The sequence below is a fragment of the Variovorax sp. J22P240 genome (genome assembly GCF_030316855.1).
Lineage (GTDB): Bacteria > Pseudomonadota > Gammaproteobacteria > Burkholderiales > Burkholderiaceae_C > Variovorax.
Window position 1 is genome coordinate 1 of sequence record NZ_JASZYR010000019.1, and the last position, 101,987, is coordinate 101,987.

The window sequence follows — 101,987 nt, forward strand, 5'->3', positions numbered from 1 at the left end:
GCACCGTCGCAATCGCCGCCGTCAGCGTCGTCTTGCCATGGTCCACGTGACCAATCGTGCCCACGTTCACGTGCGGCTTCGTACGGGTGAATTTTCCTTTTGCCATTTTCTATCCTTGAAAGAGCAATGCCCGTGTGGGGTTTAACGTCTGCACCCTGTTGCTGGTTCTCTCGCCACGGGCAACGAAAGGCACGGGGTCGCAGACTGAACGGGTTTACTTCGAGCGCGACGCGACGATGGCTTCGGCCACGTTGCGCGGTGCTTCGGAGTAATGCTTGAACTCCATCGTGTAGGTGGCGCGGCCTTGCGTGGCCGAGCGCAGCGTGGTCGAGTAGCCGAACATTTCCGACAGGGGGACTTCCGCCTTGATGAGCTTGCCACCACCGATCATGTCGTCCATGCCCTGCACCATGCCGCGACGCGAAGACAGGTCGCCCATCACGTTGCCGGCGTAGTCTTCCGGGGTCTCGACTTCCACGGCCATCATCGGCTCCAGGATCACCGGCGAAGCCTTGCGGGCGCCTTCCTTGAAACCGAAGATCGCGGCCATCTTGAATGCCATTTCGTTCGAGTCCACGTCGTGGTACGAACCGAAGTGCAGCGTGACCTTGACGTCGACGACCGGGTAGCCGGCCAGCACACCTTGGGTCAGCGCTTCGATCACGCCCTTTTCGACAGCGGGGATGTACTCGCGCGGCACCACGCCGCCCTTGATCGCGTCGACGAATTCGAAGCCCTTGCCGGCTTCGTTCGGCTCGAGCTTGAGCACCACGTGGCCGTACTGGCCCTTGCCGCCCGACTGGCGAACGAACTTGCCTTCGGCATCTTCAACCGTCTTGCGGATCGTTTCGCGGTAGGCCACCTGCGGCTTGCCGACGTTGGCTTCCACGCCGAACTCGCGCTTCATGCGGTCCACGATGATTTCGAGGTGAAGCTCGCCCATGCCGGAGATGATGGTCTGGCCGGATTCCTCGTCGGAACGCACGCGGAACGACGGATCTTCGGAAGCCAGGCGTTGGAGCGCAATGCCCATCTTTTCCTGGTCGGCCTTGGTCTTCGGCTCGACGGCCTGCGAGATCACGGGCTCGGGGAACTCCATGCGCTCGAGCGTGATGATCGCGTCCGGATCGCACAGCGTTTCGCCGGTGGTCACATCCTTCAGGCCCACGCATGCGGCGATGTCGCCGGCGCGGATTTCGTCGATCTCGAGACGCTCGTTGGCGTGCATCTGCACGATACGGCCGATGCGCTCCTTCTTGCCCTTGACCGGGTTGTAGACCGTGTCACCCTTGCTCAGCACGCCCGAGTAGACGCGCACGAAGGTCAACTGGCCGACGTACGGGTCGGTCATCAGCTTGAATGCCAGTGCCGAGAATTTCTCTTCGTCGGTCGGCTTGCGGCTGGTTTCCTTTTCGTCGTCGTCGGTGCCTTCGACCGGGGGGATGTCCATCGGCGAGGGCATCAGTTCGATCACGGCGTCGAGCATGCGCTGCACGCCCTTGTTCTTGAACGCGCTGCCACACATCATCGGCTGGATCTCGCCCGCGATGGTGCGCGTGCGCAGGCCGAAAGTGATCTCGTCCTCGCTGAGGTCGCCCTCTTCGAGGTACTTGTTCATCAGCTCTTCGGAAGCCTCGGCGGCGCTCTCGACCATCTTCTCGCGCCATTCCTTGGCGGACTCGAGCAGTTCGGCCGGGATCTCGCGGTATTCGAACTTCATGCCCTGCGAGGCCTCGTCCCAGAAGATGGCCTTCATCTTGCGCAGGTCGACCACGCCCTGGAACTTGTCCTCAGCGCCAATCGGGATCACGATCGGCACGGGACTGGCCTTCAGGCGGTCAATCATCATCTGGCGCACGCGGAAGAAGTTGGCGCCGATGCGGTCCATCTTGTTGACGAACGCGAGGCGGGGCACCTTGTACTTGTTGGCCTGGCGCCAGACGGTCTCGGACTGGGGCTGCACGCCGCCGACCGAGTCGTACACCATCACGGCGCCGTCGAGCACGCGCATGGAACGCTCCACCTCGATGGTGAAGTCCACGTGACCGGGGGTGTCGATGATGTTGATGCGGTGTTCGGGCAGCGAACGGTCCATGCCCTTCCAGAAGCAGGTCACGGCAGCCGAGGTGATCGTGATGCCGCGCTCTTGCTCCTGCTCCATCCAGTCGGTCGTGGCAGCGCCGTCATGCACTTCGCCCAGCTTGTGGGTCACGCCGGTGTAGAACAGGATGCGCTCGGTGGTGGTCGTCTTGCCGGCGTCGATGTGGGCCGAGATACCGATGTTGCGGTAGCGCTCGATGGGGGTCTTGCGTGCCATGAAATTTACTCCGTTAACGGATGAAAGCCCGCCCACCGCATCGGTGGGTCGGGCTTCCAGCCTGTCTGTATTTAGGGGGACGACTCTTAGAAGCGGAAGTGGCTGAAGGCCTTGTTGGCCTCGGCCATGCGATGCACTTCATCGCGCTTCTTCATGGCGCCGCCACGGCCTTCCGTGGCTTCCATGAGCTCGTTGGCCAGACGAAGGGCCATCGACTTCTCGCCGCGCTTGCGGGCGGCTTCCTTGATCCAGCGCATCGAGAGCGCCAGACGACGGACCGGACGCACTTCGACCGGCACCTGGTAGTTCGCACCGCCCACGCGGCGCGACTTCACTTCGACCATCGGCTTGACGTTGTTGATGGCGATGGTGAAAGCTTCCAGCGGGTCCTTGCCCGGGTTCTTCTTCTCGATCTGGTCGAGCGCACCGTAGATGATGCGCTCGGCGATTGCCTTCTTGCCGCCTTCCATGATCACGTTCATGAACTTCGACAGCTCGACATTGCCGTACTTGGGATCCGGCAGGATTTCACGTTTGGGGACTTCGCGACGACGTGGCATTTTTCTAACCTCTTTGCTTCAGTTGGCGCCGTTTCCGACACCGCGAGAGCCAACAAGAACTCTCACTTACTCGACCCAAAATCGGGTCACTTCGTTCGATGCACCGGCCAAGGCACACGAACACCGCTGAATGAAATTCGGAAAGCCTTAGGCCTTCTTGGGACGCTTCGCGCCGTACTTGGAACGCGACTGCTTGCGATCTTTCACGCCTTGCAAGTCGAGCGAACCGCGCACGATGTGGTAACGAACACCGGGCAAGTCCTTGACACGACCGCCGCGAACCAGCACGACGCTGTGTTCCTGCAGGTTGTGGCCTTCGCCGCCGATGTAGGAAATGACCTCGAAGCCGTTGGTCAGGCGCACCTTGGCGACCTTACGCAGCGCCGAGTTCGGCTTTTTCGGGGTCGTGGTGTAGACCCGGGTGCAGACACCGCGACGTTGCGGCGAGTTCTGCATGGCAGGGCTCTTCGACTTGATCTTTTCGACCTCGCGACCCTGACGCACCAGTTGATTGATGGTTGGCATGAATGAATTAATCCCAAAACACTCCGGCCGGATTCCTCTTCATGACGTGACATGGCGCGAGGAGGCCGGGAGATGACGAAAACGTGAAACCCTTCGGTTTTTTCCGAAAAGCCCACGAGTATAGCACTGACCTCAGCTGAACAACAGCTACTTGATCCAGAGGCGAACGGCGTCCCACGCGCGGCCCAGCAGGCCCGCCTGCTCCACGGCATCGAGTGCAACCAATTGCACCTCGGTCACCGGCTGATCCGCCAGGGAGACCTTCAGCGTACCGACAGGCTGGTTCTTGGCGAGCGGCGCAACCAGCGGGTCCGGGCGCGCCACGTAAGTCTTGATCTTGCTGGCGGAACCCGCCGGGACCGCGACCACGATCGCCTCCGGGCGGCCGAGCTTGACGGTGTTTTCCTTGCCCTTCCACACGGGCGGCGTCGCGACGGGCTGGCCGGCATCGAACAGGCGGACCGCGTCATAGGCGGTATAGCCCCAGTTCAGGAGCTTCTGGGATTCGTTGGCACGTGCGTTTTCGCTGGCGGTGCCCAGGACGATGGATAGCAGGCGGCGGCCACCGCCGAGGTTCGGGAAGTCGCGCTTGGCCGTTACGACCATGCAATAGCCCGCAGCTTCCGTATGGCCGGTCTTCAGGCCATCGACGGTCGGATCGCGGAACAGCAGGAGATTGCGATTGGTGTCGTTGGTCGATGGCGTGCCGGGAAAGCGGTACTTCTTGATCGAGTAGTAGTGCATGTACTCCGGGAAGTCGCGCATCAGCCGCGTCGCCAGCGTGCTCAGGTCGCGCGCGGTCGTGGTGTGCCCCGGCGCGGTGAGTCCTTCCGGATTCTTGTAGACCGTGTTCTTCAGTCCGAGCACCTTGGCCTGCTCGTTCATGAGTTCGACAAAGTGCTCGACCGTCCCGCCTACGCCCTCGGCCAGGGCGATCGTGGCGTCGTTGCCCGACTGGACGATCAGCCCCTTGATCAGGTCTTCGACCGGCACCTGCATCTTCGGGTCGATGAACATCCGCGAGCCGGGCATTTTCCAGGCGCGCGTGCTGACCGGCAGCGTTTGCTGCAGGGTGATCTTCTTGGCCTTGAGCGCGTCGAAGACCAGGTAAGCCGACATCAACTTGGTGAGAGAGGCCGGCTCGACCGCGGTGTCGATGTCCTTTTGCGCCAGCAACTGGTTGGCGGTGACGTCGAGCAACAGGTAGCTGCGCGCAGCGACTTCGGGTGGCACCGGAACCTGGGCAACGGCGATCAGGCAGATGGATGCGGCAGCAGTGACTGCCAACGCGCGCAGCGTCTTGAAAAAACGATTCATGGGGATGCGTGAGACGGAAAACTAGCCCGCGCGGAGATGGCGGACCACGAGACTCTTGAGCAGCGGCAATTGTCCGTGAAAGAAATGTCCGCCTCCGGGAACGACTGTGACAGGAAGTGACTGTGGACGAGCCCAGTCCATCACGGCGGCAAGCGGCACGGTGTCGTCCTGCTCCCCGTGCACGACCAGCGCGCGTTCGTGCGAATCGGGCGGCAGCGTCGCGACGGAAAAGCGCGATGCGGCCGTGCCGACGAGGACGACGTGGCGGATGTCGCGCGAAGCCCAGAGGGTTTCGATGGCGCCGCTCGCGACGAAGGCACCGAACGAAAAGCCGGCGATCGCCAACGGACCCTCGGGCGCCAGTTGCCGGACGAGTTCGAGCATGTCTTCGCGCTCGCCCCGGCCTTCATCGTGGGCGCCTTCGCTGGCGCCAACGCCCCGGAAGTTGAAGCGCAGGGCCGTCCAGCCGCAGGCGACAAAGGCGCGGGCAAGCGTCTGCACCACCTTGTTGTCCATCGTGCCGCCGAAGAGCGGATGGGGATGGGTGATCACGGCGACGCCCAGTGCAGGCGCGCCCTCGGCAGCAGGATCGCGCAGCACCTCGATGGCGCCGGCAGCACCTTTCAGTTGGAGCTTTTCAGTACGCGAATTCATCGGCGCGGCCTTAACGCCCGATGTCGGGAGGAAGCAGCAGGCGCTCTACGACCTGCCCGTTCTTCAGGTGCGACTCGACGATTTCGTCGATGTCATCCTCGTCGACGTAGGTGTACCAGACCGCCTCGGGATAGACCACTGCTACCGGTCCGCCCGCGCAACGGTCCAGGCACCCCGCCTTGTTGACGCGGACCTTGCCGGGCCCGGCCAGGCCCGCTTCCTTGACGCGCGACTTGCAGCGATCGAAGCCCTCCTGCGCGTTGTGCTTCGAACAGGAGTCTTCGCCACTCTTGCGTTCGTTCAGGCAGAAGAAGACGTGACGGCTGTAATAACCCGCTGGCGCGGGGGTGCTTGAACTGGACATCGAACCATTCTATTGAGCGTCGCCGCGGCCTTGCGCCAGCAGGGTCGGTCGCTCTCAGGCGCCCTTCGCGCGGCTCGACAGCGCCATCAGCACGTAGCCGAGCGTCGCGAACGGCCACAGCCATCCCAGCCACTGGGCGAGCCCGTGGAATCGGATGAAACGCCCCTGCTCCCACGTCGCCAGCGTCTGCGCGAAGTAGGCGCTTTCAGGCGCCTGGTTCAGCAGGCTCAGGTGCACCACCAGCGCGACGAGCAGCAGGGCAGCGCAGAACCGACGAGGCGCCCCCAGCAGGAGGACGCCGACGAACAGCGCCGCCGCGATGCCGATCTGGACAGGCAGACTCAACCAGGCCCAGGCGTGTTCCGGACCGTAGCTGAGCGCGGCCGACAGAGCCGTCGCCGCCATGCCGCTCAGCAGCGTCAGCGGCAGGAGAATGGCGCGCCGCGCAATGGAGCGCGTGATCAGGAAGGCGAGCAGGCACGGCACCAGCGCACCCAGCATGACGCACAGCAGCTCGACGCCGGGCACGAGGGGCTCGAGTTCGAACTGGCGCACCGGCAGCCAGTCGATGAACGGCGTGTCGAGCAGCCATTCCGAGATCGCCGTCTCGACGCGCTCGAAGACTTGTCCGAGGCCGAAGGTAACAGCGGCCGGAAACAACAATGCCGGGGGCCACAACGCCAGTAGCACGAGCCCGCCGCGTGAATCGTCGACAAACCAGTTGGAGCGCGTCCGATGCCAATGGGCCACCGCGCCGAATCGCTCGAGCGCCGCCGCGAGCACGGCGCCTGCCAACGCGCCGGCGGCGTTCAAGCCGAGATCGACGTTGGAAGGAATGCGCGCCGGCAGGTAGCTTTGCAGGGTCTCCATGGCGAATGCGATCGCCGCGCCGGCCACCGTCGCGCGAAGCACGGCGCCAACGACGCCAGCCTCGGGACGTGTACGCAACACGGCAATCGCGGCCAGGAAGCCGAGCGGCATGTAGCCAACGACATTGATCCCGAAATCGAAGGCGGTCCAATACCGCGGCCAGGGCGCGGCCAGATAGGCCCAGGGCGCGATGCCCTGGTCGCGCCAATCGGCGAAGGGATAGAGGCTCGCGTAGACGACCAGCGCGGCATAGGCGAGCGCCAGCGGCAACGCGACGGACTTGTGCTGCTGCGTTGCCACAGCGTTCAGAAGGGCTTGACGACGACCAGCACCACAATGCCGAGCAACAGGAGCACTGGCAACTCGTTGAACCACCGATACCAGCGGTGGCTTCGGTTGTCGTTGCCCGCCGCAATGCGCCGCAGGAGCACGCCGCAGCCGTGGTGATAGCCGATCGCTCCCAGGACCAGCGCCAGCTTTGCATGCATCCAGCCATTGCCCGGGCCGCGCCCGATGCCGTAGCCGAGCCACAGCCACAAGCCGAACCCCAAGGCCGGCACCGCCAGGAAAGTGGTGAAACGGAACAGCTTGCGCGCCATGAGCACCAACCGCGCGCGCTCTGCGACGGACTCCGGCGCCACCATCGCCAGGTTGACGAAGATCCGCGGAAGATAGAAAAGGCCCGCGAACCAGCTGGCGATGAACACGATGTGCAGCGATTTGACCCAGAGCATGGCGGCAGTTTAGTGGGGCGCTCCCGACGCGGACCTCAGGCGGGGCACGCGCTCCGGCGCGCAAAAAAAAGCCCGGCGTCAAGCGCCGGGCTGGGAAGCCCTTTTGCTGTCACACATCAAGGCACCCGCTCAGGGAGGAAAAGCGGGGAGCGGCAAGCCGCCCAAGACAGAATTTAACAAAGGCAAAACAACCTATCAAGCGACCAGTGGCTTTTTTTGACCTTTAGGTTCACAAAAACAATACTGTCAGGTTGTTTTGAGCATGTTTCCAACGGAATGTCGGCCGGAGCCATTCAACGAAGGTGCTCCGTGCCGTTGGGGCACAATTTTCGACATGACCCTTCATGCTCCATTTCCCGCCGGCCGGCCGCGCCGGCTGCGCCGGGATGCTTTCACGCGCAATCTTGTACGTGAGCACATGCTCTCGCCACACGATCTGATTTATCCGGTATTTGTGCAGGAAGGCAAGAAGCGCCGCGATGCGGTCCCGTCCATGCCCGGCGTCGAACGGCTCAGCCTGGATCTGCTCCTGCAGGTCGCCGAGCAATGCGTGAAGTTGGGGATCCCGGTGATGGCCTTGTTTCCCGTCATCGATGCATCGCTGAAGACCCCGTCCGGCGACGAAGCCTTCAATCCTGACGGCCTGATCCCGCGCGTGGTCGCCGCGCTGAAGGCACGCTTTCCGGAACTCGGCGTGATGACCGACGTCGCCCTGGACCCCTACACCAGCCACGGCCAGGACGGCCTGCTCGACGATACCGGCTACATCCTCAACGATCCGACCGTCGAGGTGCTGGTCAAGCAGGCGCTCACGCAATCGCAGGCCGGCGTGGACATCGTGGCGCCGAGCGACATGATGGACGGCCGGATCGGCGCGGTTCGCAACGCGCTCGAATCGCGCGGCGACATCCACACGCGAATCATGGCCTACAGTGCCAAGTACGCGAGCGCCTTCTATGGTCCCTTCCGCGATGCGGTCGGCTCGGCCTCCAACCTCGGCAAGAGCAACAAGAAGGTCTACCAGATGGACCCGGGAAACAGCGACGAGGCGCTGCGCGAAGTGGCAATCGACATCGCCGAAGGCGCCGACATGGTGATGGTGAAGCCCGGCATGCCCTACCTCGACATCGTGCGGCGGGTCAAGGATGAATTCCGCGTGCCGACCTTCGCCTACCAGGTCAGCGGCGAGTACGCGATGCTCAAGGCCGCCGCCCAGAACGGCTGGCTCGACCACGATGCAGTGGTGCTCGAAAGCCTCCTGGCCTTCAAGCGCGCGGGCGCCGACGGGGTGCTCACCTATTTCGCGCTCGATGCCGCCCGATTGCTGAAACAAGCTTGAGGCACTGCACGCTCGTCGCCCTGCCGCACCAGGCCGCGGTGGCGGCCAGAAGAACAAGGACAAGGGGACAGCCCTGATGCGTATTTTCAAGATCGACGGCACACGGGTCAGCGAACACGACGCGCTCGCGCCCATGGCCGCGCCGGGGGCCTGCGAGCAAGGCTACCTGTGGCTGTCGCTGACGCGGGAAGAGTTCCGCGCCTCGCTCGCCCAGGTGCAAGACGTCCTGCAATCGCTTTGCAACACGCACCTGGTCGATTTGCATGTGAGCGATCTCCTCAACGACCAACTGCCGTCGCGCTACGACTACACCTCGCAATACGACCTTCTCGTGTTTCGGAGGTTGGCCGCCTCCAACGGCACGGGCCAGCCGAAAGCCGTTGAGGGCATGGTTCCGCGTGGGGGCCCGCCCGTGCTCCGGCGCGTGGACACGCGGCCCGTGGGCTTCGCGGTGTTCGATCGCGTCCTGCTGTCGGTGCATCCCGAGGATGGCGCCGTGCGCGATGCCTTCGCCGCCAAGCTCCTCGCCGCAGCCGCGCCGGGCGATCGCGGTCGTGCCGCGCTGCCCGCGCTGGACGTGCGCGCTGTCTCCGCACGGATCCCCTCCAGCCCGGCGGATCTCATGCTGCGCGTCATCAACCAGATCGTCGATGCCTACCTCGACCTCCGGCGCGAGCTGACCAAGCAACTGGATCACTGGCAGGCTGAGCTGATCGACCCCAAGAGCCGCTTCACGAACTGGAGCGCGCTGATGGACGCGCGGCAGTCGCTGCATCACCTGGACGAGATCTGCGAGGACCAGCGAGCCTGCATCCAGGACTGGATCGATGCCTTCGAAACCCTGCCGGCGCCGGAAGGCGCCGCCGAGCACCGCGAACGCGAACTCGTTATGGTTCGCAGCCGGGACGTGCTGGAGCACATCGAGCGCGTGGTGCACCACGTCCGACGGCTCGAACAAAACGCCGAAACGGCAGTCCAGATGCATTTCAGCGTCCAAAGCCATCGCGCCAACGACATCATGCGGGTGCTCACCGTGCTCACCGCGGTGTTCCTGCCGCTCAACCTGATCGCGGGCATCTTCGGCATGAACTTCGAGTTCATCCCGCTCGTGCACAAGGCAGACGGGTTCTGGATCGCAATGGGATCCATGGGCGCGATCGCCGTGGTGCTGGTCGTCGTGTTCTGGCGCAAGCGCTACCTGGCGCGGCCGCACTAGGAACCAGACGGGCAAAGAAAAAGCCGGGCGGCGCTTGCGCACCACCCGGCTTTTTGTCAGGCCGAAGCCTGGATTACTTGGCCGTAGCCGCGCCGTCCTTTTGCGCTTGAACGCGGGGCTCGGCCGACTTGTTCATGGTCGAGATCACGCGGCTGTTGTACTTCGAGCCGGGAACCACGTTCGAGTCCACGGCGTTCGCGGTCGCGATGGCTTGTGCGCGCACAGCAGCCGGGTCGGCCGTCGGGGTGAAGCGCTCCGCGCCACGCGAACCACGCGGAATGTTCTGGTCGGCGGCGGCAGCGGCGCTCACGGCTTCCACATTGACTTCGTCGCGGCTCTTGGCCGAAACGGACGCATGCACGCCGTCATAGGTTTCGGCCTGGGCGCCGGCGGCAGCCAGGATCGAGATTGCGGCAGCGGCGAGGATGTGCGAGGTCTTCATTTCAGGTCCTTGTTCGTCGGAGTTTGTTTTCGAAACCAGGCTCGCTGTCGCTGGCCTGTGCGGCGAGTCTCCGATGAAACACCTACGGGAAAACACCAAGAAACGAGACACCGCGTTTCCACGATCGAAACAATCGTGTGCGAAAGACTCGCGCCATGAAAAACCGAGCCGCGGGGCCCGGTCTTCATGGGGTTGCGGATCAAAGACCGGCTTGCTGCGTCACCGGGCGGGCGATCTTGTATTGCGACGGGATCACGCTGTTCACGAAGGCCTTGCGGTCCAGGTTCTGGTTGGCTTCGTGTGCGGTCGCAACGGCTTGGGCACGAATGGTCGCACGGTCGGCCGAAGCGGTCAGCGCCGGGGCAACGCGCGACGACGCGGCATCACCGTACGGGTTCTCACTGCGGGCGGCGGCGACGGCTTGCGCATTCACGTCGGCGCGGCTATTGGCCGACACCGGCGCATGCACGCCTTCGTAGGTTTCGGCTTGTGCGCCAGCGGCGGCGAGAATCGTGAGAGCGGCAGCGGCGATGATCTTCGAGGTCTTCATTTCAATGTCCTTCGTTGGCTTTGGATGATGTTGAACGGGCGACCGGCTCGGTGTCTGTTCACTCAGACCAGCCTGGGCTGCTCTGTGAAGATGGAGTTTGCGCCCAAAAAATAGGTAAAAACCCTAGCAAAATGAACCATGGTGTTCATCAAATCGAAACAATGGGAGCCGAATGGACGGTCTTGACCTGCTGAAGGCCTTTCGCGAAGTCGCCGCGCGCGGCAGCTTTTCCCGGGCGGCCACGACCCTGGGCATGTCGAAGGCGAACGTCAGCAAATATGTGGCCCAGTTGGAGGAGCGCTTCGGCGTGCGCCTGCTCAATCGTTCGACACGCTCGGTCAGCCTGACCGATGCGGGACATCTGCTGCTCGAACGCAGCAAGCCGCTGATGGAGATGGTCGAACTCACGCAGACAGAGTTGCAGGAGCACGCGGGCCACCCGCGCGGGCGGCTCCGGATCACGGCACCGCACGGCCTCGGGCAAAGCACCTTCCCCGGCATCGTCGGCGAATTCATGGCGACCTATCCGGACGTGCATGTGAGCCTGCACCTGAGCAACCGCGTGATCGACCTGGTCGAGGAAGGCGTTGACATTGCGCTGCGCCTGGGCCGCATCCGGGACGAAAACCTCATCGTGCGCCGATTGCGGTTGATGGACCTCGCGCTGTGCGCCGCTCCCGGCTACTGGGCCCAACGCGGCCTGCCCAAGAAACCGGACGACATGCGCCGCCACGACGTGCTGACCTACTCGCTCGCTGGCGGTGCGCCGCATCTTCCGTTCGAGGTCGACGGCGAGCCCTACAGCGTCCCGGTGCATAGCCGCATGGACGCCAACGACGCCGCGCCGCTGATCGGCGTGGCGCTCGCCGGGCTCGGCGCGGTGTGCGTGCCGGCGATGATGGCGCAGTCGCACATCGAGCGCGGTGCACTGGTTCCCGTGTTGAAGGAATACATGCCGCGCGATCTCTGGCTGTATGCGGCGTACTCGCAGCGCCGGCACAACAGCGCCGCCCTGCGGGCGCTGCTGGACTTTCTGGAAGCGCGCGTGCGCGACCCCGAGCCTACCGAAAAGCCTGCTGCACGCACGGCCGGCAAGCGAAACGCCAGGCAGCCGGCTGCTACCTGACGCCGAACAGCGCCGCCGCGTTCCCCCATGCGACGCGTTGCGCCACATCGGGCGGCAGGTCGCCGAGCCACGTGCGATAGCCGCGCATGATCTCGTCGTAGGCGCTCCAGCGCTGGTTGACCCAGGTGTCGGAGCCCACCATGAAGCGTTCCGGATACTTGAGGATCAGCGCACGCCATTCAGGGCACAACACGCCACCGTCGCAGGTGAGGCCCGGCCGATAGGACAGTTCTCCCATCAACAACGGATAGCGCTCCAGCAGCGCCTGCACCCGTGCGACGGACGGTCCGCCAATGCCGGTGTGTGCCCAGATCAGGCGCAGCGTCCGTCCATCGGAAGGCGCATGGGCCATCAGCAGATCGATCGCCACGTCGTCCACATGCGCCAGCACCGCAAGCTTCTTCTGCTCCGCCAGGACGATCAGCTTTTTCGCGACCGGCCCGTTGGCATTGGCGCTGTCGTAGAGATGGAACTCACCCAGCCCCTTGTAGGGTCCGCTCGCAGTGCCGCGGGCGAGTTCGGTCTGGACCATCTCGTAGATGCTGTCGTCTCGGAACCAGTTGTCGTAGTCGGCGCGGTTCCGATAGAGCCGCACGAAGGGCACCACCGACACGCCGGCCTCTCGCGTCTCGCGCGCAGCGGCGAGCGTCTGGGTTCCGGCATTGGGACGTGAATTGGCGACGATGGCCTTCACGCCATTGCGCTGCATCCGCGCCAACGCATCAGCCGGCGGGTAAGGCCCAGTGTTGCCGTCCCAGGCCTCCTGGTTGTAGTGCAGGTGCGTGTCGAAGAGTGGCCCGGTGTAGTCGGCCGCCTGGGCCACCGACGCGAGGGCCATCGCGATGGCAACCCATGCGGCGCGCATGGAACCCGACACGCCCGGCACCGGATCAGCCGATGTGCTTGGCGAAGAACGCCAGCGTGCGCTCTTTCGCCAGCTTGGCCGATTCGGCGTTGTACGAACCGCGCTGGTCGCAGTTGAATCCGTGGTCGGCCTCGTAGACATGAACCTCGACTTCCGGGTGCGCCTTCTTGAAGGCCTCGACCGTCTCGACGGGAATCCAGTGGTCCTTCTTGCCGAATTGCGCGAGCACGGGCACTTTGGGCTTGCGCGCGGTTTCTTCGGGCGTCGTCATGCCGCCGCCGTAGTAAGGCGCTGCAGCCGCAAGTCCTGACAGCTGCTCAGCCGAGCGCCACGTGAGGAGGCCGCCCCAGCAATAGCCGACGATGCCGACTTTGCCGGCCTTCGACGCATAGTCGACGGCTGCCTGGATGTCCTGCATCACGCCCGGCGCGGGCAATGCCTCGACCGCCATCTTCAGCGCGAAGCCGGCCTTCATGTCGTCCTCGGAGTAGCCCAGTTCGACGCCTTGCTTCACCCGATGGAAGGTCGCCGGCGCGACCGCCAGGTAGCCCTCGGCTGCGTAGCCATCGGCCACCGAACGGATGTGCGAGTTGATGCCGAAGATCTCCTGCACCACGACGACGGCGCCCTTGGGCTTGCCCGAAGGCTCTGCGACATAGGCGGGATAGGTGAAGCCGTCTTTGGCGGTGAGATCGATGAATTGACCCATGGTCAGACTCCTGTGGTTGGTGGTTATTGCTTTAATGCACGCTCGACGAAATCCAGGCGATCCTGCCCCCAGAAAATTTCGCCGTCGATCACGTAGCTCGGCGCGCCGAACACCTTCGCGTCGATGGCCTGCTGCGTGTATTCCTCGTAGCGCTCCTGCACGGTCTGGCTTTGCGACTGTTCGATGCGGCGACCCGAGAGCCCGCATTCGGCAGTCAACGCCTCCAGCACTTTCGGGTCGGCGATATTACGCTCCTGCACCCACACGGCGGCGAACACCGCGCCGCAAAGCTTCATCGCAGCATCAGTGCCGTCATGCAGGTCGACGGCGACGATCAGCTTGGCCGCATCGTCGCTCGGCACCGGAAAGAACTTTGGCTTCGGATTCAGCGGGATGTCGAGATGCCGCGAGAAGCGCGCCAGCTCGACCAGCCTGTACGCCTGCCGTTGCGGCGCGCGCTTGCCGAGCGGTAGGCCGCCCGACACCGGGAACACGGCGCCGAAATCGATGGGGCACACCCGAACCGCGGCGCCCGACGATTTCGCGAGGGCGGCAAAGCGCGCATGGCCCAGGTAGGTCCAGGGGCTCTGGGGCGTGAAGTAGTAGTCGATGCTGCGGCTCAAGAGCGTCTCCTCGGTGATTTAATCCGTGCGGACAGGTTTTAACTGACGCACGGCTTCCGTGCAGGAGGTGGGTTTTGAACCAGGTGCTCTTGATCACCGGAGGCAGCCGAGGCATCGGCGCCGCGACGGCTTTGCAGGCGGCGCGGCGCGGCTACGCGGTCGCGGTCAACTACGCGAGCAACTCGCTGGCCGCCGACGAGGTGGTGCGAACCATCCGCGCAAACGGCGGCACCGCGATCACCGTGCAGGCGGACGTCGGCGACGAGGCGCAGGTGATGGCGATGTTCGAGAAGGTCGACGCCAAGCTCGGACGCCTCACCGCCCTGGTCAACAACGCCGGCGTGGTCGACATGCAGGCGCGGGTCGACGAGATGAGCGTCGCGCGCCTCGAGCGCATGCTGCGCATCAACGTCATCGGCAGCTTCGTCTGCGCCCGCGAAGCAGTGCGCCGCATGAGCACGAAGCACGGCGGCAGCGGAGGCGTCATCGTCAACTTGTCGAGCGCCGCGGCCCGGCTCGGCTCGCCGGGCCAGTACGTCGATTACGCCGCAAGCAAGGGCGCCATCGAAAGCTTCACCATCGGGCTGGCCAAGGAAGTCGCGGACGAAGGCATCCGCGTCAATGCGGTGCGGCCCGGGTTGATCGATACCGAGATCCACGCCTCCGGTGGACTTCCCGACCGCGCGTCCCAGCTCGCACCGACCGTGCCGATGAAGCGCACCGGCAGTGCCGAGGAAGTCGCCAACGGCATCGTCTGGTTACTCTCGGACGAAGCGAGCTACGTCACCGGCACCTCTCTCGACGTGACGGGCGGTCGTTGATGGCCACGCCCACGATGGACCTGATCAAGCCGCTGATCACGCTGCTGGCCATTGTCAATCCGCTCGCCATCGTTCCCTTCTTCATCCACTACACGCAGGAATGCACGGAGCACCAGCGCAAGCGCACGGCCTGGGTGTCGGCCTTCAGCGCCTTCGTTGTCATTGCCGTGAGTGCTCTCCTGGGATTGCAGCTGCTGTCCTTCTTCGGCATCTCGATCGCGAGTTTCCAGGTCGGCGGCGGTATGTTGCTGCTGATCAGTTCGCTCAACATGCTCAATGCGCAGCCGGCCGAATCCAAGACCAGCAAGGACGAGATCCGCGCCACGGAGGTGAAGGCCTCGCTCGGCGCGTCGATCGCGGTGGTGCCGCTGACCATTCCGCTGCTCACCGGTCCGGCCACCATGTCGACCGTGGTCATCTTCGCCGACCGGACGCAGCACGTCTGGGAGCTGGCGATCCTCGTCGGCTACGGCGTGGTGATCGGCCTGGCGACCGGCATCACCTTCTCGCTCGCGGAGCCCATCGCGCGGGTGCTCGGAAAGACCGGCATCAACGTGATGACGCGGCTGATGGGCCTGATCCTCGCGGCGCTGGCCGTGGAAGTGATGGCGGATGGGCTCGGCACGCTGTTCCCGGTGCTGCATCGGGCGCTCTGATCGAGCGCCCTAACCCACCGGCAGTTCGACGATCCGAGGCGTGACGGCGTCGCCGTCCAGCAGGAGTTCGGCCACTGCGATAGGCAGGCGGAAGCGCTTCGGCCCGGCGCTGCCAGGATTGATGCACAGCACGTCGCCGCGCATCTGGACCAGTGGCCGGTGCGAATGCCCGGACACCACGACGCGAATACCCTCGGCGGCCGGATCGATGCGCAGATCCGCAAGGTCGTGGATGGCGTAGAGGCGCAGCCCGCCGATTTCGATCAAGGCCGTCTCCGGCACCATCTCCGCCCACGGCCCGTTGTCGTTGTTGCCACGCACCGCGGTCACCGGCGCGATGGCAGCCAGGTCATCGAGGATGCGCTGCGACCCGATGTCGCCGCCATGGACGATGTGATCGCAGCCGCGCATGAAGGCGAGGGCTTCGGGCCGAAGCAGCCCGTGCGTATCGGAAATCAGGCCGATGCGTTGCATGCGGCAATGGGTGCGGTGCGTGTCAGCGGATCTGGTCCACCCAGGCGACCAGATCGGCCGCGACCGCATCGCTGGCCGCCGCGAGCGCCTTCACACCGCCGGGCGCGTCGTTGCTCGGTGCGGGCCGTTGGGCCGTGAAGGTGCGTTGCGCCAGCACGCGGTCGCCACCGGGATTGCTCCGAATCAGCGTGGCACTGATGCGCACCAGCCCCGCGCTGCTCGTCGGCGATTCAAAGAAATGGCTGAACTCCTCCAACGAAAGACGCAGCGTGTCGGGCACACGGCCTTCGGTGCGGGCGATCGTCGCGCTCTCCTCTGGACCCAGCACCGTGTGGCCGACCGCGAGCGCCTCGCGCACGCGCTGGCGCACCAGCTGGGCCGGCGCCTGGCTCCAGCGCGACTGGCCATAGGGACGCAGTTCATTGGCGTCGGCATAGCCGAGGCGGTAGAGCATCTGCGTGCCGTCGAGCCGAGAGGTGGCATCGATCTCGGCCAGCGCGATCGGCGGCAACGCAGGCTTGGGGGCGATCGAAGCCGGCGCACTGGACGCTGCACCGGGTCCGAAGTCATACAAGGTGGCGCGCGCTGGCTTGTCCGGCAGCGCGCCGCAACCCGTCGCCAGCAGCAGCACCACCACGCCGCCCAGGCCGGAGAGCCGCGCCCACGAGGCACCGGTCGCGAAGTTTTTCAATGCGTCGTACATGGTCATTACCTTCAAGGGCGCGCGGCCGGCGAGGAGAAGCCGGGCTCGCCCGGGCCCGCGAGGGCGCCGCCGTTGCCGAACAGCAGCGATTGCGGGTTGTCGTTGATGCCGTCGGCCGCACGGCCGAGCCGGCGCACGGCGCGGGAGGTGTCGTCCGCCACGCGATTCACGCGCGGCAGCGTCGCGTTGTTGAAGGACTCCACCGCCTGCGACAGCGCCTTGGTGCCATCGCCCAGCCGGTCGATCGGGCCGTCCGCGGCGTTGAGACGGCCGACCGTGGTGTTGAGGTTGTTCGCCACACGGGAGACATCGGAGGCTGCGGCCTTGACAGTGACCAACGTGTCCTTGGTCCGATCCACAAGCGGCGGCAAGGCCTTCAGCGCCGGGTTGAGCCCCGTCTTCACCGTGTTGTCCAGCGACTGCGTGAGCTGGTTGGCGCTGGCCGCGGCCAGCGAGATGCTCTCCAGCGCGTCGGCGATGCGCTTCTGGTTGTCGTCGCCCAGCAGCGTGTTCACGCGCCGGGTCGCCTCCTCGACCTTGCCGATGATCGCCTCGCCACGATCCTGCAGTTGCGCCAGCAGCGAGGGCTTGAGCGGAATGCGCGGCGGCTCGTCGTTGTTGGGCACGAGCGCCACTTGCGATTCACCCTTGTCGTCGAGCGCGATGAAGGCCAGTCCCGTCACGCCCTGGTAGCTGAGCGTCGCAAAGGTCGAGGTCGTGAGCGGCACACGCTCGTCGACCGTGATGCGCACGCGCACATTGCCCTTCACCTTCGGGTCGAAGTCGATCGAGGCAACCTTGCCGACAGCGATGCCGCGGTAGCGCACCATCGCCTGCGGCTGCAGCCCGCTGACCGGATCGCGCGTGGAGAGTTCATAGAGGTTGCGCACGGTGTCGTCGCGCGTGAGCCAGACGACCAGCGCGACGAGCACGGCGATCAGGCCAAGCACGAAGGCGCCGGCAGCGAGGGCATGGGCCTTGTTTTCCATGGCATCTACCTTTCAGTTGATGGGGTCTGGCTGCCGGATGGCCGTCCCGCGACGGCCACGGGCGCCGACCCGTCATGCAGGGCTTCCATGGCACGCTGGCCACGGCCGCCGAGAAAGTACTCGTGGATGAACGGATGCGGGTACGCGATCACGTCGCGCGCCGTCCCGGCGACGATGACCTTCTGGTCGGCCAGCACAGCGATGCGCGTGCTCAGGTCGAAGAGGGTGTCGAGGTCGTGCGTGACCATCACCACCGTGAGACCGAGCTCGCGGTGCAGGCCGCGCAGCAGGTCGCAGAAGCCGTCGGCGCTTTCGGGGTCCAGGCCGGCGGTGGGCTCGTCGAGCAGCAGCAGCGGCGGGTCCATGATCAGCGCCCGCGCGAGCGCCACGCGCTTGATCATGCCGCCCGACAGATCCGACGGGCTCTTGGTCGCCTGCTGCGGAGACAGCCCCACCATCTGCAGCTTGACCAGTGCGGCATCGCGAATCAGGTCGTCGGGCAGCAGCTTGAGTTCCCGCAACGGGAAGGCGATGTTGTCGAGCACGCTGAAGGCGGAGAACAGCGCGCCATGCTGGAACAACATGCCGACGTTGGCAGCGCCCATTGCGCTGAGCTGCCCCGGCGGCCGGCCCAGCACGCTGACCTGGCCCTTCGTCGGATGCTCCAGCCCGAGAATCTGGCGCAGCAGCACGGTCTTGCCGGTGCCGGAGCCGCCCACGAGCGAGAGCACCTCGCCGCGCATGATCTTCAGGTCGAGATCGCGATGCACCACCTGGTCGCCGTCGGGCGACTTGAACACGGTCCAGAGCTTGCGGATCTCCACGACGCTCGTCGTGTCGCTGGTCGGGGTATCAGTCATGCGCGCAATCCCACACCCTTGAACAACACGGCAAAGAGCGCATCGACCAGGATCACGATGGTGATCGAGGTCACGACCGAGGAGGTGGTGCCGCGGCCGAGGCTCTCCGTGTTGGGCTTCACCTTCATGCCGAAATAGCAACCGATCAGCGCGATCAGGATGCCGAACACCGCCGACTTGGACATCGCGAGCCAGAGGTTCGACAGCGGCACCGCGCGCGGCAGGGCCGAGAGGAAGTACGACGGCGAGATGTCGAGCGACAGGTCGGCCGCGATCATGCCGCCGAGCAGCGCCGCCATCGAGGTCCACATGCTGATCAGCGGCATGGCGATGGCCAGCGCCAGCACCCGCGGCATCACGAGCCGGAAGCCGTGCGGAATGCCCATCACGCGCATGGCGTCGAGTTCCTCGGTTACCCGCATCACGCCGATCTGCGCCGTGATGGCCGAACCGGAGCGGCCGGCGATGAGCACCGCGGCCAGCACCGGCCCCAGCTCGCGGATCAGCGAGAGGCCGAGGATGTTGACGATGAAGGTCTCGGCGCCGTACTGCCGCAACTGCTGCGACGTGAGATAGGCCAGCACGATGCCGATGAGCAATCCCACCAGCGCCGTGATGGGCAGCGCGGTCGTGCCGAACTGGTAGAGCTGGCCCGAGAAGTCGCGCCACGGTCCGCGGTGCGGTGCGCGGATCAGCTTGCCCACGTCGAGGGTGAGCTGCCCAATGAGACGGAGGAAGTCGCGCGCGACGAACATCACGCGCGGACCGTTGTGCGCAAAGGCCTTGAAGCGGTCCGCCAGCGTCGGCCCCGTGTCGACAGGCGCCATGCAGGTGTAGAGCGCGACCTGATCGAGCACGGCCTTGTGCTGCGAATCCATTTCGAGGTGTGGCGGCCAGGCCTTCTGCCAGTGGTTCCAGAGCAGTTGGGCGCCGATGTGGTCGAGCTGTTCGATGGGCCGCAGGTCCCAGCGCCGATCGTCCTGCGCCGGGACGCATTCGAGGTCCTGCGAGACGGACTCCCAGGCGTTGGGCGACGACATCGCCAACGCGGTCCAGCGGCCGCTTGCGACGGCCCAGTGGGCGCCTTCGTGGTCGCGCTCTTCGACACGCGGCTGCACGCTGGCCGCGTCTTGCGCGTCGGCGGGCGATGGCGGGTCGATGGACATGGAGTGAAGTGACCGGAGTGAGATGGGGCGGCTAAAGACGCAGCATCGTAACCGCGTGCGTCTGCGCCAGACCTCCCGATCCACCCCCATCGGCGTAGGCGTTCGCGCAATGCGCGAGCGTTTGCCACAATGTCCGGCTGAGCCGAACTTACCCCTTTTCCGCAATCAGCCAGCCCCGCGCCGGCAGGAGAACGCCATGCAGATGAGCAAGACCCCGATCCACCACTACATCGGCGGCCGCGTCGTCGCCCCGAAATCCACCCGTGCGCAGGACGTGTTCAACCCGGCCACGGGCGCCGCGACCGGCAGCGTGGCGCTCGCCAACCGCGCCGACGTCGATGCGGCGGTCGCCGCCGCGCAGGCGGCTTTCCCCGCCTGGGCCGACACCCCGCCGATCCGCCGCGCGCGCGTGATGTTCAAGTTCCTCGAACTGCTGAACAAGCACCGCGACGAACTGGCGCACCTGATCACCGCCGAGCACGGCAAGGTCTTCACCGACGCGCAAGGCGAGGTCACCCGCGGCATCGACATCGTCGAGTTCGCCTGCGGAATTCCCCAACTGCTGAAGGGTGACTACACCGACCAGGTCTCCACCGGCATCGACAACTGGACGCTGCGCCAGCCGCTCGGCGTGGTGGCTGGCATCACGCCCTTCAACTTCCCGGTGATGGTGCCGATGTGGATGTTCCCGGTCGCGATCGCGGCGGGCAACGCCTTTGTGCTGAAGCCCAGCCCGACCGACCCGAGCCCCTCGCTGCGCATGGCCGAGTTGCTGAAGGAAGCCGGACTGCCCGACGGCGTGTTCAACGTCGTGCAGGGCGACAAGGAAGCCGTCGACGCACTGCTGGAGCATCCGGACGTCAAGGCCATCAGCTTCGTCGGCTCGACGCCGATCGCCAACTACATCTACGAAACCGGCGCCCGCCACGGCAAGCGCGTGCAGGCGCTCGGCGGCGCCAAGAACCACATGGTGGTGATGCCCGACGCCGACATCGACCAGACCGTCGACGCGCTGATCGGCTCCGGCTACGGCTCGGCCGGCGAGCGCTGCATGGCGATCAGCGTCGCGGTGCTGGTGGGCAATGCAGCCGACAAGGTGCTGCCGCTCCTGGCCCAGCGCGCGAAGACGCTCAAGATCAAGAACGGCACCGAGCTGGACGCCGAGATGGGTCCGATCGTCACGCGGGCAGCGCACGAGCGCATCACCGGCTACATCGCGCAGGGCGAGAAAGAAGGCGCCAAGCTGGTGGTGGACGGCCGCGGCTTCGAGGGCAAGAGCGCGGGCGAAGGCTGCGAAGAAGGCTTCTGGATGGGCGGCACGCTGTTTGACAACGTCACGCCCGACATGCGCATCTACAAGGAAGAGATCTTCGGTCCGGTGCTCTCCTGCGTGCGCGTGCACGACCTGAAGGAAGCGGTGGACCTCATCAACGCGCACGAGTTCGGCAACGGCGTCTCCTGCTTCACGCGCGACGGCAACGTGGCGCGCGAGTTCTCGCGCCGCATCCAGGTCGGCATGGTGGGGATCAACGTGCCGATTCCGGTGCCGATGGCCTGGCACGGCTTCGGCGGGTGGAAGAAGAGTCTCTTCGGAGACATGCACGCCTACGGCGAAGAGGGCGTGCGCTTCTATACCAAGCAGAAGTCGATCATGCAGCGCTGGCCGGAGAGCATCGGCAAGGGCGCCGAGTTCGTGATGCCCACATCGAAATGACGGCCCCCCTGCTTTTCACTCCGCTGCGCTGCGTGTAATTCGCCACCCCCCGAGGGGGAGGCGTGGCTCGCCTTGGGGCGGCCCGGCGGCGGCCGCATACTCGCGGGCGCCCGTTTCAGACAACAAGAGAGACAAGCCACGCCAATGAGCGACACCACTTTCGACTACATCGTCATCGGAGCCGGCACCGCCGGCGCGCTGATGGCCAATCGTCTGAGCGCCGACAAGCAATGCCGCGTGCTGCTGATCGAGGCGGGCCGCAGGGACGACTACCACTGGATCCACATTCCGGTCGGCTATCTCTATTGCATCGGCAATCCGCGCACCGACTGGCTCTACAACACCGAGCCGGATGCCGGGCTGAACGGCCGCACGCTGCGCTATCCGCGCGGCAAGACGCTCGGCGGCTCGTCGAGCATCAACGGGATGATCTACATGCGTGGCCAGTCGCGCGACTACGACCAATGGGCGCAGCTCACCGGCGACGACGAATGGCGGTGGAACAACGTGCTGCCCGCCTTCAAGAAGCACGAGGATTACTACCTCGGCGCCGACGATCTGCACGGTGCCGGCGGTGAGTGGCGCGTGGAGAAGCAGCGCCTGCGCTGGGACATCCTCGACGCCTTCGCCGAGGCCGCCGTGCAGGCGGGGGTGCCGCACAGCACGGACTTCAACCGCGGCAGCAACGAGGGCGTGGGCTATTTCCAGGTCAACCAGAAGAACGGCTGGCGCTGGAACACGGCCAAGGCCTTCCTCCGTCCGACCTGCTATGGCCGCCCGAACTTCGAGTTGTGGACCGGCGCCCAGGTGTCGCGCCTCATCCTCGAAACACAGGCCGACGGCAGCCGGCGCTGCACCGGCGCGCAGGTGTGGGACGGCCACGAATCAGTGATGGCGCATGCAACGCGCGAAGTGATCCTGTGCGCAGGCAGCATCGGGTCGCCGCAGATCCTGCAGCTCTCGGGCATCGGGCCGGCCGACCTTCTGCGCCAGCACGGCATCGAGGTCGCACTCGACGCGCCGGGTGTGGGTGCCAACCTGCAGGACCACCTCCAGATCCGCGCGGTCTACAAGATCAAGGACGCGCCCACGCTCAACGTGCTGGCCTCCTCGCTCTACGGCAAGGCGAAGATCGGCATGGAGTACCTGCTGAAGCGCAGCGGCCCGATGAGCATGGCGCCGTCGCAGCTCGGCGCGTTCACGCGCAGCTCGCCGGTGCACGAGTGGCCCAATCTCGAATACCACGTGCAGCCGCTCTCTCTCGATGCCTTCGGCGAGCCCCTGCACAGCTTTCCGGCCTTCACCGCCAGCGTGTGCAACCTGAATCCGACCAGCCGTGGCACGGTGCGCATCAAAAGTCCCCGCTTCGAGAATGCGCCCGCCATCGCGCCCAACTACCTGAGCACCGACGAGGACCGCAAGGTGGCCGCCGATTCGCTGCGCGTCACACGCAGGATCGCCACCCAGCCGGCCCTCGCGAAATATGGCCCCGAAGAATGGAAGCCTGGCGCGCAGTACCAGAGCGACGAGGAACTCGCGCGCCTGGCCGGCGACATTGCGACAACCATCTTCCACCCGGTGGGCACCACGAAGATGGGCCGCGAGGACGACCCGATGGCGGTGCTGGATTCCCGCCTGCGCGTTCGGGGGATCGCGGGCCTGCGCGTGGTCGACGCCGGTGCGATGCCCACCATCACCAGCGGCAACACCAACAGCCCCACCTTGATGATGGCCGAGAAGGCGGCTGCCTGGGTTCGCGAAGCGGCACGTTGATTTTTCGCGTTTCCATTTGTTGCAGTGACGGGTAATCCCCGATGCACTGGCACGGTGCGCCGAACTAAAGTCACGCCACTCGCAAACGGGCCTGCCCGCTGCGCGGGGGACCGAGGAGACATCTTTAGCAAAACCAGAACAATCGACAAAAGGCATCCGGACGAGATGCCGTTTTTTTGAACAAGGCGCCGCTGGTCGGCGCCTTTTCTTTTGGTCGATCTGACGCGCGCCTGGCTGTGCAGATGCTGAGTCCGTTGCTACGAAATCGATAGCAACCTGGGTGAGACAATCCGGCCCCATGGAAATTGTGGTGCTGACTCTCGCCTCGCTGTTCGCGGGCTTCGTCGATTCGATCGTGGGGGGAGGCGGCCTGATCCTGGTGCCGGTTCTGTTCAGCGTGCTGCCCGGCACGGCGCCCGCGACGCTCCTGGGCACCAACAAGAGCGCCTCGGTCTGGGGCACCGCGGCGGCCACGGCGCAGTTCCACCATCGCGTCGGGCTTCGCTGGCGCACCTTGCTTCCCGCAGGCGCTCTCGCCTTCGCCGGGTCGATCGCCGGGGCATGGGCCGTGACGGTCGTCCCGGGCGATTTCCTGCGCAAACTCCTGCCCGTGATCCTCGTGGTGCTGCTGCTCTATACGCTCGCACGAAAGGACATGGGCAGGCATCACGCGCCGCGCTTCAGCGGCCAGGCAGAGTTGATCGCCACCGCCGCGATCGGCTTCGCGCTCGGCGTGTACGACGGATTCTTCGGCCCCGGCACGGGCAGCTTCTTCGTGTTCCTGTTCGTGCGCTGGCTGGGCTACGACTTCCTCAATGCCGCCGCCTCAGCCAAGCTTCTCAACACCATGACCAACCTCGGCGCCTTGCTCTTGCTAGGGCTCAAGGGCCATGTGCTGTGGCACTACGGGCTGGTGATGGCGGTGGCCAACGTGGCCGGCAGCGTGATCGGCGCGCGCGTGGCCATCAAGCACGGCGCAGGCTTCGTGCGCAAGGTCTTTATCGTCGTGGTGGGCGCGTTGATCCTGAAGACGGCGTACGACGCGTTCCTTCGCTGAGGCCCGTCGTGACGGCAGGTGTGCAGCCGCCGTCAGGGTGCGGTCGTCGCGGTCGCGGCGGCCGAAGGCCATGCGACCTCGCTGGCGACCCGCGGCTTTCCGATCGGCGCTGTGGCCTTGCCGATTCGGATGGCGGCCATGTCCGCCTCGCTCGGGTACTGGTCCATCAACCAGTAGTCGAACACGCGGCGCGCGATCGGCGCCGCCGCACCCGCACCCCAGCCCGCGTTCTCGACGATGAGGGCTACGGCGATCTTCGGATCGTTGGCCGGCGCGAAGGCCATGAAGAGCGCGTGATCGCGCTGGTGCTCTTCGAGCGCCTTGGCGTTGTACTTCGTGTTCTGCGCCATGCCGACCGCTTGCGCCGTTCCGGTCTTGCCGGCCGCCTGATAGCCCGCGCCTGCGAAGACGCCGCGTGCGGTGCCTGCATTGACCACCGCCACCAGGCCCTCCCGCACCACCGCGACGTTGCCGGGGGTGATGCCCAGGCTCAGCGCGGGCGGCTGCTCGATGGGCCTTACCTGTCCGGTCACCGTGTCACGGATGGCCAGACCGAGGTGCGGCTTGTGCTTCATGCCGCTGTCGGCCACGATCGCTGTCGCCTGCGCCAACTGCAGCATCGTGAAGGTGTTGTACCCCTGCCCGATGCCAAGGGAGATGGTTTCGCCCGCGTACCACTTCTTCTGCTCGGGGCGCTTGTAGGCGTTCCGCTTCCATTCGGTGCTGGGCAACACGCCGCGCACCTCGCCGCCGAGGTCGATCCCCGTGATCTGGCCGAAGCCGAGCGGCTTCATCGCGTCGTGGATCAGGTCCACGCCCATCTCGTTGGCCAGCGAGTAGTAGTAGATGTTGCTCGACAACTGGATCGAGCGCCGCATGTCGACGCCGCCGATGTTGCCTTCGGGGCTGCCGAAGCGGTGCCCGCCGAAGTTGAAGTAACCCGGATCGTTCACCACCACGCTGGGCCCGCGCTTGCCGGTCTGCAGCGCCGCCAGCGCCATGAAGGGCTTGTAGGTCGAGCCCGGCGGATAGGTCCCCCGCAGTGCGCGATTGAGCAGCGGCTTGTCGATCGATTCGCTGAGCTCCTTCCAGCTTTCCGTGTCGATGCCTTCCACGAAGAGGTTCGGATCGAAGGTCGGCTTGCTCACGAAGGCCAGGATCTCGCCGGTCCTCGGGTCCATCGCGACGAGCGCGCCGCGCCGGTCGCCGAACATGTCCTCCACCAGCTTCTGCAGCTTGATGTCGAGCGACAGCATGACGGTGTTGCCCGGCGTCGCGGGATGCGCGGCGAGCCGCCGCACCGCCCGGCCGCCAGCGGAGGTTTCCATCTGCTCGACGCCGGTCTGGCCATGGAGCGTCTTCTCGTAGCTCTGCTCGATCCCGAGCTTGCCGATGTATTCGGTGCCCTTGTAGTTGGCGAGGTCCTCGTCCTCCCAGTCTTCCATCGCCGCCTTCTCGGCCTGGTTGATGCGGCCGATGTAGCCCAGCACATGGCTCGCCAGATCACCGTTGGGGTAGTTGCGGAACAGCCGCGCCTTGATCTCGACGCCAGGGAAGCGATAGCGCTGCGCCGCGAAACGGGCCACCTCCTCGTCGCTCAGCCGCGTGCGGATCGGCACAGAGTCGAAGCTGCGCGAATCCTCCCGCAGCCGCTTGAAACGTCGGCGGTCGCGCGGCGAGACCTCCACCACCTCGGTGAGGCTCTCGATCGTCTCTTCGAGATTGCCCGCCTTCGACGGTGTGATCTCCAGCGTATAGGCCGAATAGTTCGACGCCAGCACGATGCCGTTGCGATCCAGGATCAGCCCGCGATTCGGCACCACCGGCACGATGGCCGTGCGATTGCTCTCCGCCTGCTCCGCGAGGTCGTCATGGCGCACCACCTGCAAATAGACCAGCCGCGCGCACAGCAACCCGAAGGCCGTCAGCACGACAAGGCCGATCACGATCACCCGACGCCGGAAGCGCGAGAGGTCGGCAGCAACATTGCGGATCTCGGTCATGAAAAATCAGCTTAAACGGCCAAAACAACGGAAGCAACCAACGGGCGGCGAGGCGAAGCGAGCCCCAATTCGAGGGGCGCGCCGCGCACGGCCGCCCGAAGCGGCCGCGCCGCCCCCGGCAGGGGGTTGGCGAAGCGACACGAAGTGCGCGAAGCCTGGGGGCGAGCCCAATTAGAGGGGACGGTTGGCATCTGGTTCCGGCGTCCGACGCTGAGGCGCCAGCAACACGATGCTGACCAGTGGCCACAGGGCGGCTTCGATCACCGGTGCAATCAGCAGCGACCATCCCGGAAATACACCGCCGCCAATCATGCGGATCGCGAGTTCGATCAGATGCGACAGCGCGAACAGCGGCAATACTTGCAGCGCCTGCGAGATCACAGGGAACCACAGCAGCCGACGGTGGATCATGATCGCGAAGAAGCCCAGCGTGGTGTAGGAGAGCGCATGCTGGCCCAGCATGGCCGCCTGGTGCACGTCCATCAGCAGGCCGAAGACAAAGGCCGCGCCGATGCCGATGCGCATCGGCTGGTGCACGCTCCAGAACACGATCACCAACGCGAGCAGGTCGGGCGTCCACGCGGCACGGCCCAGCGGCACCATGTTGAACAGCAGCGCAGCGATGAGGCTGCCCCACATGAACAGCGGGCTGACGGGCAGCAGAAGCTGCTGCTGACCGGGACGCATGATCATCGCGGTGCCTTTGCCTTCTTGTCGCTCTTGGCATCGGCCTTTGCGTCAGCCTTTGCGTCGGCCTTGGCCGCCTTGGCGTCCGCACGATCGGCCTTCTTCTTGGCCGCGGGGCTCGCGGCCGCGGTCGGCGCGGGCCGGGGCACGGCTTGCGCGCCGATCGGTGCCAGCACGAGCACGTAGCGCGCCGCCGTCACATGCCCCACCGGCAGGAGGTGGATGCGCGCGAAGGCGGAGTCCGCGCGACGTTCGATGCGGTCTATCTTGGCAACCGGAAGGCCCGGCGGGTAGACGCCATCGACGCCGCTCGTGGTGAGCATGTCGCCCTCCTGCAGATCGGCATTGGCGGCCATGAAGCGCAGTTCGAGCCCGCCGCCGTGGGCGCTCGCGTCACCGAATGCGACGCTGCGGGCGCCGGTGCGCACGTTCTGCACGGGAATGGACAGGTCTCGGTCGATCACCAGGGTGATCTCGCTCGAGAACGGCAGCACCTGCGTGACCTGCCCGAGCACCCCGTGCTCGTCGATCACCGGCGAGCCAGCCACGATGCCGTTCGTCAGGCCCTGGTCGATCACCAGCTTGCGCGTATAGGGGTCGGCAGTGTCATACAGCACCTCGGCCACTCGCCCGGGGGTCTGCGTGGTTTCGCGCAGTTCGAGCATCGCGCGCAGCCGCGCGTTTTCCTGCGCGAGCGTGTCGGCCTGGCTGGCGCGCTCGGACTGCAGGGCGAGCGCTTTGCGGGCAACCGCTTCGTTGCTCTGCGCCGTCTGCAGGTCTTCGAGGTAGCGACTTCCCTCCACCGCGAGTTGCACCGGCTTCAGCGCCAGCCACTGGATGGGATAGAGCACCGCGCCGATGGCCGTGCGCAGCGGCTGCACGATGTGGAAACGCGCATCCGCCACCATCAGGAACAGCGCGAGCGCGCTGAAGAAGATCAGCTTGCTGAGCGCCGAAGGCCCCTGGTTGAACAGAGGTGGCGCGGTGCGATCGAGCGTGCCGAGCGGCATGGCGGGAAGACTGCTTTAAATTGAAAAAGCCGGCCCTGCGCAAACGCGGGCCGGCCATTTGTGCATCAGTCGCATTATTCGCTTGTGAAGATGCTTCCGAGCCTGTCCATGCGCTCGAGTGCGATACCGCAGCCTCGCACCACGCAGGTCAGTGGATCCTCGGCCACGAGCACAGGCAGGCCTGTTTCCTCGGCCAGCAGGCGATCGAGGTCGCGCAGCAGCGCGCCGCCACCGGTCAGCATCATCCCGCGCTCGGCGATGTCGGCGCCCAGTTCGGGCGGCGTCTGCTCGAGTGCGTTCTTGACGGCCGAGACGATGTTGTTGAGCGGATCGGTCAGCGCTTCCAGCACTTCGTTGCTACTGATGGTGAAGCTGCGCGGCACGCCTTCGCTGAGGTTGCGGCCCTTGACTTCCATTTCCTTGACTTCGGAGCCCGGGAATGCGGAGCCGATGCTCTTCTTGATGACTTCGGCCGTCGGCTCGCCGATCAGCATGCCGTAGTTGCGGCGGATGTAGTTGATGATGGCCTCGTCGAAGCGGTCGCCGCCGACGCGGACGCTGCCCTTGTAGACCATGCCGCCGAGCGAGATCACACCCACTTCGGTCGTGCCGCCGCCGATGTCGACGACCATCGAGCCGCTGGCCTCGGACACCGGCAGGCCGGCGCCGATGGCGGCGGCCATGGGTTCCTCGATCAGGTAGACCGAGGTGGCGCCGGCAGCTTCGGCCGCGTCCTTGATGGCGCGGCGCTCGACCTGGGTCGAACCGCAAGGCACGCAGATGATGATGCGCGGGCTGGGCGTGAGCAGCGAACGCGGGTGCACCATCTTGATGAACTGCTTGATCATCTGCTCGGTGATCACGAAATCGGCGATCACGCCGTCCTTCATGGGACGGATGGCCTCGATGTTGCCCGGCACCTTGCCGAGCATCGCCTTGGCTTCGCGACCCACGGCCTGGATCACCTTCTTGCCGTGCGGGCCGCCTTCATGACGGATTGCGACAACCGAAGGCTCGTCCAGGACGATGCCCTTGTTGCGGGCAAAAATCAGGGTGTTGGCGGTGCCGAGGTCGATCGCGAGGTCGGTAGAGAAGTACCGACGGAAAGCTCCAAACATTGTGGAATCCTCTGGAGCACGGCATGCGCGTCGGCAGGCCGTCGCCCTCTTGCTGGGTCGTTTGACGGGGTGGTTTGAATCGTTTTTGCGGCAAATGCCGCCGCGTTCGCGGGGGTTGCGGCAAAGGCGGGATAATACCCGAATCCCCTGGCACTCCAACGTTTTGGCGCCCTTTTTGCGGGTTCCGAGTGCCCATGTTTTCACGGCCGCCAGCCTCTTTTTCCGATGTCCCTCACTTCTTCCGATATCGCGCGCATCGCCTCGCTTGCCCGGCTCCAGCTAGCTCCCGACGAAAGCGAGCGCATGCTGGGCCAGATCAACGGCTTCTTTGACCTGGTCGAGCAGATGCGGGCGGTCGACACCGCGGGCGTCGAGCCGCTCGCGCATCCGGTCGCCACGGTCGACGACGTGACGCTTCGCCTCGCCGAAGACGTCGTCACCGAACCGAACAACCGCGAGGCCAACCAGCGCAGCGCGCCGGCGGTCGAAAACGGCCTGTTCCTCGTCCCGAAGGTGATCGAATGAGCGCCGAACTGCATCAGATGGGCGTGGCGGAGCTCACAAAGGCCCTGCGCGAGCGCAAGGTCTCGGCGGTCGAGGCCGCGCAGCACCATCTCACCCGCATCCGGAAGCATCAGGATCTTGGCACTTTCGTGGCGCTCGACGAAGAATTGACGCTGACCCAAGCCCGCGCGGCCGACGCGCGGATCGCTGCCGGCAATGCGCCGGCGCTGGCCGGCGTGCCGATCGCGCACAAGGACATCTTCGTCACCGCCGATCTGCCGACCACGGCCGGTTCGCGCATCCTGGCGGGCTACCGCTCACCCTTCGACGCGACCGTTGTGCGCCGCCTCGCCGAAGCCGGCGCCGTGACGCTCGGCAAGCTGAGTTGCGACGAATTCGCGATGGGTTCGGCCAACGAGAACGTCGCCGTGCCCGCCCTCGGCTTCGACAGCGCGGTGCCTGTGCGCAACCCCTGGGACCGGGCGCGCATTCCCGGCGGTTCATCGGGCGGCAGCGCGGCCGTCGTCGCGGCGCGCCTGGCGCCGGCCGCGACCGGCACCGACACCGGCGGCTCGATCCGCCAGCCGGCGTCGTTCTGCGGCGTGACCGGCATCAAGCCGACCTACGGTCGCGCCTCGCGCTACGGCATGGTGGCTTTCGCGTCGAGCCTCGACCAGGCTGGCCCCATGGCCCGGTCGGCCGAGGATTGCGCCCTGCTGCTCTCCGCGATGTGCGGGCCCGATCCGGACCGCGATTCGACTTCGCTGGACAAGCCGGCGGAAGACTTCTCGCGCCGCCTCGGCGATTCGCTGGAAGGCCTTCGCATCGGCGTGCCCAAGGAGTTCCTCGGCGACGGCGTCGCACCGGGCGTGCGCGCGGTGGTCGACACGGCGTTGGCCGAGTACGAAAAGCTCGGCGCACGCCGCGTCGAGATCACGCTGCCGCGCACCGAACTGTCGATTCCCGTCTACTACATCCTGGCCGCCGCCGAGGCATCGAGCAACCTGAGCCGATTCGACGGCGTCAAGTTCGGGCATCGCGCCAGCAACTACCGCGATCTCGCCGACATGTACGCGCAGACGCGGGAGGAAGGCTTCGGCGACGAGGTCAAGCGCCGCATCATGATCGGCACCTACGTGCTTTCCCACGGCTACTACGACGCCTACTACCTGCAAGCGCAAAAGGTGCGCCGCATGATCGCGGACGACTTCCAGCAGGCCTTCAGGCAGTGCGATGTCATCGCCGGCCCGGCCGCGCCCACGGTGGCATGGAAGCTCGGCGAGCACGGCGGCGACCCGGTCGCCGACTACCTCGCCGACATCTTCACGCTGCCCGCCTCTCTCGCCGGCCTCCCCGGCATGAGCGTGCCTGCAGGCTTCGACGGCGGCATGCCCGTCGGCGTGCAACTCATCGGCAACTACCTGGACGAAGCCCGGCTGCTCAATGCCGCGCACCGCTTCCAGCAAGCCACCGACTGGCACCAGCGTGTGCCGGCCGGCTATTGATGGCGAAGAACTGACATGAGCGAAATCAACACTTTCGAAGCCGCGCAGAGCGGACGTCCGACCGGCCCGCTGGTGCGCGGCTACGAAGTCATCATCGGCTTCGAGACCCACGCGCAGCTTTCCACCGCGTCGAAGATCTTCAGCCGCGCGTCCACCGCCTTCGGCGCCGAACCGAACACCCAGGCCTGCGCGGTCGACCTGGCATTGCCGGGCACCTTGCCGGTCATGAACAAGGGCGCCGTCGAACGCGCCATCCGCCTCGGCCTCGCGCTCGGCTCGCACATCGCGCCGCGCAGCGTGTTCGCGCGCAAGAACTACTTCTACCCCGACCTGCCCAAGGGCTACCAGATCAGCCAGTTCGAGATTCCCGTCGTCCAGGGCGGCTCGGTGAGCTTCTTCCTGGGCGACGAGAAGAAGACCGTGCGCCTGGTGCGCGCGCACTTGGAGGAAGACGCGGGCAAGTCGCTGCACGAGGACTTCATCGGCCAGTCGGGCATCGACCTGAACCGCGCCGGCACGCCCCTGCTGGAGATCGTGACCGAGCCCGACATGCGCTCCACCGCCGAGGCCGTGGCCTATGCGCGCGAATTGCACAAGATCGTGACCTGGATCGGCATCTGCGACGGCAACATGCAGGAAGGCAGCTTCCGCTGCGACGCCAACGTGTCGGTGCGCAAGCCCGGCTCGCCGCTGGGCACCCGCCGCGAGATCAAGAACCTCAACAGCTTCAAGTTCATGCAGCAGGCGATCGACTACGAGATCCGCTGGCAGATCGAGGAGATCGAGGAAGGCCGCCAGATCCAGCAGGCCACGGTGCTGTTCGACCCCGACACCGGCGAGACCCGCGCCATGCGCACCAAGGAAGACGCGGCCGACTACCGCTACTTCCCCGACCCCGACCTGCCGCCGCTGGCGATCGCCGCCGAGTGGATCGAGCGCGTGCGCGCCGAGATGCCCGAGCTGCCGCGCGCGATGGCCGAGCGCTACGTGCAGCAGCACGGCCTCTCGGAATACGACGCCACGCAGCTCACGCAGAGCCCGGCTCTCGCCAGCTATTTCGACGCCGCCGTGAGCGCGGGCGCCGCGCCCAAGCTGGCCAGCAACTGGATCACCGGCGAGATCGCCCGACGCCTCAATCAGCAGGACATCGCCATCACCGATGCGCCGGTCACCGCGGCACAGCTTGCCAAGCTGATCCAGCGCATCAGCGACGACACCATCTCGAACAACGCCGCACGCACGGTCTTCGACACCCTCTGGACTGGCGAAAGCCAGGACGTCGACGCCGTCATCGAAGCCAAGGGCCTCAAGCAGATGAGCGACAGCGGCGCCCTGGAGAAGATCATCGACGGCGTCCTGGCCACCAACCAGAAGAACATCGACGAATACCGCGCCGGCAAGGACAAGGCCTTCAACGCCCTGGTCGGCCAGGTCATGAAAGCCAGCCAAGGCAAGGCCAACCCCGCCCAAGTCAACGCCCTCCTCAAAGCCAAGCTAGGCTGAACCCTACAAGGGCCCGCAAAGCGCGGCCCTTTCGCGGAACACCGCGGATCCGGCTCAGCCGGGCCGCAGGTGTTGCCCCCGGCAGGGGGTGGGCGGCCACACGAAGTGGGCAAGCCTGGGGGCGAGCCTATTTCGCCGCCCACAGGGGCTTGAGCCGCGCCTGCTCCTCGTCGAAGCGAACGTTCACGCGCTTCTTCTCGTCTTCCTGTTCGCCGATGAAACGATTCTGGACCGCCACACTGCGCGCGTTGTCCTCGACCTTGCGGCGGATCGAATCGGGCGCCTTGCTCGGGTCCTTCTTGTAGAACTCCAGTTCATCGTCGATTCGCTTGCGCTCGTCGGCGAGCTCGCCCAGTCGCTTCTTGGCGGCCTGGATCACCGCGTCGATCTGGACCAGCGCTTCTGCGCGTTCCCGGTCGTGCGCCATGGGCGTCGGGTAGCGGATCAGCAGCGCGCGTTCGCGCCGCCGCTCCTCCAACTGGCGGGCGGCCAGCAGTTGCGCCTGGCGCTCGCGCTCCTCCCGCTCGGCCTGTTCGCGCGCCGTGTAGGTGGGCTCGAGCTTGCGCCGCGTGGTGCCGCTCGGATTCAGTTCGCGCTGCTCGCGGTCGATGCAATCAGGGATCGGCCGGTCCGCGGTGATCGTGCGGCCCTTCGCGTCGGTGCAGCTGTAGATGCTGGGACCCGACCCCGCGTCGCCGGTCGCAGGACGAGCGCCGGCCTGAGGTTGTGCGTGCACCGCACCGGCCGCAGCCAGCGAGAGCGCCAGAGATGCATACAGTGCTTGGGTTCTCGCCAATGTCAATCCTTCAGACAGGTTGCATCAGCCTGCGCCGTACCGGGCCCTGTACGCCAGCACTCCCTGGCGGTGGGCGCCCAGTTCATCATCCGCGCGGCCTGAGAGGTACTGTAACAAGTCGTCAAGCGTTGCGATGGCAATTACTTGGAGGCCGAGCTGGTCGCGGACGTATTGCACAGCGCTGTGGTCCACATCCACGCCGTTTTCGGTCGCTTTCTCCTGGCGATCCAGCGCGATGGCGACGGCATGCGGCGTGGCGCCGGCGCCACGGATGGCGGCGATCGATTCGCGCACCGCGGTGCCGGCCGACATCACGTCGTCGACGATCAGCACACGCCCCTCGAGCGGTGCGCCGACCAGCGTGCCGCCCTCGCCGTGATCCTTGGCTTCCTTGCGGTTGTACGCAAAGGGCACGTTGCGCCCCCGGCGCGCAAGTTCGGCCGCGACCGTGGCGCCCAACGGAATGCCCTTGTAGGCCGGCCCGAAGATCATGTCGAACTCCAGGCCGCTGGCAAGCAACCGGTCTGCATAGAATCCCGCGAGCCGCGCGATCTTGGCGCCATCGTCGAACAGGCCCGCGTTGAAAAAATAGGGGCTCATGCGACCGGCCTTGGTCTTGAACTGGCCGAAACGCAGCACCCCCGACTCCAGCGCGAACTGCACGAACTCCTGTGCGAGCGCGCCGCCTTCTCCAATCTCTTCAGCCATAGGGAATGTCCTTGTGTTCAAACTGACCAGCCTCAACCTCAACGGCCTTCGATCGGCTGCCACCAAAGGTGTCGCCGACTGGGTCGCCGAACTGGCGCCGGATTGTATTTGCATGCAGGAGATCCGCGTCCAGGCGAGCGACATCGAAGGCCGCTTCGAGGAGATGGCGGGGCTCAAGGGCCACTTTCATTTCGCAGAAAAAAAGGGCTACGCGGGAACCGCCATCTATTCGAAGCATGCGCCCAGCGACGTGGTCGTCGGCTGGGGAGATCGCGAGTTCGACGCCGAAGGCCGCTACCTCGAACTGCGCTTCGACACGCCGAAACGCAAGCTGTCGATCATCAGCTGCTATTTCCCGAGCGGGTCCTCCGGCGAAGAGCGGCAGGCGGCCAAGTTCCGTTTCCTGAAGGGCTTCTTCCCCCACCTGATCGCGTTGAAGCGCGAGCGCGACTTCATTCTGTGCGGCGACATCAACATCGCCCACAAGGAGATCGACCTGAAGAACTGGCGCGGCAACCAAAAGAACAGCGGCTTCCTGCCCGAGGAACGCGCCTGGATGACGAACCTGCTCGACGCCGGCGCGGCGGGCGCCGGCCTGGTCGACGTCTACCGCATGCTCAAGCCCGACACCACCGACGAGGCCTACACCTGGTGGAGCAATCGCGGCCAGGCCTACGCCAAGAACGTGGGGTGGCGGCTGGACTACCACCTGGCGACGCCGAAGCTCGGCAAGCTCGCGCGCCACGAATCGATCTTCAAGACCATCAAGTTCAGCGACCACGCACCGATCACGGTGGACTACGACTTCACGCTGTGAAGCGCGCCGCGCCCATCCTCGTTCGCTAGCGCGACAGAGCGGGCAGCGCCTTCACCAGGGTGTCGCTGAACGAGCGCATGGCCTCGCTCTCGTGCGCGCCTCGCTTGGTGATGCGATAGAAATCCAGCTCCACCTTCGGCTTGACCAGCACGTCGGTGCGCACGCGGTGCCGCCGGCAGGCCGCCAGGGCGAAGGTCGGCATCACGGCGGTGCCGAATCCCGACTCGACCATCGAGATCAGCGTGCCGAAGAAGTTGAAGGCCTGCCGTTGCGCGTCGGCCCGACCGATTGCGCCCAGGTGCACGTCGATGACCTTCTGGATCGGATTGCTCTGCGGCAGCCCGATCAGCTCGGCGGAGCGCAGCGCCGACCAGGGCGCGGTGCCCGTGACGAGCGAGGCCTGCTCCGACTCCGCCGCGGCCACCCGCATCAAGTGGAAGCGCCCGACCGGCGCTCGATCCAGTCCCGGCGCGCCCTTGAAGAAAAAGCCCAGCCCCATGTCCGCCTCACCGCTCGTGACCATCGCCTCGACGTCACGCAGGTCGGCGTCGAACAGCTTCAGGCTGACCGACGGGTGGCTTTCACGGAACCGATGGAAGACCTGCGGCAGGAGGTGGGATGACACCAGTGGCGTGGCGGCGATGCGCAGTGTCTGGCGCGCCGCGTCACCTTCGACGCCGAGCTGCGCGGTGACGTCGTCCAGATCCGTCACGACTCTTTCGACCACCGGCAGCAGCCGCCGCCCCGCCGCCGTGAGACTGACCATGCGCGTGGTGCGATCAAAGAGGCGGCAGCCCAGCTGGCGCTCCATCTCGCGCACCAGCGTGCTCAGGCCGGCCTGCGTCATGTGCGCCAGCTCGGCCGCGCGAGTGAAGTTGCCGACGCGGGCGACGTGCAGGAACGCACGCATCTGGCGGACGGATAGATTCATACGACTTCATGATAGATCCATACGATATCTAAACTTCCCAAATGATCGACGACTCTGTCTAATCCGCTTTTCCTTGAATCAGGAAAAGCGGAAACAAGACATGAGCAAGCAAACTGAAGTCATCGTGCTGGGCGCCGGCATCGGCGGACTGACCCTGGCATTGAGCCTGCATCAGGCCGGCATCGCGTGCCGGGTCTACGACGCAGTGCCCGAACTGAAGCCCCTCGGCGTGGGCATCAACCTGCTGCCGCATGCGGTGCGCGAACTGAGCGAACTGGGCCTGATGCCCGCGCTCGATTCGGTGGGCGTGCGCACCCAGGAGGCCGTGTTCTTCAATTCGCATGGCCAGTTGGTGTTTCGCGAAGCCGCCGGCATCGCCGCGGGCTACGACTGGCCCCAGTACTCCATCCATCGCGGCGACCTTCACACCGCGCTGCTCGAAGCGACGCGCGAGCGACTCGGCGCGGATGCCGTGGTCTGCGGCCATCGCTGTGCCGGCGTGGACCAGGACGACACCGGCGTCACCGCGCGCTTCACCGCGCCGGACGCCTCGCCCTTGCCCAGCGTGCGCGGTTCGGTGGCCGTAGGCTGCGACGGCATCCATTCGGTGCTGCGCAAGCAGTTCTATCCGAACGAAGGCGCGCCGCGCTACTCGGGCGTCAACATGTGGCGCGGCACAGCAAAGCACAAGCCTTTTCTCTCGGGTGCGAGCATGGTGCGCGCGGGCTGGCTCGACCAGGGCAAGATGGTGATCTACCCGATCCGCGACAACGTGGACGACGAAGGCAACCAGCTCGTCAACTGGGTCGCCGAGATCCACGCACCGCAGCCGGCACTCCAGGACTGGAGCCGCGCCGGTCGGCTCGAAGACTTTCTCCCGGCCTTCGAGGACTGGCACTTCGACTGGCTCGACGTGCCGGCGCTGATCCGCTCGTCCGACTCGATTCTCGAATACCCGATGGTCGACCAGGACCCGCTGCCGAAGTGGACCCACGGCCGGCTCACGCTGCTGGGCGACGCTGCGCATCCGATGGTGCCGCGCGGCTCGAACGGCGCCGGGCAGGCGGTCATCGACGCGCGCTATCTCGCGGGTGCGCTGCACAAGCTGGGCGTCGGCAACGCAGCGCTGGAAGACTACGACCGCGTGCGCGTGAAAGCGACCACCAACGTCGTGCTCACCAACCGCAGCAATCCACCCGACGCGATCCTGCGCGAGGTGTTCGAGCGCTCCGGCGGGCAACGCTTCGACCGGCTGGAAGATTTCGTGACGCAGCAGGAACTGCAAGCCATTTCCGACAACTACAAGCGGGTGGCGGGCTACGAGCCGGCGGCTTTGAAGTCTCGCCCTTCCTACCTTTGAGACACGACATTCAGAACGACACGGAGACCCCGATGCGCCCATTGCAGAAGATCCTCGCCACCCTCGCGATGGCCGTCAGCGCCGTGGCTGCGCATGCCTGGCCCGACCAGCCGATCACGCTGGTGGTGCCCTACACCCCCGGAACGGGCATCGACCTGATCGCGCGCCAGCTGTCCGTGCGCTTGCCCGCCGCGCTCGGCCAGCCTGTGATCGTCGACAACGTGCCCGGCGCCAGCGGCAACATCGGCAGCGAGAAGGTGGCGCGCGCCAAACCCGACGGCTACACGCTCATGGTGCAGGTCAACACGCTGGTGATGAACAAGAGCCTCTACAAGTCGCTCGCCTACGACCCCGTCGCCGACTTCACGCCTGTGTCGCTCACTTCCTGGGGCACGCTGTTGCTGGTGACCAATCCCAACGTGCAGAAGACCACTTCGGTGGCCCAGATGGTGGCGGCCGCGAAGGCGGAGCCCGGCAAGCTGACCTATGCGACGCCCGGCGTCGGAACGCCTCACCATCTTTCGATGGCCTTGCTCATGCAGAACACCGGCACCGAGATGCTGCACGTGCCTTACAAGGGCACGGCCGGCGCGGTCACGGACCTGCTGGGCGGGCGCATCGACTACATGTTCCTGCCAGTGCACGTCGCGCTGCAGCACATCCAGGCCGGCAAGCTGAGGGCGATCGCGACCGGCAGCGACAAGCGCCTGCCTCAGTTGCCCAACGTGCCGACGCTGGCCGAGGCCGGCATCCAGGGAGGCAACGTCGACATGTGGTACGGCGTGCTCGCGCCCAAGGGAACATCGCCCGCCGTGGTCGCCCGCCTCAACAGGGAGATCGGCGCGATCCTGAAGCTGCCCGAAGTCGCGACCGCTTTCGAGGCGCAAGGCATGGTGCCGTCCGCGTCGACACCCGAGGAATTCGGCGCGCTGATCCAGAAGGACGGCCGGCGTTGGTCCGACGTGGTTCAGCGCGGCGGCATCACCGCGGACTGATTCAGCGCCCGGGCGGCGGCGGGCGGCCCGCATGCCGCGCCATGTGCACCTGGTGCAGCGTGATCTTGCGCACTTCGGACTGGCTGGTCTCGATGTGCGCGCGCAGCAGCATCGCGGCCTGATCGCCCCGATTCGCGCGGATCGCCTTCAGGATCTTGGCGTGCTCGTCGTAGGTGGCGTCGATGCGCGGCTGCTTGGTGAAGTCCAACCGGCGAATGATGCGGATGCGGTCGGTCACGTCGCGGTGCACACGCGCCATCTCGGCGTTTCCTGCGGCGGCAACGAGCGCGCAGTGAAAAGCCTCGTCCCACTGCGCCACCTGCACGGTGTCCGAACTGCGCTGCGCCGCCGGCACGAGCCAGATGCCGGCCAGCGCCTCGACCAGGCTGCGATCGACGCGATGGTCACTTTCGCAAAGCCGATGCACGGCCGTGGTCTCCAGCACCATCCGCAGGTCGTAGAGCTGCTCGAACTGGTCGAAGTCGAAGGGCAGCACGCGCCAGCCGCTGCGAAACAGCACTTCGACGAACCCTTCCTGTTGCAGCCTGAACAGCGCCTGCCGCACCGGCGTGCGCGAGACACCGAGCCGTTCGCTGATTTCGTTCTCGGTAAAGCGATCGCCGGGGACGAGGCTGAATTCGGCCACGTCGCGCTTGAGCTGGGCATAGACCTGATCGGCTCGCGTACGAAACGCGGGATCTGGAGCCACGGGCTCGGCGGGAGCGGCAGGAGATCGGACAGAGGACACGTGGGGATGTTAGTGCTTGCCGAGCGCATCCAACAGCGCGGCGCTCGGTGCCGTCCAGCCGACGATGGCGCCCTGGGCGCGGATCATCTCGACGGCTGCTGCCTTGAAGGCGGGAAAGTAGCTCTCGGTGCAGTCTTCCAGCAGCAGGCAGTCGTAGCCGCGGTCATTGGCTTCGCGCATGCTGGTCTGCACGCAGACCTCGGTGGTCACGCCGCCGAACAGCAGATGGGTGATGCCGCGCCGCTTCAGCATCTCGTGCAAGCCGGTGGCGTAGAACGCGCCCTTGCCGGGCTTGTCGACGACGATCTCGCCTTCGATGGGCGCGAGGGCGTCGATGATCTGGTTGCCCGGTTCTCCCATCACGAGGATGCGCCCCATCGGACCTTCGTCACCGATGCGCAAGGTCGGGCTGCCGCGATTGCGCTTCGCCGGTGGGCAGTCCGAAAGATCTGGCTTGTGTGCCTCGCGCGTGTGCACCACCAGGCCGCCTGCTTCGCGCCAGGCTTCGAGCGTCTTCTTCGTCGCTGGCACGATGGCTTCGAGCAGCGAGACATCGTTGCCCAGGGTTTCGCCGAATCCGCCCGGTTCTATGAAATCCCTCTGCATGTCGATGAGGACCAGCGCTGTCTTGGCCAGATCGAATTCGTAGGCGAAGGGGTTGGCGTCTATTTGCATCATGAAGCCACCGCAGAGTGATCCCCACCCCCCATGTGAGCTCCCAGTACATGTCTTTCGGCCGTGGCCGCGGCGGTCTCGAACACCACGCGTCCTTCGCTCATGACGACGATTCGATCCGCCATCTCGAGCAGTTCATCGAGGTCTTCGCTGATCAGCAGGACAGCCCCGCCACGCGCCCGCACCTGCACGATGCGGCTGTGAATCTCCGCGACTGCCGCGAAGTCCAGTCCGAACACGGGATTCGCCGCGATCAGCACATTGATGTCCCCCGCCAGTTCTCGCGCCAACACTGCTCGCTGCACGTTACCCCCAGAAAGCGATCGAATCGGCGCCCCCTCCCCCTGCGTCTTGACCCCATACTCGGCAATCCACTCGCGCGCCCTGCTGCGCCACAACGGAAAGTTGAGCACCCCGGCACCGAGTGCCTTCCAGGCCAACGGCGGCTGATCGAAATCACGCAGCGCCATGTTCTCCGCCACGCTCAGATCGCCGACGCAGGCGTTGCGCAATGGCTCCTCGGGGAGGCTTCGTACCTTCAGGCGCCGGTTCTCTTCGCGGCGGGCGGCGTAGGGCTCGCCCATCACCGATACCTTCCCTGCGAGCCTGGGCCGCTGACCCACCAACGCTTCCACCAGCTCGCGCTGGCCATTGCCCGAGACACCCGCTACGCCCAGGATCTCGCCCGACCGCACGCTGAGGCTCAGGTCGTGCACCGCCAACGTCCCCCGATCGCCCTGCGCCTGCAACCCTTCGACCCGCAATGCAACGGGCGCATCCACAGCTGTGTCGCTCATCGAATGCAGCGCACGCCCGATCGGCGCTGCCGTGTCGCCTTCAGGCGGCGGCGCTTCGCCCTCGCCCATCATCGCCGCCGCGAGCCTCGCAGGATTCGTCTCGGACACCTTGCAGTGGTGCACCGCCTTGCCACGACGCAACACCGTCACGCTGTCGGCATACGACATCACCTCGCGAAACTTGTGCGTGATGATCAGCACCGTGCACAGGCCGCTTCGCGCGAACTCGCGCACATGGCCCAGCACCTCGTCGGCTTCCTGCGGTGTCAGCACCGAGGTCGGCTCGTCCAGGATCAGCAGGCGCGGCTTGAGGTAGAGCTGCTTCAGCAACTCCAGCTTCTGCTTCTCGCCCGCCGCCAACTCGGAGGGCCGCATGTCGAGGTCCAGGCTGAAGGGCGTGGTCGCGAGGAACGCCTTGAGCTCGGCACGCGTGGACTTCCAGTCGATCACGGCCGGCGTCTTGCCGCCCGCCAGCAACAGGTTCTCCGCCACCGTCATGCCCGGCGCCAACGTGAAGTGCTGATAGACCATGCCGATGCCGAGCGCGCGCGCGACGATCGGGTTTGCGATGTCCTGCTCCCGGCCGTCGATGAGGATGCTCCCCTCCTCGGCCCGCTGGAAACCCGCCACGCACTTCACCAGCGTGCTCTTGCCCGCGCCGTTCTCGCCGAGCAAGGCATGCACGGTGCCGGGCTCGACATGCATCGTCACCCGGTCCATCGCCGTGAAGCTGCCGAAGCGCTTGGTCAGCTCGTAGGTGTCCAGCGCCAGCGCGCCGGTGGTGGGGGGCAGCGGGTCGACGGGCGCGATCATGATGCGGAGGCTCTCCGTTCTAAAACGCCGACAGCGCGTCGAGCAAGGCGCCCGAAGGCGCATGCGCGCCGAACACACCGCCCTGCATGGTGATCATCTTGAGCGCCGCCAGATGGTTGCCGTGGTCGGTGGCCGCCGTGCAGTCCGACAGCAGCAGGCACTCGAAGCCGCGGTCATTGGCGTCGCGCATCGTCGTGTGCACGCACACGTCGGTCGTGATGCCGGCGAGGATCAGGTTCTCGATGCCGCGCGTGCGCAGCACGAGTTCGAGATCCGTCGCATAGAAGGAGCCCTTGCCCGGCTTGTCGATGATCACCTCGCCATCGAGCGGCGCCAGCGCCGGGATGATGTCCCACCCCGGCTCGCCGCGCACCAGGATGCGCCCGCACGGCCCCGCGTCGCCGATGCCCACGCCCTCGGCGCCGATCTGACGCGAACGCCAGCGCTTGTTGGCCGGCAGGTCGGCGAGATCGGGTCGATGCCCCTCGCGCGTGTGGATGATGTGGAATCCCAGCGGCCTCAACCGCGCCAACACGCGAGCAATCGGCTCGATCGGCGCTTGCACCAGCGAGAGGTCATAGCCCATCACGTCGACATAGCCGCCCTTGCCGCAGAAGTCCGTCTGCATGTCGATCACGATCAGCGCTGTGTTGTCGGGCCGGAGCGCGCCGTTGTAGGGCCACGGATACGGGTCCGCGGCAACGAAGAGATCGGGTGGCGTGGCGGAGGGACTCATGGGGCGACGGTTCAACGCGTGGAAGACAGCTCGCCGGGGCTTCCGACGGCCACGCTGCCCGGCTTGCAGGTCAGCACGAGGATGACCAGCGTGAGCACATAGGGCACCGTGTTGAAGAGGTGGTAACCCCAGCCGACGCCGATCGATTGCAACGCCGGTCCGATCGCGCCCGCCCCTCCGAAGAGCAGCGCCGCGCCGATGCAACGCAGCGGGCTCCAGCGCGCGAAGATCACGAGCGCCACCGCGATCAGGCCCTGCCCGCTGGAGATGCCCTCGTTCCAGCTTCCCGGATAGAACAGCGTGAGCGATGCGCCGCCCAGCCCCGCGATGAAGCCGCCCGCGGTGGTCGCCGCGATGCGCAGGCCGGCGACCGAGTAGCCGAGCGCGCGCGTCGCGTTCGCCGAATCGCCCGCCATGCGCACGAGGAGCCCTGCGCGCGTGTGCGCAAATCCCCACCACAGGAGCACCGCAAGGACGATGCCGATGGGCACCAGAGAATTCACCTGCAGCGCCGAGCGGATCACCGGGTTGTCGCTCCAGTTGCCCAGCGGAATGGACGGCAGCTGCGGCGCCTGCGGCTGGATCAGCGGCTTGCCCAGATAGAAAGCGAGCCCCGTGCCGAACAGCATCAGCGCGATGCCCGTCGCGACGTCATTGACGCGGTCGAGCGAACACAGCAGACCGTGCAGCAAGGCGAGCATCGCGCCAACCACGCCACCGATCAACACGCCGAGCCAAGCGGAATCGGTCAGCCATGCACCACCGAACGAAGCCATCGCTGACAGCACGAGCACCCCTTCGAGGCCGAGGTTGATGCGGCCCGATTTCTCGGTCAGGCACTCGCCGAGGCTCACGAAGAGGAAGGGCGCGCCGACGCGCAATGCGCCGCCGACGATGCCGGCGACGAGCGCGATCCATTGGTCGGCGGTCATTGCGCGGCCTCCTTCGCCAGAGGCGCAGTGGGCGCGATGTGCGGCGCGCGATTTTTCAACAATGCCTTCCAGTCGATCATGCGCAGGCCTTCGCTCGCCAGGATCAGCACGAAGGCCATGCCCTGGAGCACCAGCACCGACGCGTCGGGAAGGCCGAGCCGCCTTTGCAGCAGGCTGCCCGCGGCGCCGAAGCCGCCGAACAGGATCGCGACGGGAATCACGGCCACCGGGTTGTGACGCGCGATGAAGGACACCAGGATGCCCGCATAGCCATAGCCCGCGATCAGCGACGCATTGGCGTTGGTATGCACCGCCGCCACTTCCACCGCGCCGGCCACGCCAGCGCAGGCGCCGCCCAGCCCGCAGGCTGCGAGGATCAGCCGGTTGGCCGGCAAGCCCACCAACTGAGCGGTGCGGGGATTGCCGCCGACCACGCGAACGGAGAAGCCCGACGCGGTGGCCCGCAGCCAGAGCCCCGAGACCAGGCACGCGACCACGCCGATCGCCAGCCCCCAGTGCACATCGGAACCGCCGATACCGCCGATGGACAACCCATCCGCGAGCGAGCGCGTCGCAGGCTTGTTGAGGCTCGCCGGATCACGCAGCACACCTTCGACCACGTGCTTGAAGAGGCCGATCGCGACGTACGCGAGCAACAGGCTGCTGATGGTTTCGTTGATGCCGCGGTATTGGCGCAGCCAGCCCGCCAGGGCGATCCACGCGGCGCCGGCAATAGCGCCCGCAATGCAAAGCGCCACGGTGCCCACGATGTTGGCCGGGAGCGGCAGCAGGTAGGGCAGGGCCGCGCAGGCGAGTCCGCCCAGCACGACCGCGCCCTCGCCGCCGATGATCACCAGACCCGCACGCGCAGGGATCGCGACACAGAGCGCGGTGAGCATCAACGGCGCCGCCCGCTGCAGCGTGTTCTGCCACGAGAACCAGTCGCCGAAAGCTCCCTTGAACAGGATGATCCACACCTCCACCGGACTCACGCCTGCAAACCACACGAACACGCCGAACAGGAGCAGCGCCGCCGCGATGGCGAATACCGGCAGTGCGATTTCTTTCAACGCGTTGCGCATCGTCGGCTCGCAGTGCGGGGATGCTTATCCGATGGAGCCGACAACACCTTCGACGAGATAGTTCATCTTTTCCAACTCCAGGTCCGTCTGCTTGAGCGTCTTGCCGCCCGCGATGACGACCGCACCCTTGTTGTCCTTCAGCGGTCCGCTGAAGATGTCGAAGGTGCCGGCGAGCATCTTGGCCTTGATGTCGTCGGCGTTCTTCTTCGCCGCGTCGGTGACCATCGGGCCGTAGGGCGACATCTTCACGTAGCCCTCCTTCAATCCCCCGCGCAGGAAGTTGGGATGCGGCTTGCCGGTCTGCGCTGCCTCGACGACGGTCTTGTAGGCCGTGAGCCAGTTCCACTCGGCACCGGTGAGGTACGCGTTGGGCGCCAGCTTGGCTTGGCTCGCGTGGTAGCCGCACACCATCTTGCCGCGCTTGGCGGCCGTCTCGACGATCACCTTGGGGCCGTCGACGTGCATCGTGAACACGTCGCAGCCCTGGTCGGCGAGGCTGTTGGTGGCCTCGGCTTCCTTGACGGCCATCGACCAGTCGCCGGTGAAGATCACGCTGCAGGTGATGCCGGGCTTGACCGAGCGCGCGCCCATCGTGAAGGCGTTGATGTTGCGCAGCACCTGTGGAATCGGCTTGGCGGCGACGAAGGCGATCTTGTTGCTCTTCGTCATGTGGCCGGCGATCACGCCGTTGAGAAACTGGCATTCGTCGATGTAGCCGAAGAAGCTGCCGACGTTCTTGGGATGCTTGCCTTCGGTCCAGAGACCGCCGCAATGCGAGAAGCGCACGTCAGGGTTCTTCGGCGCCACGGCCAGGATGTGGGGATCGAAGTAGCCGAAGGATGTGGGGAAGAGCAGGGACGCGCCGTCCTGCGCAATCATCCCGGTCATGGTCTTCTGCACGGCCGCGGTCTCGGGCACGTTCTCTTCCTCGACCACCTTGAGGCCGGGCATCTTCTTGAGTTCGGCCGCCGCCTGCGCATGCGCCTGGTTGTAGCCGTAGTCGTCGCGCGGGCCGACGTAGATCACGCCGACCGTCAGCGGCTTCTGCGCGTTGGCGAGGGCACTCCACCCGCCCAGCGTGGTGGCGGAGGCCAGTGCTGCGAGGGACTTGAGGGAATCGCGACGATTGAACTGGCTCATGCTGATTGCTCCTGAAGATGGGGGAGGGGTCGGAGGGCCGGGTAGTCCTGTCTTGGATACAAGACGGTGTGCATAAACCGTACCAGCGCAAACAGCCGGTTTGGGCGCCGAAATCAGCCCATCAGGCTCACATGCGCCGCCACGACGCGCCAGCCTTGGGCGGTGCGCATCCATGTCTGGCTCTGGCGCCCCGTCTTTGTGCTTCCCTCGCGGCGGAATTCGACGTTGGCGGTAGCGAAGTCGTGGCCGTAGGTGGTGATGACGGTGCGCAGGATCTCGCGCGCCAAGCCCTGCGAAGGTCGCGCTGCGCGGAAGGCCTGGATCTCCGGGTAGCCGTACAGGTTCTCGGTGGCGCCGTAGCGCAGCGTGTGCGGGCTGTTCCAGAACAGTTCGTCGAGGATCTCGACCTTGTTGTGGACCAGCGCGTCTTCGTAGCGCTCGAAGGCGGCTGTCACTTCGGCCAGCACCTCGGGCAGGTTGATGGGGGTGTTCATCGTTTCCCTTGTCAGAGTGCCGCCACGGGCGCTAGCGCCACGCCGGCCGATTCGAGTGCGGCGGCAACGCGCAGCACGATGTCTTCGCGCCATGGCGCCGCGATGACCTGCACGCCAATCGGCAGGTCCGGGTGAGCGCCCCACACGGGCACGGCACAGACCGGCAGGCCGATGCACGAGATGGGTTGGGTCAGCACGCCCATGCTGGGGCGCACCGGAAGGCGCTGGCCGTTGATCTCGAACCACTCGGCGCCAATGGGTGTCGCCGCACAAGGCGTGGCGGCGGCGAGCAGCACGTCGTAGCGCTCGAACAGCCGTGCGACCTGCTCCGCGTAGAGACGCCGCACGCGTTGCGCGCGCGCGATCCAGGCGGCCGGAAGCAGCGCACCAGCGAGAAAGCGATCGCGCGACAAGGGCTCGAAGTCGTGGGCGCGAGTGCGCAGGTCGGGCAGGTGCAGCGCCGCGCCTTCGGAATTGGTGATGAGGAAGGCGGCAGCACGCCCGGCTTCCACCATCGGCAACTCGACCGTCTGGCTCGCGCCCAAGGCCTGCGCGACGGCATCGACGGCGGTCAGCGCCTCGGGTTGGGCGCGCTCGCGGAAGTAGCCGCCGAGCACGCCGATGCGCAGGCCTTGCAGGCCGCGCCCTATGGCGGGGGTCGCCGGCTCGACCGCGCGCTGCGCGCAGCCGGGATCGTGCGGGCCGGCGGTTTCCGGCCCCTGCATCAGGTCGTAGGCCAGCGCCAGATCGCGGACCGAGCGCGCGAAGGGGCCCAGGTGATCGAGGCTCGACACGAAGGGATAGCTCCCCGTGCGAGGCAGGCGGCCAAAGGTCGGCTTCAAGCCGAACACGCCGCACAGCGAGGCCGGCACGCGGATCGATCCGTTGGTGTCCGAACCCAGCGTCAACGGCACCTGCCCCGCCGCCACCGCGGCGCCCGAGCCACCCGACGAGCCGCCGGCGATGCGCGACAGATCGTGAGGGTTGTGCGCCGCGCCGACGTGGCTGTTCTCGGTGGTGAAGCCGTAGGCGTACTCGTCCATGTTGAGCGCGCCGACCAGCACCGCGCCCGCGTTCTCGAGCCGACGGACCAGCTCAGCGTCGCTGCGCGCCGGAGGGCTCTCTCGCTCGATCTTCGAGCCGGCCAGCGTCGGCAGGCCGGCGATGTCGAAGAGGTTCTTCACCGCGAAGGGCACGCCGAGCAGCGGCAACTCGCGGGTGCGCGCGCCCCTGTCCGAGAACAGCGAGGCATCGATCTGGGCCGCCCGCCGCAGCGCGCGTTCGCGAACCACGTCGGTGAAGGCATTCACGCGGGCGTTCGTCGCCTCGATGCGATCGAGGCTGGCCTGCACGAGCGCCACGGCGCTGACAGCCTTGGACTGCACGGCGGCAGCCATGGTCGACGCGTCCTTCAGGAGCAACGCATCGACGCTCATGCCTCCTTCTCCCGTGGCGTGACCGACGTGAAGTTCACCGCGGGCTCGTCATGCGGGCTGAGCGGGACCGCTTCAACGAGCGCGGCGAACTCCGCGGCCAGCCCGAAAAAACGCACGACGCCGGGACGATGGTCGGGCCGCAAGCGCAGTCCCAGCGCGGCCGATGTGGCATCGACATAGGATTCGATCTGTGCGGGCGTCATGACGGTTCCTCTATCGGCGCACTTCGCGCTGGAAGATTTCCAGGCTGAGCTTCTTCATGCTCACGAAGCTGGCCGAGCTCAGCGTCTCGAGCGTACGGGGACGCGCGTCGCCGTAGTCCAGGATCTCCGCGACCTTGGTCGGCCGCTTGGTCAGCAGCAGCACCTGGTCGGCCAGGTACACGGCCTCCTCGAGATCGTGCGAGACCAACAGCATCGTCGTGCCGGTCTGCATGAACACCTCCTGCAGTTTCTCGCGGATGAAGAGCGTCATTTCGAAATCGAGCGCCGAGAAGGGCTCGTCGAGGAAGAGCACCTCGGGGTTCGGCGCCAACGCCCGCATGATCGAAGCGGTCTGCTGCTGCCCGCCCGACAGCTCGTAGGGATACCGCTTGAGGTCGAACTTGACGTCGAACGAGGCCACCAGTTCCTGCATCCGTCGGTCCACTTCCGCCTTGGACCGGCCTTCGAGCTTCAGCGGATAGGCGATGTTGTCGATGGTGCGCATCCACGGGAACATCGCCTCGCGGTAGTTCTGGAACACGTAGCCGATCTTGGTGTCCTTGAGCGACTTGCCGTCGAACAGGATCTCACCCGAATCGATGGGGATCAGCCCGGCGATCATGTTGATCAGCGTCGACTTGCCGCAGCCGTTGGGCCCGAAGACCGAGACGATCTTCTGCTTGGGGATGTCGAGGTCGAAGTTCTCGTACAGCGGCCAGCCGGCGAAGTACTTGGTGAGCCCGCGGATGGTGATGTGCGTGCCGGCCGGGCCGGGCGTGAAGACGGGCTTGGGCACGTCGGCATAGACGGGCCCGTTGATCACGTTGTCGACGGTTCTCATCGTCCGCTCCAGTGCACGATGCGGCGCTCGGCCACCAGGAAGAGGATGTTGAGCGCATAGCCCAACGCGCCCGCGGCGAGGATCGACGCGTACATGTCCTTCACGTTCATCACCTGCTGCGAGTTGATGATGCGGTGGCCGAGGCCGCTGTCGGAGCCGATGAACATCTCGGCCACGATCACGATCACCAGCGCCATCGACACCGCCGAGCGCAGCCCGACGAAGCTCGGCTGCAGGCTTTCCCACACCAGCACGTCACGAAAGATCTGCCAGCGCGATGCGCCCATCACCTTGGCGGCCATCACGCGCTGCTTGCGCGCGTTCATCACGCCGTAGGCGCTGTTGAACACCACGATGAGCAGCGCGCCGAAGGCGGCGATGGCGACCTTGTTGACGTCCGACACGCCGAAGATCATCAGGAACAGCGGAATGAGCGCGGACGACGGCGTCGAGCGGAAGAAGTCGATCAGGAATTCGACGCTGCGATAGGCCTTCTCGTTGCTGCCGAGAAGCACGCCCAGCGGCACGCCGACGATGGCCGCGATCAGGAAGGCCTGCAGAGTGCGCCAGACGGTCACCGCGAAGTCGGTCAGCAGCGGTCCGCCCGCCAGGCCCGACAGCAGCGTGCCGATGGTGTCCGCAGGCATCGGCAGCAGGATCGCCTTGATGAAGCCCAGCCGCACGGCCAGGTCCCAGATGATGAAGAGCACCAGCGGGCCGATGAAGGGCAGCGCCTTGACCCAATGCGATTCGCGCGGCGGCGCGGCCGCCTTGGGAGTGGCCGGCGGCGCCCATGGTGCCGCGCCCGTTGGTGCAGGGGTGCTCATGTCATCACCCCTTGTAGAGCATCGAGTCGACCATCAGTCGCGACGAGAAGATGCCTTTTTCCGAGAACAGGTCGAAGAACTTCTGGAAGTACGCGACGTCGGCCGGCGTGAACTCGTTGTACATGGTGTAGGCCGCCAGCGGCACCTCGCCGGTGAGCGGACCTTCGATGGCGGTATAGCCCTTGAGGTACTGGCGCGCTTCGGTCGGCTTGTTGCGAACGAAGGCCACGCCCTGGCCGTACGCCGTGATGAATTTCTTCGCCGCATCGGGGTTCTTCTTGATGAACGCCGACGTCAGCGAAGCCGAGCCTCCGAACCACGGCGCCATCGGATCGCCCAGCACGTACTTGGCGATCACCCCCGCTTCCAGCACGCGCGTGCTGCCGTTGAGGCGGCCGATCGTTCCGGTCGGCTCCAGCGTGTAGCAGCCGTCGACCTGCCCGGCGGCGAGCGAGGCCACGTGTTGGCCGATCGGTAATTCGACGACCGTGGCGCCGGTCGCGCCGCCGCGCTCCAGCACGGTCTTGGCCAAGGTCACGTTCTGGATGCCTGGGCCGGACGCGACGCGCTTGCCCTTGAGGTCGGCCATGGTCTTCGCGGTGCTGGCCGTCGGCACCAGCATCTGGTCGAGCACGTTCTTCGCGTTGCTCGGGTTCGAGCAGAAGATCTTGAAGCTTCCGGGTGCGGCGATCTCGCCGATCGCGATGTTGGCCGAGCCCGTGCCGTTCGCGCTGCCGTCGCAGCGTTCGGACAGCATGGCTTCCATGATCTGTTGAGCACCGGCGAAGCGCTGCACCTCGACGTCGAGGCCGGCGGTCTTGAAGAAGCCTTGCTCCACAGCCGCGTAGAAAGGCAGCCCCGCAGCAATGGGCCAGTAGCCGATGCGGATCTTGGTCGCCGCCTGGGCACGCACGAGCGCCGGTGCCGCGAGCACGGCAAGGCCGGCCGCGCCCGCCTGCAGCACCTGGCGCCGTGAAGCCGGTTCGGCGATGGAAGGCAACGTGTGTTTGAAGGCCATTGAATACTCCGGAAGGTTTGTGATGTGACAGTTCTTGAACGGATTCAGGCCGCGACCGCGGCACGCGAGGCGATGTAGGCCCGCCATCCGCCAAGGTGCGTGATGTCGTCGGCACCCGCCACCGCGAGCGCTTCGCACAGGAAGCCCTGCACGCTGCTGCCGTCGGCCAGCGTGAGGCTGCCGATGCCCAGCGGCGCGGGAATGAGCGCAACGAAGCTGCCGTAGTGCGCCATCGGCATCTCCCAGATTTCCAGCGCGATGGCAGAGCCCTCGCCGGGCTGCACCCGTAGCAGGCCGGGTTTGGGCGGCACGGTGCCGGGCAAGGCGTAGAGGCGATACAACGGCGCGGTGTGCGTCGCGGCCAGGAGCCGTGCGCCGCGCTCGGTCAACTGCGAGTTGAGCGGCATGCCCGAGAGATGCGCGCCGACGACGGCGACCTTGACCGTCTGCGCGGGCGCCATGCCCGGTAGTGTTTCGGGGGCGGGCATCGGCGCATCCGTCGCGCCGAGCGGCAGCCCGGTCGCGTGGTGAAAACGCTGCCCGAGTTCGGCCAACTGGAAGTCGCTGCCGCAGCGGCCGATCAGCGTGATGCCGAAAGGCAGCCCATCCTCGCGCAGGCTGGCCGGCACCGAGATGGCGGCGTAGTCGAGCAGGTTCACGAAGTTCGTGTACTCGCCGAGATTCCGGTTGAGCGCGACCGGGTCCGCCTGCATGGACTCGATCGTGTAGTGCGTGGGCGCGGTCGGCACCAGCAGGAGGTCGATGTCGCCCCACATGGCCGCGGCGCGCTGGCCGAGCGCTTGCAGCTTGACGCGCGCGTCGACGAAGTCGGCCGCGCTGTAGTCGCGGCCCTTCGCGAGGATGCCGCGTACGGGCTCGACCACTTCGGCTTCATGCGCGTCGAAGAACTCGCGCACGGCCGCGTAGCGCTCTGCGACGAGCGCACTGTCGTAGAGCAGCGCGGCGGCCTCGGCCAGCGGCGCGTAGTCGATCGCGACCGGTGTGCCGCCAAGCGCCTTCATCTGCTCGATGGCGCGGTCGAAGGCAGCGGTCGACTGGCTGTCGCCAAAGAAGCGCAGCGCCGTCGGCACGCCGAAGCGGAAGCTCGCGGGGAAGGTCTGCGTCGCGAGCGAGAGGCTGCGCGAGTACGGGTCTTCGGCGTCGAAGCCCATTGCGGCGTGCAGCACGCGGGCGGCCACGCCCACAGTGCGCGCGAAGATCGACACGCAATCTACGCTCTGCGCGGCCGGCACCACGCCGCGCGCGCTGAGCAATCCGCGCGACGGCTTGATGCCGACGATGTTGTTGAGCCCCGCGGGCACACGGCCTGAGCCCGCCGTGTCCGTGCCCAGCGCGAAATCGACCTGTCCCGTCGCCACCGCATAGGCCGAACCCGAACTCGATCCGCCCGACACATAGCGCGCATCGAAGCTGTTCGGCACCGCGCCATAAGGTGAACGCGTGCCGTTGAGGCCGCAGGCGAACTGGTCCAGATTGGTCTTGCCCAGCAGATCCGCACCGGCATCGAGCAGCCGGTGCACCACGTGCGCATGCACGGTCGGCGTGCGCGCGAAGGCAGGGCAGGCCGCGGTGGTGGGCACACCGGCGACGTCGATGTTGTCCTTGGCGGCAAAGCGAAGACCCGCGAGCGGCCCTTCGCCGGCGCCACGCAGCGGTGAGTCCAGCCGGGCGATCCACGCCGCCGCAGCCAGCGCCTTCAACGAAGTCCCGGGCCCGTTCTCGGACACGCCCCTTTCATGCACCATCATCAAGCATCCTGTCTTGTGTACAAGATGACATGCAAAGGGTGTGCCAACGGCTTCAACCGTCGGGTCCAGCAAGTTCGTGATCGACGGCGCCCGCGCGTTCGGGCCGCCAGGACGCGTCAGCCGCGCCGGCTGGCCTGGTACAGGCCTTCCACCTTCGGCACGTTCGCCTGCAGCACCTTGATCCGGTCCGGCCCGCTCGGATGCGTCGAGAGGAAACCAAGCGCGCCCTCGCTCTTCGACGCCTTCGCCATCTTGGTCCACAGCGACACCGAAGCCCTCGGGTCGTAGCCCGCACGCGCCGCCAGTTCAAGGCCGACCAGGTCAGCGTCGGTCTCATCGCTGCGGCTGAACTTCAGCGTGATGAGCTGGGTGCCGGCCCGGGCCGCCAGGTCGCCGGCCTGGCCCAGGCCGAGCAACTGGGCGGTGATCGACAGCACCGCCCCCGTCCCCGCGTTCTTCGCAAGCCGCGCCCGCGCATGCTCGCGCAGTGCATGCGCCATCTCGTGGCCCATGACCATCGCGATTTCGTCGTCGGTGAGCTTCAACCGATCGAGGATGCCGGTGAAGAAAGCGATCTTGCCGCCCGGCATGCAGAAGGCATTGATCTGCTTGCTGCCGATCAGGTTGACTTCCCACTTCCAGGACGCGGCGCGCGGGTTCCACTGGGCGGTGAAGGGAATGATCTTCCTGGCAATGGCACGCAGGCGCTGCAATGGGGCACTGCTGTCGGGAGCGAGTGCGCCCTTGGCCCGGGCCTGCGCCAGGAGCTGGTGATATTGCTGGACACCGGCCTGCTCGATGTTCTCCGCAGGGACGATGTTGCGCGCCATCGACGCCTCGCCGACGTCGACCTGCGCCAGTGCGGGCGCGGCCACGAAGGTGCCCGCCGCCAGCAGGAATGCACGTCGACCGTGCGGGGGACCGGAATGAAACTCGCAGAGCAAACACATGGGGGAATAATAAGGAGCCCCCAACGACACTTGCTCAATGCCCGCACCATCGGCTGACGAAGCCCCACCTTCCCTGCCCTGGCGCGACGCGCTCAAGGTCTACCTCGAACCTGCGACGCTGCGCATGCTGGCGCTGGGCTTTTCCGCTGGGCTGCCGCTGCTGCTGGTGCTCGGCACGCTGAGCTTCCGGCTGCGCGAGGCGGGAGTCGATCGCACGACGATCGGCTTCCTGAGCTGGGTGGGGCTCGCCTACGGCTTCAAGTGGGTCTGGGCACCGCTGGTGGACCGGCTTCCGATTCCGCCGCTGACCACGCTGCTCGGGCGCCGGCGCGGCTGGCTGCTGCTGGCTCAACTGGGCGTCATCGCGGGACTCGCCGGCATGGCCTTCAACGACCCGCGCGACGGACTGCCGCCGCTGGTCTGGTGCGCCTTGCTGGTCGCTTTCGGGTCCGCCACGCAGGACATCGCGCTCGACGCCTTCCGCATCGAATCCGCCGCCGCGCGCAAGCAGGCCGCGTTGGCCGCCGCCTACCAGACGGGTTACCGGCTCGCGATGATCTGGGCCGGCGCCGGCGTCCTCTGGGTTGCAGCCTGGGCCGAACTGCCCGGCCTCGCTGGCTACCAGGACAACGCGTGGAAGACCGCCTACCTCGTGATGGCGGCGTCGATGGCGGTGGGCGTGCTCACGGTGCTGCTGTCGCCTGAGCCCGCGCGCGTCGCCCTGCCCCAGCCCAAGACGGTGGGCGCCTGGCTGCAGAGCGTGCTGATCGAACCCTTCGCCGACTTCATCCGCCGCTACCAGTGGCAGGCCGTGCTCATCCTGTCGTTGATTGCCGTCTACCGGATCAGCGACGTGGTGATGGGCATCATGGCCAACCCGTTCTACGTCGACATGGGCTTCACCAAGGACGAGGTCGCGACGGTCAGCAAGATCTACGGCGTGATCATGACGCTGCTCGGCGCCTTCGTCGGCGGCGTGCTGTCGATGCGGCTCGGCGTGATGCGGGTGCTGATGCTGGGCGCCGTGCTGAGCGCGGCGAGCAACCTGCTCTTCGCCGGCCTGGCGACGCGCGGCCACGACCTGACCGCACTGGTGCTGGTGGTGTCGGCCGACAACCTGGCCGGGGGCATTGCGTCCGCGGCGTTCATCGCCTACCTGTCGAGCCTGACCAACATCACCTATTCGGCCACGCAGTACGCGCTGTTCAGCTCGCTGATGCTGCTGCTGCCGAAGTTCATTGCGGGCTACTCAGGCAAGTTCGTGGACCTCTACGGGTACCACGCGTTCTTTGTCGGGACTGCGGCGCTGGGCGTGCCGGTGTTGGTGCTGGTGGCGCTAGCGTCGCGAACGACCGGCAATGGCAAGGTGACAGCTCCAGCCTCCAGCACTGCGCCTTCTGAAATGGCGCCATAATGGCTCCATTTTGGAGGCGTCATGGCCAATCTATCCGTGAAAGACGTGCCGGAGCATCTGGCTGAACGACTCCGGCAGCGCGCGGCGCGCAATCACCGGTCGTTGCAAGGTGAGTTGATGGCCATCATCGAGCAGGCGGCCTACGAAACCGGCGCGGCGGCCGCACCCGCCCTGCCTGTGGCCATCAGTGTCGAAGGTTCGGATGTCGCCCCGGGCCGCCGCCCCGTCACCCGGCGCGGCTCCAAATCGATCGAACAGATCGCCGCCGAGCATCGCGTCCGCTTTCCACAGCCCATCGGGTCCGGCCCGAACGCCGTCGACATCATCCGCGCGGACCGGGACGCGCGGTGAGCGGCGCACCGAGCCCGCTCTTCGTCGCCGAACCGCCGGCGTCGTACCGAATGCGCCCGCCACTGGTGGTGGACTGCAGCGCCCTGAGCGCCATCCTGTTTGATGAACCCACGCGCGACGAAGCCTTGGCACGGCTCGTCGGCTTCAGCCTCCATGCGCCGAACCTGCTCGATCACGAGATCGTCAGCGTGGCACTCAAGAAACGGCGACAGGATTGGCCTTCGGATTCCCTCGCGCTGGCGCTGGCCGACTATGCCGAGTACGACCTTGAATTGCATCCGGTCGATCCGGCCGCGCAGTACCAGCTGGCGGCCCGCTATGCACTGTCGGCCTACGACGCGGCCTACCTCTGGCTCGCGGCGGAGATCAAGGCGCCGCTGGCGACCTTCGACCAGAAGCTCGCGACGGCCGCCCAGGCCCATCTGAGCGCCCTGCCCTGAGCCTTCCGCAAGGGCGCATGGCCCTTGCGTCGCAGGCCCACCTCGCGACGAACCGGGACATTGGCCGACGCGGACCGGTTCGGCTGGCTGGTACGCTGTGATGTTTTGCACGCTACCGTCATTTATCCATCCGGCCTCCACCGTGTCACCTTCACGCATACCCCCCCTGCAGATCAGCGCCTTCACCGCGACCTCGTCGGTCGGTGTGGGCAAGACCGCCCTCCTCTCGGCACTCGAACAGTCGCGCAGCGGCCTGCGCGCCAATGACTTCGGCCCGACGCCGCTGCCGACGTGGATCGGGCGCGTCGACGGCCTTGAAGAACTCCGGCTGCCGGAGTCGCTGGCGAGCTGGGATTGCCGCAACAACCGGCTGGCATGGCTCGGCCTGCAGGCCGACGGCTTCATGGAAGCGGTGGCTGCCGCGCGCAAGCGCTACGGCCCGGCGCGCATTGCGCTGATCCTCGGTACCTCGACGTCGAGCATTGGCGAGACCGAGGAGGCCTACACCCGGCTCGACGACGGCGCATTCCCCGTCGACCAGAGGCGCCCCAAGGTCCACACGCCCCATTCGCTCACGATGTTCGTTCAGGAAGCGCTGGGCCTCGAAGGGCCGGCCGAGACGATCTCGACCGCCTGCTCATCGAGCGCCAAGGTGTTTGCGTCGGCGGAGCGGCTGATCCGCCTGGGCCTGGTCGATGCGGCCGTGGTCGGCGGCGTCGACACGCTGTGCGGCAGCGTGCTGTTCGGATTCAATTCGCTCGAACTGGTGTCGCCCGAACCCTGCCGGCCCTTCGACGCCGGCCGCAACGGCATCAGCCTGGGCGAGGCCGCCGGCTTCGCGCTGGTCGAGCGCGGCCCCGGCAAGCTCGAACTGCTGGGCTACGGCGAGGCGAGCGACGCGCACCACATGTCGACGCCCCACCCCGAGGGCCTGGGCGCCGAAAAGGCCATGGACGACGCGCTCGCACGCGCCGGCCTGAACACGGACGCCATCGACTACATCAACATGCACGGCACCGCCAGCACGAAGAACGACGAAGTCGAAGGCGCGCTGGTGGCGCGGCGCTTCCCCGAGACGACCCATGCCAGCTCGACCAAGGGCTTCACGGGCCACACGCTGGGTGCCGCAGGCATCGTCGAGGCGGTCATCAGCCTGCTGGCGATCGAAACCGGCCTGAAGCCGGGCACCGTCAACACCACCACGCTCGACGCCGACTGCGGGCCGCAGATCAAGCTGCAGCCCGCTCGCGGCGAGGTGCGCTATGCGCTGAGCAATTCCTTCGGCTTCGGCGGCAACAACTGCTCGCTGGTCTTCGGCAAGGGAGCCGCAGCATGAGCGCAGCACACAAGACACCGACCCTCTACATCGAAGGCCCCGCTTTTTGGGCGCCCAGCTTGCCCGGATGGGAACTCGCGAGCGCCGTGTTCCGTGGCGAAGCCGCGCCGTCCGATCCGCCGGCCAAGCGCCCATCGCCGCAAGTGCTCGCGCCCGCCGAACGGCGCCGCGCGCCCGACACGGTGGCGCTGGCGCTGGAAGTCGCAGCCGCCGCGGTCGCTGCCTCGGGCCGCAATGCTGCGGACCTGCCGTGCGTATTCGCTTCGGCGCATGGCGATCTCGGCATCAACGACTACATGTGCAGCACGCTGGCGAGCGATCCGAAGCTGCTGTCGCCGATCAAGTTCCACAACTCGGTCCACAACGCGGCCGTAGGCTACTGGACCATCGGCACCGGCTGCATGGCGGCAAGCAACTCGCTGACGGCCTTCGAGAGAACCTTCGCTTCGGGCCTGCTCGAAGCCGCGGCGCAATGCGCGGCCGATCAACGTGCCGTGCTCCTGGCCGGCTACGACATGCCCGCCGTGGGCGCGCTCGCGTCGATCACGACGAGCCGCGACCTGCTGGCCGTCGCGCTGGTGATCTCGCCGAAGCGCACCGAGCGCACGGTCGCGGCATTCGAATGGTCGCTCTCGGCAGGCGCTTCGCTACCGCCGGCTCTCCGTTCGGATGCCGCGCGCGCACTGAGGGTCAATGCGATGGCCGACGCGCTGCCCCTCTTCGAGGCGCTCGCACGCGGCAAGGCCGAATCGCTCGCGCTGCCGCTGTCGGCCGCGCTGTCATTGCAGTTGGCCCTGCAACCCGAACTGCAGCTCGAAGCGCAGAGTTGAAGCCATGACCGCGATCCTCCACCAGCACGATGTCGTGATCATGGGCGGAGGACTCGCGGGGCTCACCCTCGCGCTGCAGCTCAAGCAGCGCTTCGCCGACATCGACATCGTGGTGCTGGAGCGCCGCGCGCATCCGGTGCCGCACGCAACGCACAAGGTGGGCGAGTCGTCGGTCGAAATCGGTGCCCATTACTTCGACACGGTGCTCGGCCTCCAGCCGCACATGCATGGCGCCCAACTGCGCAAGTTCGGTTTCCGCTTCTTCTTCAGCGAAGGCCGCCGCGACATCGACCAGGTGATGGAGATCGGCGCCAGCCGCTATCTCTCGGTGCCGAGCTACCAGATCGACCGCGGCATCTTCGAGAACTACCTGGCCGAGGAGGCCGCGCGCAATGGCGTGCGCTTCGTCGACAGTGCGATGGTGCGCGTGATCGAGCTGGCCGACGACGCGCGCCAGCCGCATCGCATCGAATGGTCGCAGGACGGCGGGACGCACATCGTGCATGCCCGCTGGCTGATCGACGCCTGCGGACGCGCCGGCATGCTCAAGCGCAAGCTCGGGCTCGCGCAGCCCAATGCGCATCACTGCAACGCGGTGTGGTTCCGGGTCAGCGAGCGCATCACCATCGACGACTGGTCCGACGACCCGGCATGGCGCGCGCGCTGCGAGCCCCGGGCGCGCTGGCTCTCGACCAATCACCTGGTCGGCGCGGGCTACTGGGTCTGGCTGATTCCGCTCGCGTCGGGGTCGCATTCGGTCGGTATCGTGGCCGACCCGCGCCTGCACCCGCTCGACACGATGGACACCTTCGACAAGGCGATGCAGTGGTTCCGGACCTGGCAGCCTCGCCTCTACGATGACCTCGATGGCAAGCGCCACCTGCTGCAGGACTTTGCTTTCTTCCGCGACTTCTCGTACGGGTGCAAGCAGGTGTTCTCGGGCCAGCGCTGGGCACTGACCGGGGAGGCGGGACTTTTCCTCGATCCCTTCTACTCGCCGGGCAGCGATTTCATCGCGGTGGGGAATACCTACATCACCGACCTGATCGCGCACGACCGCGCCGGACACGCCCTGGAGGCGCGGGCGCAGCTCTACGACCAGATCTACCACTCGTTCTACGAAAGCACGCTCGCGCTCTACACCGACCAGTACCAGCTCTTCGGCGATCCGGAGGTGCTGCCGATCAAGGTGATCTGGGATTACACCTACTACTGGGGCGTGCTGTCGCAGATCTTCTTCCAGCAGCGGCTCACCGACCTGGCGGTGCTGGGCAGCCTGCGCGAGGAGCTGCAGGATTGCCAGCGCCTCAACTTCGCGGTGCAGGACTTTCTGCGCGCGTGGTCCGGCGTCAGCCGCCGGCGCAACCGGCCGGTGATGCTCGACCAGGCGGCCCTGCCCTGGTTTGCCGAACTCAATCGCAGCCTGAATGACCGGCTCGACGACGACGCCTTCAAGGCCCGCATGCGGGCTTCGGCGGAAAGGCTGCGCGCGCTGGCGGTGGAAATCCTCGAACGCGCGAGGCACGACAATCCCACGCTGGCGGCCGGCGAACTTGGCGCCGTGCTGGCCGAAAAGGCAGCCCAGCCCCATCCAGACGCCCAGCGCGAAACCATGCTTTTCGAGCCGGGATAAAAAAAAAGGCAACGGTGACGTTTACCCAACTTTACGTAGCGTTCAAGCCTGCTTGGCGCCGCGGGGAGAACCTCCATACGCTGCGCTCAACGCGAAGGACAACCCATGAGCACCCCCCAACTCCTGATGATCGAAGACGACATCCGCCTCGCGCAGATGGTCGGCGAATACCTGACGCAATCCGGCTTCGGCTTCACCCACGCGGCCGATGGCGCCAGCGGGCTGGAGCAGCTGCAACAGCGTTCGCCCGACCTCGTCATCCTCGACCTGATGCTGCCGGACACCGACGGCCTGGAGGTCTGCCGCCGTATCCGCGCGCTGCCCAATGGCCTCGCCAAGGTGTCGGTGCTGATGCTCACCGCCAAGGGCGACCCGATGGACCGCATCATCGGTCTCGAAATCGGCGCTGACGACTACCTGCCCAAGCCTTTCGAGCCGCGCGAGTTGCTCGCCCGCATTCGCGCGGTGCTGCGCCGGCGCGGCGAGACCGCGGCCGATGCGAGCGCGCCGTCCGTGCTGCGCTTCGGATCGCTGGAAATCGACCGCAACGCGCGCACGGTCACCGTCGGCGGCGAGCCGGCGGACCTGACCTCCTACCAGTTCGACCTGCTGGTCGCGATGGCCGAACGCGCCGGCCGCGTGCTCACGCGCGACCAGATCATGGAAGCCGTGCGCGGCCGCGAGCTCGAAGCCTTCGACCGCTCGATCGACGTTCACATGGGTCGCATCCGCGCCGCGATCGAGGTCGACGCCAAGAACCCCAAGCGCATCCTGACGGTGCGCGGCGTGGGCTACGTGTTCGCCAAGCAGCAAGACTGACGCGATGCTCCTCAAGCTCTACAGGCGGCACCTCTATGTCCGCATCTGGCTGGCGGTGGTCGCGGGCGTCTTCATCCTCACGTTGACGGCCAACTGGATCGTGCGCGAAGCCGCCGAGAACGAGCGGGAGCGACTGGCCCCCGTGCCGCGCGAAGTGGTCGTGCTCGACGGCAAGGACCAGCCGATCGGCCACGGCAAGGCGATGCGCGTGCCGGGCCAGGGCCTTGAATTCGACGTCACGCTGAACGATGGACGCTCCCTCTCGCTGCAGGTGGCGCCGCGCGAACGTCCGCCGGGCGGCGGCATGGCGCCCTGGCGCACGCCCTTCGGGCTGGGCTGGATGGTGGCGCTCGTGGGCGTCGCCGTCGCGCTGGGCGTCTATCCGATCGTGCGCCGGCTGACCAAGCGGCTCGAAGCCCTGCAGCGGGGCGTGCAGCGCTGGGGCGAGGGCGACCTGTCGGCGCGCGTCGCTGAAGAGGGTCAGGACGAAGTGGCAGATCTCTCCAACGGCTTCAACGCCGCGGCGGCGCGCATCGAGGAGCTGGTGCAATCGCACAAGTCGCTGCTCGCCAATGCCTCGCACGAACTGCGCTCCCCGCTCACGCGCATCCGCATGGGCCTGGAGCTGATGGGCGACCGGCCCAGCCCCGGCGCGCGCGAGGAGATCTCGCGCAACATCGGCGAGCTCGACCAACTGATCGACGAGATCCTGCTCGCGAGCCGGCTGGACGCGAAGGAAGCCGACATGGGCACGGTCGAGACTGTCGACCTCACGGGCCTGGCGGCCGAGGAGTGCGCGCGTGTCGATGCCGACCTGGAAGTCAGCGAAGGCACCCACAGCGACGCGTTGACCGTGCGCGGTGTGCCGCGCCTGCTGCGGCGCGCGATTCGCAACCTGCTGGAGAACGCGCGCCGCTACGGTGCGGGTGAAACCAGCGTGGAACTGGCGAGCCGCGGGGGCGCCGCGGAGATCCGCGTGAGCGACCGTGGGCCCGGCGTCCCCGCCGCACTGCGCGATCGCATCTTCGAGCCCTTCTATCGCCTGCCCGGCGCAAGCGAACGCAACGGCGGCGTGGGCCTCGGCCTGGCGCTGGTGAAGTCGATTACCGAACGTCACGGCGGCAGCGTGCGCTGCGAAGACCGAGCCGGCGGCGGTGCGAGCTTCGTCATCACATTGCCGCACTGACGCCCTCCCCGCGGTGTTCCACGAACGGAACACCGCGGGGCGCGCCACTAAAATTCCGGCCATGTCGAGATCGAACCTTGTCAGCCCTGCGGCTATGTTTTGGGGGCTGACGGTGTTCATGCCGGTCGGCGTCACGTACTTTGCAGCCGTGCTGATGCTGATCACGCTGGTGGCTTCCGGCGGTTGGCGCGAGCGGGCCATCCGCCTGCGCAACAACCCGATGTGGTGGCCCGTCGTGGCCTATGTAGCGTGGACGCTGGTCATCCTAGCGCTCGGCCCCTACTACCCCGAGACGGGGTCGAACCTGTTCCACGGGCTGCGGATCGCGGCGACCGTGCTGATGGCGCTGGCGCTCACGCGCGATGAGGCGATCTGGGCCGTGCGCGGTTTCTGGATCATGGGGCTCGTCAACATCGTCATGATCGCGCTGTACTACACGGTCGGCTTCCCGATGCTGGAGCCGTGGCGCGGCGTGCTGATCCTGATCGGCAACAAGTCGATCAGCAATGCGCTGCTGTTCACCATCATGGCCGCGACCGCCGCGGTGTACGGCCTCAAGGAGCTCTCCGAGCATCGCCCCGGGCGGGCCATCGCGGCCTTCGCGCTGATTCCGGTGGTGATCGCGATCATCACCTTCACGCTGCCCTCGCGCACCTCGCTGCTGGCGCTGCTGCTCGCGATCCCCGCCGCCTGTGTGCACCAATGGCGCCGGCAACTCAAGGTGCTGGCGGTGGTGCTGATGGTGGGTGGCGTGGTCGCCGCGGCCGGGCTGTGGAACTCACCCGTGGTGCAGCAGAAGTTCACGGTCGGCATCCAGGAGATCGAGGCGGCGCAGGCGGGCGAGATCTCGGAAGCCAGTTGGGTGGTGCGCTATTACATGTACCGCGACACCGCCCGGATGATCATCGACAGGCCCTTCGCGGGCTGGGGCATCGGCGGCTGGACCGAGCAGTGGCACCTGCGCGGGCCGAAGCTGCTGGACTACAAGAACATGCCGCACAACGACTTCCTGTGGATGGGCGCACAGAGCGGCGTACCCGGCGCGCTCAGCCTGCTGGCGATCATCCTCGTGAGCGTCTGGGTGGCGTGGAAGCGGGACGACATGGCCGGGCGCTACGCGTTCGTCGCGACGCTGATCGTGCTGATCGCCACCATGGTGAACTCCGCGCTGCGCGACGCACAGATCGGGCTCGCGATCCTGTGGGTGGGGATGGTCTACCTGCGGCTGGCGCAGGAGCCGGGCGACTCGTGGCGCGGCCTAGTGCCGCGCCGCGAAGTGCGCGTTCTCAGTGGTGGTGACCCACCGCCTCGCCCGCTTTGAGGCGGTACACAGTGCCGCAATACGGGCACTTGGCTTCGCCGGTGCGCGCCACGTCCAGATAGACCTTCGGGTGCGCGCTCCACAACGGCATGTCGGCCTTGAGGTTCGGACAGAAAACGCCGCCCTGGTCGTTCAGGTCCTTGGCGAGCAGTTCGATGACGGATTTAGACATGGCCTTCAGACCTTCGTGAGCCAGTGGGCGTACTTGGGATTGCGTCCGTTCACGATGTCGAAGAACGCGTTCTGGATCTTCTCGGTGACGGGGCCGCGCGATCCGATGCCGATCTCGACGCGGTCGAGTTCGCGGATCGGCGTGACTTCGGCCGCCGTGCCGGTGAAGAAGGCTTCGTCGGCGATGTAGATCTCGTCGCGCGTGATGCGCTTCTGCACGACTTCGATGCCGAGGTCCTTGCAGATGTGCAGGATGGTGTTGCGCGTGATGCCGTTGAGCGCGCCGGCCGAGAGGTCGGGCGTGTAGACCACGCCGCCCTTGACCACGAACACGTTCTCGCCCGCGCCTTCGGAGACGAAACCGCTCGAATCGAGCAGCAGGGCCTCGTCGTAGCCGTCGTCCAGCGCTTCCATGTTTGCGAGGATCGAGTTGCTGTAGTTGCTCACCGCCTTGGCCTGCGTCATCGTGATGTTGACGTGATGGCGCGTGAAACTCGATGTCTTGACGCGGATGCCGCGCTTCATGCCTTCATCGCCGAGGTAGGCGCCCCAGGACCAGGCAGCGACCATCGCGTGAATCTTGTTGCCCTTGGGGCTGACGCCGAGCTTCTCGGAGCCGATCCACACCAGCGGGCGCAGGTAGCAGCTGTCGAGCTTGTTCTCGCGCACCACCTGTTTCTGCGCCTCGTTGAGCTGCTCGGGCGAGAACGGGATCTTCATGCGCAGGATCTTGGCGCTGTTGAAGAGCCGCTCGGTGTGCTCCGCCAGCCGGAAGATCGCGGTGCCATTGACCGTGTTGTAGGCGCGGACGCCCTCGAAAACGCCGCAGCCGTAGTGCAGCGTGTGGGTCAGCACGTGGATCTTGGCTTCGCGCCAGTCCACGAGATCACCATCCATCCAGATCTTGCCGTCACGATCGTCCAGTGCGGGGGGCAGCGCGCTCATGTTCTTGGTCCTCAGGCGTTGGTATGTCGCAAAAGCTTTCGATTTTACGGCGGCGCCCGTTTCCGCCGCACCGACAATGCACAGCTTTGCCAATCAGCCATCAAAGGGTTTCAGTGTCCGTCTTCAAGAACGTCATCGTCTACCGCATCGAAGCGACGTGGTCGCAGTCGCTCGACCAGGTCGAGCAGGGCCTCGGCACGCAGCGCTTCGTCCCATGCAGCCCCTCGCAGGAAAAGTCCGCCGGCTGGGTCGAACCGCGCGGCCAGGAGCACGGCCCGCTCGCCGAATCCATCGGCGGCCAGTGGCTGCTCGAATTCATGGTCGAGACCAAGGCCCTGCCGGCCTCTGTCGTGCGCCGCAAGGTCGACGAACGCGCCGCGCAGATCGAGGCCACCACGGGCCGCAAGCCCGGCAAGAAGGAAAAGAAGGAGCTCAAGGAGGACATCACCCTCGAACTGCTGCCCTTGGCCTTCACCCGCCACGCGCGCGTCGCGGTGTGGATCGACCCGGCCGCACGCCGGCTCGTCGTCAACTCCAGCAACGCGGCACGCGCCGACGAAGTCGTCACCAACCTGGTGAAGGCGCTCGACGGCTTTGCCGTCTCGCTCGTCAATACCCAGGTCGAGCCGGCCGTCGCCATGTCGGAGTGGCTGTCGAGCCAGGAGCCGCCCGCCGGCTTCACCATCGACCGCGAATGCGAACTCAAGGCCAGCGACGAATCGAAGGCCGTGGTGCGCTACGCCAAGCACCCTCTCGACATCGAGGAGGTGCGCCAGCACATCGCCGACGGCAAGCGCCCGACCCGCCTCGCCATGACGTGGGACGACCGCGTGTCCTTCGAACTGACCGAAGGCCTGCAGATCCGCAAGATCGTGTTCCTCGAAGGCACGCTGGACGACGCGCCGGCTTCTTCTTCAGGCGGCAAGGAAGACAACTTCGACGCGGATGCCGCGATCGCGACCGGCGAACTGGGCCAGCTCGTGCCGGAACTGCTGGAAGCGCTGGGCGGCGAAATGCGCCTGGGCACGGCATCGGCCGATGCGACGCCTGCCGCTGCGGCAGCCGCGCAGCCGAAGTCCGATGCCGAAGAGGCGTTGGCCGACGAATCGGCGCCGTTCTAGACCGGAGGCCGCAACGCGTCGGTCGCACCCGGTTTGATGGCGTCGGCGCTCGACTCATCGGTCCGGGGTGCGTCGTCCTCGGGCTGCTGAGGCCGCACCAGCGTCCACTCGGTGAGCTTTCCGCCGACGAAAGTCGCATCGACCCACGAGCCGCCGGCATCGGTCCAGCGGAAGACTTCGGGTTGCGTGTTCTCGGGCGTGCGAAGCTCGCCGAGCGCGCGCGTCATGGCGACCACGTGCAGCAGATTGACCTTGGGCTTCAACTTGGCATTGAGCATCACCGCGCTCGCGACGGTGCCCATGGGCCTGTCGGCGGCACGCTTCAACACTTGCATCGCGCGGTTGAAATGCAGCAGCAGGAACATGACGATCGCGCCGCCGACAAGCGCCACGCCGGCCCAGCCGTAGCTGCGGTAGGCCACGCCGAGCAGGATCAGTCCGCCGACGGGGACGAGGATTCTTCCAAAATTCATGAGCGGATTGTCGCTCGGCGCCCGTCCGCTCACGGACGCCTGCGCAAGAACACGTGCGTCGCGCGTTCGCCGGCAACGCTCTCCCCGCATTCGTAGCCCAAGGCCGGCAGGTCGAGCCCCTGGAAGAGATGCTCCCCTGCCCCGAGCAGCACGGGCCGCACGGCCAGATGCAGTTCGTCGATCAGCCCCGCGCTCAGGTACTGACGCACCGTCGACACACCACCGCCGAGGCGCACGTCGCCGCCACCCGCCGCTGCCTTCGCCTGCTCCAGGGCTGCATGTATGCCTTCGGTGACGAAGCGGAACTCCGTCCCGCCGGCCATCGCCAGCGGCGCACGCGCATGGTGCGTGAGCACGAACACGGGGGTGTGATACGGAGGCTCGTCGCCCCACCAGCCCTTCCAGCTCTCGTCCGGCCACGGGCCACGAACCGGGCCGAACATGTTGCGCCCAAGGATCCAGGCGCCAATGCCGTCGAAGCCCTGCTCCGCCATGCGGTTGTCGACGCCCGTCTCGGCCTCGCCCTGGCCGTACATGTTGCGCCAAAGGCGGGTGTGGACGAACCAATCCATCAGCTCGATGCCGCGGACGCCGAGCGGGTTCTGGAGACCTTGATTCGGGCCGGCGCCGTAGCCGTCGAGGGAGACGCCGAAGCTTTGGACGCGAAGTTTGGACATGGTGGGCTCCTTGCGGGACCATTGTGAATCGGATCACCGGGCAAGATTCGCGGACGCATGGCCCGACTCGATTCGCCTCCCGCTTCGATCATGACCACTCCTTCAACGAACATCGAAAGAGGCCATCATGCACAGCGCTCCCTCCGCGAACCAGTACTCGAAGGTCATCGCGAATTCCAAACGCATCCGCTGGGATATCGACATCGACGTCATCCGCCACCGGCGATTCGATCTCGACAAGACCTTCCTGCCGGCCGGCCTGTCACTGGTGAACGAGTTGGATTTCCTGACGTCCGACGACCAGCGCCTGCTGAGCCAGGTGCAGGGTCGAAGCTACGCCTACATCTTCGGGCTGGTGGAGCGATTCATCGGCGCCAAGATGCTCGAGATCAGCCGGCAGCACGCGCTCGGGGACCAGGTGGCCCTGGAGGCCCTGGTCCGCATGGCCGACGAGGAGCTGAAGCACCAGGAGCTGTTCCGGCGCATGGAAGCGATGATGGCCGCCGACATGCCGGCGGGCTACATGGCAACGGCCGAACCCAACGCCGTCGCAACCGCCGTGCTGAGCAAGAGCAATTGGTCGGTCCTTGCGCTCACGCTGGACATCGAGCTTTTCACGCTGGCCCACTATCGCGCCAGCATCGAGCCGCGGGACGACCTGTGCGAGCTGTGGAAGGACGTCTTCCTGGCTCACTGGAAGGAGGAGTCGCAGCATGCGGTGCTGGACGAGCTCGAGTTCCTCCGCGAGGACGCACGCCTGAACACCGCCGAGCGCGACGCGGCCGTCGGCGACCTGATCGACCTGGTCGTGGCGGTCGACGGCATTCTCCAGGCTCAGGCGCGCGCCGATGCGACCTACTTCGAATCGATCGCGGGCAGGCGCTACGCCTATGCGGAACGCAACGCCATCGGCGAGGGCATCCTGAAGGCGTATCGCTGGCAGTACATCGTGTCGGGCGTGATGGGGCCGCGCTTCCAGAAGATCCTCTTCGGCGTTCTCGATGACACGCAGACTGCCCGGGTGACGAATGCGCTCCAGCCCCTGCTCTATGCGATGCCCGACCGCTCGCCCATGGCGACCCTCCAGTAGGGAATCGCCTTGCCCACGGTGGTGCGCACCAGGAGACCGAGATCATGCTGCCCGAGTTGATGCTGCTGGGTTTCGCCGCCTGGACCCTCGTTCTCCTGCTCACCACCGTGGGCGCCTACCGGTTGAGCCGGGTTTTCAGTGGTCGGGCGGGAATGAGTGAATTCCGGGCCGACCAGGTCGAGGGCCAGGACTGGTACCGGCGCGCGATGCGGGCACACGCAAACTGCGTCGAGAACCTGCCGGTGTTCGCTGTGCTGGTTTTTGCGTTACGCGTCTTCGGCATCGCCGATCCCGCGGTGGACGCGCTGTGCGTGGTCATCCTGGCGGCGCGGATCCCCCAGTCGCTGGTCCACGTCTGCTTCGCGCAGACGGATCGCGTCGTGTCGGTGCGCTTCGCGCTCTTCTTCGTTCAGTTCCTCAGCTTCTGTGCGCTGATTGCATTGATCGCTTTCCGTCATTGAACTCAGGCGGACTCTGGAGGCTGTGCTCGCGGCGCCAGGATGCCGGGGGCATGCCGAACTCGCGCTTGAAGGCGCGGCTGAAGGCGGTATCGGTTTCATAGCCGACTTCCAGCGCGATGTGCATCATGCTCAAGGCGCTGCGCCGCAACAGGTTCGACGCGAGCGCCATGCGCCACTTGCCGAGATACTGGATGGGCGGCTGCCCAACGTAGTGGGTGAATTTCTCGGCGAGAACCGAACGCGATGTTCCGGCCTCGCGCGCAAGGCTTTCGAGTGTCCATGGATGCGCCGGGTTCTCGTGCATGAGCGCGAGGGACTTGCCGACGACGCGATCGCGCAAGCCCGCGAGCCAACCGGTCTGGCCCTCGGACATCTGGGAGATGTACCGGCGCAATGTCTCGACCACCAGCACCTCGGACAACTTCGCCAGCACGCCTTCGCCACCGGGTTGCGTGGAAGCGGCCTCCGCCACCGCGTAGACGAACGAACGCTCCACCCAATCGGTCTTTTCGTCCCTTCGGAGGCTGACCGTCAGCACCCTGGGCAGCGTCGCCAGGACCGGCCGGCACAGGATGGGATCGCACGACAGATAGCCGCAGATGAAGCGCGTCGGCTCGCCGCCGCCGCCCAATTGCAGTTCGTCGGGCCTCTCTCGCAACAGCCCCCGAACATCGAGCAGCGGCCCGGGCTCGTCCATTCCGGACGAAGCCATCGTGTGGGCATCGCCATGCGGAAACAGGATGATGTCGCCGGCTTGCAGGTGAAGCGACGGCATGCCGTCGAGCTTCACGGTGCACGAACCATCCACGAAGAAATGGTAGAAAAGCAGGCGCTCGGATCCTGCGTTGACCTGCCTCGCCACGGTCTCCGCTTCCGGTGAAGCAAAGCACCAGGGCGCGGTGAATCTGGCATTGAAGAAGATCGCGCTGTTGAACTGCAGGACCTTCAAGACCTCGGACAAGGCATCCATATCGACTTCGCCTCCGCAGCAGCGTCGTCATTTGACCATTTGCGAGACGAATCGGCCAAGTCGGCGCACGGCTCTACCCTAATGTTGGTCGGCTCTCAAGCGACCTTGGAATCCACCGCAACGCGAACGTAGTTCAGGGCGCCATCGACAACCTTGATCACCTCCATGGCCTCCAGTTTGGCGATCACGGCAGCCACCTTGTCGGCCTCCGGCTGCTGGCCAATGCGCGACTGGATGCGTGTCTTCAAGGTTGCAAGGGTTCGCGGCCTGCTGGACCCGCGGATGTCCTTCAGGATGCCATCGCACGCGACGTCCACGGACCTCTGCTTTCCGCCCTTGGGTCCGCTCTTAGGTGAAGGTGCGACCGCTACGGGAACGACATCCAGGCTGTCCACACGCTCGACCTTGACCCCCTTCGACCGTGCATGCGCGACCGCAGGGTCATAGTCACCGTCGCCGGCGACGATCATGAATCGCGCGTTGCTCTCACGCCGACCAACGAGGTAACCGAGATAGAGCACAAGATGGAAATCGAGCGAGTTCTTGCCCGGCCTGGAAATGTCGACGATGGACACCTGCCCGCCCAGCTCCTGGTACTTCGGAAGCATGCTGATCTCCTGCTCGCCGAAGAAGATCCAGGCCTCGCCCTCCGCCCCTATCCACGACGCGACGCGATCCGGCGACGGCTTCCGGTTCTGCAGAACGATCAGCAAGTAGGTCTTGGTCAAGGCGACACCGCGTTGGCCACGATAAGCCGCGCCGTCGCCCGTGTGGCACCGACGTAGAACAAGCGCATCTCCTCCAGCGGATCGCTCCCCTCTGCGGCACTGGCCGCCCCGCCCGCCACGGCCTGCCGCGCCCCCATCACCGCGACGACCGGAAACTCCAGCCCCTTGCTCGCATGCAGGGTCATCACCTTGATGTTGTCGGCCAGGGGATCGAAGTCGTTCGTGCCCTTGCGCACCTTGTGCGGCAACCTGCGGCGGCTCAATGCCCGCGCGCATTCGTCCATCAGCGCCCAGCTTCGGCACAGCACCGCCATGTCGCCCCAGGCATAGCCTTCGTTGTGGGCGCTGGCCATCAGGTCCGCGATGCGGTCGGCTTGCTCGCGCGGGGTCGGCAGGTCGATGACGATCGGCTCTGCGCCGTCGCGGCCGCAGCTTACGGGGTGCAGCAGCGGGATGCCGTCATCGTCCTTTTCCTGCGGGCGCAGCAGTTCCGTCGCCATCGCACTGGCACTCTGCAGGATCTGCCGCGTGTTGCGGTAGTTGATCTTCAGGATGGTGGTGCGGCCCTGCGCCTGCACGCCGACGCTCTTGAAACTGAAAGGCTTGCCGCGCCGCTTGTCGTAGATGCTCTGCGCATCGTCGTACAGCAGCAGCAGGCTGTTGGTGGTCGGGTCGACCATCTGCGTGACCAGCTTGAGCCATTCGGGCGCGAAATCGTGGCCCTCGTCGACCAGCACTGCTAGGTACTGGCCCGAGGGGATCATGCGCCGCTCGACGCCGACGATCACGTTGTGCACCATCTGTTCCATCATGGCGCCCACGGGCTGGTCGTTGCGCGGCAAGGGCTGACCAAAAGCCACCAGCTGGTCGCGGCACCACTTGTGGAAGTGCCGCACATGCACGCGCTGCCCCAGTAACTTGGCCCGCATCACGGCCTGCAGCTTGACCGCCAGCGGCTCGTTGTAGCAAAGGACGAGCACCGGCTTGGCCGCGTCGGTCGCGGCCTTGGCCAGGTACTCCGCGCGGTAGCCCAGGATCATGGTCTTGCCCGAACCGGCCACGCCGTGGATCACGCGGTGGCCTTCGCCGAGGCTGCGCGCCAATTGCTCCTGCTGCAGATCCATCACGCGCAGGAAGTCGGGGATGGACGCCGCTTCATCCGCATCGTCGAAAGGAGAAGAAGAGAAGAGCAAGCCCTGCTCGGCCACGCGCACTTCGGGAAACAGGTTCCACCGCACGCGGTCGATCTGGGGCAGCGACAGCGTGCCGCGCATGAGCTGCGGGAACATGTCCCACAGCCGGCTCTGGAAGGCCTCGGGCTCGACGTCCTCCAGCATCTCGTCGGAGCAGATCACGCGGTGCGGCTCGATCGCGCTCGCGAGCCCGGCCGCTTCAAACTGCTTGCGGGTGATGCGCGTGAAGACAACGCCGTAGCTCCACGGAAAGGTGAGCATGCCTTGCCACTTGCCTTCGTGAACGATCAGTTGCGCGTCGCGCTTGAGGGCATCGACCACCTGCAGCGTCTGGTGGCGCGCCTGCTCGATGGGGTTGGGCACGCTCTTGGGCACGCCGTCGGGCGCGATCACCCAGTCGCCCCGGCTGGCCTTCTGGATGGTGTCGAGACGCCAGTCCTTGGTCTCCAGAATCAGCAGGCCACGGCGCGGGTGCAGGACGACGAAGTCGGGATGGCACTGCTTGGGGCCGATGGGTACGTCGAACCACAGCAGGTAGTCCTCGTCGAGCTTCTGCTGCAGGCGCTCGGCGAGGCGGCGCTCGCCGGAGGTCATGCGGGCGACGCAGGTGCTGAGGGCTGGGAGCAGGACGGCCATGGAGGGTTTCTGGTAGTCAGCTTTGCATCATGGCGCACTGAACTTTGCCGGGTATTCGAGACGTGATCAGCAGTGACGGAACTGTGCAATATTTCCCGCGTTCGAGTGGGGTACTTGCATGCGGAGTTCCATGGTGTCCGGAAGGCGGCGATTGCTGCCCTTCACGCTACGCGGTGAATTCACGCTGTGGTGCTGATTGCGGTCATGCAACATTGCCTTGTTGTTGGACCTACGACTTGTGGTCGCGCGCGCTGAACGCTTTCAACCTCCACTGCGCTGCGCTTCCTGCAGACGTGCTGCCCGGCGCATTTTGCGTGTTGCCTGGTTCGACTCGCCATTCCACGGCGGACACATCTCGTCGATGAGCGCGTGCTCGATGCCGACGCCCGGCCAGTAGTCCAGCCCCTGGAACGTAGCCCATGGCACGTCAATGACGCGCAGAAGAACCTCATGCCCGGCCTCTATCTCGGCGCGAATGAGCCTGTGGATCTTCCAGTTGGTGTAAGTGAGCGACTCGGCCTTGTCCTTCTCTGGCTTGGCGTAGTAGCGCGTTCGCACCTTCAAGTCGCTTTGCGTCACTCCGAGGTACATCACCTCTTCCTCGACGGTGAGCGCATAGACAGCCTTGTTGCAGTTCTCTGTCAACTGCAGCGCCATGCCGTCGCCCTGCGCGACATAGCGACCGACCGCGCGGGCAACGATGTCTCCTCGCATGCGCAAAGGCGGCGCCGAGATCGTGAGGATTGGTGGCGCTGGCTGCGCAACCGGCATTGGCAATGTACCAGTGGGCCCGTCCCGCCGCGCGCGAATAGGCGCATCCTCGCCACGTCTGCGGGCATGGAATCGCTCAGCTGCCTCGTTCTTGCAGGCATTGCACGCGCCATTGTTTACGTTGCGCCATGCGCCTTCGTGCCCGTTGCGGCAAGCTTCCACGGGCCAATAGCGCGTGAGGCCCAAGGCGCGAGCCTCGGCTGCTGTGGTGGGTCTTGTGGCCATCGGAGGTTCTTGCGTCCTTTCGAAGTCCAGATTGTGCATTCGCTCCTTGAATTGGCGAACCAGCGAGCACTTCGCGCAGCGCGCGCCGCTGGCCGGTTTCTGTGGGACTCAGTGGAGCGCCTTGCGCACTGACTGAATCGCTTCGGTCACGATCTGCATGCGCCGCACCATCTCCGCGTTGACCACCTCCATCAAGGCGCGCAACTCGTGGGCTGAATGGGGAACTCCTCTAACTCCTGGAGGTAGAGAGGCGTCAAAAAGCTTTGCACGCAGTCATACGCACGATGTGCCGCGCGTAGATTGTTGAACTCGTCTTCCACGAGTAGCACTGCGTCACTGGCGGACTTGTTTTTGGTTGACTTCATAGGCGCGGGACTTGTTGCCGGTCGGCGTCTGACGGCTTCGCGCCGTTTGGACTTGGAATCGCTGGATGCACTCGCGAGCGCGCGATCTGACTTGGCCATGTTGGCCTCCCTGAGGTTGCGGTTTGCTGAAACCGCCGCCCCCGCTTCCAAACAGTGGCGGCAGCTCGAACGGGTTGGAAGACCGGGCAACCTTTTTCAAGAAACCGGCAGGACTTGCGCCCTCCCGTTCGAGCCGCCAGTAAATGGAGCACGAACGAGGAAGCCGCAGGCCCAGTGAAGGTATCTGCGGCTTCCGCCGAAAAACATTGCTGCGGGCTTCCAAACCCGATCACGTCCTTTGTCGACGTGACTTCCGCAGTATGCCAGCGCTATTTGCAACTGGCGGCCGAAATTAACCCTTCAACCCAACTTGAAAGGCAACTCCCGCACCGCCTTCCCAGTGATCGCCGCCACCGCATTCGCAAACGCCGGCGCCAGCGGCGGAAGCCCTGGCTCACCCATGCCGGTAGGCGCATCGGCACTCGGCACGATGTGCACCGCAATCTGCGGCATGTCGGTCATGCGCGGCACGACGAAGTCACCGAAGTTGCTCTGCTGCACCACCCCATCCTTCAGCGTGATCGCCGCGCCGGGCAGGCACATCGACAGCCCCATCACCGCGCCGCCCTGCACTTGCGCCTCCACGCTCTTCGGGTTGACCACGAGATTGCAGTGCACGCCCGCCGTCACGTTGTGAAGGATGGGCGTGCCGTCCTTCACCGAGGCTTCGACGACATACGCCACCACCGAGTTGAAGGATTCGTGCACCGCCACGCCCCAGGCGCGTCCCGCTCCGAGCTTCTTCTTGCCGTAGCCGGACTTGTCCACCGCCAGTTGCAGTGCCGCCTTGTGGCGCGGGTGCTGGTCGCCGATGAGCTTCATGCGGTAGGCGACCGGATCTTGCTTCGTAGTACGGGCGATCTCGTCGAGCAGCGTTTCCATGACGAACGCGGTGTGGGTCGAGCCCACGCTGCGCCACCAGAGCACCGGCACGTTGAGCTTGGGGTGATGCACCGTGAGCCGCATCGGCACGTCGTAGGGCTCCTTCATGCCTTCGACGGCGGTGGCGTCGATGCCGTCCTTGACCATCATCGGCTCGAACATGCTGCCCATCAGCAGCGACTGGCCGACGATGACGTGGTCCCAGCCGGTGACCTTGCCCTGCGCGTCGAAGCCGAGCTTCGCGGTGTGAAGGTGCATGGGGCGGTAGTAGCCGCCCTTGATGTCGTCCTCGCGGCTCCACAGCGTGCGGATCGGCGCGGCAATGCCCGCGGCCTGCGCGGCCTTGACGACGCCGCAGGCCTCGGCCACGTAGTCGCTGGTCAGCAGGCCGCGACGGCCGAAGCCGCCGCCCGCCATCAGCACGTGGACCTTGACGTTCTCCGGCGGCACACCCAGCACCTTGGCGGCGGCCATGCCGTCGATGCCCGGCATCTGCGTGCCCGTCCACACTTCCGCCTTGCCTCCGGCCAAGCTGACGGTGCAGTTGAGCGGCTCCATCGGCGCGTGCGCGAGGTAGGGGAAGACGAACTCGGCCTCGATCTTGTGCGGGGCTCCGGCGAGCTTCGAGACGTCGGCGTCGTACTTGCGCTTGCCCGGCCGCTTCGCGAGTTCGCGGTATTGCGCGAGCTGCTTCTCGCTGTCGACCTTCTCGACGCCGCTGTTGTCCCATTCGAGCCTGAGCGCATCGCGGCCCTGTTTGGCGGCCCAGTAGCCGTCGGCGACCACGGCCACGCCTTCGGCGCCGCGGTCCAGCGGTACACGCAGCACGGCCTTGACGCCCTTGATCGCCTTCGCGGCGCTGTCGTCCACCGACTTGAGCTTGGCGCCGAACACCGGCGGATGGGACACGACGGCGGTCAGCATGCCGGGCAGGCGCATGTCGATGCCGTAGTTCTGCTGGCCGCTGGACTTGGCCTGCGCGTCGAGCCGTCCGGTGGGCTTGCCGATGAGGCGGAAGTCCTTCGGGTCCTTGAGCTTGACGGTCTCGGGCACGGGCAGCTTCATTGCCGCTTCGGCCAGTTCGCCGTAGCCGAGCTGCTTGCCGCCGGGGCCGATGACGACGCCACTGCGCGTTTGCAGCGTCGCGGCATCCACCTTCCACTGTGCCGCCGCCGCGCTGACCAGCATGGCGCGGGTGCGGGCGCCGAGTTCGCGGTATTGCGTGTACGAGTTCTTGATCGAACCCGAGCCGCCCGTGATGTGCATGCCGAAGGCAGGGTCGACATAAGCCGGGTCGTTGGTGCCGTGAACGCTTCGGACCTTGGACCAGTCGGCGTCGAGTTCTTCCGCCAGGATCATCGGCAATCCGGTCTGCACGCCCTGCCCGAAGTCGAGCCGGTTGATGGTGATGGTGGTGGTGCCGTCGCGGTCGATGCGCACGAAAGCCGCCGGCTGCTGCAGCGGCTTCAGGCCTGCCGGCTTGGCGGCCGCTGCGCTCGTGTCCTGCGCGAGCGCGCCCATCGGGAAGACGCCGAGCGCGAAGCCGCTCACCGCCGTGAGCTTGAGGAAGCTGCGACGCGGCAGGCCGCTGGGTTCAGTGGTGTCCTCGATGCGCGTCATCAGCACGCGGAGGTTGGCGGGCAGCTCGAAAGTGGCTTGATCGAAGTTCATGGTGGTCTCCTTCTTCAAGCCAGCGTCTTGGCGGCGTCGGCGACGGCGGCGCGGATGCGCGCGTAGGTGCCGCAGCGGCAGATGTTGCCCGCCATGGCCGAATCGATCTCGGCTTCGCTGGGCAGCTTGCCGGGCGCGATGGTCTTCAGGAAGGCGGTGGCCGACATGATCTGGCCGCTCTGGCAGTAGCCGCACTGCGCCACGTCATGCTTGACCCAGGCGTCGTGAACGGCCTTGCCGACCTTGTCGCCGCCATCGGTGACCGCTTCAATGGTGGTGATCTTCTGGCCCGCCGCGGCGGAGATCGGCGTCACGCACGAGCGGATCGCCTGGCCGTTGAGGTGCACGGTGCAGGCGCCGCACAGCGCCGCGCCGCAGCCGAACTTGGTGCCGGTCATGCCCAGCGTGTCGCGCAGGGCCCAGAGGATGGGGGTCGAAGGATCGGCGTCGACCTGCCGGTCCTTGCCGTTGATGTTCAGGGTGGTCATGGTGGGGCTTTCTCTTCTTCGGTGAATATCGGTTCGGCCAAACAATAGACCTGTGCCCGGCCCAGGTCAAGCGACTCAGGCCTTGATGCCGTCCCAACAGAGGCCGAAGGCCATCGACAGGTTGGCGTCGGTACGGGCCAGTGCGCCGGAGCGAATGAGGTTGGCGGTCTCGCGCACCGAGCCGCCGAAGCTGTTGATGAGCAGGACGGTGGGCACGTCCTTCAGGATCTGGTGCGCCTTGGCCGACTCGATCAGATCGACCCAGTCCTTGATGAGCCGGGCGGAGAGATTGCGGCTCTCCTCGCTGAACCAGGGCGAGTTGTAGTACTGCTCCAGGAAAACGACCTGCGCATAGTGTGTCAGGCGGTGTTCGAGCCAGTTCATCCACATGTGCCGGAAGCGGCTGCGAAACGGCGCTTTCGGGTCGTCGCCGTGCATGAGGCTGGCGGCAGTCATCGTCTTGGCCTGCTCGTAGAGCGCGACCATCAACTCTTCCTTCGACTTGAAGTAGACGTACAGCGTGCCCGTGGCCAAGCCGGCCTCGCGCGCAATGGCGGCCATGGTCAGGCCGCTCAGGCCGGTCTGCTCGACCAGCGTGAACGTGGCCTCGGCGATGGCGCGGAGCTTTTCGTCGTCCTTGGGTTTCACGGCGCGATCTTAGAGCTTTCCGGCTTTTTGATGAACAAATATTCACCAAAAGTGACAATCACCTACCGAAGCAATCCCGTTTGTTCGGTTTTTCCGGAAGCCAGAAACGACATTCGACGTCTAGCGCGAACACTTTCCGGTCCCCATACTGACTGCATCTGATCGCCTCGATCAGCAACCCAAGGATCGAACCGTGAACCGTCTCGAAGGAAAAGTAGCTCTCATCACCGGCGCCAGCGCCGGCATCGGCCATGCAACCGCCAAGCTTTTCGCGGCGGAAGGCGCCAAACTGGTCGTCGGCGCGCGCCGGGCAGCCGAACTCGAAAAACTCGTCGAAGAAATTCGCGCCGCCGGAGGCCATGCCGTCGCACTCGCCGGCGACGTGCGCTCCGAAGACTATGCGCGCGCCCTCGTCGCGTTGGCCGTTTCGACTTACGGCCGCCTCGACATCGCCTTCAACAACGCGGGCACCCTCGGCGAAGGCGGCCCCAGCACGGGGATCTCGGAAGCCGGCTGGACCGACACCCTGGCGATCAACCTGACCGGCGCCTTCCTCGGCGCCAAGCACCAGGTCGCGCAGATGCTGGAGAACGGCGGCGGCTCGGTCATCTTCACCTCCACCTTCGTCGGCCACACCTTTGCGTTCCCGGGCGTGGCTGCCTATGCGGCGAGCAAGGCCGGCCTCATCGGCCTTACCCAGGCACTTGCCGCCGAATACGGGCCGCAAAGAGTGCGCGTGAATGCGATCCTGCCGGGTGCCGTCGACACCGACATGTACCGCAGCATGAACAACACCAAGGAGTCGCAGTCCTTCGTCACGAACCTCCACGCGCTCAAGCGCGTGGCGACGCCGGAGGAACTGGCCCGCTCCGTGCTCTACCTGGCCTCGGACGACTCGTCGTTCGTCACCGGCACGGCATCGCTGGTCGATGGCGGCGCATCCATCACCCGCACCTGATCGGGCATGGTGAAGCTGGACGGCTTGGCCACCTTCGTGGCGGTCGCGGAGTCAGGCTCCATCAGCGAAGCATCGCGACGGCTGGATCTCTCCAAGTCCGTCGTGAGCGAGCGCCTCGCCGACCTTGAAAAGGAGCTGGGGGTTCGTCTTCTGCACCGCTCGACGCGCAAGCTGACGCTCACCGAAGACGGCAGCACCTTCCTGGCGCGCGCCTCCGCGATCATGCGAGATGTCGAGGAGGCCGCCGCAGAGTTGGCGCAGCGGCGCGGCACGCTGGTCGGGCCGCTGAGAATTTCCGCGCCGGTCACCTTCGGGCGCATGCACCTGGGCCCGGCGCTGTATCCGTTCATCGCGGCCCATCCCGGCATCGAGTTGGCGCTCGAACTTGATGATCGAAGAGTCGACGCCGCATCGGAAGGCTACGACGGCGTGGTCCGAAGCGGGCCGCTTGTCGATTCGCGCCTGGTGGCGTGGACGCTGGCCCGGAGCCGCCGGGCGCTCGTCGCCTCGCCGGACTACATCGAGAAGCAAGGCCGGCCCTCCAGCGTCGAGGATCTGCAGCGCCACCGGGGCGTGTTCTACACGAACCGGGGCGTTGCCGACTGGCAGTTCCGGCGCGATGGCGAGCTCGTGTCGGTGCGCGCGTCGCGGGCCCTGCGCGTGAACAACGGCGACATGATGCGGGATGCCTGCGAGACGGGGCTGGGCATCGCGCTGCTGCCCACTTTCATCGTCGGGGAGTCTTTGCGTGCCGGCAGGCTGCTTGCCATCGATATCGGGCTTCCTTCGGAGGAAGAGTTTCTGTACGTTGCGCATCCGGAAGGACGATCGCCCTCGGCGAAGCTGCGGGCGATGACCGATGCGCTCAAGGCCGCATTCGGCGACCCGCCCTACTGGGATTCGGGGCTGTGATGCTTGGCAAGCCGGCGCAAGAGCGCTTCATCGCTGACATCCTCAAGAACCGCAATGACCGGGCAGGACACGACGACTTCGCCGACCGCTCGGGAGGTCAGGCCAACGGCATCGTGCGAATCTCGTCCGCTCCAAGCCGCGTGCGGTCGATTGGCCATCCTCGCTAGCGGGCGTGCTTTGCGGCCCTTCGAAACGGGTAGGAGGCTTCCCGGTCCGCCTGTTGAATCACCGCACCCCAGGCCTTGTTGAGTGCTTGCCCGGCAGTCTTGCCACAGGTGGGCTGCAGATCTCGATACTAGGCGCCATGCCCGATGTAGCCGGCTGCCGCGAACCGAAGCCTCGATGGAGTAGCCACGGAGTGAATCGCCGACTCGCGTTCGCGTTTTGGCGCGTTGGCGAACTGCACGTGAGGTGAAGAGAACGTGCTTTGAGCTACATCAAGGCGGCGTCCAAGACGCTTGCGTAGCATTCCTTCTCACAACAGGAGACTTTCCATGCACGCAACTCCCGAGTCCTTGAAGCGCGATACGGCCCCTTCCGACTCCTTGGCGCTTGAAGTGCCTCTCGTCCAGATTCACTTGAACCAGTTGCTGGCGCTCGCACCATGGCCCGCCGCCATGTGGGTGTTTTGGCAGGGCCAGTTCTCGCGCTATTCAACGTTTCTCGCTGGCGGCGCCCCTATCGACGCCTGACAGTCCGTTTCCACTGGGCTGAAAGACCGCAACGCTGCAGAGCCAATGTTCAGGCCACGTCTGTCACGACCGCGCACAAGGACCAGACTGTCTTCGAGCTTCAGTGACGTGCCTTACTCACCGACGGGCTCGCTTCGGTCACGATCTGCATTCGCCGCACCATCTCCGCGTTGACCACCTCCATCAAGGCGCGCAACTCGGTAGGCTGAATGGGGAACTCCTCGAATTCTTGGAGATAGAGAGGCGTCAGGAAAACTTTGCACGCAGTCGTACGCAAGCAGCAGACTTGGCCATATTCGGGCCTCCCTAGAAGTTGTCGTTTGCAAAAAGCAACCGCCTCCGCTTCCAAACGAAGGCGGCAGCTCGAACGGGTTGGAAGACCGGACAACTTCTCACGAACAAACCGGCAGGACTTTCGTCGTCCCGTCCGAGCCGCCAAAAATTGGGACGCGAACGAGGAAGCCGCAGGGTGTTCGGGCTTCCAAACCCGACCAAGTCTTTGATGACGTGGCTCACGCACCAGCGCTACTGCATCTGCCGCACGATATCCAACGCCTCCTCGATCCGCTCCACCGCATGGATCGTCAGCCCCTCGATCTCTTTCGAGCCCTTGCGCGGCGCATTCGCCTTCGGCACTACCGCCACGCTGAATCCGAGCTTGGCGGCTTCGCGCAGCCGCTCCTGCCCGCGCGGCGCGGGCCGCACCTCGCCGGCCAGCCCCACTTCACCGAACGCGATGAAGCCCTTGGGCAGCGGCTTCCCGCGCAGGCTCGACGTGATCGACAGCATCACCGCCAGGTCGGCCGCAGGCTCGCTGATCCGCACCCCGCCCACCGCGTTGACGAACACGTCCTGGTCCATGCAGGCCACGCCCGCATGCCTGTGCAGCACCGCGAGCAGCATGGCGAGACGATCACGGTCCAGCCCCACCGACAGGCGCCGCGGGCTGGGCCCGCCGTTGTCGACCAGCGCCTGGATCTCGACCAGCATCGGCCGCGTGCCTTCGAGCGTGACCAGCACGACGCTGCCCGGCACCGGCTCGGCGTGCTGGCTCAGGAAGATCGCGCTCGGGTTCGTCACGCCCTTGAGCCCGCGCTCCGTCATCGCGAAGACGCCGATCTCGTTGACCGCGCCAAAGCGGTTCTTGATGGCCCGCACCAGGCGAAAACTCGAATGCGTGTCGCCCTCGAAGTACAGCACCGTGTCGACCATGTGCTCCAGCACGCGTGGGCCGGCCAGGGCGCCCTCCTTGGTGACGTGGCCAACCAGCACGATGGCGGTGCCGCTGGCCTTGGCGAAGCGAGTGAGGTGCGCTGCGCACTCGCGCACCTGGGCGACCGAGCCGGGTGCCGAAGTGAGCTGGTCGGAGTAGACGGTCTGGATGGAGTCGATGACCGCGATCACCGGGCGGTTGGCGTCGAGCGTGGCAAGGATCTTCTCCAGCTGAATCTCGGCCAGCACTTGCACCTGCGAGTGTTCCAGCCCGAGTCGACGTGAGCGCAGCGCGACCTGCGCGCCGCTTTCCTCGCCGGTGACGTAGAGCGCGTTGCGCCCGGCACGCTGCAGCGCGTCGACCGCCTGCAGCAGCAGCGTCGATTTGCCGATGCCGGGGTCGCCGCCGATGAGCGTGACGCCGCCGTCCACGATGCCGCCGCCCAGCACGCGGTCGAGTTCGTCGATGCCCGTTGGCGTGCGCGCGATGTCGGTGGCCTCGATCTCCGACAGGGTCGCCAGTTCGGCCGAGCCCGCCAGCGCCGCGAACTGCGTGCCGAAGCGATTGTTGGACGACCCTCCCGCAGCAGCGCCGACTTGCTCGATCAATGTGTTCCAGGCGCCGCAGCTCGGGCATTTGCCGAGCCACTTGAGGCTGGTGCCGCCGCATTCGCTGCAGACGTAGAGTGTTTTTTCCTTGGCCATGCGTCGAGTGTAGGGAAGCGCTCAGCGGCTCACGCCAGGACGCGCCTCAAGGCTCGAATGCGCTGCCACACCTGCGCTGGCGCATACGCCAAAGGGTTAACCCGAAGTGCGTCCTTCGATCAATCATTTAACATATTAAATAAATTGAGGCAGCATGATCACTCCCTTCTCCCACCGCAACTTGCCCCGCCTGCTGCTGCAGGCTCGCGAGGCCGTGATGGGCCACACGCGGCCCAGCCTGCGCGAGCATGCGTTGTCGGACCAGCAGTGGCGCGTGCTGCGCGTGCTCGGTGAACACGGCGCGGTCGAAACCGGCCGCGTGGCGCGCGAGGCCTTCATCCTCGGCCCGAGCCTGACCGGTGTGCTCGCGCGCATGGAGCGCGACGAACTCATCACGCGAAGCCGCGACCCCGAGGACCAGCGCCGCACCGTGGTCGAAGCCACGGCACGCGGCCGCAAGCTGGTGACGAAGCTGTCCACCAGCATCGAGGCGCACTACGGCTGGATGGAAGAGGCGATGGGCAAAGAGAAGCTGACCCAGCTCTACCAACTCCTCGACGAACTCATCGCACTGGAACAACCGCAACCATGACCTACACCCCAAAAGGCACCGTCTACGGCGTGCTGCTGAACTTCCGCGCGGAGGTCGAGGCACTGGCGCCGCAGATGAACCAGCCGCCCTACAAGGCCCCCCCGAAAGCGCCGGTGCTCTACGTCAAGACCGCTAACACCTGGAGCCCGCACGGCAGCGCGATCACGGTGCCGGCGAAGGTCGATGCGGTCGAGGTCGGCGCCACCATCGCGATGGTGATCGGCGCCGACAACGACGTCGAAGGCTTCGTGCTGATGAACGACCTGTCGATTCCGCATGCGAGCTTCTTCCGCCCGCCGGTCAAGTTCAAGTGCGTCGACGGCTTCCTGGGCATCGGCCCGGCGATGCGCGATGCGCAGGAGGTGGCCGACCCGGCGCAGTTCAAGCTCGAAGTGCGCATCAACGGCGAGTTGAAGCAGTCGGTCGATTTCTCACGGTCGGTGCGCAGCGCCTCGCAGCTGCTGGCCGATGTCGGCGACTTCATGACGCTTGCGCACGGCGAAGTGCTGATGCTCGGCTGCGACGCCGGCCGCCCGCTGGCGCGCCCAGGCGACCGCATCGAGATCAGCGCGCCAGGCTTCGAGACGCTGGTCAACACGCTGGTGAAGGAGCAGGCATGAAGCACGCGCGCATCCTGTTCGAAGGCGCGGTGCACGACGCCGTGGAGGACGACGGCCGACTGAGGCTGGCCGATGGCCGGCTGCTGGCAGCCGATGTCGTGACCTGGCTGCCGCCGCTGGCACCGGTGCCGCGTCCGCGCACCATCCTCGCGCTGGGGCTCAACTACGCCGACCATGCCAAGGAGCTGGAGTTCAAGGCGCCCGAGGAGCCGCTGGTTTTCGTCAAGGGCGAGAGCACGCTGACCGGCCACCGCCAGCTCACGCGCCGCCCTGCGGACGTGCAGTTCATACACTACGAATGCGAGCTGGTGATCGTCGTCGGCAAGACCGCACGCAAGGTGAAGCGCGACGACGCCTACGACTTCATCGGCGGCTACACGGTCGCCAACGACTACGCGATACGCGACTACCTGGAGAACTGGTACCGCCCCAACCTGCGCGTGAAGAACCGCGACACCTGCACGCCGATCGGCCCCTGGCTGGTCGACGCCAAGGACGTGGCAGATCCGATGGCGCTGGCGCTCAGCACCACCGTCAACGGCAAGCTCACGCAGTCGGGCAACACGAAGGACATGATCTTCGACGCGCCCTTCCTGATCGAGTACTTCAGCAGTTTCATGACGCTGTCGCCAGGCGACATCATCCTGACGGGCACGCCTGACGGCGTGGTCGACTGCCGCCCGGGCGACGTCATCGTGACCGAGATCGCGCAGATCGGCGCGCTGGTCAACACCATCGCCGCGGGCTGAGCGGCGCATCCATCACCAAAGACGAATCCCATGCAGATCGATCACCTCATCAACGGCAAGCCGGTCGCTGGCCGTGACTACTTCCAGACCGTCAACCCCGCCACGCAGGAAGTGCTGGCCGAAGTCGCCTCGGGCGGCGAGGCCGAAGTGAATGCGGCCGTGGCCGCTGCCAAGGAAGCCTTCCCGAAATGGGCCGGCATGCCCGCGCCCGAACGCGCGAAGCTGATCCGCAAGCTCGGCGACCTGATCGCGAAGAACGTGCCGGAGATCGCGCAGACCGAGACCAACGACTGCGGCCAGGTCATCGCGCAGACCGGCAAGCAGCTGGTGCCGCGCGCGGCCGACAACTTCTACTATTTCGCGGAGATGTGCACCCGTGTGGACGGCCACACCTACCCGACGCCCACGCACCTCAACTACACGCTGTTCCACCCGGTCGGCGTGTGCGCGTTGATCTCGCCCTGGAACGTGCCTTTCATGACGGCGACATGGAAGGTCGCGCCCTGCCTCGCCTTCGGCAACACGGCGGTGCTCAAGATGAGCGAACTCTCGCCGCTCACGGCCGCGCGTCTCGGCGAGCTGGCGCTCGAAGCCGGCATTCCGCCCGGCGTGCTGAACCTCGTGCACGGCTACGGCAAGGAGGCCGGCGAGCCGCTGGTGGCGCACCCCGACGTCCGGGCGATTTCCTTCACCGGATCGACGGCGACCGGCAACCGCATCGTCAAGAGCGCGGGCCTGAAGAAGTTCAGCATGGAGCTCGGCGGCAAGAGCCCCTTCGTGATCTTCGACGACGCCGACCTCGACCGCGCGCTCGACGCGGCCGTGTTCATGATCTTCAGCAACAACGGCGAGCGCTGCACCGCAGGCTCGCGCATCCTGGTGCAGCAGTCGATCTACGCTGACTTCGCGGCGAAGTTCGCCGAGCGCGCGAAGCGCATCGTGGTGGGCGACCCGCTCGACGAGAAGACCATCGTCGGCCCGATGATTTCGCAGGCGCATCTCGCCAAGGTGCGCAGCTACATCGAACTCGGCCCGAAGGAAGGCGCGACGCTGCTGTGTGGCGGCCTCGGTGCGCCCGATCTGCCCGACCGCGTGAAGAAGGGCAACTACGTACTGCCGACCGTCTTCGCCGACGTCGATAACCGCATGAAGATCGCTCAGGACGAGATCTTCGGCCCGGTCGCCTGCCTGATCCCGTTCCAGGACGAGGCGGATGCGATCCGGCTCGCGAACGACATTCAATATGGCCTGTCGAGCTACGTGTGGACCGAGAACATCGGCAAGGCCCATCGCGTGGCCGCTGCGGTCGAGGCCGGTATGTGCTTCGTCAACAGCCAGAACGTGCGCGACCTGCGCCAGCCCTTCGGCGGCACCAAGGCCTCGGGCACGGGGCGCGAAGGCGGCACATGGAGCTACGAAGTTTTCTGCGAGCCGAAGAACATTGCTGTCTCGATGGGCAGCCATCACATTCCGCACTGGGGAGTCTGACCATGGGCAAGCTCGCACTCGCAGCCAAGATCACACATGTGCCGTCGATGTACCTGTCTGAGTTCCCCGGCCCGAACTTCGGCTGCCGCGATGCGGCGATCAACGGGCACAAGGAAATCGACCGCCGCTGCCGCGCGCTCGGCGTCGACACCATCGTGGTCTTCGACGTCCACTGGCAGGTGAACAGCGAATACCACATCAACTGCGGCCCGAAGTTCGAAGGCATCTACACGAGCAACGAGTTACCGCACTTCATCAAGAACATGCCCTATGCGTACCCGGGCAATCCGGCACTCGGGCACCTGATCGGCGACATGGCGAACGAGATGGGCGTGAAGAGCCGCGCCCACAGCGACACCACGCTCGACCTGGAGTACGGCACGCTGGTGCCCATGCGCTACATGAACGCTGACCAGCACTACAAGGTGATCAGCATCAGCGGCTGGTGCGACTGGCACGACCTGCAGGAGTCGGGCCGCTTCGGCCTCGCGGTGCGCCGCGCCATCGAGGAGCGCTACGACGGCACGGTGGCGGTGTTCGCGAGCGGATCGCTGTCCCATCACTTCGCGGACAACGGCCGTGCGCCGGAGTTCATGCACAAGGTGTACGACCCGTTCCTGGAGCAGGTCGACCATCGCGTGGTCGAACTCTGGAAGGCCGGCGACTGGAAGACCTTCATCGGGATGCTGCCGATGTATGCCGACAAGTGCTGGGGCGAAGGCGACATGCACGACACCGCGATGCTGCTCGGCCTGCTGGGCTGGGACAGTTACGAGGCGCCGGCAGAGATCGTCACGCCCTACTTCGGCAGCTCGGGCACGGGGCAGATCAATGCGATCTTCCCGGTCACGCCGCTGTCAGCGACAGCCACCACGTCCTGAGGAGCGCGAACCATGCCTCATCTGGTGATCCTCTACACCCCCAACATCGAGCCCGAGACCGACATGTCGGCGCTGTGCCGCACGCTCGCCGACACGATGCTCGAGCAGCGCGACGAGGAAGGCAAGCAGGTCTATCCGACCGGGGGCACGCGCGTCCTCGCCTACCCTGCCGCGCACTATGCGGTGGCCGACGGCAAGGCGGACTACGCCTTTGTCTATCTCAATGTGAGGATGGCCGCCGGTCGCTCCGATGCGGTGAAGAAGCGCATCGGCGATGCACTGCTCGACCAGTCGAAGCGCCATTTCGAGCCGGTCTTCGCGCGGCGATACATCGGCATCACACTGCAGATCGACGAAAGCCCCGGCCAGGTCTACGACGGCAAGCACAGCAACCTGCATCCGCTCTTCACCAAATAATCAGCAGAACCCGCCATGCTCGCCCTGAACGTCATCCAGCAACTCGCCGCCGAACTTCACGAGAGCGAGAAGTCGCGCGTTCAGGTCGAGCATTTCTCCAAGCGCTTTCCCGAGATGACCATTGAGGACGGCTACGCCATCTCGCGCGAATGGGTCAAGACCAAGATCGCCGAGGGCCGCGTCGTCAAGGGTCACAAGATCGGCCTCACCTCGCGCGCGATGCAGCAGGCCAGCCAGATCACCGAACCGGACTACGGAACGCTGCTGGACGACATGTTCTTCGAGCAGGGCGCCGACATCCCGTTCACGCGTTTCATCGCGCCGCGCATCGAGGTCGAGCTGGCTTTCGTGCTCGGCAAGCGGCTGCAAGGGCCGAACGTGACAATCTTCGACGTGCTGGCGGCCACCGACTACGTGGTGCCGGCCATCGAGATCATCGACGCGCGCATCGAGCAGTTCGATCGCCACACGAAGGCGATGCGCAAGGTCTTCGACACCATCGCCGACAACGCGGCTAACGCCGGCATCGTGACCGGCGGCCGCCCCGTGAAGCCCGACGCGGTGGACCTGCGCTGGGTCAGCGCCCTGCTCTACAAGAACGGCGTGATCGAGGAATCCGGCGTGGCCGCCGCCGTGCTCAACCATCCCGCGACCGGCGTAGCCTGGCTCGCCAACAAGCTCGCGCCGTGGGACGAATGCCTTGAGGCCGGCGAGGTGGTGCTCGGCGGCTCGTTCACGCGTCCGACGACCGCCGTGCCCGGCGACACCTTCCATGCCGACTACGGCCCCTTGGGCTCCATCGCCTTCCGCTTCACCTGAAAGACGCCAATGCAAACACCCGCGAACCCCTTCAAGCAAGCCCTCGCCGCGAAGCGCGCCCAGATCGGCCTCTGGCTCGGCCTCGCCGATTCGTACAGCGCGGAGATCTGCGCCGGCGCCGGCTTCGACTGGCTTCTGATCGACGGCGAGCATTCACCCAACGGCCTGCAGAGCATCCTGCAGCAGGCGCAGGCGATCGCCGCATACCCCGGCGCGAACGCGATCGCGCGCGTGCCGCTCGGCCACGGCGACGCCGGCACGGCCCTGATCAAGCAGTACCTCGACCTCGGCGTGCAGACGCTGCTGGTGCCCATGGTCGATACGCCCGAGCAGGCGAAAGCCATCGTGCGCGCGATGCGCTACCCGCCCGACGGCATCCGCGGCATGGGCGGCGCGCGGGCGTCGGGCTGGGGCCGATATCCGGCCTATGCGAAGGAAGCGAACGACCGGGTCTGCCTGCTGGTGCAGGCCGAGACGCGCGAGGCGCTCGCCAACCTGGACGCCATCGCGGCAGTCGACGGTGTCGACGGGGTGTTCATCGGCCCGGCCGACCTGTCGGCGTCGATGGGACACATGGGCAACCCCGGCCATGCCGAGGTGCAGGCGGCGATCGAAGACGCCATCGCGCGCATCAACCGCGCCGGCAAGGCAGCAGGCATTCTGACGCCGGACGAGGCGCTGGCCCGCAAGTACCTGGACCTGGGCGCGCTCTTCGTCGCCGTCGGCCTCGACACCAACCTGCTGGTGCGGACTACCTCCTCGCTGGCCGCCCGCTTCAAGGACGGCGCGAAGGCATCGCCCGCGAGCAGCACTTACTGAGTGCGATGACCGATTCGCCAAACGGGCGCAAGCCCTTCCGCTCGGCGACCATCCGCGACGGCGTGATTCGCGCGACCACACGCAGCTTCCTGCATGCGCTGGGGCAGGACGACGAAGACATCGCGCGCCCGCACATCGGCGTGTTCCACACCGGCGGCGAGATGAGCCCCTGCAACCTGAACCTGCGCGAGCAGGCGCAGCATGCCAAGACGGGCATCTATGCGGGCGGCGGCACGCCGCACGAGTGCCCGGTGGTGTCGGTCAGCGACGGTCTGACGATGGCTCATTCGGGCATGCGCTTCTCGCTGATCTCGCGCGAGTTGATCGCCGACAGCGTCGAGGCCTCGACACGCGGCCACCAGTGGGACGGCATCTTCGCCATCGGCGCCTGCGACAAGAACCTGCCGGGCCTGATGATGGGCATGGTGCGCTGCAACGTGCCGAGCGTGTTCGTGCATGGCGGGTCCGCCCTGCCCGGCCAGATGCCTGGCCCGGACGGCCGCGACCTGAACGTCGTCGACACCTACGAGACCATCGGCAAGGTGCTGGCCGGCGACGCCACCCCCGACGAGCTCGAAGCCATGAGCCGTGCCTGCCTGCCCACCGCGGGCGCCTGCGCGGGGCAGTTCACCGCCAACACCATGGGCATGGTTTCCGAAGCGCTCGGCCTGGCGCCGATCGGCTCCAGCATGGTGCCGGCCGTCTTCAGCGAGCGAGCGCCCCTGATGCGCCGCGCCGCGAAGTCGCTGATGCGGGCGGTGATGGGCGAAAGCCCCCTGCCGCGTGACATCGTGACGCGCAAGGCGCTCGAAAACGCCTGCGCCGTCGTGTCGGCCACCGGCGGCTCGACCAACGCCGCGCTGCACCTGCCGGCGATCGCGCACGAGGCGGGCATCAAGTTCCACCTGGACGACGTGGCCGAGGTATTCGCGCGCACGCCGCTCATCGCCGACCTGCGACCGGGCGGCCAGTACCTGGCGCGCGACGTGTTCTATATCGGCGGCGCCGGCGTGATCCTGCGCACGCTGCTGGCGCAGGGCTATCTGCATGGCGACGCCATGACTTTCACCGGGCGCACGCTGGCCGAGGAAGTGGCCGACGCCGCCGAACCCGATGGCAGCGTGGTGCGCAAGGCGGGCGACCCAATCTCGCGCGATGGTGGTCTGGCCGTGCTCAAGGGCAATCTGTGCCCCGACGGCGCGCTGCTCAAGACCGCGGGGCTGAAGACGCTGGTGCACCGTGGCCCGGCGCGCGTCTTCGATTCGGAGGAAGAGGCGCAGACGGCGGTTCAGAACCGACGCTACGAACCCGGCGACGTGATCGTGATCCGCAACGAAGGCCCCAAGGGCAGCCCGGGCATGCGCGAGATGCTCGGCATCACCGCGCTGCTCTACGGACAGGGCATGGGCGACAAGGTGGCGCTGCTGACCGACGGGCGCTTTTCCGGCGCGACGCGTGGGCTGTGCATCGGCTACGCGGGGCCGGAGGCGGCCGATGGCGGCCCGATCGCGGCGCTGGTGGATGGTGACTTGATCGCGATCGACGCGCGGGCGGAATCGCGCAGCATCGCGGTGGAACTGACGGACGCGGAAATCGCCGCGCGGCTCGCGAAACGTGAGGTAAACGCGGGGGTGCGGCATGGCGGCTTGCTGGAAAAATATGCCCTCACCGTGCGGCCTGGCCACCAGGGCGCCGTGACCCACTCCGGCGCAGTCACCTGGCTGCGCGACGAGTCCTGAAGCACCACCCTTGGAGACATCCGCATGAACTTCACCCGCCGCAGCCTGCTGCAAACCACCGGCGCCTCCGCGCTGCTCGCCAGCATCGGCCAGCAGGCCTTTGCGCAAACGACGATCGAGACCGCCCGGATCATCACCGGCTTCGCGGCCGGCGGCACCTCCGACACGACCTGCCGGCGTCTCGCGACCAAGCTGGCGCCGGACTACGCCAAGACCGTGGTGGTGGAGAACCGCACGGGTGCGGGCGGCCAGATAGCCGTCACCTACGTCAAGAGCCAGCCTGCCGACGGCGCGACCATCCTGCAGACGCCGACCTCGATCCTCACGATCTATCCGCACATCTACAAGAAGCTGCCCTACGACCCGGTGACCGATCTGTCGCCGGTGTCGCTGGCCTGCATCTTCGACTTCGGCTTTGCGGTCGGCCCGGCCGTGCCGACGAGCGTCAAGACGGTGCCGGAATTCCTGGAATGGGTGAAGGCCAATCCCGCCGGCGGCAACTTCGGTTCGCCCGCCGCGGGCTCCACGCCGCACTTCATCGGCGCGCTGCTCGGCAAGAACGCCGGCGTGGACCTGAAGCATGCGGCCTACCGCGGCACCCAGCCCGCGATGCTCGACCTGCTCGGCGGCAACATCTCGGCCGTCTCGGGCCCGATCGGCGACATCACGCAGCACCTGCCGACCGGCAAGATTCGCATCCTGGGCGTATCGGGCACCAAGCGCAGCAGCTTCGCACCCGACGTGCCGACCTTCGGCGAACAGGGGCTCAAGGACATGGCGTTCAGCGAATGGTTCGCCTTCTTCCTGCCGGCCAAGGCCGCGCCGGAGACCGTGAACCGCCTGAACGCTGCAATGAAGAGCGCGCTGGCCACCAAGGAAGTGATCGACGGACTGCATGGCTTCGGGCTGGAGCCGATGTGGTCGTCGCCGACCGAGCTGGCCGAACTGCTCAAGAAAGACACCGCCATGTGGGCGCCGATCGTGAAAAAGATCGGATTCACGGCGGAGGCCTGACCATGACAAGGAACTGCTTATGAACACCCGACTCGCCGCGCCGATCACGACGCTGGGCCATCCCGACATCCACCCGGACGAGCGCGCGGCGCGCCTGCAGCTCGCCGCCTGCTACCGCGTGTTCGCGATGCTGGGCTGGACCGAGATGATCTACAACCACATCACGGTGCGGCTGCCCGACAGCGTGACGGGCAGCGAGAAGCAGTTCCTCATCAACCCCTTCGGCCTGCACTACAGCGAGGTCACGGCCAGCAACCTGGTCAAGATCGACCTGCAGGGCAAAGTGCTCGACGGTTCGAGCTGGCCGGTGAACCCGGCCGGCTTCACGGTCCATGCCGCGATCCACGACGGCCTGCCTGATGCGCATTGCGTCATGCACACGCACACCACGGCGGGCGTGGCGGTGGCCTGCCTGCAGGGCGGACTGCAGCAGACCAACTTCTATACCGCGCAGTTGCACGACATGGTGGCGTACCACGACTTCGAGGGCATCACGATCCATGCCGACGAAGGTCCTCGCCTGCTGAAGAGCATCGGCGACCGCAAGGCGGTGATCCTGCGCAACCACGGCCTGCTGGCGTGGGGCGAGACACTGCCGCAGACATTCGCGATTCTCTGGACCCTGCAGCGTGCCTGCGAGATCCAGATGGCGACCTTCTCGATGGGCGCGGCGATTCCGGTGTCGGAAGACATCGCCCGCAACTGCACGCGCGATGCGCTGCAATTCAATCCGAACCACGGTGCCGGGCAGGACGTGTTCGACGCCCTTGTGCGCCAAGTCGACCGCATCGATTCCTCCTACAAGAACTGACTGAATCATGAAGGTTTGCATCTACGGCGCCGGCGCCATCGGCGGCTGGATCGGGGCGAAGCTCGCGCAGGCGGGTTGCGAGATCGACGTGGTGGCGCGTGGCGGGACGTTCGAAGCATTGGAGCGCGACGGCCTCACGCTGGTGAGCGGCGAATCGCGCGTGTCGGTGCCGGTCAACGCGAGCAGCGATCCGAAGGCACTGGGCGTGCAGCAGCTCGTGGTGGTGGCGGTGAAGGCGCCGGCGTTGCCCGCCGTCGCGCAGCAGATCGCGCCACTGCTCGGCCCCGACACGATCGTGCTGACGGCCATGAACGGCGTACCGTGGTGGTTCCTGCAAGGCGGCTTCGGCGGCAGCCTGGCCGGCGCGCAATTGGAGGCCATTGATCCGGGCGGCAAGATCGACGCAGCCATCCCGGCGAAGCACGTGATCGGCTGCGTGGTGCATGCGAGCTGCTCGCTGGATGCGCCCGGCGTGGTGCGGCATCACTTCGGAAACGGACTCATCATCGGAGAGCCCTCGGGCGAAGCGACGCCGCGTGCGGGAGCCCTGCGCGACCTGCTGGCGCGCACGGGCATCGACACCAAGCTCTCGCCGCAGATTCAGAAAGACGTCTGGTACAAGCTCTGGGGCAACATGACGGTCAACCCCATCAGCGCGTTGACCGGCGCCACGACCGACCTCATCCTCAACGACGATCTGGTGCGCGGCTTCATCTCCACGATCATGCTGGAGGCCAAGGAGATCGGTGCGCGCATCGGCGTGCCGATCGCCGAGAGCCCCGAGGATCGGCATGCCGTCACGCGCAAGCTGGGCGCCTTCAAGACCTCGATGCTGCAGGACGTCGAAGCGGGACGCGCGGTCGAACTCGATGCGCTGGTTTCGGCGGTGCGGGAGCTGGGGCAACGGGCCGGCGTGCAGACGCCGTTCACCGATGCGTTGCTGGGTCTCGCGCGGCTGCGGGCGCGGCAACTGGGCCTGTACTAATCCCGGCGCTCAGCGCTGGAGCAGGACCCGCACGGCGCCGGGCAACGAGTGCGCCTTGGGCATGAAGCGGTCGATCACCGCCCCGAGCACCACCGCGAACAACAAGGCACCCAGCAGCGGCTTCCAGGTGAGCCGCACCGCGGCGAGCAGCCAGCCTTCGCGCGCGACGCGCACCACGGTGCGCGCCGACACGTACGAGAACGCCACCTCCACGGCGACGGCAAGCAGCGCGTCCCAGCCGAAATAGAGAAGCACCAGCGCGCCCGCGCCGAACGCGACCGCAACGCAGAACAGGAAGATCGCGAGCACCGGCACCACGATGACCGCGCCCTCGTCCGCGCCGGCCACCACGTCGAGTGCGCCGCCGGCCACATCGGCGACGCTGGCGCCGGCACCAGAATTCATGCCGCCGCCATGCGCCGACGGCCAGTCACCGACGCCTGGGTCCGGCACGTCGGGATCGAAGCGGGTGTCGTGCCGCACCAGCCGCGCAGCCCACCAGCGGAGCACCAGCAGGTACGCCACGTAGCCCACGCCCAGCGTCATGAAATAGCGCGTCGCGAGCGAATCGACGCCCCAGCGCATCTGCAGGTGCGACACCATCCACATCAACAACAACGTGAAGGTGCCGATCAGCAGGCCGTGCGATCGCAGGTTGTAGGTTCGGTGCAAGTCGCGCTCGACCTGCGTCTCCCACAAGCGCACGGAGCGCCAGTCCGAAAGGATCTTCAATCAGGCGCCTTCAATCGACCGTGGCGGGCACCCGCATGGCGACAGCGCACATGAGCTCGTAGCCCACGGTGCCGGCAGCCTGCGCCACGTCGTCGATGGACAGCAGCGTGCCGTCGGACGCGCGGCCCCACAGCGTCACCTCGCTGCCGAAGCCGGCATCGGGCACCGGCGTCAGGTCGACCGTGATCATGTCCATGCTCACGCGGCCGACCATGCGCGTGCGCACGCCGTTCACCAGCACGGGCGTGCCGGTGGTGCAGTGGCGCGGGTAGCCGTCGGCATATCCGACCGCCGCGACGCCGATGCGCATCGGGCCTTCGGCGGTGAAGCTCGATCCGTAGCCGATGGTGTCGCCCGCCTTCAGGTTCTGCACGCCGATCAGTTGCGTCGACAGTGTCATGCCGGGCTGCAGCTGCCAGTGCGCGGCGTCGTGTTCCGGAAAGTCCGGCGCACTGCCGTACAGCAGGATGCCGGGGCGCACCCAGTCGGCGCGCGTGCTCGGAGCGTGGCGCAAGGTGGCGGCGCTGTTGGCGATCGAGCGCTCGCCCGGCAGGTCCTGCGTGGTGCGCTCGAAAACTTCGATCTGGTGGTCGATGCCGCGCGCGCCGTCGGCATCGCTGAAGTGCGTCATCAGCGTGATCTCATCGACCTGCGGCAGCGCGTTCAGCCGCGTCCACGCCGAGCGGAAGCGCTCGGGCGTGAAGCCGAGCCGGTTCATGCCCGAGTTCATCTTGAGGAAGACGCGCTGCGGCGCCTGCGTCTTGTGGGCGGCCAGCATGTCGATCTGCTCGTCGCAGTGCACCGCATGCCAGAGATCGAGGCGCGAGCACAACTCCAGGTCGCGCGCATCGAACACGCCTTCGAGCAACAGGATCGGGCCGCGCCAGCCAAGCGTGCGCACACGTTCGGCCTCCTTCAGATCCAGCAGGGCAAAGCCGTCGGCGGCGCGAAAGGCGTCGAAGACGCGCTCGATGCCGTGCCCGTAGGCGTTGGCCTTGACGACAGCCCACACACGGGAGTCGAGCGCCGCGCGGCGAGCGCGATCGAGGTTGTGCCGCAGTGCAGCAACATGGACAGTGGCGAGGATCGGACGCGGCACGGCAAAAACCCTGTGAAAAGCAGGAAACACTCACACAAACGCGCCCAGAGTGACAGGCGCGTCATGCCATTTTGACACCGCACCCCCATGCTATAACCGCGCAGCCGCCACGGAAGCGGCCCCTCTTCCACTATCGCCAGCATTCTCAATTTCTGGCCAGCAGCCAATCGATGAAGCGCGGTTTCTACACGATCATGTCGGCCCAGTTCTTTTCGTCACTGGCCGACAACGCGCTTTTCGTTGCTGCCGTGGAACTGATGCGAACCAACGGCGCACCCGAGTGGCAACGCGCGGCGCTGGTGCCGATCTTCACCATCTTCTATGTGGCGCTCGCGCCGCTGGTCGGAGCCTTCGCCGACGCCTTGCCCAAAGGCAAGGTCATGTTCATCAGCAATGCGATCAAGGTGGTGGGCTGCGTGATGATGCTGTTCGGCTCGCATCCACTGCTGGCCTACGCCATCGTCGGGCTGGGCGCCGCGGCGTACTCGCCGGCCAAGTACGGCATCCTGACCGAACTGCTGCCGGCCTCGCAACTGGTCAAGGCCAATGGCTGGATCGAAGGCCTGACCATCGCCTCGATCATTCTCGGCATCGTGCTCGGCGGCCAGCTCGTGGGCCATGCGCTGTCGACCCAATTGCTCTCGCTGGATTTTCCCGTCATCAGTACGGGCATCGACACACCGCCCGAAGCAGCGATCTCCGCGCTGATCCTGGTCTACATCGTGGCCGCGTGGTTCAACACGCGCATCCCCGACACCGGCGTCGAGATGCGGCCGCTGCGCGCCAATACGCAGCACAGCTTCATCCGCAACGTGGCCGCGCTGTTGCCTGATTTCTGGCACTGCAACTCACGCCTCTGGCGCGACAAGCTCGGACAGATCTCCCTGGCGACGACGACCCTGTTCTGGGGCGCGGGCGGCAACCTCAAGTACATCGTGCTCGCGTGGGCGTCGCTGGCGCTGGGCTACAACACCGCGCAGGCCTCGTCGCTGACGGGCGTGGTCGCGATCGGCACCGCCGTCGGCGCGATCGTCGCTTCGGTTCGCATGCGGCTCGACATGGCGACGCGCGTGATCCCGCTGGGCATCGGCATGGGCGTGCTGGTGATCGGGATGAACTTCATCGGCAACATCTGGCTGGCCGTGCCCTTCCTGATCCTGCTGGGCGGGCTGGGCGGCTTCCTCGTGGTGCCGATGAACGCGCTGCTCCAACACCGCGGCCACAACCTGATGGGCGCGGGCCGCTCCATCGCGGTGCAGAACTTCAACGAGCAATCCTGCATCCTGATCCTCGGCGCGTTCTACAGCGCGTGCACCGGCCTCGGCTTGTCGGCCTATGCGGCCATTACCGCCTTCGGCGTCGTGGTGGCCGGCTTCATGTGGCTCATCAAACGCTGGCACGAGAGCAACCTGCGCAAGTACCCCGAAGAGGTCGAGCACTTGCTCGCGATCGCTCGCAGCGACAAGCACCACTGATCCTGTCTTGCCTGCCATTGCGCTGATCTTCAACGCCTTCGTCTGGGGCGTCTCCTGGTTTCCCTTCCGTCAGATCGAGAGCCACGGTCTTCATCCGGTGTGGGCGACGTGCCTGATCTATGCCGCGATCGCCGCGGTGATGGCGCTGCTGCGCCGCAGCATGTGGCATGTGTTCGTACGGCAACCCGGGCTCGTGTTGCTCGGGCTGGCGGCCGGCTTCACCAACGTCGGCTTCAACTGGGCGGTGACGCAGGGCGATGTGGTGCGCGTGGTGCTGCTGTTCTACCTGATGCCGCTGTGGAGCGTGCTGCTGGCCTGGGCCTTCCTGGGCGAGCGGCCGACGCCGGCGGCGCTCGCACGGGTCGCGCTCGCGCTCGTCGGCGTGGCGGTCGTGCTCAAGACGCCGGAGACCGACTGGCCGATACCGTCGAGCCTGCCGGACTGGCTCGGCGTCGCCGCGGGTTTCAGCTTTGCGGTGACCAACATCCTGCTGCGCCGGCTGCGCGCCGCGCCCGGCGAATCGCGTGCGCTGGCGATGTTCGGCGGCTGCGCTCTGGTGGCCGGTGCGACGGCACTGGCCGGGACCGCGCTCGGCGCGATCGCCCCGCCGCCGATGGCCTCAACCGCATGGTTGGGCTGGGCCCTGCTGCTAGGTGTCGCATTCGTCTTCGCCAACATCTGCCTGCAGTACGGCGCAGCGCGGCTTGCAGCGAGCGCGACCTCGGTGATCATGCTGTCGGAAGTGCTGTTTGCCAGCAGCTCGTCGGTGGCGCTGGGCGCGGCCACGATGGATGCTCGGATCTGGATCGGCGGCGCGCTGATCGTGCTGGCCGCGGTGTGGTCGGCGTTTGCGCGATCGCCGGCCGGCGAGGATGATCGACCATCCTCCCTCCAGAAAGAATCGCCATGACCACCGTCTACGACTTCGAAGCCCGCCAGATCGATGGCAAGCCGGTGCCGCTTTCCTCGTTCAAGGGCAAGGTGCTGCTGATCGTGAACACAGCCAGCAAGTGTGGATTCACACCGCAGTTCGAGGGGCTGGAGGCCCTGTACGAGAAGTACTCGGGCAAGGGCCTCGCGGTGCTCGGTTTCCCGTCCAACCAGTTCGGCAACCAGGACCCGGGCACCAACGAGGAAATCGGCGCCTTCTGCGTTGAGAACTACGGCGTCAGCTTTCCGATGATGGAGAAGATCGACGTCAACGGCTCTGGTGCCGCGCCGCTCTACAAGTGGCTGGTCAAGGAAGCGCCGGGCTTCCTGGGCAGCACGGCGATCAAGTGGAACTTCACCAAGTTCCTGATCGGCAAGGACGGACAGGTCATCCGCCGCTACGCGCCGCTCGACAAGCCCGAGTCCATCAGCCGCGACATCGAGACCGCTCTGGCTGCCTGAGCCGCTTCGTCAGAAGCGGAAGTCGGCCGTCTTCGAGCCGCCGCCGAGCGTGACGACCTGGCTCTTCGTGACGCCTTCTGACGCTGCCTCGACGGTATAGCGGCCGGGCGGCAGATCGACGTGGCAGATGGGTCCGTTGGAGACCAGTGACAGCGCGGTGGCGCCGCTCGCGTTCTTCACCGTGACCGCGACATCCGCCAGGTAAGCACCGCTGGCGCGCGCGAAGAGCAGCGAGAGCGGATGGTCCTTCATCGCGGCGCGCATGGCGACGGATTCGTCCGACCCGACGCCGCCGCAGACGTACTGCCCGGAACCGTCGCTCTTCATCGTCGGCGAGACAACTGGCACCACGGCGGGAACGGCGGCGGACTGGGCTTGCACCACCCAAGGTGCGACGGCGCAGGCGCAAACCACTGTGCCGCGCAGAATGAATCGAAATGAGGCGTGCATGGAAACACTCCCGTAGTGAACATCCATGCATGGTCCGTTCGCACCGTCTGTCGGCGAGTCGGACCAGAACCCCAATGCGTGTGCGATCAGGCCGTCGGCGGCGTCGGCAACGCTTCGTCGAGCAACTCGACCCAATGCCGCACCGGCGTTTCGCTGCCGCTTTGCAGATGGGTGATGCAGCCGATGTTGGCCGACACGATGGTCGTCGGCCGAAGCTGGTTCAGATGGCCCAGCTTGCGATCGCGCAGCGGGTAGGCCAGCTCGGGCTGCAGGACCGAGTAGGTGCCGGCCGAACCGCAGCAAAGGTGCGATTCGTTGAGCGCCACCTGCACGTCGAAACCCAACGCGCGAAGGTTCGTCTCGACGCCGCCGCGCAGCTTCTGCCCATGCTGCAGGGTGCAGGGCGGGTGGTAGGCGATCACGCCGCGCGGCGCGCTGACGCGGCCCTTCAGCACCGGCACCAGCTCGGGCAGCAGCTCGCTCAAGTCCCGGGTGAGCGCGCTGATGCGTTCCGCCTTGGCGGCGTAAGCCGGGTCGTCCTTGAGCATGTGCCCGTATTCGCGCACCGTCACGCCGCAGCCGGAGGCGTTCATCACGATCGCCTCGACTTCCTTGCGTTCGACCAGCGGCCACCAGGCATCGATGTTGGCGCGCATCTGCGCCTTGCCGCCGTCGTGATCGTTGAGATGAAACTTCACCGCGCCGCAACAGCCCGCGCTGGGCGCGATCACTGCCTGGATGCCAGCCGCGTCGAGCACGCGCGCGGTCGCGCTGTTGATGTTGGGCGCCATCGAGGGCTGCACACAGCCGGCGAGCATGAGCACCTTGCGCGCATGGGTGCGCGTGGGCCATTCCCCGGCCTTCCGCGGCGCGGGCACCTTGGCCCTGAGCTTTTCGGGCAACAGGCCGCGCACCGATTGGCCGAGCTTCATCGCGGGGCCGAAGAGCGATGAAGGCAGTGCCTCCTTGAGCGTCCAGCGCAGAGCGCTTTCGAGAGGCGGGCGTGGCACCTTCTCGTCGACGATCTTGCGGCCGATGTCGACCAGGTGCCCGTACTGGACGCCGCTCGGGCAGGTGCTCTCGCAATTGCGACACGTCAGGCAGCGATCGAGGTGCAGTTGCGTGCTGCGCGTCGGCGCCTTGCCTTCGAGCACTTGCTTGATCAGGTAGATGCGCCCGCGCGGCCCGTCGAGTTCATCGCCGAGCAGTTGGTAGGTCGGGCAGGTGGCGGTGCAGAAGCCGCAGTGCACGCACTTGCGCAGGATCGCCTCGGCTTCGCGGCCATCGGCGGTGCCCTGGAATTCGGGAGCGAGTTCGGTTTGCATGCGTGGGGTCAGTCCGCGGGATAGAGCCGTCCACGATGGAAGACGGATTGAGGATCGAACTCGCACATCAGCGCGCGATGAATGCGCTCTACGGCGGGGCTCAGCGAGTCGAACCTGCCGAGCACGCGTTGGCCGTGGATGTCCGAGGGCATGAACAGCGTCGCATGGCCGCCGGCGGCACGGGCGGCTGCGCGCAACTGCGGACGCCGATCGGGCGGCGCGAGGTACCAACGCTGCGCGCCGTGCCACTCGATCAGCGGCGTGCTGTCGACCTCCAGCACCGGCGAGGTCTGTGGCACCGAGAGGCGCCAGAGATCGCGCGCGCCACGCGCAGCGAACCACGGATGCTGCTGGTCGCGCAGCGACTGCCAGCCTGCGGCAGTGCGGTCACCGCTTTGACGCTCGCCGCCCAGGTGCGTGCAAGCTGCTTCGACCGCTGCCACCGCGCCGCGCAAGCGCAGCGACAACACGCCCTCGCCATCCCGCTCGCGCCAGACGCTTGCGTTCAGCGGCAGCGGCCGGCCGCCCCATTCGTTGAGCAGGCGCAGCGCATCGGCCTGGCTGCAGGCGAACTCCAGAGTCGCTTCGGCGGGCGCGACCGGGAGCACCTTGAGGCTCACTTCCGCGATGAGCCCGAGCACGCCCAGAGAACCCGCGAGCACGCGCGACACGTCGTAGCCCGCGACATTCTTCATGACCTGGCCGCCGAAGGTGAGCACCTCCCCGCGACCATTGACCAGCGTGGCGCCGAGCACGTAGTCGCGCACCGAACCTACGCTGGCCCGCGAAGGCCCGCTGAGCCCTGCCGCGACCATGCCCCCGACCGTGCCGGCGGCGCCAAAGCGCGGCGGCTCGAAGGCCAGGCACTGGCCCTTGTCGGCCAGCGCGGCCTCGAGCTCGGCCAAGGGCGTGCCGGCCCGTGCGGTGACGACCAGCTCGCTCGGCTCGTAGCTGGTGATGCCCGTCAGCTCGGTGGTGGAGAGCGGCTCGCCTTGCGGCGGCTCGCCGTAGAAGTCCTTGGTGCCGCCTCCCCGAATGCGCAGCATCGTGGCGTCGGCGGCAGCGGCGCGTATGCGCTCGGTGATCTGGCAAAGGGCTGGATCCATCCCGGCGATCCTACCGCCAGCGGCCCCTGGGTCAGTCTTCAAAGAAGCGCACGGGCAATCCGGGCGTGGCGACTCGAATCGATAGGACGTGGCCGGATGCCGGCCGTTGTTCGAGTTCGGCGGCCGGCCTGCCGCGCCGCGCGGTGGTGACAAACAGCGTGCGCAGGTCGTCGCCACCGAAGCACGGCATGGTCGGGCACTGCACGGGCGTCGGCAGCGCGGATACCTGCTCGCCAGAAGGCGCGAAGCGCAGCAACTGGCCGCCCTCGAACATCGCGACCCAGTAGTGGCCCGCGGCGTCAATGGTGGCGCCATCGGGCCGGCCTTCGTAGCGGATGAGCGATTCCGCCGTCCAGCCCGCAGGCTTGTCGCCGAACTGCCGGAACACGCGCGGGTTCGACAGGCGGTTGGGCCGCGCCGCCCACGTCCAAGCGCGCACGCGATGCGCCGCGGTGTCGGCCCAGTAGACGGTCGTATCGTCGGGCGAAAAAGCGAGGCCGTTGGCGGTGGTCGCCTCGTTGGCCATCTGCGTGAGCGTCGGAGCGCGGCCGCCGCGTGCGTCGAGGCAGTAGAGCGCGGCGTTGGTACGGTCCTTCGCCTCGTTGAGGGTGCCGGCCCAGAAGCGGCCGAGCGGATCGCACTTGCCGTCATTGAAGCGCATCGTGCGCACGTCGTGGTCGACGCGCGCGATGGGCTTGAGTTCGCCGCCCCACTCCCGCGTGCGATAGACACCGTCGCGCAGTGCGATCACCAGGCCGCCCGTGCGCGCGGGCGCCATGCAGCCGGGCTCGGTCGGCACATTCCATCGCTCGATCTCGGGCCGGGCGATGTCGCCGCGCGTGCGCAGCACTGCGCGGCCCGGAATGTCCAGCCAGTAGAGCGACCGCTCGGCCGGGTGCCAGAACGGCGACTCGCCGAGCTGGCTGAGGCTGTCATTCAGCGTGGTCCACATCAGCCGCAGCTTAGGCGAAAAAAGGCCCGCAGACGCCGAAGCGCGTGCGGGCCGAACATCCAAAGGAGACTCTCGCTAACAAAAACTTTTCAGATCAGCGGTTGTACGCGGTCTCGCCGTGCGCCGAGATGTCGAGGCCTTCGCGCTCTTCCTCTTCGCTCACACGCAGGCCGATCGTGAGGTCGGCGATCTTGTAGGCGATGAAGGACACGACACCCGACCACACGATGGTCAGCACTACCGCCTTGAGCTGGATCCAGACCTGTGCGCCGATGCCGTTGGAGACGATGCCGGCCGTGACCCAGTCGCCCACGAGGCCGGGGCCGCCGAGCGATTGGGTGTTGAACACGCCGGTCAGCAGCGCACCGACGATACCGCCGACACCGTGCACGCCGAACACGTCGAGCGAGTCGTCCGCGCCGAGCATCCTCTTGAGGCCGTTGACACCCCAGAGGCAGGCGAAGCCGGCGACGAAGCCGATGACGATCGCGCCCATCAGGCCGACGTTGCCGGCAGCCGGCGTGATCGCCACGAGGCCGGCGACGGCCCCCGAGGCGGCACCCAGCATCGAGGCCTTGCCGCGCATCAGCGCTTCACCGATGCACCATGCGAGCACCGCGGCGGCGGTGGCCGAGAAGGTGTTCATGAAGGCCAGCACGGCGCTGGTGCCGGCTTCGAGCGCGGAACCGGCGTTGAAGCCGAACCAGCCCACCCACAGCAGCGAGGCACCGACCATCGTGAGCGTCAGCGAATGCGGCGTGAAGGATTCCTTGCCGTAGCCGATGCGCTTGCCGATCAGGAAGGCACCCACGAGGCCGGCGACGGCCGCGTTGATGTGCACCACGGTGCCGCCTGCGAAGTCGAGCGCGCCCCATTGCCAGATCAGGCCGGCCTTGTCGTTCATCGCATCGACGACTTCCTTGCTGGCGTAGGCGTCCGGGCCCATCCAGAACCAGACCATGTGCGCGATCGGCGCATAGCTGAAGGTGAACCAGATGGCCATGAAGAGCAGCACGGCCGAGAACTTGATGCGCTCGGCGAAGGCACCGACGATCAGGCAGCAGGTGATGCCGGCGAAGGTGGCCTGGAAGGCGGCGAACAGCAGTTCGGGGATGTACACGCCCTTGCTGAAGGTCGCGCCGGGTGCGAACACGCCGGTGGCCGGATCGAAGATCCCCTTCATGAAGAGCCGGTCGAAGCCGCCGATGAAAGCATTGCCCTCCGTGAACGCCAGGCTGTAGCCATAGATGAGCCACAGCACGACGATCATCGAGAAGGTGACCATCACCTGCATCAGCACCGACAGCATGTTCTTGCTGCGGACAAGGCCGCCGTAGAACAGCGCGAGGCCGGGGATCGTCATCATGATCACCAGCAGCGTGGAGACCATCATCCAGGCGGTGTCGCCTTTGTTGAAGGAAGGCGCGGCTGCGGCGGGCGCCGCGGCGGCATCGGCAGGTGCCGCGGCCGCAGGAGCGGCGGCGGGTGCGGCGGCCGGCGCTGCGGCTGCAGGCGCGGCAGGCGCGGCGGCAGCGGGCGCCTCGGCCGCGGGTGCCGCGGCCGTCTGCGCAAAGCCGGACGTGCCGGCGGCCAGCACGCTCAAGCCGAGCGCGAGTGAAACAAGGAATTTTTTCATTTCGATTTGTCTTTCGTGCCTTGCGTATCAGAGGGCTTCGCGGCCCGTTTCACCGGTGCGGATGCGCACGACTTGCTCCAGGTCGTACACGAAGATCTTCCCGTCGCCGATCTTGCCGGTGCGTGCAGCGGCTTCGACGGCCTCGATGACGCGCTCGACCAGTTCGTCGGCCACGGCGGCTTCGATCTTGACCTTGGGCAGGAAGTCGACGACATACTCGGCGCCGCGATACAGCTCGGTATGGCCCTTCTGGCGGCCGAAGCCCTTGACCTCGGTGACCGTGATCCCCTGCACACCGATCGCCGAAAGCGCTTCGCGCACTTCGTCGAGCTTGAAGGGTTTGATGATGGCTGTGACCAGCTTCATGATGTTTCTCCTACAGATGAAAGGGACGGCGCAGCCTCCGGGGCCGCGCCTTCTGTGACTAAAGCGTCTTGGTCAGAGTGAGGATGAAGCGGGTCTTGTTGGGCGAGAAGGTGGTCTGGCCGAAGGTGACGCCGTTGATGTCCACGCCCGGGCTGGAGATCAGATTGAAGGCGCTCTGTTCGCTGCCGCCCTGGATCCATCCGCCCAGGGACAGGCCGCTGCCGAAGTCATAGGACACGCCCACGTTGTAGTCCAGGTAGTCCTTGTAGCCCAGG

At 66.3% G+C, this 101,987-nt stretch carries 105 protein-coding genes and 1 pseudogene; 44 read left to right on the forward strand and 62 right to left on the reverse strand.

The window, feature by feature from the left end:
* The 9 genes from QTI24_RS27780 to QTI24_RS27820 form a co-directional block, all read right to left on the reverse strand.
* Positions 1-106 (reverse strand): GTP-binding protein (locus QTI24_RS27780; RefSeq protein WP_007829589.1); only part of this gene is annotated, 106 nt, incomplete at its 3' end.
* A gap of 108 nt (positions 107-214) precedes the next feature.
* The gene (gene fusA, locus QTI24_RS27785) at positions 215-2,317 is read right to left on the reverse strand and encodes an elongation factor G (protein ID WP_286604848.1); all 2,103 of its coding nucleotides are present in this window, start codon (positions 2,315-2,317) and stop codon (positions 215-217) included.
* A gap of 86 nt (positions 2,318-2,403) precedes the next feature.
* Positions 2,404-2,877, reverse strand: a complete 474-nt coding sequence (gene rpsG / locus QTI24_RS27790; protein ID WP_286508375.1) for a 30S ribosomal protein S7 — start codon at positions 2,875-2,877, stop codon at positions 2,404-2,406.
* 147 nt (positions 2,878-3,024) lie between these two features.
* Entirely contained in the window at positions 3,025-3,402 is a 378-nt protein-coding gene (gene rpsL / locus QTI24_RS27795; protein ID WP_028249584.1) for a 30S ribosomal protein S12, read from the reverse strand.
* Between the two features lie 147 nt (positions 3,403-3,549).
* Positions 3,550-4,719: a D-alanyl-D-alanine carboxypeptidase family protein gene (locus QTI24_RS27800; RefSeq protein WP_286604850.1), complete on the reverse strand. Its 1,170-nt coding sequence runs from the start codon at positions 4,717-4,719 to the stop codon at positions 3,550-3,552.
* Positions 4,720-4,740: 21 nt separating this feature from the next.
* Positions 4,741-5,373: an alpha/beta hydrolase gene (locus QTI24_RS27805; RefSeq protein ID WP_286604852.1), complete on the reverse strand. Its 633-nt coding sequence runs from the start codon at positions 5,371-5,373 to the stop codon at positions 4,741-4,743.
* Between the two features lie 10 nt (positions 5,374-5,383).
* On the reverse strand, positions 5,384-5,737 hold the full coding sequence (locus tag QTI24_RS27810; protein ID WP_286604854.1) for a (2Fe-2S) ferredoxin domain-containing protein: 354 nt from the start codon (positions 5,735-5,737) through the stop codon (positions 5,384-5,386).
* A gap of 54 nt (positions 5,738-5,791) precedes the next feature.
* Positions 5,792-6,907: a VanZ family protein gene (locus QTI24_RS27815; RefSeq protein ID WP_286604855.1), complete on the reverse strand. Its 1,116-nt coding sequence runs from the start codon at positions 6,905-6,907 to the stop codon at positions 5,792-5,794.
* Positions 6,908-6,912: 5 nt separating this feature from the next.
* Positions 6,913-7,341: a CopD family protein gene (locus tag QTI24_RS27820; protein WP_286604856.1), complete on the reverse strand. Its 429-nt coding sequence runs from the start codon at positions 7,339-7,341 to the stop codon at positions 6,913-6,915.
* A gap of 334 nt (positions 7,342-7,675) precedes the next feature.
* Between QTI24_RS27820 and hemB the strand changes: the two genes are divergently transcribed.
* Together hemB and QTI24_RS27830 are read left to right on the forward strand one after the other, a co-directional pair.
* Entirely contained in the window at positions 7,676-8,680 is a 1,005-nt protein-coding gene (gene hemB, locus QTI24_RS27825; RefSeq protein ID WP_286604857.1) for a porphobilinogen synthase, read from the forward strand.
* Between the two features lie 76 nt (positions 8,681-8,756).
* The gene (locus QTI24_RS27830; protein ID WP_286604858.1) at positions 8,757-9,896 is read left to right on the forward strand and encodes a magnesium transporter CorA family protein; all 1,140 of its coding nucleotides are present in this window, start codon (positions 8,757-8,759) and stop codon (positions 9,894-9,896) included.
* A gap of 73 nt (positions 9,897-9,969) precedes the next feature.
* Here the strand turns inward: QTI24_RS27830 and QTI24_RS27835 are convergent, their stop codons facing one another.
* Together QTI24_RS27835 and QTI24_RS27840 are read right to left on the reverse strand one after the other, a co-directional pair.
* Entirely contained in the window at positions 9,970-10,338 is a 369-nt protein-coding gene (locus QTI24_RS27835; protein ID WP_286604859.1) for a DUF4148 domain-containing protein, read from the reverse strand.
* 199 nt (positions 10,339-10,537) lie between these two features.
* On the reverse strand, positions 10,538-10,888 hold the full coding sequence (locus QTI24_RS27840) for an alpha/beta hydrolase (RefSeq protein ID WP_286604860.1): 351 nt from the start codon (positions 10,886-10,888) through the stop codon (positions 10,538-10,540).
* Positions 10,889-11,060: 172 nt separating this feature from the next.
* Here QTI24_RS27840 and QTI24_RS27845 point away from each other — a divergent pair, with 172 nt between their 5' ends.
* The gene (locus tag QTI24_RS27845) at positions 11,061-12,014 is read left to right on the forward strand and encodes a LysR family transcriptional regulator (RefSeq protein ID WP_286604862.1); all 954 of its coding nucleotides are present in this window, start codon (positions 11,061-11,063) and stop codon (positions 12,012-12,014) included.
* Here QTI24_RS27845 and QTI24_RS27850 read toward each other — a convergent pair.
* Genes QTI24_RS27850 through QTI24_RS27860 form a run of 3 tightly spaced genes read right to left on the reverse strand, consistent with a single transcriptional unit; the run spans position 12,007 to position 14,211 of the window.
* Positions 12,007-12,879: an amidohydrolase family protein gene (locus tag QTI24_RS27850; RefSeq protein WP_286604995.1), complete on the reverse strand. Its 873-nt coding sequence runs from the start codon at positions 12,877-12,879 to the stop codon at positions 12,007-12,009. The two genes, QTI24_RS27845 and QTI24_RS27850, sit on opposite strands and share 8 nt — an antisense overlap.
* Before the next feature lie 25 nt (positions 12,880-12,904).
* Positions 12,905-13,588 (reverse strand): dienelactone hydrolase family protein, encoded by a 684-nt coding sequence (locus tag QTI24_RS27855; protein ID WP_286604863.1) that lies wholly within the window; start codon positions 13,586-13,588, stop codon positions 12,905-12,907.
* A 23-nt stretch (positions 13,589-13,611) separates the two neighbouring features.
* A complete protein-coding gene (locus QTI24_RS27860) occupies positions 13,612-14,211 on the reverse strand; it encodes a 2-hydroxychromene-2-carboxylate isomerase (RefSeq protein ID WP_286604865.1) in 600 nt (199 codons plus the stop codon).
* Positions 14,212-14,285: 74 nt separating this feature from the next.
* On the opposite strand from QTI24_RS27860, the gene QTI24_RS27865 reads away from it, so the two are divergent.
* Positions 14,286-15,032, forward strand: a complete 747-nt coding sequence (locus QTI24_RS27865) for an SDR family oxidoreductase (protein ID WP_286604867.1) — start codon at positions 14,286-14,288, stop codon at positions 15,030-15,032.
* Positions 15,033-15,046: 14 nt separating this feature from the next.
* Positions 15,047-15,688, forward strand: coding sequence for a MarC family protein (locus tag QTI24_RS27870; RefSeq protein WP_286604997.1), 642 nt, complete (start codon positions 15,047-15,049; stop codon positions 15,686-15,688).
* A 9-nt stretch (positions 15,689-15,697) separates the two neighbouring features.
* Here the strand turns inward: QTI24_RS27870 and QTI24_RS27875 are convergent, their stop codons facing one another.
* Genes QTI24_RS27875 through QTI24_RS27895 form a run of 5 tightly spaced genes read right to left on the reverse strand, consistent with a single transcriptional unit; the run spans position 15,698 to position 19,880 of the window.
* The gene (locus QTI24_RS27875) at positions 15,698-16,162 is read right to left on the reverse strand and encodes a metallophosphoesterase family protein (protein WP_286604868.1); all 465 of its coding nucleotides are present in this window, start codon (positions 16,160-16,162) and stop codon (positions 15,698-15,700) included.
* Positions 16,163-16,184: 22 nt separating this feature from the next.
* Positions 16,185-16,865 (reverse strand): ABC-type transport auxiliary lipoprotein family protein, encoded by a 681-nt coding sequence (locus QTI24_RS27880; protein WP_286604869.1) that lies wholly within the window; start codon positions 16,863-16,865, stop codon positions 16,185-16,187.
* 11 nt (positions 16,866-16,876) lie between these two features.
* Complete coding sequence (locus tag QTI24_RS27885) at positions 16,877-17,854, reverse strand: MlaD family protein (RefSeq protein WP_286604872.1); 978 nt, start codon at positions 17,852-17,854, stop codon at positions 16,877-16,879.
* 5 nt (positions 17,855-17,859) lie between these two features.
* A complete protein-coding gene (locus QTI24_RS27890) occupies positions 17,860-18,714 on the reverse strand; it encodes an ABC transporter ATP-binding protein (RefSeq protein ID WP_286604873.1) in 855 nt (284 codons plus the stop codon).
* Entirely contained in the window at positions 18,711-19,880 is a 1,170-nt protein-coding gene (locus QTI24_RS27895; protein WP_286604874.1) for an MlaE family ABC transporter permease, read from the reverse strand. Before QTI24_RS27895 ends, QTI24_RS27890 begins: the two co-directional genes overlap by 4 nt.
* Before the next feature lie 202 nt (positions 19,881-20,082).
* Here QTI24_RS27895 and QTI24_RS27900 point away from each other — a divergent pair, with 202 nt between their 5' ends.
* From QTI24_RS27900 to QTI24_RS27910, 3 genes are all read left to right on the forward strand, one after another.
* Positions 20,083-21,594 (forward strand): CoA-acylating methylmalonate-semialdehyde dehydrogenase, encoded by a 1,512-nt coding sequence (locus tag QTI24_RS27900; RefSeq protein WP_286604999.1) that lies wholly within the window; start codon positions 20,083-20,085, stop codon positions 21,592-21,594.
* A gap of 144 nt (positions 21,595-21,738) precedes the next feature.
* Positions 21,739-23,367 (forward strand): GMC family oxidoreductase, encoded by a 1,629-nt coding sequence (locus QTI24_RS27905; protein WP_286604875.1) that lies wholly within the window; start codon positions 21,739-21,741, stop codon positions 23,365-23,367.
* Between the two features lie 298 nt (positions 23,368-23,665).
* Positions 23,666-24,424 (forward strand): sulfite exporter TauE/SafE family protein, encoded by a 759-nt coding sequence (locus QTI24_RS27910; protein ID WP_286604877.1) that lies wholly within the window; start codon positions 23,666-23,668, stop codon positions 24,422-24,424.
* 32 nt (positions 24,425-24,456) lie between these two features.
* Here QTI24_RS27910 and mrdA read toward each other — a convergent pair whose 3' ends face one another.
* The 4 genes from mrdA to QTI24_RS27930 all read right to left on the reverse strand — a co-directional run bounded on the left by mrdA (position 24,457) and on the right by QTI24_RS27930 (position 29,242).
* Positions 24,457-26,427: a penicillin-binding protein 2 gene (gene mrdA / locus QTI24_RS27915; RefSeq protein WP_286604880.1), complete on the reverse strand. Its 1,971-nt coding sequence runs from the start codon at positions 26,425-26,427 to the stop codon at positions 24,457-24,459.
* Positions 26,428-26,598: 171 nt separating this feature from the next.
* Positions 26,599-27,120: a rod shape-determining protein MreD gene (gene mreD, locus QTI24_RS27920; RefSeq protein WP_286604882.1), complete on the reverse strand. Its 522-nt coding sequence runs from the start codon at positions 27,118-27,120 to the stop codon at positions 26,599-26,601.
* On the reverse strand, positions 27,117-28,124 hold the full coding sequence (mreC, locus tag QTI24_RS27925; RefSeq protein WP_286604883.1) for a rod shape-determining protein MreC: 1,008 nt from the start codon (positions 28,122-28,124) through the stop codon (positions 27,117-27,119). Before mreC ends, mreD begins: the two co-directional genes overlap by 4 nt.
* A gap of 74 nt (positions 28,125-28,198) precedes the next feature.
* Positions 28,199-29,242 (reverse strand): rod shape-determining protein, encoded by a 1,044-nt coding sequence (locus QTI24_RS27930; RefSeq protein ID WP_028249609.1) that lies wholly within the window; start codon positions 29,240-29,242, stop codon positions 28,199-28,201.
* Positions 29,243-29,467: 225 nt separating this feature from the next.
* Between QTI24_RS27930 and gatC the strand changes: the two genes are divergently transcribed.
* Genes gatC through gatB form a run of 3 tightly spaced genes read left to right on the forward strand, consistent with a single transcriptional unit; the run spans position 29,468 to position 32,754 of the window.
* The gene (gatC, locus tag QTI24_RS27935) at positions 29,468-29,767 is read left to right on the forward strand and encodes an Asp-tRNA(Asn)/Glu-tRNA(Gln) amidotransferase subunit GatC (RefSeq protein ID WP_286604884.1); all 300 of its coding nucleotides are present in this window, start codon (positions 29,468-29,470) and stop codon (positions 29,765-29,767) included.
* Positions 29,764-31,251, forward strand: a complete 1,488-nt coding sequence (gene gatA, locus QTI24_RS27940; protein WP_286604886.1) for an Asp-tRNA(Asn)/Glu-tRNA(Gln) amidotransferase subunit GatA — start codon at positions 29,764-29,766, stop codon at positions 31,249-31,251. The genes gatC and gatA overlap by 4 nt, the downstream gene beginning before the upstream one ends.
* Before the next feature lie 15 nt (positions 31,252-31,266).
* Positions 31,267-32,754 carry an Asp-tRNA(Asn)/Glu-tRNA(Gln) amidotransferase subunit GatB gene (gene gatB, locus QTI24_RS27945; protein WP_286604888.1) on the forward strand — a complete coding sequence of 496 codons (1,488 nt, stop codon included), beginning with the start codon at positions 31,267-31,269 and terminating at the stop codon, positions 32,752-32,754.
* A 127-nt stretch (positions 32,755-32,881) separates the two neighbouring features.
* Here gatB and QTI24_RS27950 read toward each other — a convergent pair whose 3' ends face one another.
* Together QTI24_RS27950 and pyrE are read right to left on the reverse strand one after the other, a co-directional pair.
* The gene (locus QTI24_RS27950) at positions 32,882-33,550 is read right to left on the reverse strand and encodes a DUF4124 domain-containing protein (RefSeq protein ID WP_286604890.1); all 669 of its coding nucleotides are present in this window, start codon (positions 33,548-33,550) and stop codon (positions 32,882-32,884) included.
* Positions 33,551-33,574: 24 nt separating this feature from the next.
* Positions 33,575-34,258, reverse strand: a complete 684-nt coding sequence (gene pyrE / locus QTI24_RS27955) for an orotate phosphoribosyltransferase (RefSeq protein ID WP_286604892.1) — start codon at positions 34,256-34,258, stop codon at positions 33,575-33,577.
* A 13-nt stretch (positions 34,259-34,271) separates the two neighbouring features.
* Here pyrE and QTI24_RS27960 point away from each other — a divergent pair, with 13 nt between their 5' ends.
* Complete coding sequence (locus QTI24_RS27960) at positions 34,272-35,075, forward strand: exodeoxyribonuclease III (protein ID WP_286604894.1); 804 nt, start codon at positions 34,272-34,274, stop codon at positions 35,073-35,075.
* A 25-nt stretch (positions 35,076-35,100) separates the two neighbouring features.
* On the opposite strand, the gene QTI24_RS27965 is transcribed toward QTI24_RS27960, so the two are convergent.
* Positions 35,101-36,006 (reverse strand): LysR family transcriptional regulator, encoded by a 906-nt coding sequence (locus QTI24_RS27965; protein WP_286604896.1) that lies wholly within the window; start codon positions 36,004-36,006, stop codon positions 35,101-35,103.
* A gap of 100 nt (positions 36,007-36,106) precedes the next feature.
* Between QTI24_RS27965 and QTI24_RS27970 the strand changes: the two genes are divergently transcribed.
* Together QTI24_RS27970 and QTI24_RS27975 are read left to right on the forward strand one after the other, a co-directional pair.
* On the forward strand, positions 36,107-37,366 hold the full coding sequence (locus tag QTI24_RS27970; protein WP_286604897.1) for a flavin-dependent oxidoreductase: 1,260 nt from the start codon (positions 36,107-36,109) through the stop codon (positions 37,364-37,366).
* Positions 37,367-37,398: 32 nt separating this feature from the next.
* Positions 37,399-38,361: a tripartite tricarboxylate transporter substrate binding protein gene (locus QTI24_RS27975; RefSeq protein WP_286604899.1), complete on the forward strand. Its 963-nt coding sequence runs from the start codon at positions 37,399-37,401 to the stop codon at positions 38,359-38,361.
* A 1-nt stretch (position 38,362) separates the two neighbouring features.
* Here QTI24_RS27975 and QTI24_RS27980 read toward each other — a convergent pair whose 3' ends face one another.
* The 15 genes from QTI24_RS27980 to QTI24_RS28050 form a co-directional block, all read right to left on the reverse strand.
* Positions 38,363-39,070, reverse strand: coding sequence for a GntR family transcriptional regulator (locus QTI24_RS27980; RefSeq protein WP_286604900.1), 708 nt, complete (start codon positions 39,068-39,070; stop codon positions 38,363-38,365).
* A 48-nt stretch (positions 39,071-39,118) separates the two neighbouring features.
* A complete protein-coding gene (locus QTI24_RS27985; RefSeq protein ID WP_286605000.1) occupies positions 39,119-39,784 on the reverse strand; it encodes a cysteine hydrolase family protein in 666 nt (221 codons plus the stop codon).
* The gene (locus QTI24_RS27990; RefSeq protein ID WP_286604902.1) at positions 39,784-41,394 is read right to left on the reverse strand and encodes an ABC transporter ATP-binding protein; all 1,611 of its coding nucleotides are present in this window, start codon (positions 41,392-41,394) and stop codon (positions 39,784-39,786) included. Before QTI24_RS27990 ends, QTI24_RS27985 begins: the two co-directional genes overlap by 1 nt.
* A 19-nt stretch (positions 41,395-41,413) precedes the next feature.
* The gene (gene biuH, locus QTI24_RS27995; protein WP_286604903.1) at positions 41,414-42,130 is read right to left on the reverse strand and encodes a biuret amidohydrolase; all 717 of its coding nucleotides are present in this window, start codon (positions 42,128-42,130) and stop codon (positions 41,414-41,416) included.
* An 11-nt stretch (positions 42,131-42,141) separates the two neighbouring features.
* Positions 42,142-43,062 (reverse strand): ABC transporter permease, encoded by a 921-nt coding sequence (locus QTI24_RS28000; RefSeq protein ID WP_286604904.1) that lies wholly within the window; start codon positions 43,060-43,062, stop codon positions 42,142-42,144.
* Positions 43,059-44,144, reverse strand: coding sequence for an ABC transporter permease (locus QTI24_RS28005; protein WP_286604905.1), 1,086 nt, complete (start codon positions 44,142-44,144; stop codon positions 43,059-43,061). Before QTI24_RS28005 ends, QTI24_RS28000 begins: the two co-directional genes overlap by 4 nt.
* 24 nt (positions 44,145-44,168) lie before the next feature.
* On the reverse strand, positions 44,169-45,284 hold the full coding sequence (locus QTI24_RS28010) for a BMP family ABC transporter substrate-binding protein (RefSeq protein WP_286604906.1): 1,116 nt from the start codon (positions 45,282-45,284) through the stop codon (positions 44,169-44,171).
* A gap of 113 nt (positions 45,285-45,397) precedes the next feature.
* On the reverse strand, positions 45,398-45,778 hold the full coding sequence (gene hpxZ / locus QTI24_RS28015) for an oxalurate catabolism protein HpxZ (protein ID WP_286604908.1): 381 nt from the start codon (positions 45,776-45,778) through the stop codon (positions 45,398-45,400).
* An 11-nt stretch (positions 45,779-45,789) separates the two neighbouring features.
* Complete coding sequence (locus QTI24_RS28020) at positions 45,790-47,214, reverse strand: AtzE family amidohydrolase (protein ID WP_286604910.1); 1,425 nt, start codon at positions 47,212-47,214, stop codon at positions 45,790-45,792.
* Positions 47,211-47,417, reverse strand: coding sequence for a DUF4089 domain-containing protein (locus QTI24_RS28025; protein ID WP_286604912.1), 207 nt, complete (start codon positions 47,415-47,417; stop codon positions 47,211-47,213). Before QTI24_RS28025 ends, QTI24_RS28020 begins: the two co-directional genes overlap by 4 nt.
* Positions 47,418-47,427: 10 nt before the next feature.
* The gene (locus tag QTI24_RS28030) at positions 47,428-48,258 is read right to left on the reverse strand and encodes an ABC transporter ATP-binding protein (RefSeq protein WP_286604913.1); all 831 of its coding nucleotides are present in this window, start codon (positions 48,256-48,258) and stop codon (positions 47,428-47,430) included.
* A complete protein-coding gene (locus QTI24_RS28035) occupies positions 48,255-49,085 on the reverse strand; it encodes an ABC transporter permease (RefSeq protein WP_286604914.1) in 831 nt (276 codons plus the stop codon). The genes QTI24_RS28030 and QTI24_RS28035 overlap by 4 nt, the downstream gene beginning before the upstream one ends.
* Positions 49,086-49,089: 4 nt before the next feature.
* Positions 49,090-50,103 (reverse strand): ABC transporter substrate-binding protein, encoded by a 1,014-nt coding sequence (locus QTI24_RS28040; RefSeq protein WP_286604915.1) that lies wholly within the window; start codon positions 50,101-50,103, stop codon positions 49,090-49,092.
* Between the two features lie 44 nt (positions 50,104-50,147).
* The gene (gene atzF / locus QTI24_RS28045) at positions 50,148-51,872 is read right to left on the reverse strand and encodes an allophanate hydrolase (RefSeq protein ID WP_286604916.1); all 1,725 of its coding nucleotides are present in this window, start codon (positions 51,870-51,872) and stop codon (positions 50,148-50,150) included.
* A gap of 116 nt (positions 51,873-51,988) precedes the next feature.
* Positions 51,989-52,822, reverse strand: a complete 834-nt coding sequence (locus tag QTI24_RS28050; protein ID WP_286604917.1) for a M48 family metallopeptidase — start codon at positions 52,820-52,822, stop codon at positions 51,989-51,991.
* A gap of 37 nt (positions 52,823-52,859) precedes the next feature.
* Between QTI24_RS28050 and QTI24_RS28055 the strand changes: the two genes are divergently transcribed.
* From QTI24_RS28055 to QTI24_RS28095, 9 genes are all read left to right on the forward strand, one after another.
* The gene (locus QTI24_RS28055; protein ID WP_286604918.1) at positions 52,860-54,236 is read left to right on the forward strand and encodes an AmpG family muropeptide MFS transporter; all 1,377 of its coding nucleotides are present in this window, start codon (positions 52,860-52,862) and stop codon (positions 54,234-54,236) included.
* Between the two features lie 21 nt (positions 54,237-54,257).
* Positions 54,258-54,587, forward strand: coding sequence for a FitA-like ribbon-helix-helix domain-containing protein (locus QTI24_RS28060; RefSeq protein WP_286604919.1), 330 nt, complete (start codon positions 54,258-54,260; stop codon positions 54,585-54,587).
* 50 nt (positions 54,588-54,637) lie between these two features.
* Positions 54,638-55,027, forward strand: a complete 390-nt coding sequence (locus QTI24_RS28065; RefSeq protein ID WP_286604920.1) for a type II toxin-antitoxin system VapC family toxin — start codon at positions 54,638-54,640, stop codon at positions 55,025-55,027.
* A gap of 100 nt (positions 55,028-55,127) precedes the next feature.
* Positions 55,128-56,363, forward strand: coding sequence for a beta-ketoacyl-[acyl-carrier-protein] synthase family protein (locus tag QTI24_RS28070; RefSeq protein WP_503011323.1), 1,236 nt, complete (start codon positions 55,128-55,130; stop codon positions 56,361-56,363).
* The gene (locus QTI24_RS28075; RefSeq protein WP_286604924.1) at positions 56,360-57,193 is read left to right on the forward strand and encodes a beta-ketoacyl synthase chain length factor; all 834 of its coding nucleotides are present in this window, start codon (positions 56,360-56,362) and stop codon (positions 57,191-57,193) included. Before QTI24_RS28070 ends, QTI24_RS28075 begins: the two co-directional genes overlap by 4 nt.
* Before the next feature lie 4 nt (positions 57,194-57,197).
* A complete protein-coding gene (locus QTI24_RS28080; protein WP_286604925.1) occupies positions 57,198-58,826 on the forward strand; it encodes an NAD(P)/FAD-dependent oxidoreductase in 1,629 nt (542 codons plus the stop codon).
* A 105-nt stretch (positions 58,827-58,931) separates the two neighbouring features.
* Complete coding sequence (locus QTI24_RS28085) at positions 58,932-59,645, forward strand: response regulator (RefSeq protein ID WP_286604926.1); 714 nt, start codon at positions 58,932-58,934, stop codon at positions 59,643-59,645.
* Between the two features lie 4 nt (positions 59,646-59,649).
* Positions 59,650-60,831 (forward strand): ATP-binding protein, encoded by a 1,182-nt coding sequence (locus tag QTI24_RS28090; protein WP_286604927.1) that lies wholly within the window; start codon positions 59,650-59,652, stop codon positions 60,829-60,831.
* A gap of 61 nt (positions 60,832-60,892) precedes the next feature.
* Complete coding sequence (locus QTI24_RS28095; protein WP_286604928.1) at positions 60,893-62,152, forward strand: O-antigen ligase family protein; 1,260 nt, start codon at positions 60,893-60,895, stop codon at positions 62,150-62,152.
* On the opposite strand, the gene QTI24_RS28100 is transcribed toward QTI24_RS28095, so the two are convergent.
* Entirely contained in the window at positions 62,118-62,324 is a 207-nt protein-coding gene (locus QTI24_RS28100; protein WP_286604930.1) for a zinc-finger domain-containing protein, read from the reverse strand. The genes QTI24_RS28095 and QTI24_RS28100 overlap by 35 nt on opposite strands.
* A 5-nt stretch (positions 62,325-62,329) precedes the next feature.
* Positions 62,330-63,268 carry a branched-chain amino acid transaminase gene (locus QTI24_RS28105; RefSeq protein WP_286604932.1) on the reverse strand — a complete coding sequence of 313 codons (939 nt, stop codon included), beginning with the start codon at positions 63,266-63,268 and terminating at the stop codon, positions 62,330-62,332.
* A 113-nt stretch (positions 63,269-63,381) separates the two neighbouring features.
* Between QTI24_RS28105 and QTI24_RS28110 the strand changes: the two genes are divergently transcribed.
* A complete protein-coding gene (locus QTI24_RS28110) occupies positions 63,382-64,389 on the forward strand; it encodes a recombination-associated protein RdgC (RefSeq protein ID WP_286604934.1) in 1,008 nt (335 codons plus the stop codon).
* Here QTI24_RS28110 and QTI24_RS28115 read toward each other — a convergent pair.
* Both QTI24_RS28115 and QTI24_RS28120 read right to left on the reverse strand, forming a co-directional pair.
* A complete protein-coding gene (locus tag QTI24_RS28115; protein ID WP_286604936.1) occupies positions 64,386-64,862 on the reverse strand; it encodes a glycerate kinase in 477 nt (158 codons plus the stop codon). The two genes, QTI24_RS28110 and QTI24_RS28115, sit on opposite strands and share 4 nt — an antisense overlap.
* A 29-nt stretch (positions 64,863-64,891) precedes the next feature.
* Entirely contained in the window at positions 64,892-65,539 is a 648-nt protein-coding gene (locus QTI24_RS28120) for a dihydrofolate reductase family protein (RefSeq protein ID WP_286604938.1), read from the reverse strand.
* 127 nt (positions 65,540-65,666) lie between these two features.
* Here QTI24_RS28120 and QTI24_RS28125 point away from each other — a divergent pair, with 127 nt between their 5' ends.
* On the forward strand, positions 65,667-66,629 hold the full coding sequence (locus tag QTI24_RS28125) for a hypothetical protein (RefSeq protein WP_286604939.1): 963 nt from the start codon (positions 65,667-65,669) through the stop codon (positions 66,627-66,629).
* Between the two features lie 44 nt (positions 66,630-66,673).
* Positions 66,674-67,090 (forward strand): MAPEG family protein, encoded by a 417-nt coding sequence (locus QTI24_RS28130; RefSeq protein ID WP_286604940.1) that lies wholly within the window; start codon positions 66,674-66,676, stop codon positions 67,088-67,090.
* On the opposite strand, the gene QTI24_RS28135 is transcribed toward QTI24_RS28130, so the two are convergent.
* The 7 genes from QTI24_RS28135 to QTI24_RS28165 all read right to left on the reverse strand — a co-directional run bounded on the left by QTI24_RS28135 (position 67,047) and on the right by QTI24_RS28165 (position 75,766).
* Positions 67,047-68,060 (reverse strand): AraC family transcriptional regulator, encoded by a 1,014-nt coding sequence (locus QTI24_RS28135; RefSeq protein WP_286604942.1) that lies wholly within the window; start codon positions 68,058-68,060, stop codon positions 67,047-67,049. The genes QTI24_RS28130 and QTI24_RS28135 overlap by 44 nt on opposite strands.
* A gap of 95 nt (positions 68,061-68,155) precedes the next feature.
* Positions 68,156-68,788 carry a PIN domain-containing protein gene (locus tag QTI24_RS28140; RefSeq protein ID WP_286604943.1) on the reverse strand — a complete coding sequence of 211 codons (633 nt, stop codon included), beginning with the start codon at positions 68,786-68,788 and terminating at the stop codon, positions 68,156-68,158.
* Positions 68,785-70,617, reverse strand: coding sequence for a 3'-5' exonuclease (locus tag QTI24_RS28145; protein WP_286604944.1), 1,833 nt, complete (start codon positions 70,615-70,617; stop codon positions 68,785-68,787). The genes QTI24_RS28140 and QTI24_RS28145 overlap by 4 nt, the downstream gene beginning before the upstream one ends.
* A gap of 261 nt (positions 70,618-70,878) precedes the next feature.
* Positions 70,879-71,652 carry a GIY-YIG nuclease family protein gene (locus tag QTI24_RS28150; RefSeq protein WP_286604946.1) on the reverse strand — a complete coding sequence of 258 codons (774 nt, stop codon included), beginning with the start codon at positions 71,650-71,652 and terminating at the stop codon, positions 70,879-70,881.
* A gap of 725 nt (positions 71,653-72,377) precedes the next feature.
* Positions 72,378-74,630, reverse strand: a complete 2,253-nt coding sequence (locus tag QTI24_RS28155; RefSeq protein WP_503011324.1) for a xanthine dehydrogenase family protein molybdopterin-binding subunit — start codon at positions 74,628-74,630, stop codon at positions 72,378-72,380.
* A gap of 14 nt (positions 74,631-74,644) precedes the next feature.
* Complete coding sequence (locus QTI24_RS28160; RefSeq protein WP_286604950.1) at positions 74,645-75,118, reverse strand: (2Fe-2S)-binding protein; 474 nt, start codon at positions 75,116-75,118, stop codon at positions 74,645-74,647.
* Between the two features lie 75 nt (positions 75,119-75,193).
* Positions 75,194-75,766, reverse strand: coding sequence for a TetR/AcrR family transcriptional regulator (locus tag QTI24_RS28165; RefSeq protein ID WP_286604952.1), 573 nt, complete (start codon positions 75,764-75,766; stop codon positions 75,194-75,196).
* Between the two features lie 193 nt (positions 75,767-75,959).
* Here QTI24_RS28165 and QTI24_RS28170 point away from each other — a divergent pair, with 193 nt between their 5' ends.
* From QTI24_RS28170 to QTI24_RS28180, 3 genes are all read left to right on the forward strand, one after another.
* Positions 75,960-76,724 (forward strand): SDR family oxidoreductase, encoded by a 765-nt coding sequence (locus QTI24_RS28170; protein WP_286604953.1) that lies wholly within the window; start codon positions 75,960-75,962, stop codon positions 76,722-76,724.
* Between the two features lie 6 nt (positions 76,725-76,730).
* A complete protein-coding gene (locus tag QTI24_RS28175; protein WP_286604955.1) occupies positions 76,731-77,636 on the forward strand; it encodes a LysR family transcriptional regulator in 906 nt (301 codons plus the stop codon).
* A gap of 494 nt (positions 77,637-78,130) precedes the next feature.
* Positions 78,131-78,328, forward strand: coding sequence for a hypothetical protein (locus QTI24_RS28180; protein ID WP_286604957.1), 198 nt, complete (start codon positions 78,131-78,133; stop codon positions 78,326-78,328).
* Between the two features lie 525 nt (positions 78,329-78,853).
* On the opposite strand, the gene radA is transcribed toward QTI24_RS28180, so the two are convergent.
* Positions 78,854-80,245, reverse strand: coding sequence for a DNA repair protein RadA (radA, locus tag QTI24_RS28185; protein ID WP_286604958.1), 1,392 nt, complete (start codon positions 80,243-80,245; stop codon positions 78,854-78,856).
* 154 nt (positions 80,246-80,399) lie between these two features.
* Here radA and hpaR point away from each other — a divergent pair, with 154 nt between their 5' ends.
* The 12 genes from hpaR to QTI24_RS28245 are packed head-to-tail and all read left to right on the forward strand — an operon-like array spanning position 80,400 to position 91,179.
* A complete protein-coding gene (hpaR, locus tag QTI24_RS28190; protein ID WP_286604959.1) occupies positions 80,400-80,837 on the forward strand; it encodes a homoprotocatechuate degradation operon regulator HpaR in 438 nt (145 codons plus the stop codon).
* Positions 80,834-81,457, forward strand: coding sequence for a fumarylacetoacetate hydrolase family protein (locus tag QTI24_RS28195; RefSeq protein ID WP_286604961.1), 624 nt, complete (start codon positions 80,834-80,836; stop codon positions 81,455-81,457). The genes hpaR and QTI24_RS28195 overlap by 4 nt, the downstream gene beginning before the upstream one ends.
* Complete coding sequence (locus QTI24_RS28200; protein WP_286604963.1) at positions 81,454-82,206, forward strand: fumarylacetoacetate hydrolase family protein; 753 nt, start codon at positions 81,454-81,456, stop codon at positions 82,204-82,206. The genes QTI24_RS28195 and QTI24_RS28200 overlap by 4 nt, the downstream gene beginning before the upstream one ends.
* Positions 82,207-82,236: 30 nt before the next feature.
* Positions 82,237-83,694, forward strand: coding sequence for a 5-carboxymethyl-2-hydroxymuconate semialdehyde dehydrogenase (gene hpaE, locus QTI24_RS28205; RefSeq protein ID WP_286604965.1), 1,458 nt, complete (start codon positions 82,237-82,239; stop codon positions 83,692-83,694).
* Positions 83,695-83,696: 2 nt separating this feature from the next.
* A complete protein-coding gene (gene hpaD, locus QTI24_RS28210; protein WP_286604967.1) occupies positions 83,697-84,575 on the forward strand; it encodes a 3,4-dihydroxyphenylacetate 2,3-dioxygenase in 879 nt (292 codons plus the stop codon).
* Positions 84,576-84,587: 12 nt separating this feature from the next.
* Positions 84,588-84,992, forward strand: coding sequence for a 5-carboxymethyl-2-hydroxymuconate Delta-isomerase (locus QTI24_RS28215; RefSeq protein WP_286604969.1), 405 nt, complete (start codon positions 84,588-84,590; stop codon positions 84,990-84,992).
* Positions 84,993-85,007: 15 nt separating this feature from the next.
* Positions 85,008-85,811 (forward strand): 2-oxo-hept-4-ene-1,7-dioate hydratase, encoded by an 804-nt coding sequence (hpaH, locus tag QTI24_RS28220; RefSeq protein WP_286604970.1) that lies wholly within the window; start codon positions 85,008-85,010, stop codon positions 85,809-85,811.
* A 9-nt stretch (positions 85,812-85,820) separates the two neighbouring features.
* Positions 85,821-86,630 carry a 4-hydroxy-2-oxoheptanedioate aldolase gene (gene hpaI, locus QTI24_RS28225; RefSeq protein ID WP_286604971.1) on the forward strand — a complete coding sequence of 270 codons (810 nt, stop codon included), beginning with the start codon at positions 85,821-85,823 and terminating at the stop codon, positions 86,628-86,630.
* A 5-nt stretch (positions 86,631-86,635) separates the two neighbouring features.
* Complete coding sequence (gene ilvD / locus QTI24_RS28230) at positions 86,636-88,369, forward strand: dihydroxy-acid dehydratase (protein WP_286604973.1); 1,734 nt, start codon at positions 86,636-86,638, stop codon at positions 88,367-88,369.
* A 24-nt stretch (positions 88,370-88,393) separates the two neighbouring features.
* Complete coding sequence (locus QTI24_RS28235; RefSeq protein WP_286604975.1) at positions 88,394-89,383, forward strand: Bug family tripartite tricarboxylate transporter substrate binding protein; 990 nt, start codon at positions 88,394-88,396, stop codon at positions 89,381-89,383.
* A gap of 19 nt (positions 89,384-89,402) precedes the next feature.
* The gene (locus QTI24_RS28240) at positions 89,403-90,194 is read left to right on the forward strand and encodes a class II aldolase/adducin family protein (protein ID WP_286604977.1); all 792 of its coding nucleotides are present in this window, start codon (positions 89,403-89,405) and stop codon (positions 90,192-90,194) included.
* Positions 90,195-90,201: 7 nt separating this feature from the next.
* Complete coding sequence (locus tag QTI24_RS28245; protein WP_286604979.1) at positions 90,202-91,179, forward strand: 2-dehydropantoate 2-reductase; 978 nt, start codon at positions 90,202-90,204, stop codon at positions 91,177-91,179.
* 9 nt (positions 91,180-91,188) lie between these two features.
* Here QTI24_RS28245 and QTI24_RS28250 read toward each other — a convergent pair whose 3' ends face one another.
* Positions 91,189-91,911, reverse strand: coding sequence for a hypothetical protein (locus QTI24_RS28250; RefSeq protein WP_286604981.1), 723 nt, complete (start codon positions 91,909-91,911; stop codon positions 91,189-91,191).
* A gap of 10 nt (positions 91,912-91,921) precedes the next feature.
* The gene (alr, locus tag QTI24_RS28255) at positions 91,922-93,010 is read right to left on the reverse strand and encodes an alanine racemase (RefSeq protein ID WP_286604983.1); all 1,089 of its coding nucleotides are present in this window, start codon (positions 93,008-93,010) and stop codon (positions 91,922-91,924) included.
* A 170-nt stretch (positions 93,011-93,180) separates the two neighbouring features.
* Here alr and lplT point away from each other — a divergent pair, with 170 nt between their 5' ends.
* From lplT to QTI24_RS28270, 3 genes are read left to right on the forward strand one after another with little or no spacing between them, the layout of a single operon-like run.
* Complete coding sequence (lplT, locus tag QTI24_RS28260; RefSeq protein WP_286604986.1) at positions 93,181-94,485, forward strand: lysophospholipid transporter LplT; 1,305 nt, start codon at positions 93,181-93,183, stop codon at positions 94,483-94,485.
* A 7-nt stretch (positions 94,486-94,492) separates the two neighbouring features.
* Positions 94,493-95,395 carry a DMT family transporter gene (locus QTI24_RS28265; protein ID WP_286604987.1) on the forward strand — a complete coding sequence of 301 codons (903 nt, stop codon included), beginning with the start codon at positions 94,493-94,495 and terminating at the stop codon, positions 95,393-95,395.
* On the forward strand, positions 95,392-95,877 hold the full coding sequence (locus QTI24_RS28270; protein ID WP_286604988.1) for a glutathione peroxidase: 486 nt from the start codon (positions 95,392-95,394) through the stop codon (positions 95,875-95,877). The genes QTI24_RS28265 and QTI24_RS28270 overlap by 4 nt, the downstream gene beginning before the upstream one ends.
* 9 nt (positions 95,878-95,886) lie before the next feature.
* Here QTI24_RS28270 and QTI24_RS28275 read toward each other — a convergent pair whose 3' ends face one another.
* The 7 genes and pseudogenes from QTI24_RS28275 to QTI24_RS28305 form a co-directional block, all read right to left on the reverse strand.
* Entirely contained in the window at positions 95,887-96,327 is a 441-nt protein-coding gene (locus QTI24_RS28275; RefSeq protein WP_286604989.1) for a carboxypeptidase-like regulatory domain-containing protein, read from the reverse strand.
* Positions 96,328-96,413: 86 nt separating this feature from the next.
* Positions 96,414-97,652, reverse strand: coding sequence for a glycolate oxidase subunit GlcF (gene glcF, locus QTI24_RS28280; RefSeq protein WP_286604990.1), 1,239 nt, complete (start codon positions 97,650-97,652; stop codon positions 96,414-96,416).
* An 8-nt stretch (positions 97,653-97,660) separates the two neighbouring features.
* Positions 97,661-98,758, reverse strand: a complete 1,098-nt coding sequence (gene glcE, locus QTI24_RS28285) for a glycolate oxidase subunit GlcE (protein WP_286604991.1) — start codon at positions 98,756-98,758, stop codon at positions 97,661-97,663.
* Between the two features lie 31 nt (positions 98,759-98,789).
* Positions 98,790-99,710 (reverse strand): SMP-30/gluconolactonase/LRE family protein, encoded by a 921-nt coding sequence (locus tag QTI24_RS28290; RefSeq protein WP_286604992.1) that lies wholly within the window; start codon positions 99,708-99,710, stop codon positions 98,790-98,792.
* Positions 99,711-99,804: 94 nt separating this feature from the next.
* Positions 99,805-101,346 carry an ammonium transporter gene (locus QTI24_RS28295; RefSeq protein WP_286604993.1) on the reverse strand — a complete coding sequence of 514 codons (1,542 nt, stop codon included), beginning with the start codon at positions 101,344-101,346 and terminating at the stop codon, positions 99,805-99,807.
* A gap of 27 nt (positions 101,347-101,373) precedes the next feature.
* Complete coding sequence (gene glnK / locus QTI24_RS28300; RefSeq protein ID WP_028249673.1) at positions 101,374-101,712, reverse strand: P-II family nitrogen regulator; 339 nt, start codon at positions 101,710-101,712, stop codon at positions 101,374-101,376.
* A gap of 58 nt (positions 101,713-101,770) precedes the next feature.
* Positions 101,771-101,987, reverse strand: a pseudogene (locus QTI24_RS28305) (TorF family putative porin); the annotation flags it as partial.

Bases quoted from the DNA above. Each gene is read 5' to 3' on its own strand.
- QTI24_RS28055 (WP_286604918.1), top strand. From the start codon at position 52,860: ATGCCCGCACCATCGGCTGACGAAGCCCCACCTTCCCTGCCCTGGCGC.
- hpaR (WP_286604959.1), top strand. From the start codon at position 80,400: ATGATCACTCCCTTCTCCCACCGCAACTTGCCCCGCCTGCTGCTGCAG.
- hpaI (WP_286604971.1), top strand. From the start codon at position 85,821: ATGCAAACACCCGCGAACCCCTTCAAGCAAGCCCTCGCCGCGAAGCGC.
- radA (WP_286604958.1), bottom strand. From the start codon at position 80,245: ATGGCCAAGGAAAAAACACTCTACGTCTGCAGCGAATGCGGCGGCACC.
- QTI24_RS28120 (WP_286604938.1), bottom strand. From the start codon at position 65,539: ATGTCCAAACTTCGCGTCCAAAGCTTCGGCGTCTCCCTCGACGGCTAC.
- gatA (WP_286604886.1), top strand. From the start codon at position 29,764: ATGAGCGCCGAACTGCATCAGATGGGCGTGGCGGAGCTCACAAAGGCC.
- lplT (WP_286604986.1), top strand. From the start codon at position 93,181: ATGAAGCGCGGTTTCTACACGATCATGTCGGCCCAGTTCTTTTCGTCA.
- QTI24_RS28125 (WP_286604939.1), top strand. From the start codon at position 65,667: ATGCACAGCGCTCCCTCCGCGAACCAGTACTCGAAGGTCATCGCGAAT.
- QTI24_RS28020 (WP_286604910.1), bottom strand. From the start codon at position 47,214: ATGAGCGTCGATGCGTTGCTCCTGAAGGACGCGTCGACCATGGCTGCC.
- fusA (WP_286604848.1), bottom strand. From the start codon at position 2,317: ATGGCACGCAAGACCCCCATCGAGCGCTACCGCAACATCGGTATCTCG.
- QTI24_RS27990 (WP_286604902.1), bottom strand. From the start codon at position 41,394: ATGATCGCGCCCGTCGACCCGCTGCCCCCCACCACCGGCGCGCTGGCG.
- QTI24_RS28090 (WP_286604927.1), top strand. From the start codon at position 59,650: ATGCTCCTCAAGCTCTACAGGCGGCACCTCTATGTCCGCATCTGGCTG.
- gatB (WP_286604888.1), top strand. From the start codon at position 31,267: ATGAGCGAAATCAACACTTTCGAAGCCGCGCAGAGCGGACGTCCGACC.
- QTI24_RS27890 (WP_286604873.1), bottom strand. From the start codon at position 18,714: ATGACTGATACCCCGACCAGCGACACGACGAGCGTCGTGGAGATCCGC.
- QTI24_RS28235 (WP_286604975.1), top strand. From the start codon at position 88,394: ATGAACTTCACCCGCCGCAGCCTGCTGCAAACCACCGGCGCCTCCGCG.
- QTI24_RS28095 (WP_286604928.1), top strand. From the start codon at position 60,893: ATGTCGAGATCGAACCTTGTCAGCCCTGCGGCTATGTTTTGGGGGCTG.
- QTI24_RS28100 (WP_286604930.1), bottom strand. From the start codon at position 62,324: ATGTCTAAATCCGTCATCGAACTGCTCGCCAAGGACCTGAACGACCAG.
- QTI24_RS27820 (WP_286604856.1), bottom strand. From the start codon at position 7,341: ATGCTCTGGGTCAAATCGCTGCACATCGTGTTCATCGCCAGCTGGTTC.
- pyrE (WP_286604892.1), bottom strand. From the start codon at position 34,258: ATGGCTGAAGAGATTGGAGAAGGCGGCGCGCTCGCACAGGAGTTCGTG.
- QTI24_RS28060 (WP_286604919.1), top strand. From the start codon at position 54,258: ATGGCCAATCTATCCGTGAAAGACGTGCCGGAGCATCTGGCTGAACGA.
- QTI24_RS27855 (WP_286604863.1), bottom strand. From the start codon at position 13,588: ATGGGTCAATTCATCGATCTCACCGCCAAAGACGGCTTCACCTATCCC.
- mrdA (WP_286604880.1), bottom strand. From the start codon at position 26,427: ATGACCGAGATCCGCAATGTTGCTGCCGACCTCTCGCGCTTCCGGCGT.
- QTI24_RS27805 (WP_286604852.1), bottom strand. From the start codon at position 5,373: ATGAATTCGCGTACTGAAAAGCTCCAACTGAAAGGTGCTGCCGGCGCC.
- QTI24_RS27830 (WP_286604858.1), top strand. From the start codon at position 8,757: ATGCGTATTTTCAAGATCGACGGCACACGGGTCAGCGAACACGACGCG.
- QTI24_RS27895 (WP_286604874.1), bottom strand. From the start codon at position 19,880: ATGTCCATCGACCCGCCATCGCCCGCCGACGCGCAAGACGCGGCCAGC.
- QTI24_RS28025 (WP_286604912.1), bottom strand. From the start codon at position 47,417: ATGACGCCCGCACAGATCGAATCCTATGTCGATGCCACATCGGCCGCG.
- QTI24_RS28115 (WP_286604936.1), bottom strand. From the start codon at position 64,862: ATGAATTTTGGAAGAATCCTCGTCCCCGTCGGCGGACTGATCCTGCTC.
- QTI24_RS28240 (WP_286604977.1), top strand. From the start codon at position 89,403: ATGAACACCCGACTCGCCGCGCCGATCACGACGCTGGGCCATCCCGAC.
- QTI24_RS27870 (WP_286604997.1), top strand. From the start codon at position 15,047: ATGGACCTGATCAAGCCGCTGATCACGCTGCTGGCCATTGTCAATCCG.
- QTI24_RS27985 (WP_286605000.1), bottom strand. From the start codon at position 39,784: ATGCAAATAGACGCCAACCCCTTCGCCTACGAATTCGATCTGGCCAAG.
- QTI24_RS28175 (WP_286604955.1), top strand. From the start codon at position 76,731: ATGGTGAAGCTGGACGGCTTGGCCACCTTCGTGGCGGTCGCGGAGTCA.
- hpxZ (WP_286604908.1), bottom strand. From the start codon at position 45,778: ATGAACACCCCCATCAACCTGCCCGAGGTGCTGGCCGAAGTGACAGCC.
- QTI24_RS28245 (WP_286604979.1), top strand. From the start codon at position 90,202: ATGAAGGTTTGCATCTACGGCGCCGGCGCCATCGGCGGCTGGATCGGG.
- biuH (WP_286604903.1), bottom strand. From the start codon at position 42,130: ATGAGTCCCTCCGCCACGCCACCCGATCTCTTCGTTGCCGCGGACCCG.
- QTI24_RS27880 (WP_286604869.1), bottom strand. From the start codon at position 16,865: ATGTACGACGCATTGAAAAACTTCGCGACCGGTGCCTCGTGGGCGCGG.
- QTI24_RS27845 (WP_286604862.1), top strand. From the start codon at position 11,061: ATGGACGGTCTTGACCTGCTGAAGGCCTTTCGCGAAGTCGCCGCGCGC.
- QTI24_RS27930 (WP_028249609.1), bottom strand. From the start codon at position 29,242: ATGTTTGGAGCTTTCCGTCGGTACTTCTCTACCGACCTCGCGATCGAC.
- QTI24_RS28270 (WP_286604988.1), top strand. From the start codon at position 95,392: ATGACCACCGTCTACGACTTCGAAGCCCGCCAGATCGATGGCAAGCCG.
- mreC (WP_286604883.1), bottom strand. From the start codon at position 28,124: ATGCCGCTCGGCACGCTCGATCGCACCGCGCCACCTCTGTTCAACCAG.
- QTI24_RS28275 (WP_286604989.1), bottom strand. From the start codon at position 96,327: ATGCACGCCTCATTTCGATTCATTCTGCGCGGCACAGTGGTTTGCGCC.
- QTI24_RS27875 (WP_286604868.1), bottom strand. From the start codon at position 16,162: ATGCAACGCATCGGCCTGATTTCCGATACGCACGGGCTGCTTCGGCCC.
- QTI24_RS28065 (WP_286604920.1), top strand. From the start codon at position 54,638: ATGCGCCCGCCACTGGTGGTGGACTGCAGCGCCCTGAGCGCCATCCTG.
- QTI24_RS28040 (WP_286604915.1), bottom strand. From the start codon at position 50,103: ATGGCCTTCAAACACACGTTGCCTTCCATCGCCGAACCGGCTTCACGG.
- QTI24_RS27810 (WP_286604854.1), bottom strand. From the start codon at position 5,737: ATGTCCAGTTCAAGCACCCCCGCGCCAGCGGGTTATTACAGCCGTCAC.
- QTI24_RS28105 (WP_286604932.1), bottom strand. From the start codon at position 63,268: ATGAGCGCGCTGCCCCCCGCACTGGACGATCGTGACGGCAAGATCTGG.
- QTI24_RS27970 (WP_286604897.1), top strand. From the start codon at position 36,107: ATGAGCAAGCAAACTGAAGTCATCGTGCTGGGCGCCGGCATCGGCGGA.
- hpaE (WP_286604965.1), top strand. From the start codon at position 82,237: ATGCAGATCGATCACCTCATCAACGGCAAGCCGGTCGCTGGCCGTGAC.
- QTI24_RS27965 (WP_286604896.1), bottom strand. From the start codon at position 36,006: ATGAATCTATCCGTCCGCCAGATGCGTGCGTTCCTGCACGTCGCCCGC.
- QTI24_RS28000 (WP_286604904.1), bottom strand. From the start codon at position 43,062: ATGACCGCCGACCAATGGATCGCGCTCGTCGCCGGCATCGTCGGCGGC.
- QTI24_RS28135 (WP_286604942.1), bottom strand. From the start codon at position 68,060: ATGGATGCCTTGTCCGAGGTCTTGAAGGTCCTGCAGTTCAACAGCGCG.
- hemB (WP_286604857.1), top strand. From the start codon at position 7,676: ATGACCCTTCATGCTCCATTTCCCGCCGGCCGGCCGCGCCGGCTGCGC.
- rpsG (WP_286508375.1), bottom strand. From the start codon at position 2,877: ATGCCACGTCGTCGCGAAGTCCCCAAACGTGAAATCCTGCCGGATCCC.
- QTI24_RS28075 (WP_286604924.1), top strand. From the start codon at position 56,360: ATGAGCGCAGCACACAAGACACCGACCCTCTACATCGAAGGCCCCGCT.
- QTI24_RS28295 (WP_286604993.1), bottom strand. From the start codon at position 101,346: ATGAAAAAATTCCTTGTTTCACTCGCGCTCGGCTTGAGCGTGCTGGCC.
- QTI24_RS27850 (WP_286604995.1), bottom strand. From the start codon at position 12,879: ATGCGCGCCGCATGGGTTGCCATCGCGATGGCCCTCGCGTCGGTGGCC.
- QTI24_RS27835 (WP_286604859.1), bottom strand. From the start codon at position 10,338: ATGAAGACCTCGCACATCCTCGCCGCTGCCGCAATCTCGATCCTGGCT.
- QTI24_RS27910 (WP_286604877.1), top strand. From the start codon at position 23,666: ATGGAAATTGTGGTGCTGACTCTCGCCTCGCTGTTCGCGGGCTTCGTC.
- QTI24_RS28005 (WP_286604905.1), bottom strand. From the start codon at position 44,144: ATGCGCAACGCGTTGAAAGAAATCGCACTGCCGGTATTCGCCATCGCG.
- mreD (WP_286604882.1), bottom strand. From the start codon at position 27,120: ATGATCATGCGTCCCGGTCAGCAGCAGCTTCTGCTGCCCGTCAGCCCG.
- QTI24_RS27905 (WP_286604875.1), top strand. From the start codon at position 21,739: ATGAGCGACACCACTTTCGACTACATCGTCATCGGAGCCGGCACCGCC.
- glcE (WP_286604991.1), bottom strand. From the start codon at position 98,758: ATGGATCCAGCCCTTTGCCAGATCACCGAGCGCATACGCGCCGCTGCC.
- hpaH (WP_286604970.1), top strand. From the start codon at position 85,008: ATGCTCGCCCTGAACGTCATCCAGCAACTCGCCGCCGAACTTCACGAG.
- ilvD (WP_286604973.1), top strand. From the start codon at position 86,636: ATGACCGATTCGCCAAACGGGCGCAAGCCCTTCCGCTCGGCGACCATC.
- QTI24_RS28290 (WP_286604992.1), bottom strand. From the start codon at position 99,710: ATGTGGACCACGCTGAATGACAGCCTCAGCCAGCTCGGCGAGTCGCCG.
- QTI24_RS28130 (WP_286604940.1), top strand. From the start codon at position 66,674: ATGCTGCCCGAGTTGATGCTGCTGGGTTTCGCCGCCTGGACCCTCGTT.
- QTI24_RS27840 (WP_286604860.1), bottom strand. From the start codon at position 10,888: ATGAAGACCTCGAAGATCATCGCCGCTGCCGCTCTCACGATTCTCGCC.
- QTI24_RS28035 (WP_286604914.1), bottom strand. From the start codon at position 49,085: ATGAGCACCCCTGCACCAACGGGCGCGGCACCATGGGCGCCGCCGGCC.
- atzF (WP_286604916.1), bottom strand. From the start codon at position 51,872: ATGATGGTGCATGAAAGGGGCGTGTCCGAGAACGGGCCCGGGACTTCG.
- QTI24_RS28200 (WP_286604963.1), top strand. From the start codon at position 81,454: ATGAAGCACGCGCGCATCCTGTTCGAAGGCGCGGTGCACGACGCCGTG.
- QTI24_RS27900 (WP_286604999.1), top strand. From the start codon at position 20,083: ATGAGCAAGACCCCGATCCACCACTACATCGGCGGCCGCGTCGTCGCC.
- QTI24_RS28030 (WP_286604913.1), bottom strand. From the start codon at position 48,258: ATGAGAACCGTCGACAACGTGATCAACGGGCCCGTCTATGCCGACGTG.
- QTI24_RS27885 (WP_286604872.1), bottom strand. From the start codon at position 17,854: ATGGAAAACAAGGCCCATGCCCTCGCTGCCGGCGCCTTCGTGCTTGGC.
- QTI24_RS28195 (WP_286604961.1), top strand. From the start codon at position 80,834: ATGACCTACACCCCAAAAGGCACCGTCTACGGCGTGCTGCTGAACTTC.
- QTI24_RS27800 (WP_286604850.1), bottom strand. From the start codon at position 4,719: ATGAATCGTTTTTTCAAGACGCTGCGCGCGTTGGCAGTCACTGCTGCC.
- QTI24_RS28070 (WP_503011323.1), top strand. From the start codon at position 55,128: ATGTTTTGCACGCTACCGTCATTTATCCATCCGGCCTCCACCGTGTCA.
- QTI24_RS27975 (WP_286604899.1), top strand. From the start codon at position 37,399: ATGCGCCCATTGCAGAAGATCCTCGCCACCCTCGCGATGGCCGTCAGC.
- rpsL (WP_028249584.1), bottom strand. From the start codon at position 3,402: ATGCCAACCATCAATCAACTGGTGCGTCAGGGTCGCGAGGTCGAAAAG.
- QTI24_RS28080 (WP_286604925.1), top strand. From the start codon at position 57,198: ATGACCGCGATCCTCCACCAGCACGATGTCGTGATCATGGGCGGAGGA.
- QTI24_RS28150 (WP_286604946.1), bottom strand. From the start codon at position 71,652: ATGCACAATCTGGACTTCGAAAGGACGCAAGAACCTCCGATGGCCACA.
- QTI24_RS28085 (WP_286604926.1), top strand. From the start codon at position 58,932: ATGAGCACCCCCCAACTCCTGATGATCGAAGACGACATCCGCCTCGCG.
- QTI24_RS28160 (WP_286604950.1), bottom strand. From the start codon at position 75,118: ATGACCACCCTGAACATCAACGGCAAGGACCGGCAGGTCGACGCCGAT.
- glcF (WP_286604990.1), bottom strand. From the start codon at position 97,652: ATGCAAACCGAACTCGCTCCCGAATTCCAGGGCACCGCCGATGGCCGC.
- gatC (WP_286604884.1), top strand. From the start codon at position 29,468: ATGTCCCTCACTTCTTCCGATATCGCGCGCATCGCCTCGCTTGCCCGG.
- QTI24_RS28215 (WP_286604969.1), top strand. From the start codon at position 84,588: ATGCCTCATCTGGTGATCCTCTACACCCCCAACATCGAGCCCGAGACC.
- QTI24_RS28180 (WP_286604957.1), top strand. From the start codon at position 78,131: ATGCACGCAACTCCCGAGTCCTTGAAGCGCGATACGGCCCCTTCCGAC.
- glnK (WP_028249673.1), bottom strand. From the start codon at position 101,712: ATGAAGCTGGTCACAGCCATCATCAAACCCTTCAAGCTCGACGAAGTG.
- QTI24_RS28155 (WP_503011324.1), bottom strand. From the start codon at position 74,630: ATGAACTTCGATCAAGCCACTTTCGAGCTGCCCGCCAACCTCCGCGTG.
- QTI24_RS28010 (WP_286604906.1), bottom strand. From the start codon at position 45,284: ATGAGCCAGTTCAATCGTCGCGATTCCCTCAAGTCCCTCGCAGCACTG.
- hpaD (WP_286604967.1), top strand. From the start codon at position 83,697: ATGGGCAAGCTCGCACTCGCAGCCAAGATCACACATGTGCCGTCGATG.
- QTI24_RS28145 (WP_286604944.1), bottom strand. From the start codon at position 70,617: ATGGCCGTCCTGCTCCCAGCCCTCAGCACCTGCGTCGCCCGCATGACC.
- QTI24_RS28050 (WP_286604917.1), bottom strand. From the start codon at position 52,822: ATGTGTTTGCTCTGCGAGTTTCATTCCGGTCCCCCGCACGGTCGACGT.